This is a genomic window from Glutamicibacter sp. NPDC087583 (assembly GCF_044743685.1).
Lineage (GTDB): Bacteria > Actinomycetota > Actinomycetes > Actinomycetales > Micrococcaceae > Glutamicibacter.
On the sequence record NZ_JBIUWY010000002.1, the window covers coordinates 56,261 to 170,807 of the forward strand.

The 114,547-nt window shown below is 61.3% G+C and carries 106 protein-coding genes and 1 pseudogene (2 of these 107 cut by a window edge); 37 read left to right on the forward strand and 70 right to left on the reverse strand.

Going from position 1 to position 114,547, the window contains the following annotated elements:
- From ACIOU9_RS06425 to ACIOU9_RS06515, 19 genes are all read right to left on the reverse strand, one after another.
- Positions 1-163, reverse strand: the 5' portion of a protein-coding gene (locus ACIOU9_RS06425) for a DUF3046 domain-containing protein (protein ID WP_105658168.1). Its footprint begins 62 nt before the window's first position; only the first 163 of its 225 coding nucleotides appear in the window; its start codon is at positions 161-163; its stop codon lies beyond the left edge, outside the window.
- A 111-nt stretch (positions 164-274) separates the two neighbouring features.
- Entirely contained in the window at positions 275-688 is a 414-nt protein-coding gene (locus tag ACIOU9_RS06430; RefSeq protein ID WP_105658240.1) for a helix-turn-helix domain-containing protein, read from the reverse strand.
- A 196-nt stretch (positions 689-884) separates the two neighbouring features.
- Positions 885-1,367, reverse strand: coding sequence for a CinA family protein (locus ACIOU9_RS06435; protein ID WP_105658169.1), 483 nt, complete (start codon positions 1,365-1,367; stop codon positions 885-887).
- 10 nt (positions 1,368-1,377) lie between these two features.
- Entirely contained in the window at positions 1,378-1,980 is a 603-nt protein-coding gene (pgsA, locus tag ACIOU9_RS06440) for a CDP-diacylglycerol--glycerol-3-phosphate 3-phosphatidyltransferase (protein ID WP_105658170.1), read from the reverse strand.
- Positions 1,981-1,985: 5 nt separating this feature from the next.
- Positions 1,986-4,976, reverse strand: a complete 2,991-nt coding sequence (locus tag ACIOU9_RS06445; protein ID WP_402696346.1) for a DNA translocase FtsK 4TM domain-containing protein — start codon at positions 4,974-4,976, stop codon at positions 1,986-1,988.
- 97 nt (positions 4,977-5,073) lie between these two features.
- Entirely contained in the window at positions 5,074-5,325 is a 252-nt protein-coding gene (locus ACIOU9_RS06450; protein ID WP_105658172.1) for a hypothetical protein, read from the reverse strand.
- Between the two features lie 135 nt (positions 5,326-5,460).
- On the reverse strand, positions 5,461-5,922 hold the full coding sequence (locus ACIOU9_RS06455) for a hypothetical protein (RefSeq protein WP_146112309.1): 462 nt from the start codon (positions 5,920-5,922) through the stop codon (positions 5,461-5,463).
- A 95-nt stretch (positions 5,923-6,017) separates the two neighbouring features.
- Positions 6,018-7,421, reverse strand: a complete 1,404-nt coding sequence (mtr, locus tag ACIOU9_RS06460; RefSeq protein WP_105658174.1) for a mycothione reductase — start codon at positions 7,419-7,421, stop codon at positions 6,018-6,020.
- Positions 7,422-7,499: 78 nt separating this feature from the next.
- A complete protein-coding gene (locus tag ACIOU9_RS06465) occupies positions 7,500-8,297 on the reverse strand; it encodes an ABC transporter ATP-binding protein (protein ID WP_105658175.1) in 798 nt (265 codons plus the stop codon).
- A gap of 30 nt (positions 8,298-8,327) precedes the next feature.
- Entirely contained in the window at positions 8,328-9,434 is a 1,107-nt protein-coding gene (locus ACIOU9_RS06470; protein WP_105658176.1) for an iron ABC transporter permease, read from the reverse strand.
- On the reverse strand, positions 9,431-10,684 hold the full coding sequence (locus tag ACIOU9_RS06475) for an MFS transporter (RefSeq protein WP_402696350.1): 1,254 nt from the start codon (positions 10,682-10,684) through the stop codon (positions 9,431-9,433). The genes ACIOU9_RS06470 and ACIOU9_RS06475 overlap by 4 nt, the downstream gene beginning before the upstream one ends.
- The gene (locus tag ACIOU9_RS06480; protein ID WP_105658178.1) at positions 10,681-11,976 is read right to left on the reverse strand and encodes an opine metallophore biosynthesis dehydrogenase; all 1,296 of its coding nucleotides are present in this window, start codon (positions 11,974-11,976) and stop codon (positions 10,681-10,683) included. The genes ACIOU9_RS06475 and ACIOU9_RS06480 overlap by 4 nt, the downstream gene beginning before the upstream one ends.
- Before the next feature lie 3 nt (positions 11,977-11,979).
- Positions 11,980-12,813 carry a class I SAM-dependent methyltransferase gene (locus tag ACIOU9_RS06485; protein ID WP_105658179.1) on the reverse strand — a complete coding sequence of 278 codons (834 nt, stop codon included), beginning with the start codon at positions 12,811-12,813 and terminating at the stop codon, positions 11,980-11,982.
- Complete coding sequence (locus ACIOU9_RS06490) at positions 12,806-13,720, reverse strand: diaminopimelate epimerase (RefSeq protein WP_105658180.1); 915 nt, start codon at positions 13,718-13,720, stop codon at positions 12,806-12,808. The genes ACIOU9_RS06485 and ACIOU9_RS06490 overlap by 8 nt, the downstream gene beginning before the upstream one ends.
- Complete coding sequence (locus ACIOU9_RS06495) at positions 13,720-14,739, reverse strand: ABC transporter substrate-binding protein (RefSeq protein WP_105658181.1); 1,020 nt, start codon at positions 14,737-14,739, stop codon at positions 13,720-13,722. The genes ACIOU9_RS06490 and ACIOU9_RS06495 overlap by 1 nt, the downstream gene beginning before the upstream one ends.
- Before the next feature lie 236 nt (positions 14,740-14,975).
- Positions 14,976-15,878 (reverse strand): ABC transporter substrate-binding protein, encoded by a 903-nt coding sequence (locus tag ACIOU9_RS06500; RefSeq protein ID WP_105658182.1) that lies wholly within the window; start codon positions 15,876-15,878, stop codon positions 14,976-14,978.
- On the reverse strand, positions 15,875-16,606 hold the full coding sequence (locus ACIOU9_RS06505) for an ABC transporter permease (RefSeq protein ID WP_105658183.1): 732 nt from the start codon (positions 16,604-16,606) through the stop codon (positions 15,875-15,877). The genes ACIOU9_RS06500 and ACIOU9_RS06505 overlap by 4 nt, the downstream gene beginning before the upstream one ends.
- A complete protein-coding gene (locus ACIOU9_RS06510) occupies positions 16,603-17,289 on the reverse strand; it encodes an ABC transporter permease (protein WP_105658184.1) in 687 nt (228 codons plus the stop codon). The genes ACIOU9_RS06505 and ACIOU9_RS06510 overlap by 4 nt, the downstream gene beginning before the upstream one ends.
- Positions 17,286-18,113, reverse strand: coding sequence for an ABC transporter ATP-binding protein (locus tag ACIOU9_RS06515; protein ID WP_105658185.1), 828 nt, complete (start codon positions 18,111-18,113; stop codon positions 17,286-17,288). Before ACIOU9_RS06515 ends, ACIOU9_RS06510 begins: the two co-directional genes overlap by 4 nt.
- 221 nt (positions 18,114-18,334) lie before the next feature.
- Between ACIOU9_RS06515 and ACIOU9_RS06520 the strand changes: the two genes are divergently transcribed.
- A complete protein-coding gene (locus ACIOU9_RS06520) occupies positions 18,335-18,625 on the forward strand; it encodes a hypothetical protein (protein ID WP_146112310.1) in 291 nt (96 codons plus the stop codon).
- Positions 18,626-18,716: 91 nt separating this feature from the next.
- On the opposite strand, the gene ACIOU9_RS06525 is transcribed toward ACIOU9_RS06520, so the two are convergent.
- Positions 18,717-20,423 carry a ribonuclease J gene (locus ACIOU9_RS06525; RefSeq protein WP_105658187.1) on the reverse strand — a complete coding sequence of 569 codons (1,707 nt, stop codon included), beginning with the start codon at positions 20,421-20,423 and terminating at the stop codon, positions 18,717-18,719.
- A 19-nt stretch (positions 20,424-20,442) separates the two neighbouring features.
- Complete coding sequence (gene dapA / locus ACIOU9_RS06530; protein WP_105658188.1) at positions 20,443-21,354, reverse strand: 4-hydroxy-tetrahydrodipicolinate synthase; 912 nt, start codon at positions 21,352-21,354, stop codon at positions 20,443-20,445.
- Positions 21,355-21,421: 67 nt separating this feature from the next.
- Between dapA and ACIOU9_RS06535 the strand changes: the two genes are divergently transcribed.
- Positions 21,422-22,594: a heparan-alpha-glucosaminide N-acetyltransferase domain-containing protein gene (locus ACIOU9_RS06535; RefSeq protein WP_181148896.1), complete on the forward strand. Its 1,173-nt coding sequence runs from the start codon at positions 21,422-21,424 to the stop codon at positions 22,592-22,594.
- Positions 22,595-22,651: 57 nt separating this feature from the next.
- Here ACIOU9_RS06535 and ACIOU9_RS06540 read toward each other — a convergent pair whose 3' ends face one another.
- Positions 22,652-23,104, reverse strand: a complete 453-nt coding sequence (locus tag ACIOU9_RS06540) for a tetratricopeptide repeat protein (RefSeq protein ID WP_105658190.1) — start codon at positions 23,102-23,104, stop codon at positions 22,652-22,654.
- Positions 23,101-23,859 carry a 4-hydroxy-tetrahydrodipicolinate reductase gene (gene dapB, locus ACIOU9_RS06545; RefSeq protein ID WP_105658191.1) on the reverse strand — a complete coding sequence of 253 codons (759 nt, stop codon included), beginning with the start codon at positions 23,857-23,859 and terminating at the stop codon, positions 23,101-23,103. Before dapB ends, ACIOU9_RS06540 begins: the two co-directional genes overlap by 4 nt.
- Positions 23,860-24,054: 195 nt before the next feature.
- Between dapB and ACIOU9_RS06550 the strand changes: the two genes are divergently transcribed.
- On the forward strand, positions 24,055-24,465 hold the full coding sequence (locus tag ACIOU9_RS06550) for a hypothetical protein (protein WP_105658192.1): 411 nt from the start codon (positions 24,055-24,057) through the stop codon (positions 24,463-24,465).
- 91 nt (positions 24,466-24,556) lie between these two features.
- Complete coding sequence (locus ACIOU9_RS06555) at positions 24,557-25,291, forward strand: alpha/beta fold hydrolase (RefSeq protein ID WP_105658193.1); 735 nt, start codon at positions 24,557-24,559, stop codon at positions 25,289-25,291.
- Between the two features lie 70 nt (positions 25,292-25,361).
- Here ACIOU9_RS06555 and ACIOU9_RS06560 read toward each other — a convergent pair whose 3' ends face one another.
- The 3 genes from ACIOU9_RS06560 to ACIOU9_RS06570 form a co-directional block, all read right to left on the reverse strand.
- The gene (locus ACIOU9_RS06560; protein WP_286134282.1) at positions 25,362-26,732 is read right to left on the reverse strand and encodes a pitrilysin family protein; all 1,371 of its coding nucleotides are present in this window, start codon (positions 26,730-26,732) and stop codon (positions 25,362-25,364) included.
- A 177-nt stretch (positions 26,733-26,909) separates the two neighbouring features.
- Positions 26,910-27,086 (reverse strand): hypothetical protein, encoded by a 177-nt coding sequence (locus ACIOU9_RS06565; RefSeq protein WP_181148898.1) that lies wholly within the window; start codon positions 27,084-27,086, stop codon positions 26,910-26,912.
- A gap of 139 nt (positions 27,087-27,225) precedes the next feature.
- Positions 27,226-27,717 (reverse strand): S-ribosylhomocysteine lyase, encoded by a 492-nt coding sequence (locus ACIOU9_RS06570; RefSeq protein ID WP_105658194.1) that lies wholly within the window; start codon positions 27,715-27,717, stop codon positions 27,226-27,228.
- 121 nt (positions 27,718-27,838) lie between these two features.
- Between ACIOU9_RS06570 and ACIOU9_RS06575 the strand changes: the two genes are divergently transcribed.
- Together ACIOU9_RS06575 and ACIOU9_RS06580 are read left to right on the forward strand one after the other, a co-directional pair.
- Entirely contained in the window at positions 27,839-28,399 is a 561-nt protein-coding gene (locus ACIOU9_RS06575; RefSeq protein WP_105658195.1) for a purine-nucleoside phosphorylase, read from the forward strand.
- A 74-nt stretch (positions 28,400-28,473) separates the two neighbouring features.
- Complete coding sequence (locus ACIOU9_RS06580) at positions 28,474-29,346, forward strand: PaaX family transcriptional regulator C-terminal domain-containing protein (protein ID WP_402696355.1); 873 nt, start codon at positions 28,474-28,476, stop codon at positions 29,344-29,346.
- A gap of 73 nt (positions 29,347-29,419) precedes the next feature.
- On the opposite strand, the gene ACIOU9_RS06585 is transcribed toward ACIOU9_RS06580, so the two are convergent.
- Positions 29,420-29,839 carry a RidA family protein gene (locus tag ACIOU9_RS06585; RefSeq protein ID WP_105658197.1) on the reverse strand — a complete coding sequence of 140 codons (420 nt, stop codon included), beginning with the start codon at positions 29,837-29,839 and terminating at the stop codon, positions 29,420-29,422.
- 145 nt (positions 29,840-29,984) lie between these two features.
- Here ACIOU9_RS06585 and ACIOU9_RS06590 point away from each other — a divergent pair, with 145 nt between their 5' ends.
- From ACIOU9_RS06590 to ACIOU9_RS06615, 6 genes and pseudogenes are all read left to right on the forward strand, one after another.
- The gene (locus tag ACIOU9_RS06590; protein WP_105658198.1) at positions 29,985-30,845 is read left to right on the forward strand and encodes a fumarylacetoacetate hydrolase family protein; all 861 of its coding nucleotides are present in this window, start codon (positions 29,985-29,987) and stop codon (positions 30,843-30,845) included.
- 41 nt (positions 30,846-30,886) lie between these two features.
- Positions 30,887-31,369 carry a cupin domain-containing protein gene (locus tag ACIOU9_RS06595; RefSeq protein ID WP_105658199.1) on the forward strand — a complete coding sequence of 161 codons (483 nt, stop codon included), beginning with the start codon at positions 30,887-30,889 and terminating at the stop codon, positions 31,367-31,369.
- A complete protein-coding gene (locus ACIOU9_RS06600) occupies positions 31,366-32,256 on the forward strand; it encodes an acyl-CoA thioesterase II (RefSeq protein WP_105658200.1) in 891 nt (296 codons plus the stop codon). Before ACIOU9_RS06595 ends, ACIOU9_RS06600 begins: the two co-directional genes overlap by 4 nt.
- Positions 32,257-32,290: 34 nt before the next feature.
- Complete coding sequence (locus tag ACIOU9_RS06605) at positions 32,291-33,922, forward strand: AMP-binding protein (RefSeq protein ID WP_105658201.1); 1,632 nt, start codon at positions 32,291-32,293, stop codon at positions 33,920-33,922.
- A 63-nt stretch (positions 33,923-33,985) separates the two neighbouring features.
- The gene (locus tag ACIOU9_RS06610) at positions 33,986-36,382 is read left to right on the forward strand and encodes a bifunctional salicylyl-CoA 5-hydroxylase/oxidoreductase (protein ID WP_105658202.1); all 2,397 of its coding nucleotides are present in this window, start codon (positions 33,986-33,988) and stop codon (positions 36,380-36,382) included.
- A gap of 274 nt (positions 36,383-36,656) precedes the next feature.
- Positions 36,657-37,975 (forward strand): annotated as a pseudogene (locus ACIOU9_RS06615) (amino acid permease).
- Here the strand turns inward: ACIOU9_RS06615 and ACIOU9_RS06620 are convergent.
- The 3 genes from ACIOU9_RS06620 to ACIOU9_RS06630 all read right to left on the reverse strand — a co-directional run bounded on the left by ACIOU9_RS06620 (position 37,972) and on the right by ACIOU9_RS06630 (position 41,125).
- A complete protein-coding gene (locus ACIOU9_RS06620; RefSeq protein WP_105658203.1) occupies positions 37,972-39,624 on the reverse strand; it encodes a thiamine pyrophosphate-binding protein in 1,653 nt (550 codons plus the stop codon). The pseudogene ACIOU9_RS06615 and the gene ACIOU9_RS06620 overlap by 4 nt on opposite strands.
- Positions 39,621-40,436, reverse strand: coding sequence for a cyclase family protein (locus tag ACIOU9_RS06625; protein ID WP_105658204.1), 816 nt, complete (start codon positions 40,434-40,436; stop codon positions 39,621-39,623). The genes ACIOU9_RS06620 and ACIOU9_RS06625 overlap by 4 nt, the downstream gene beginning before the upstream one ends.
- A 209-nt stretch (positions 40,437-40,645) precedes the next feature.
- Positions 40,646-41,125, reverse strand: coding sequence for a thioesterase family protein (locus tag ACIOU9_RS06630; RefSeq protein WP_286134283.1), 480 nt, complete (start codon positions 41,123-41,125; stop codon positions 40,646-40,648).
- A 113-nt stretch (positions 41,126-41,238) separates the two neighbouring features.
- Here ACIOU9_RS06630 and ACIOU9_RS06635 point away from each other — a divergent pair, with 113 nt between their 5' ends.
- Positions 41,239-42,582: an aromatic acid/H+ symport family MFS transporter gene (locus tag ACIOU9_RS06635; RefSeq protein ID WP_105658205.1), complete on the forward strand. Its 1,344-nt coding sequence runs from the start codon at positions 41,239-41,241 to the stop codon at positions 42,580-42,582.
- Positions 42,583-42,973: 391 nt separating this feature from the next.
- On the opposite strand, the gene ACIOU9_RS06640 is transcribed toward ACIOU9_RS06635, so the two are convergent.
- On the reverse strand, positions 42,974-44,449 hold the full coding sequence (locus tag ACIOU9_RS06640; RefSeq protein WP_105658206.1) for an MFS transporter: 1,476 nt from the start codon (positions 44,447-44,449) through the stop codon (positions 42,974-42,976).
- Entirely contained in the window at positions 44,446-45,480 is a 1,035-nt protein-coding gene (locus ACIOU9_RS06645) for an MBL fold metallo-hydrolase (protein WP_105658207.1), read from the reverse strand. The genes ACIOU9_RS06640 and ACIOU9_RS06645 overlap by 4 nt, the downstream gene beginning before the upstream one ends.
- 227 nt (positions 45,481-45,707) lie before the next feature.
- Here ACIOU9_RS06645 and ACIOU9_RS06650 point away from each other — a divergent pair, with 227 nt between their 5' ends.
- The gene (locus tag ACIOU9_RS06650; RefSeq protein ID WP_105658208.1) at positions 45,708-46,196 is read left to right on the forward strand and encodes a cupin domain-containing protein; all 489 of its coding nucleotides are present in this window, start codon (positions 45,708-45,710) and stop codon (positions 46,194-46,196) included.
- A 73-nt stretch (positions 46,197-46,269) separates the two neighbouring features.
- Positions 46,270-47,013, forward strand: a complete 744-nt coding sequence (locus tag ACIOU9_RS06655) for an alpha/beta hydrolase (protein WP_181148899.1) — start codon at positions 46,270-46,272, stop codon at positions 47,011-47,013.
- Here the strand turns inward: ACIOU9_RS06655 and ACIOU9_RS06660 are convergent.
- Together ACIOU9_RS06660 and ACIOU9_RS06665 are read right to left on the reverse strand one after the other, a co-directional pair.
- Positions 46,990-47,871, reverse strand: a complete 882-nt coding sequence (locus ACIOU9_RS06660) for a PaaX family transcriptional regulator C-terminal domain-containing protein (RefSeq protein WP_105658210.1) — start codon at positions 47,869-47,871, stop codon at positions 46,990-46,992. The genes ACIOU9_RS06655 and ACIOU9_RS06660 overlap by 24 nt on opposite strands.
- A gap of 620 nt (positions 47,872-48,491) precedes the next feature.
- The gene (locus ACIOU9_RS06665) at positions 48,492-50,723 is read right to left on the reverse strand and encodes a polyribonucleotide nucleotidyltransferase (protein ID WP_105658211.1); all 2,232 of its coding nucleotides are present in this window, start codon (positions 50,721-50,723) and stop codon (positions 48,492-48,494) included.
- Between the two features lie 558 nt (positions 50,724-51,281).
- On the opposite strand from ACIOU9_RS06665, the gene ACIOU9_RS06670 reads away from it, so the two are divergent.
- Positions 51,282-52,325, forward strand: a complete 1,044-nt coding sequence (locus ACIOU9_RS06670) for an NAD(P)-dependent alcohol dehydrogenase (RefSeq protein ID WP_105658212.1) — start codon at positions 51,282-51,284, stop codon at positions 52,323-52,325.
- Between the two features lie 95 nt (positions 52,326-52,420).
- On the opposite strand, the gene ACIOU9_RS06675 is transcribed toward ACIOU9_RS06670, so the two are convergent.
- On the reverse strand, positions 52,421-53,023 hold the full coding sequence (locus ACIOU9_RS06675) for a hypothetical protein (protein ID WP_133832980.1): 603 nt from the start codon (positions 53,021-53,023) through the stop codon (positions 52,421-52,423).
- Positions 53,024-53,496: 473 nt separating this feature from the next.
- Between ACIOU9_RS06675 and ACIOU9_RS06680 the strand changes: the two genes are divergently transcribed.
- Positions 53,497-53,808 carry a DUF1883 domain-containing protein gene (locus ACIOU9_RS06680; RefSeq protein ID WP_166650648.1) on the forward strand — a complete coding sequence of 104 codons (312 nt, stop codon included), beginning with the start codon at positions 53,497-53,499 and terminating at the stop codon, positions 53,806-53,808.
- A gap of 22 nt (positions 53,809-53,830) precedes the next feature.
- On the opposite strand, the gene ACIOU9_RS06685 is transcribed toward ACIOU9_RS06680, so the two are convergent.
- Entirely contained in the window at positions 53,831-54,805 is a 975-nt protein-coding gene (locus ACIOU9_RS06685) for an ADP-ribosylglycohydrolase family protein (RefSeq protein ID WP_105658215.1), read from the reverse strand.
- An 815-nt stretch (positions 54,806-55,620) separates the two neighbouring features.
- The gene (locus ACIOU9_RS06690; protein WP_402696360.1) at positions 55,621-56,940 is read right to left on the reverse strand and encodes a YjiH family protein; all 1,320 of its coding nucleotides are present in this window, start codon (positions 56,938-56,940) and stop codon (positions 55,621-55,623) included.
- Positions 56,941-57,357: 417 nt separating this feature from the next.
- Between ACIOU9_RS06690 and ACIOU9_RS06695 the strand changes: the two genes are divergently transcribed.
- From ACIOU9_RS06695 to ACIOU9_RS06710, 4 genes are all read left to right on the forward strand, one after another.
- Positions 57,358-58,383 carry a 3-oxoacyl-ACP synthase III gene (locus ACIOU9_RS06695; protein ID WP_013348415.1) on the forward strand — a complete coding sequence of 342 codons (1,026 nt, stop codon included), beginning with the start codon at positions 57,358-57,360 and terminating at the stop codon, positions 58,381-58,383.
- Complete coding sequence (locus tag ACIOU9_RS06700; RefSeq protein ID WP_105658217.1) at positions 58,380-60,968, forward strand: alpha/beta fold hydrolase; 2,589 nt, start codon at positions 58,380-58,382, stop codon at positions 60,966-60,968. The genes ACIOU9_RS06695 and ACIOU9_RS06700 overlap by 4 nt, the downstream gene beginning before the upstream one ends.
- Positions 60,965-61,972 carry an NAD(P)-dependent oxidoreductase gene (locus ACIOU9_RS06705; protein ID WP_105658218.1) on the forward strand — a complete coding sequence of 336 codons (1,008 nt, stop codon included), beginning with the start codon at positions 60,965-60,967 and terminating at the stop codon, positions 61,970-61,972. Before ACIOU9_RS06700 ends, ACIOU9_RS06705 begins: the two co-directional genes overlap by 4 nt.
- Before the next feature lie 125 nt (positions 61,973-62,097).
- Entirely contained in the window at positions 62,098-62,958 is an 861-nt protein-coding gene (locus tag ACIOU9_RS06710) for a prephenate dehydratase (protein WP_402696362.1), read from the forward strand.
- Positions 62,959-63,007: 49 nt separating this feature from the next.
- Here the strand turns inward: ACIOU9_RS06710 and ACIOU9_RS06715 are convergent, their stop codons facing one another.
- Positions 63,008-63,682, reverse strand: a complete 675-nt coding sequence (locus ACIOU9_RS06715) for a response regulator (protein WP_102598037.1) — start codon at positions 63,680-63,682, stop codon at positions 63,008-63,010.
- 10 nt (positions 63,683-63,692) lie between these two features.
- Positions 63,693-65,303, reverse strand: a complete 1,611-nt coding sequence (locus ACIOU9_RS06720; protein ID WP_105661847.1) for a sensor histidine kinase — start codon at positions 65,301-65,303, stop codon at positions 63,693-63,695.
- A gap of 229 nt (positions 65,304-65,532) precedes the next feature.
- On the opposite strand from ACIOU9_RS06720, the gene ACIOU9_RS06725 reads away from it, so the two are divergent.
- Genes ACIOU9_RS06725 through ACIOU9_RS06740 form a run of 4 tightly spaced genes read left to right on the forward strand, consistent with a single transcriptional unit; the run spans position 65,533 to position 69,052 of the window.
- A complete protein-coding gene (locus ACIOU9_RS06725) occupies positions 65,533-66,546 on the forward strand; it encodes a tripartite tricarboxylate transporter substrate binding protein (RefSeq protein ID WP_105658221.1) in 1,014 nt (337 codons plus the stop codon).
- Positions 66,543-67,046 (forward strand): tripartite tricarboxylate transporter TctB family protein, encoded by a 504-nt coding sequence (locus ACIOU9_RS06730; RefSeq protein ID WP_105658222.1) that lies wholly within the window; start codon positions 66,543-66,545, stop codon positions 67,044-67,046. Before ACIOU9_RS06725 ends, ACIOU9_RS06730 begins: the two co-directional genes overlap by 4 nt.
- 21 nt (positions 67,047-67,067) lie before the next feature.
- Complete coding sequence (locus ACIOU9_RS06735; RefSeq protein WP_286134293.1) at positions 67,068-68,654, forward strand: tripartite tricarboxylate transporter permease; 1,587 nt, start codon at positions 67,068-67,070, stop codon at positions 68,652-68,654.
- Positions 68,651-69,052: a universal stress protein gene (locus ACIOU9_RS06740; RefSeq protein ID WP_105658224.1), complete on the forward strand. Its 402-nt coding sequence runs from the start codon at positions 68,651-68,653 to the stop codon at positions 69,050-69,052. Before ACIOU9_RS06735 ends, ACIOU9_RS06740 begins: the two co-directional genes overlap by 4 nt.
- Positions 69,053-69,121: 69 nt before the next feature.
- Here the strand turns inward: ACIOU9_RS06740 and ACIOU9_RS06745 are convergent, their stop codons facing one another.
- Positions 69,122-69,520 (reverse strand): DUF4282 domain-containing protein, encoded by a 399-nt coding sequence (locus ACIOU9_RS06745; RefSeq protein WP_105658225.1) that lies wholly within the window; start codon positions 69,518-69,520, stop codon positions 69,122-69,124.
- A gap of 179 nt (positions 69,521-69,699) precedes the next feature.
- Here ACIOU9_RS06745 and ACIOU9_RS06750 point away from each other — a divergent pair, with 179 nt between their 5' ends.
- A complete protein-coding gene (locus ACIOU9_RS06750; RefSeq protein WP_105658226.1) occupies positions 69,700-70,716 on the forward strand; it encodes a S66 peptidase family protein in 1,017 nt (338 codons plus the stop codon).
- 89 nt (positions 70,717-70,805) lie between these two features.
- Here the strand turns inward: ACIOU9_RS06750 and ACIOU9_RS06755 are convergent, their stop codons facing one another.
- The 3 genes from ACIOU9_RS06755 to ACIOU9_RS06765 all read right to left on the reverse strand — a co-directional run bounded on the left by ACIOU9_RS06755 (position 70,806) and on the right by ACIOU9_RS06765 (position 73,492).
- The gene (locus tag ACIOU9_RS06755; RefSeq protein WP_105658227.1) at positions 70,806-71,903 is read right to left on the reverse strand and encodes an alanine--glyoxylate aminotransferase family protein; all 1,098 of its coding nucleotides are present in this window, start codon (positions 71,901-71,903) and stop codon (positions 70,806-70,808) included.
- Between the two features lie 109 nt (positions 71,904-72,012).
- Positions 72,013-72,720: a phosphonatase-like hydrolase gene (locus ACIOU9_RS06760; protein ID WP_402696365.1), complete on the reverse strand. Its 708-nt coding sequence runs from the start codon at positions 72,718-72,720 to the stop codon at positions 72,013-72,015.
- A 13-nt stretch (positions 72,721-72,733) separates the two neighbouring features.
- Positions 72,734-73,492 (reverse strand): GntR family transcriptional regulator, encoded by a 759-nt coding sequence (locus ACIOU9_RS06765; protein ID WP_402696646.1) that lies wholly within the window; start codon positions 73,490-73,492, stop codon positions 72,734-72,736.
- A gap of 168 nt (positions 73,493-73,660) precedes the next feature.
- Between ACIOU9_RS06765 and ACIOU9_RS06770 the strand changes: the two genes are divergently transcribed.
- Genes ACIOU9_RS06770 through phnE form a run of 4 tightly spaced genes read left to right on the forward strand, consistent with a single transcriptional unit; the run spans position 73,661 to position 77,461 of the window.
- Positions 73,661-74,860 carry a TIGR03364 family FAD-dependent oxidoreductase gene (locus ACIOU9_RS06770; protein ID WP_286134287.1) on the forward strand — a complete coding sequence of 400 codons (1,200 nt, stop codon included), beginning with the start codon at positions 73,661-73,663 and terminating at the stop codon, positions 74,858-74,860.
- Between the two features lie 29 nt (positions 74,861-74,889).
- Entirely contained in the window at positions 74,890-75,810 is a 921-nt protein-coding gene (locus ACIOU9_RS06775) for a phosphate/phosphite/phosphonate ABC transporter substrate-binding protein (RefSeq protein ID WP_105658230.1), read from the forward strand.
- Positions 75,811-75,812: 2 nt separating this feature from the next.
- Complete coding sequence (locus ACIOU9_RS06780; protein WP_105658231.1) at positions 75,813-76,589, forward strand: phosphonate ABC transporter ATP-binding protein; 777 nt, start codon at positions 75,813-75,815, stop codon at positions 76,587-76,589.
- Positions 76,586-77,461 carry a phosphonate ABC transporter, permease protein PhnE gene (gene phnE / locus ACIOU9_RS06785; protein ID WP_286134288.1) on the forward strand — a complete coding sequence of 292 codons (876 nt, stop codon included), beginning with the start codon at positions 76,586-76,588 and terminating at the stop codon, positions 77,459-77,461. The genes ACIOU9_RS06780 and phnE overlap by 4 nt, the downstream gene beginning before the upstream one ends.
- Positions 77,462-77,667: 206 nt before the next feature.
- Here the strand turns inward: phnE and ACIOU9_RS06790 are convergent, their stop codons facing one another.
- Together ACIOU9_RS06790 and ACIOU9_RS06795 are read right to left on the reverse strand one after the other, a co-directional pair.
- Entirely contained in the window at positions 77,668-78,888 is a 1,221-nt protein-coding gene (locus ACIOU9_RS06790) for an MFS transporter (protein WP_133832987.1), read from the reverse strand.
- Between the two features lie 95 nt (positions 78,889-78,983).
- Entirely contained in the window at positions 78,984-80,654 is a 1,671-nt protein-coding gene (locus ACIOU9_RS06795) for an amidohydrolase (protein ID WP_286134289.1), read from the reverse strand.
- A 304-nt stretch (positions 80,655-80,958) separates the two neighbouring features.
- Between ACIOU9_RS06795 and ACIOU9_RS06800 the strand changes: the two genes are divergently transcribed.
- Entirely contained in the window at positions 80,959-81,690 is a 732-nt protein-coding gene (locus ACIOU9_RS06800; protein ID WP_105658246.1) for a type 1 glutamine amidotransferase domain-containing protein, read from the forward strand.
- Between the two features lie 199 nt (positions 81,691-81,889).
- Here ACIOU9_RS06800 and ACIOU9_RS06805 read toward each other — a convergent pair whose 3' ends face one another.
- From ACIOU9_RS06805 to truB, 11 genes are all read right to left on the reverse strand, one after another.
- Positions 81,890-82,447 carry a hypothetical protein gene (locus ACIOU9_RS06805; RefSeq protein WP_105658233.1) on the reverse strand — a complete coding sequence of 186 codons (558 nt, stop codon included), beginning with the start codon at positions 82,445-82,447 and terminating at the stop codon, positions 81,890-81,892.
- Between the two features lie 577 nt (positions 82,448-83,024).
- Positions 83,025-84,353 carry an LLM class flavin-dependent oxidoreductase gene (locus ACIOU9_RS06810; protein ID WP_286134290.1) on the reverse strand — a complete coding sequence of 443 codons (1,329 nt, stop codon included), beginning with the start codon at positions 84,351-84,353 and terminating at the stop codon, positions 83,025-83,027.
- Between the two features lie 29 nt (positions 84,354-84,382).
- On the reverse strand, positions 84,383-85,225 hold the full coding sequence (locus tag ACIOU9_RS06815) for an ABC transporter permease (RefSeq protein WP_105658236.1): 843 nt from the start codon (positions 85,223-85,225) through the stop codon (positions 84,383-84,385).
- The gene (locus ACIOU9_RS06820) at positions 85,222-86,070 is read right to left on the reverse strand and encodes an ABC transporter ATP-binding protein (RefSeq protein WP_105658237.1); all 849 of its coding nucleotides are present in this window, start codon (positions 86,068-86,070) and stop codon (positions 85,222-85,224) included. The genes ACIOU9_RS06815 and ACIOU9_RS06820 overlap by 4 nt, the downstream gene beginning before the upstream one ends.
- Positions 86,071-86,076: 6 nt before the next feature.
- Positions 86,077-86,952, reverse strand: a complete 876-nt coding sequence (locus ACIOU9_RS06825) for an ABC transporter substrate-binding protein (protein WP_402696369.1) — start codon at positions 86,950-86,952, stop codon at positions 86,077-86,079.
- 627 nt (positions 86,953-87,579) lie between these two features.
- Positions 87,580-87,849, reverse strand: a complete 270-nt coding sequence (gene rpsO / locus ACIOU9_RS06830; protein WP_013348393.1) for a 30S ribosomal protein S15 — start codon at positions 87,847-87,849, stop codon at positions 87,580-87,582.
- A 107-nt stretch (positions 87,850-87,956) separates the two neighbouring features.
- Entirely contained in the window at positions 87,957-88,742 is a 786-nt protein-coding gene (locus tag ACIOU9_RS06835) for a class I SAM-dependent methyltransferase (protein ID WP_105657290.1), read from the reverse strand.
- Positions 88,743-88,747: 5 nt separating this feature from the next.
- Positions 88,748-89,701 (reverse strand): bifunctional riboflavin kinase/FAD synthetase, encoded by a 954-nt coding sequence (locus ACIOU9_RS06840; RefSeq protein WP_105657289.1) that lies wholly within the window; start codon positions 89,699-89,701, stop codon positions 88,748-88,750.
- A gap of 64 nt (positions 89,702-89,765) precedes the next feature.
- On the reverse strand, positions 89,766-90,233 hold the full coding sequence (locus tag ACIOU9_RS06845; RefSeq protein WP_181148828.1) for a hypothetical protein: 468 nt from the start codon (positions 90,231-90,233) through the stop codon (positions 89,766-89,768).
- 10 nt (positions 90,234-90,243) lie between these two features.
- Positions 90,244-90,606 (reverse strand): hypothetical protein, encoded by a 363-nt coding sequence (locus ACIOU9_RS06850; RefSeq protein ID WP_105657288.1) that lies wholly within the window; start codon positions 90,604-90,606, stop codon positions 90,244-90,246.
- 17 nt (positions 90,607-90,623) lie between these two features.
- Positions 90,624-91,547: a tRNA pseudouridine(55) synthase TruB gene (truB, locus tag ACIOU9_RS06855; protein WP_105661834.1), complete on the reverse strand. Its 924-nt coding sequence runs from the start codon at positions 91,545-91,547 to the stop codon at positions 90,624-90,626.
- A gap of 279 nt (positions 91,548-91,826) precedes the next feature.
- On the opposite strand from truB, the gene ACIOU9_RS06860 reads away from it, so the two are divergent.
- From ACIOU9_RS06860 to ACIOU9_RS06875, 4 genes are all read left to right on the forward strand, one after another.
- Positions 91,827-92,489 (forward strand): fasciclin domain-containing protein, encoded by a 663-nt coding sequence (locus tag ACIOU9_RS06860; RefSeq protein ID WP_105657286.1) that lies wholly within the window; start codon positions 91,827-91,829, stop codon positions 92,487-92,489.
- Between the two features lie 171 nt (positions 92,490-92,660).
- Positions 92,661-93,242: an ECF RNA polymerase sigma factor SigK gene (gene sigK, locus ACIOU9_RS06865; RefSeq protein WP_402696372.1), complete on the forward strand. Its 582-nt coding sequence runs from the start codon at positions 92,661-92,663 to the stop codon at positions 93,240-93,242.
- A complete protein-coding gene (locus tag ACIOU9_RS06870) occupies positions 93,242-94,084 on the forward strand; it encodes an anti-sigma factor domain-containing protein (RefSeq protein WP_105657284.1) in 843 nt (280 codons plus the stop codon). The genes sigK and ACIOU9_RS06870 overlap by 1 nt, the downstream gene beginning before the upstream one ends.
- Before the next feature lie 198 nt (positions 94,085-94,282).
- Positions 94,283-95,767 (forward strand): molybdopterin-dependent oxidoreductase, encoded by a 1,485-nt coding sequence (locus ACIOU9_RS06875; RefSeq protein ID WP_105657310.1) that lies wholly within the window; start codon positions 94,283-94,285, stop codon positions 95,765-95,767.
- A 115-nt stretch (positions 95,768-95,882) separates the two neighbouring features.
- Here ACIOU9_RS06875 and ACIOU9_RS06880 read toward each other — a convergent pair whose 3' ends face one another.
- The 6 genes from ACIOU9_RS06880 to rimP all read right to left on the reverse strand — a co-directional run bounded on the left by ACIOU9_RS06880 (position 95,883) and on the right by rimP (position 102,211).
- A complete protein-coding gene (locus ACIOU9_RS06880) occupies positions 95,883-96,329 on the reverse strand; it encodes a YdeI/OmpD-associated family protein (protein WP_105657283.1) in 447 nt (148 codons plus the stop codon).
- 188 nt (positions 96,330-96,517) lie between these two features.
- A complete protein-coding gene (gene rbfA / locus ACIOU9_RS06885) occupies positions 96,518-96,952 on the reverse strand; it encodes a 30S ribosome-binding factor RbfA (RefSeq protein WP_105657282.1) in 435 nt (144 codons plus the stop codon).
- A 101-nt stretch (positions 96,953-97,053) separates the two neighbouring features.
- Entirely contained in the window at positions 97,054-100,020 is a 2,967-nt protein-coding gene (gene infB / locus ACIOU9_RS06890) for a translation initiation factor IF-2 (RefSeq protein WP_105657281.1), read from the reverse strand.
- 176 nt (positions 100,021-100,196) lie between these two features.
- Positions 100,197-100,517 (reverse strand): YlxR family protein, encoded by a 321-nt coding sequence (locus ACIOU9_RS06895; RefSeq protein WP_105657280.1) that lies wholly within the window; start codon positions 100,515-100,517, stop codon positions 100,197-100,199.
- Positions 100,518-100,658: 141 nt separating this feature from the next.
- Positions 100,659-101,642: a transcription termination factor NusA gene (gene nusA, locus ACIOU9_RS06900; RefSeq protein ID WP_105657279.1), complete on the reverse strand. Its 984-nt coding sequence runs from the start codon at positions 101,640-101,642 to the stop codon at positions 100,659-100,661.
- A gap of 2 nt (positions 101,643-101,644) precedes the next feature.
- The gene (gene rimP, locus ACIOU9_RS06905; protein ID WP_105657278.1) at positions 101,645-102,211 is read right to left on the reverse strand and encodes a ribosome maturation factor RimP; all 567 of its coding nucleotides are present in this window, start codon (positions 102,209-102,211) and stop codon (positions 101,645-101,647) included.
- 175 nt (positions 102,212-102,386) lie between these two features.
- Here rimP and ACIOU9_RS06910 point away from each other — a divergent pair, with 175 nt between their 5' ends.
- A complete protein-coding gene (locus ACIOU9_RS06910) occupies positions 102,387-103,460 on the forward strand; it encodes a hypothetical protein (protein WP_105657277.1) in 1,074 nt (357 codons plus the stop codon).
- 554 nt (positions 103,461-104,014) lie between these two features.
- Positions 104,015-104,356, forward strand: coding sequence for a hypothetical protein (locus ACIOU9_RS06915; RefSeq protein ID WP_181148827.1), 342 nt, complete (start codon positions 104,015-104,017; stop codon positions 104,354-104,356).
- Positions 104,357-104,361: 5 nt separating this feature from the next.
- On the opposite strand, the gene ACIOU9_RS06920 is transcribed toward ACIOU9_RS06915, so the two are convergent.
- The 8 genes from ACIOU9_RS06920 to ACIOU9_RS06955 form a co-directional block, all read right to left on the reverse strand.
- Positions 104,362-105,174: a TSUP family transporter gene (locus ACIOU9_RS06920; RefSeq protein WP_181148826.1), complete on the reverse strand. Its 813-nt coding sequence runs from the start codon at positions 105,172-105,174 to the stop codon at positions 104,362-104,364.
- Between the two features lie 37 nt (positions 105,175-105,211).
- Positions 105,212-106,999, reverse strand: coding sequence for a proline--tRNA ligase (locus ACIOU9_RS06925; protein ID WP_105657275.1), 1,788 nt, complete (start codon positions 106,997-106,999; stop codon positions 105,212-105,214).
- Between the two features lie 605 nt (positions 107,000-107,604).
- Positions 107,605-109,395, reverse strand: coding sequence for an NAD(P)/FAD-dependent oxidoreductase (locus tag ACIOU9_RS06930; protein WP_105657274.1), 1,791 nt, complete (start codon positions 109,393-109,395; stop codon positions 107,605-107,607).
- A 124-nt stretch (positions 109,396-109,519) separates the two neighbouring features.
- Positions 109,520-110,689: a helix-turn-helix domain-containing protein gene (locus ACIOU9_RS06935; RefSeq protein ID WP_105657273.1), complete on the reverse strand. Its 1,170-nt coding sequence runs from the start codon at positions 110,687-110,689 to the stop codon at positions 109,520-109,522.
- 112 nt (positions 110,690-110,801) lie between these two features.
- Positions 110,802-111,542, reverse strand: a complete 741-nt coding sequence (locus ACIOU9_RS06940) for a hypothetical protein (protein WP_105657272.1) — start codon at positions 111,540-111,542, stop codon at positions 110,802-110,804.
- Between the two features lie 369 nt (positions 111,543-111,911).
- Positions 111,912-112,652, reverse strand: a complete 741-nt coding sequence (locus tag ACIOU9_RS06945) for a hypothetical protein (protein ID WP_146112256.1) — start codon at positions 112,650-112,652, stop codon at positions 111,912-111,914.
- 51 nt (positions 112,653-112,703) lie between these two features.
- Positions 112,704-113,498 (reverse strand): hypothetical protein, encoded by a 795-nt coding sequence (locus tag ACIOU9_RS06950; RefSeq protein ID WP_146112255.1) that lies wholly within the window; start codon positions 113,496-113,498, stop codon positions 112,704-112,706.
- A 516-nt stretch (positions 113,499-114,014) separates the two neighbouring features.
- A protein-coding gene (locus ACIOU9_RS06955) for a DUF4081 domain-containing GNAT family N-acetyltransferase (protein ID WP_286134155.1) crosses the window boundary here: on the reverse strand, positions 114,015-114,547 show its 3' portion. It continues 364 nt past the right edge of the window; the window shows 533 of its 897 coding nt (coding positions 365-897); its start codon lies off the right edge, out of view; its stop codon occupies positions 114,015-114,017.

Consider the following 114,547-nt stretch of genomic DNA (forward strand, 5'->3'; position numbering starts at 1 on the left):
TGCACAGGGCTTCCCAAATCTGCTTGGGCTTGATGCCCTTGTCCAGCGCCTGCGCGGCGGTAAGGCTGCCAAGTTCGGTAAGGGCCATGGAATCGGCCAGCACGTGGGAGTACCGCGCGCCGAACTCGTTTTCCATGTTGCGCCAGAAATCGCTGATTTTCACCTAATTATTCTCCCACGCATAGGCAAGGAGCCCACGCATTTCGCGCAGGCTCCTTGCACGGCTGCCGGCAGTCTCGATTACTGAGTAGCGGTAGCCCTAAAAAATTTGGTTCTAGACCGAGGCCAATGGCTTGTTGCCGCTCTTGGCCGCAAACTCGTTGGCCATATCCGTAGGGACGGTATCCGGGATAGCAATGCCCTCTGCCAGGGCAACGCGCTCGGATACTTCACGGAGCATCAGGGACAATGGGATTTCCAGCGCCACGCAGATCGAGGAGAGCAGCTCCGAAGAGGCTTCCTTCTGGCCACGCTCAACCTCGGACAGGTAGCCAAGGGAAACACGTGCGCTATGCGAAACCTCGCGAAGGGTACGTCCCTGGCGCTGACGGACGTCGCGCAGAACATCGCCGATTTCATGACGGAGTACTACCATTTTGTGCTCCTCCTTCTCGGGCTGGACCATATGGGCTTCTCCCATATCGCGCCAACGGACGACACCATTGACAGTTACGGGTTGCTTGACCATGAATTTAGCCTCTGCTCCTAGGTCCATCTCGAAGATCTAATCAAATACGGGGGCCATCCTTGCGGCCCTGCAATTCGTACAACGACAGGTCATACGATTTTGTTCCCGTACATTCACCCTAATCACTTAAATGCGACCTACGCCACATATGCCGTGATTTTTGCGTAACATCTCGGGAAGAAGAGTATTTCGCGTCTTACTGTGAAGAAGCTTTATCCAAGATGGCAGCGAACTGGTGAAGTGCCGCCAGGGTGCTCTGCTCGCGGATCTGTGCCCGGTCTCCCACGAAGTGGTGGACTTCGGATCCCGAGTCAGCGCCCATGGCCCACCCAATATACACGGTTCCCACCGCCTTGCCATCGTGCGGGTCCGGTCCAGCGACCCCGGTTGCAGAAATCGCCGCGTCTGCACCGCAGGCACGCTGCGCCCCTACGGCCATCTGCCGGGCAACCTCGGGATCCACCGATCCCTTGGAGGCAAGCAGCATCTCGTCGACGCCCAGCAGCGATGACTTCACCGCCGAGGAATAGCTGACAACTCCCCCGCGCAGCACCGCCGAGGCGCCGGGCACCTCGGCCAGGCGCGCGGCAATCATGCCAGCGGTCAGCGATTCGGCCGTAGCCAGCTGCACATCGCCTTCAATGGCCTTGGCGATCACCTCGGGTGCCTGGGGCTTCATGGTGCCGGCCCTACTTCTGCTTCTTGGCCGCGGCTGCCAGCTGGCCGGCCTTGACCAGGTATTCCAGTCCGGTGACCACGGTGACGGCCAGGGTCAGCAGCATCAGGTACCACGCCACGGTGCCCAGCCAGTCAATGGTGTGGGTGTAGGGCAGCAGGTACAGGCCGATCACGATGGCCTGCAACACGGTCTTGATCTTGCCGCCCATATTCGCGGCAATCACGCCGTAGCGGATGACCACCACGCGCAGCACGGTGATGCCCCATTCGCGCACCAGGATCACGATGGTGACCCACCAAGGCAGCTCGGCCAGGATCGAGAAGCAAACCAGCGCCGAACCGGTGAGCAGCTTGTCGGCGATCGGGTCCGCGATCTTGCCGAAGTTGGTGACCAGCCCGCGGCTGCGCGCCAGGTCCCCGTCGAGCTTGTCGGTGTACATGGCCACCACGAAAAGTCCCAGCGCGACCCAGCGCCACAGGCCTTGCTCGTGGTTATCGGCCATCAGGGCCCAGACGAAGAAAGGCACCATGATGATGCGGATGGTAGTGAGCACGTTGGCGATGTTCAGCGTCGGTACCGGTGGCTGGGCACTGCGGCCAGCTTGCTCGCTCATGGGTTTCAGTTTCTTCCTGTCAGGTCCCAGGCGTCTTCGCCAGGTTCGTCGGAGCCATCGAAGTAGTCGACGGCTTGCGGGCGATCATCCAGATCCTTGGCAACCAGGTCCTCGGCATAGTCGGTGACCGGCTCGGCGTGGTTCACGTTGGCTTCGGCCACCAGCGCGGCCTCGGTGGCCGACGGGGTGCTGGTCGCCGGGTCATCGCCGCGCATCGCGGCCAGGACCATGGGCAGGTCATCGGGCTGGATCAGCACATCGCGGGCCTTGGAGCCCTCGGAAGGGCCGACCACGCCCCGCGATTCCATCAGGTCCATCAGGCGTCCGGCCTTGGCGAAACCCACGCGCAGCTTGCGCTGCAGCATCGAGGTGGAGCCGAACTGGCTGGTGACCACGAGCTCGGTAGCCTGCAGCAGCAGATCCAGATCGTCTCCGATGTCCTCATCGATCTGCTTCTTCTTCTCGGCAGCCGGGATCACGTCTTCCCGGTACTCGGGCTTCAGCTGGCTCTTGACGTGCTCGACCACGCGGTGGATTTCGGATTCGGTCACCCAGGCGCCCTGCACGCGCATCGGCTTGGAGGTGCCCATCGGCAGGAACAGGGCGTCGCCCTGGCCCAGCAGCTTCTCGGCCCCGGGCTGGTCCAGGACCACACGGGAGTCGGTGACCGATGAGGTCGCGAAGGCCATGCGCGAGGGCACGTTGGCCTTGATCAAGCCGGTGACCACATCCACCGAGGGGCGCTGGGTGGCCAGCACCAAGTGGATGCCGGCAGCACGCGCCAGCTGGGTGATGCGCACGATCGACTCTTCGACATCGCGCGGGGCGACCATCATCAAGTCGGCGAGCTCATCGACGATCACCAGCAGGTACGGGTAGGGCTTGAGCACGCGCTTGGAACCCTCCGGAGGGTGCACCTTGCCGGCCTTGACCGCCTTGTTGAAGTCGTCGATGTGCTTGAAACCGAAGTTGGCCAGATCGTCGTAGCGGGTGTCCATTTCGCGGACCACCCAGCCCAGTGCCTCGGCGGCCTTCTTCGGGTTGGTGATGATCGGGGTGATCAGGTGCGGCACGCCTTCGTAGGCGGTCAGCTCCACGCGCTTGGGGTCGACCATGACCATGCGCACCTCGTCCGGGGTGGAGCGCATCAGGATCGAGGTGATCATCGAGTTCACGAACGAGGACTTGCCCGCGCCGGTGGCGCCTGCCACCAACAGGTGCGGCATCTTGGCCAGGTTGGCCACGACGAAGCCGCCTTCCACGTCCTTGCCCACGCCCATCACCATCGGGTGCTCGGTCTTGCGGGCATTGGAGCTGCGCAGCACATCGCCCAGCGCCACGACTTCCTTGTCGGTGTTCGGGATCTCGATGCCGATGGCGGACTTGCCCGGAATCGGCGAGAGGATGCGCACATCCGAGGAAGCCACCGCATAGGAGATGTTCTTGGACAGCGCGGTGACCTTCTCCACCTTGGTGCCCGGGGCCAGCTCGATCTCGTAGCGGGTCACCGTGGGCCCGCGGGAGAACCCGGTGACCTTGGCGTCGACCTTGAACTGCTGCAGGGTGTTGGTCAGCGCATCGACCACCACCTGGTTGGCCTCGGAGGCTTCCTTGGCCGGCGGGCCGGCAGGAAGGTAGTGCTCCTCGGGCAGGGTGTAGGTGACATCCCCGGACAGCTGCAGCTGCTCGCTGCGCGCGGGGATCGGGGCCTGCGGGGATGCGGCGAGCCCGGCGGCGCGCGAGGAGACCTGGTCCATCGCGGAGGTGGTGGCCTCGGGTTCGGCCTTCAGCCCGATATTGGCCATGATCTCGGCCATCTCGGATTCGGCCTTGGTCGGGCGCTTGACCCCTGGCGGAGGACCGGAGGGCTTCGGGATGGCCACCGTGGCGGTGTCTTCCTGGGCCGGGGCGGCGGCGGACTCGAAGTCCGGGCGGGCGATGGCCTGGGTGGCGGCCTCGTCGGCGTCGAAGATCTTGCCGGAGTTGCGGTTGACGGCAGGCATCGCGCCGGTGGACTGCTCGGCAGGATCATCCTGGCCGATGACCGCCTTGTCGTAGGCGACATCGCCGGGGCGTTCAGCGTGCTCGCCGCCGTCCACGTCGTAGACCTCGGTGACCTTGCGGGCGGCCGCGGCCCGGCGTTCGAAGAAGCCGGGCTTCTTCTTCCTGGCAGCGGGGGCCGGAGCCTCGTCCTGCGGGTAGAGGTAGGACTGGTCATGGTCCTCGCCGGCTGGATCAAGTTCCACTGCGGCCGTGGGTCGGGTGGCACGGGGTGCATCCGGGTCCTGGCCCAGCAGGCGGTTGTAGCCCGAACGCACGCGCGAAGGGATCTGCGTAAATGGCGTGGCGGTGACAATCAGGATGGACATGACCACCAGGAAGATGAACACGGCCATGGCGCCCGGGACCGAGATCAGCAGGCCCAGCGGGGTGCCCAGGATGGAACCGGCCATGCCGCCGGCATTCCAGAGTGCCTGGAAATCGTCGGAGACCGCTGGCGAGCCGTTGGCCAGCGAGGCGATGGACGAGCCGGAGAGCGTCATGATCAGCAGGCCGATGCCGATGCGGTTGTTCGCGGTGACCGCCTCCGGGTAGCGGAAGAGCCGGAAGGCGCCGATGAACAAGATCACCGGCAGCAGCACGGCCATGAAGCCCAGGGTGCCGCCGGCGACCGCGTGCACGCCGGTGCCGAACCAGCCCGCATCGCGCAGGCCCCACCATTCGATGATCGCGACGATCATCGAGATCAGCGCGAGGAACAGTCCGGTGCCGTCGCGGCGCAGCTCGTAGTCAGGCTTGACGGTTCCGCCGATGCGGCGGAATGCGCCGCCGAAGATCCGGGCAATGCCCATCCACACGCTGCGTATTGCGCGCAGCGGCAGGGCGAGTTCCGCATCCGGGTTCTCGGGCGTTTTCTTGGAGGACGAGGAGCCAGGCGCCTTGGGTTTGCGCGCCGCGGTCTTCTTCGTCCCCTGAGACTGGGTACGTGGGGCCATACTCCAAGGGTATCGCCCCCGGCTGGATGCGCCCCGAATTTACACGTCTGCACGGGGTGCGCCAGCAGCTAGATAATCGTCACGTGGCGCCCGGGAACTATTGCGAGTACTCGATCACCAGGGTGTAGCGGCCATTGCCTTCCAGGCAGGCGTGGCTGCCGACTTCGTACCCGGACGCCTTGAAGGCATCCACCGTGGCGGTTTCCATCATGGCGCAGGTAGCGGCGCTGGAGACCTCTTGGGTGTAGGTCGTGCCGCTGGCGTGGGCCCCCGGAATTCCGGCCAGCCCCACCGCCCCGGCCAGCAGGCCGGCCACGGCGCATGCGGCGAGATGGCTCTTGAACTTCATTTGCACTCCTGGTCTGCTTTCGTCCCCGGCGCTTGGGCCAAGCGCCCGCTTCCAAAAGTGCCACAGCACGCCCTGCACTGCCAGCAGCTTCCAGCCAGTAGCCAGCCAGCGCCTGGCCGCGGAGCCCGGATGGCCTCAGCCGCGGGCCGCGCAGCGGTTGAGCCCAGCCAGGATAGCGAAGCCCGAGGCAAAGCACGCTGCCAGGAACCCCAGGGCCGTGCCCAGGAACGGGGCCGGATCGATTTCGCCCAGGCCCAGCGCGGCTATGGCCAACGCCGGAAGCAGTGCCGCGAGGACCGCGCCGATTCCGGCAGCGGCCGATTGCCTGGCAGCTGAGACCAGATGGTTCCCCATGGCCTGGATTTCAATGGCCGCATACGCACCGCTGCAGCAGACAAGCCCCATCAGCACTCCGGCAACCGCGCCGTATGCCAGCGGGAGGCCCAGATCGCCCAGGCTGCCGCCATAGCCGTTCTCGCGGATCGGCCAGAACATCCAGAGCACCGCCAGCATCCCCAGGACCATGCCTGCCCCGGCAGCGATCGCGAACATGCTTCGGGTCATCGAGGCCACGGTCCTTGAAGTTTTCCCATTCATGGCTCCACCCTAGGACGAACAGGCGCTATTTGCTACTGCCTTTCGGGTTCTGCTGCCAGCTATCATCCGTTCGCCGCCGGTCCGAAAAACCGCCGCTAGGAGAAGTCCAGGCCGAGCAATGCGTTCTCGGTGACCTCCGGCAAGGCCGGGTGGATCCAGTACTGCTGCGTGGCGACCTCGCGCACATCCAGCCCGAAGGCCATCACCGTAATCATCTGCTGGATCAGCGTTGAAGCCTGCGGTCCCATGTAGTGCGCGCCCAGCAGCTTGCCGGTTTCCCGGTCAGCGATGAGCTTGGCGATACCGGTGCTGTCTTCCATCGCCCAGCCGTAGGCCACATCCCCGTACTTCTGCACCTTGGCGGTAATGGCATGCCCGGCCTCGCGGGCTTCTTCCTCGGTCATTCCGACGTAGGCGATCTGCGGGTGGGTGAAGACCGCCGCCGGCACGTGCTCATGCGGCATCTTCTTCATGTTCTGCGGGTTCAGCAGGTTGTGGCGCACCGCGCGCATTTCCGCATTGGCCACATGCTTGAGCAAGAATGGCGAGGAAATGTCGCCCAGCGCCCAGATGCCCTCGGCAGACGTCGAACGGCCGTATTCGTCCACGCTGACCCGTCCGTCCTCGGAGTCGATGCCCGCACGGTCCAGATCCAGCTGGTCGCCGTTGGGGATGCGCCCCGTGGCCACAAGCAGCACCTCTGCACTGGCGGTGGAGCCGTCATCCAGGGTCAGTGCTACCCCGTCGGGCTCTTGCACGGCGCTGACCATGCTCCTGCCCTGGCGAACGTCATAGCGTTCTGCGGCCATCTGGTTGAATGGCTCGCGCAGATCGGCATCCAGCTGGCGCATGAGTTCGGAGCGGGCCAGGATGGTGACCTTGGTGCCCAGTGCTTCGAAAACGTGGGCGAACTCCATGGCAATGTAGCCGCCACCGATGATCACGATGGACTTGGGCTGGCGGGCCAAGCGCATGATGTCCTCGTTGGTGTGGAAGGCTACGCCCGAATCGATGATTTCCTGCGGAATAAACGGGCGCGACCCGGCGGCCAGGACAATCTGGTCCGCGCTGATGGTCCTGGCTTCTGTTCCCTGCCCGGTACGCAGCGTGCGCTCGCCGACAAACCGCGCGTGCTGGTCGTAGACGTCGATATTCGGTGTCTGCGCGCCACGGCGGTAGTCTTCGCCGCCCTGGGCGATGGGATCGATGCGCTTATCGAAGACCCGGCTGACGATGCCTGGCCAGTCCACGGAATTGACCTGCGCGTCGATTCCCAGCCGTGCCGCTTGCCTGGTTTCCAGGGCGACGTCTGCGGCGTAGACATACATCTTGGTGGGGATGCAGCCGACGTTCAGGCAGGTACCGCCGAAAGCGCCCTTCTCGATGATGGCAATGGATTTTCCATCGAATTCTGGACCCGGAATGGAGTTGCCAGAACCGGTGCCGAGGATGATCAGATCGTAGTGCTTGTCAGCCTCGAATGCGGCGGAATTCGTCATGGCAGGGGTACCTTTCACGGTCAATGCTGGGGCCCGGCAGGCAGGCGCTTGGCCATTGCTTGCCTACCGGGCAGGCTATCATCCGGGCACTGGAGTGCCACTATGTTGCACCTTGGGCTCATCGGCCAGGCTGAAGACCAGTTGCACGATGCCGTTGACCAGCACCTGCTCCGCGTGGACCCCGTAGACCTGCAGCAGCAGCCCAGGGTCCAGCACCTCCTGGGGCGTGCCCGCAGCGATGACCCCGCCGTTGGCCAGCATGACCAGCTTGCTGCAGTAGCGGGCTGCCAGGTTCAAATCGTGCAGCACCACCACCGTGGTGGTTCCCAGTTCCCCGACCATGCGCAGCAGCTCATGCTGGTAGCGGATATCCAGGTGGTTGGTGGGTTCATCCAGTAGCAAGTGCTCGGCCTGCTGGGCCAGTGTCCGGGCAACCAGCACGCGCTGCTTTTCGCCGCCGGACAGGGTCGAGTAGCGGCGGTCGGCCAAGTGCCGGGCGCCGACCCGGGACAATGCCGAGGCAACTGCCTGGTGGTCCTCGCGGGCAAAGGCGGCCAGCGCCTTGCGGTGCGGAGCCCTGCCCAGGAGCACCATTTCGGCGACACTGACCGGCAGCTCGGTGGGCGTTTCCTGGGCCACAACGGCAATCCTGCGAGCAAGGTCGTTGCCGCGCAGCTCGGTGACGGGGCGCTCGTCCACGAGCACCAGTCCTGCCGTGGGCCGCAGCGCCGCATAGAGCGTGCGCAGCAGGGTGGACTTGCCGCTGCCGTTGGGGCCGATCAGCCCCACCACTTCCCCGGGGCCTGCCTGCAGCCCCGCCGATTCAATGACCAGCTTTCCGCCATAGCCCACCGAAATATCTGTAGCAGTAATCATGGTTCTTGCCTTCTTCCAGGTCCTTGGTTCCTATTGGGCCGCATTGAGCTTGCGAACCAGCGCGAACAGCAGCGGGGCGCCGAGCAATGCGGTGACGATTCCCAGCGGCAATTCCTGCGGTGCCATGGCCGTCCGGGCCAGCACATCGGCCCAGACCAGGAAGATCGCGCCGAGCAGGGCGGCTACCGGAATCAGGGTGCGGTGCGTGGAGCCGACGCACAGCCGGGCTACGTGCGGAATCACCAGCCCGACGAATCCGATGCCGCCGGAGGACGCGACCAGCGCGCCCACGCACACCGCGGTCACCACCATGACGGCCGCACGCAGCTTGGCCGGAGATATTCCCAGCGCTTGCGCGGTGCCATCGCCGATGGCCAGCGCGTCCAGCGGCCGCGACCAATAGGCCAGCAGCGTGGCGGTCCCGAGCACCACGATCCAGGTGATCATTGCCGATTGCCCGGTTGCCTGCGCCAGTGAACCCAGCGTCCAGAAGAGCACCGAACGGCCCGCATTGGGGTCATCCGAAGCGAAGATCAGCAGCGAGGTGAGCGCGTGGAGCACATAGCCCACGGACACCCCGGCCAGCACCAGCCGGGTGGACGTCATCTCCGAACCGACCCGCGCCAGCAGGTAGACGAAGATCCCGGCGGCCAGCGCGCCGGCAAAGGCGCTCGTCGCCAGCGAGGCCGTGCCGATGCCGGCGGTGGCGCCGAAGAGGATCGCGGCCGCCGAGAGCGTGGAGGCCCCGGAGGTCACGCCCAGCAGGTAGGGTTCGGCCAGGATGTTGCGGGTCAGCGCCTGCAGCGCCACCCCGGCCAGGGCCAGCCCGGCCCCGACGGCGGCACCCAGCAGCACCCGCGGTACGCGCAGCAGCAGGACGATGGACTCATCGGAGGCGCTGAACGCGCCAGGTGCGGATATCCCGGAAAGGTGCGCCTTGAGGATCTGCAGCACGGTGCCCGGCTCGATGGACACCGGGCCGAGCCCTACGGCCACCGGCAAGGTGGCCAGCAGCGCGGCCAGCAGCCCGGCGATCCACAGCCAGGTGTGCCGGGCCCGCCGGTCATGGTCCAGGTCATCGCCGGCGCAGGCCAGCGGTTCCCGGGGTTCTCGCAATGCAGGTTCCAACGGGGTCATGGTTGCCTTTCGGGGGTTTCGCCAATGGAATCGGTGCGCAGGCTCAGTGCCGCAGCCAGCGCAATCAGGGTCAATGCGCCAAGCACGGCCGCGGCGGCCAGGTATCCGGCGGTGGCCAGCGCCGCTCCGGAGGCCGCTGTGCCCAGGAACAGGCCCAGGGACATGCCGGCCGCGTTCAGGCTCAGCGCGGTGCCGCGCACCTGCGTGCAACGGCTCACCAGCAGGCTCATCACGGCGGCCGCGACCACCGCGTGGCTGGCCGAAAGCAGCGCCGTGCCGGCCACCGCCAGCGGCAGCACCGGTGAGAGGTAGACGCCGAACAGCGCCACCAGCGAAATGCCCAGGCTGAAAACCATCACCGCACGGGTGCGCCGCTGCGAATCCCCGGCGTTGAGCATCCGCCCGGCCAGCAGGTGCCCCAGGAAGAAGGCTCCGCCGCTGACCGACCAGATGAACGCGAACCAGCTGGCGGTCAGCGCGAACTTCTCCGCGTACAGCGGGGCCAGGAAGGCCAGGTGCCCCATGAAGGCGCCGGCGCGGCCGAAGGAGACCAGCAGCAGCGCCCGGGCTCCGGGCACGCCGGCCAGGGTGCGGAAGGCAGCCAGGTAGCCCAGCCGGGCTGGAGCCGGAGCCGGGTCTGCCGCGCAGTGCCCGGCGCCGCGGCGGCCGTAGCGCAGCACCGCCGGGATCAGGGCGATGCTGATGGCGGCGATGGCGAGCAGGTTTCCCTGCCAGCCCCAGAACATCGCCGGCAGCACCAGCAGCGGCGCGCCGATCGTGGAGGCCAGAGTCTGGGCCGTCATCACCAAGGTGGCTGCCCGGCCCGCGGCCGGGGTGGTGCCGAAGCGGTCCGCGGCCGCGGTGGACAGCGCCGGGTAGAGCAGCGCGTTGGACACCCCGGTGGCCAGGCAGAAAACTGCCAGTGCCGCCAGGCCCGAGAAGGTCCCCGCGATGGCGGCGGCGCCCATCAGCCCCAGCGCCGCGGCGGCGACGGTGCCCGGGGCGATGCGCCCGATCAGCGGGGCCAGCGCAACCCCGGCGAGCACCGTGCCGACGCCGGCCAGCCCGCGCAGGGTGCCGGTTTCGGCATAGCCGGCCCCGGCCCAGTCGGCGATGGGCACCAGGAAGGTGCTCAGCACCGTGAAGGGCAGCAGGCCCAGCGCCGAGGCCAGCAGCGCCGGCCAGATCTCGGCGATGATGCGCCGTTCGCTGGGCAGCTGCTGCACTGTTTCGACTTCTGGCTGGCTCATACCGCACTCCCGATTCCGGCGCTGATCATGGCCAGGTCCTCGGCGAAATCCTGCACCGCGAAGGCCGGCGAGCAGCCCTGGCCCTCCCGGGCCGAGGCCGCTTGCACCAGGGCGTCTTCGTAGGCGGCGAGCAGCGCGTCGATCATCGGGCAGGCCACGGCCAGTTCCCGGGCCAGGCCGGCGATGATCCTGGTGCGGTAGTAGTCTTCCTTGGGCATCCGCGGCACATCCCACTGGCCCTGGTCATCGCGGAAGACCGGGCGGAAGGCGATGGCCGAGAAGTCGAAGTAGCGGCCCTGCGCGTCGGGCTGCGAGAAGGGGTCGATGAGCAGCGAGGCGTAGCGCACGTAGAGCAGGTACTCCTGCTCGATGGCCGGCAGCTGCTCGAAGCTGGCCGCTTTCCCCGGGTCGATGCTCTGGGGGTGCACCGGATACCCGTCATCGAGCATGAAGGCCAGCAGGTTGACCGGCTGGCCGCCCAGTGCGGCGGTGATGGCCGACAGTTCCCGCCAGGCCTCGGCCATGGAGTGGATCAGCGCCGGGGTGACCGGGCCTTCGGGATAGAGCTTGTAGACGTACTGGACGGGCGGGGCGGGAGCGAAGACCGCGCGCAGCGCCAGCTCGTTGAAGAACAGGGCCGGATGCACGTACAGCGACATGTTCCGCGCCTCGGCTTCAACCGGCGATCCCGCCAGCTGCACTTCGGTGCCGGCCACGGCATGCACCGCACGCAGCCGCTGCAGCGCGGGCGTGGCCCCGCCAGTGGAGCCGGCGTAGATGCGGGCCTTGGCGCCGGCGGTCAGCACCAGCGCTCCGCCGGTCCCCTCCACCTGCCGGGTGTCCCCCAGATAGCTGGAGAAGCTGATGATTTCCGGGTCGGCGCCGCTGCGGCGGGCGAATTCGCGCACCAGTGCCGCCGAGCCCAGCGTGGGCGAGAGCAGCACGATCCGCGCCAGCGATGCGAGCACCCCCGGCGGCAGTTCGCGCAGCACCGGCAGGTAGGCGTCGGCGGTGGCCGCCAGTACCAGGGTGTCCCAGCCGCCGCGCACCTGCTGGTAGCCGCGGTAGCGGTGCTCGATGCGCACCTGCCCGGCCAGTGCGGCATGGGAGGGGTTTTGCACCTGGACGCGGGCGGTGCCGGCGTTGGCCTCCAGCGCGTCGAAGAAGGCGGCGCAGCGCTGCGAGGCGCGCCCGGCAATGCCCAGTTCCCCGGGCAGCGCCCCGAGCAGCACGGCGCTTTGCACCGCAACCGGTCCGGTTCCGGCAATGAGGATATTTCCCAGTTCATCCATGGGCTAATTGCTTTCCGTTCTCGTGCGCGCCTTGGTGTACAGCGCGATGTCGAAGACCTGCCCGGGCTGGCGGATCGTTCCGTCCAGCTGCCACCGCCGGGGGTCCACTGGTTGCATCGGGTAGTTGAACAGCGACTTCAGCCCGTCGCCGAAGCGCATTGCGACCACCACGTCCTGCCGGGTGCGCGCGTGCAGCTGGTGCAGCAGCTCGTATTTCACGGCCACCGTGGAGCTGAAGACGATGTGCGTGGCCTGCGGCAGGAAGTCCAGCTGGTGGATTTGATCGCCCTGCAGACCGATGTCCAGGCCCTGCCCCAGCTGCGCCACGACCCGGCGGCCCAGCTCCAGCGCTTCGGGATCGATGTCGATCCCCACGGCGCTGGCCCCGGTGCGCGAGGCCAGGTTCAGCAGGGTCATCGGGAAGGAACCCGAGCCGACCAGCAGCACCTTGGAGCTGGAGTCGGGGGCGACGGCGCCGAATTCCCCGGCGATGCACGATTCGATGTTGGCGAAGTAGCCCTCGGCTCCGCTGCGGCCTTCGAGCAGGCGCAGCGCCCGGTACTTCTCGATGACTGCGACGCAGCGCGCCGATTCGGTGCGCAGCGCCGCCACCAGCGCCGTGCCCTGGTCGGTGGCGGCCATCTGGGCATAGCCCGGTTCATTGGCCGGGTCGGTGACCAGCTGCGCATAGCCGGCCAGCAGCTCTTCGAGCGCCGCCGCGTGCCGCGTCGATCCGTCATAGTCTCGGGCGGCTTCGGCGAACCGTCCGAGGTAGCCGTGCAGCACGCCGGCCAGGCCGGCGGCGGCGGCCTGGGTGGCCAGTGGTGTTTCAGTCATGGATATATGCAGTCCCTTCGGCCACGATGCTTACTTCGGTGCTGATCTGCAGCGCGGTGGCCTTGGCGCGGCTGCCATCGGCGTGCACCTGCACGGTGCCTCCGGGCTGTTTCACGCTGGCATTGACCGGAGCGCCGGCTTTCGTTGCCAGGTAGGCGCCCAGCGCGGCGCTTCCCGAGCCGCAGCTGCCCTCCCAGATGAGGCTGCCCAGTGCCGGGACGCTGACCAGCGGGGCCAGTTGCCCGCGGTCCGGATCGTAGAGCATGATGCCCACGACGGACACCGCTTCGCTGGCGCCCAGATCCAGGGCCAGCTGCTGCGCATGCCCGCGCAGCTGGGGATCCGAGACGTCGCATTCGGCGACCAGATGCACCGCATCGGCGTAGCGCACCAGCCCGGCGCCGGCGACGCCCGGGAACGGGTACGGGTCGATGCGCAGCGGCCAGGGCATCTTCAGCTGGCAGCGGTACGCGTCACCGGCCGGCTCGACCCGGCAGCCCAGCAGCTGCTCGGCGCCTGAGGCTTCGATCAGCAGCTCAAGCGGGCCGCTGCGGGCGCGGCGCGCGGCCTGCAGCGCGGCCAGCGACATCGCGGCATTGGCGCAGAATTCGCCACCGGCCATGTGCAGCCGGGCCTGGGCCCGGGGCGAGCTGGGAGGCAGGATGAACCCGACTTGCTCGGCGTGCACATGCTCGGCGCGCAGCAGCCGGTCAGCGATACTGCGGTAGTGCGCCGCCGGGTGCCGGCTGGTCACCAGCACGGTGGTATTCGATGCCGGACTGAGCTTGACGAATTCTACGGGGGTGGCGCCCCGGACCAGGCCGCGGCTGGGGCCGCGTCCGTGCCCCGGGCGGGCCACGCGGCGCGATGAGGCCGCTTGCCGGCGCAGCGCCGCTGGCTGGCTCATCAACGGGCCAGCCGGTCGGCGATCAGCTCGACCCCGTCCACTGCCAGCGGACCGGGCGAGGAATAGTAGTAGTTCAGCGGCACGATGGCGCTGTCCTGCTCGATGGCGGGCAATCCGGCCAATTCGGGGCGGTCTCGCAGCGCCTCGATGACCTGCTGGTCGGTTTCCAAGTTCGAGGAGCCTGTCGGCAGGTACATGGCGAAGACCTTGTCGGCGCCGCTGTTCACGAGTTCTTCGGTGGAGGGCTCGAAGTAGCGCTTGGGCACGTCGTTGAAGACGTTCTGAAGGCCAAGCAGTTCCATCTGCTCGGCAACCAGCGATTCATGGCCGTAGGATCCCAAGGTGCCTGCGGTGGGCACGTACAGCGGCATCCCGCGCTGCTGGCTTTCCTGCTTGACGCTGCGCGCGGCTTGCTCGACGCGTGCTCGCATCTGCTGCACGGAGTCCTCGGCCGCCTGCTCGGTGCCGAAGAGCTGGCCGTAGGACTGGACATCCTTGTAGATCTGGTCGAAGCCGCTCAGCCCGCCGGTGGATCGGTCCTCGAATCCGGCGCAATATCCGCTGACGGTCAGCATCTTCACTCCGGCGCTTTCCAGGCGTTCAGCCAACGAGTCGAGATCGATTCCAGCAGCGATATCGGTGCCGATCACCACGTCTGCTCCCGAGTCCAGGATCATTTCGTAGGAGACATCATGCGAGTCCTCGGTAATCCGCTCCGCGTTGCGCACTGCCGCCATGGTTTCTTCGTCGAAAGGCACCTGCCAGCTGCCTGCGTAGTGCGTGAGCTTGTCTCCCGCTCCAGCGGCAGACAGCAGGGCCGGGGCTTCCGAGCCAACTGCAAGAACGCTGTCCGGCGCCTTGTCGAAGACGACCTGCCTTCCGCAGCTGTCCAGGGAAATGCTCTTGGCGCCGGTGCCCTGCGGTGCACCGCTGGCAGATCCGGCTGGCGCGCTGCATCCGGTGGCCAGGACCAGGATGGCAACCGGCACGGCCAACTTCCAAGGATTGAGTTTTTTCATCTATTAGTGCTCCATTCATGGCGGGCAGGCCTCGGCCGCCGATTTCCGGCGAGCTCCTCTGCCAACAGAGCTAAACACTAATGAGAATCATTATCAATTGTCAAAACGAGCAAGCAACGGAATTCCCCTCAGCCAAGCCACTGCCGTTTCCGGACAAGGAAAAGCAGCCGCACTGCCCGTCATTGCGTGGGCGGTGCGACTGCGGTGAAGCTATGTTCTTATGCTGGCTTGCCGGGCTACAGCCCCTCGGAAGTCAGCCATGCCGAAGCGATGTCGGCGGCAGACTTCTTGTCCACGGTGCTCTGCACGTTGAGGTCCACCAGAACCTGCGCTGTCAGTTTTTCGCTGACCGGGTTCAGGACTTCTGCCAATTTCCCGGATTGATCAGCGGCCACCAATGGCACCACATTCGATGCCAGGAATAGCGACTTCGGGTCCTCAAGAACTACCAAGTCCTCCGTCTGGATCCGCGGATCGGCGGTAAAGACGTTGGCGACATTCACCGTGCCGGCGGCAAGGTCTTCAACGGTCGTGTCGCCAGTTGCCGAGAATTCGGCCTTAACGCCATAGACGCTCTCCAAGCCCTGGGGTCCATAGGGGCGTTGGGCCAATTCAGGTGGGCCGCCCACGGTCAAGGGTTCGGAAATGCCGGCCAGATCCTCGATGCTCGCGACCTTATTGGCTTCAGCGAATTCCTTGGTCACCGTGTAGGAGTCCTGATCCGATGCTGGCGCGGCTTCGAGCACGGCCAATGATTCCGGCAAGGATTCCTTCAGCTCGCTGTACACCTCATCGGCAGAGCGTGCTTCGGTGTCTTCCTTGTAGAACTGCAGCAGGTTGCCGGTGTATTCAGGGAAGACATCAATGCTGCCGTCTTCCAGCTGGGGCATGTAGGCATCGCGCTGCCCGATGCTGAATTTCCGTTCCACTTCCATGCCGGCTCCTTCAAGCGCCTGGGCATAGATCTCAGCAACGATTTCATTGGAATAGTAGGCCTGCGAACCGACAACGATCGATTCTCCCCCCTCCTGGGCAGCATCGCTTTCGGTGGCCAACGGATCCGCACCGGAGCATCCAGCAAGTGCGAGGCTTCCGGCCAGCACGAGAGCACTCGTGGACAAAATCTGCTTGATTTTCATGACATTTCCCTTTCGCGGGTGATTGAGTCATCGGTATCTTGGAAAGTCTTCTTCTTTGAGGGCACGCCCAGCCCGCGGGGTACTGCCGCTTTCTGGGCGATGGCAAATGCCAAATCCAGCACCAAGGCCAGCGCGGCAACCATCAAGGCGCCGCCCAGGACCATGTCGAAGCGCCGCAGGTTCAGACCGGTGATGATGGGCAATCCCAGGCCGCCGAGATTCACGTAGGCGGCAACAGTAACGGTGGCGACCACTTGAAGCACTGCGGAGCGGATCCCGCCTACGAGCAGCGCAAGTCCCAGCGGGATCTCGACTTTGACGAGGATCTGCCATTCGGTCATCCCCATGGCCCGGGCAGCATCGATGGTCTTGCGGTCAATTGCTTCGAAGCCGGTATAGGCTCCGGCCAGCAATGATGGAATTGCCAGCACGACGAAGGTCAGCATGGCCGCTTCTGGCTTGTGCAGTACCCCCAGAAGCAGCACCAGCAGAATCAGCAGTCCGAAGGATGGCACCGCACGCGCAACGCCGGCCAGCCCGACGGCCAATTCCCTTCCTCGCCCCGTATGCCCAATGGCCCACCCCGCAGGGATGGCAATCGCGCTAGCAATCAGCACAGCAACCACCGTGAACAGCAAGTGCTGCCCCAGCAAGCTAGCCAGTCCCCCATCGCCCTGCCACTGCTCGGGAGCGAAGATCCACGCCAGCGCATCGGAAATCAGATTCATGAGGACACCTTCTGCGTGGATGGCTGCGCTGCAGTTCGTTTTTGCCTGGTGCTCGTTGCAGCCCAAGGCATCAGCCAACGGCCGGCCAGGAGCAACAACAGGTCAACGAGCAACGCGATCGCTGCCACCGCGATGATCCCCGCCAGGACTTCTTCAATGATGCGACGCTGCAGACCGTTGGTGAACAGGTAGCCCAAGTTGGTTACCCCGACCAGGATGCCGACCGTTGCCAGCGAGATGGTGCTGACCGCTGTCACTCGCAATCCAGCCAGAACTACGGGACCGGCCAAGGGAAGGTCGACAGCGAAGAAGCGGCGTGCCGATCCGTAGCCCATGGCAGTTGCGGCCGACCTGGTCGCCGGGTCCACCGAGTTCAGCCCATCGACCACGCTGCGCACCATGATCGCTATCGCGTAGATCGCCAAGGCGAGAATGAGATTGGCTTCGCTGATCGCGCTCATCCCGGTGAGTACGGGCAGGATCATCAGCAGAGCCAGCGAAGGGATCGTGTAGAGCAATCCGGTGATGCTCACGACCGGTCCGCGCACCAGTTTGTAGCGCCAGGCCACCCAACCCAGCGGAATCGACAGGACGAATCCGAGAATGATTGCTATCAGGGACTGGCGCAGGTGCTCCAGCGATAGCGAACCAATGAGTCCGAGATTTTCCAGGACCCAGTTCACTGGACAGACCCATCCTCGACGAGCTTGCCTTGAGTCCGGCCTTGCGCATCAACCAGGACGGTTCCGTGCTCCGTCTGCTTCAAGCTCAGCGCCCGTGCCCCGCGCTGCGCGCCAATGAAGGAGGCGACAAAATCATTGGCCGGATTTTCAATGATCTCGCTGGGGCTGCCGACCTGGAGCTTCTGTGCGCCCGCCGCCAGAATTACCACCTGGTCCCCCAGGAGGAAGGCTTCATCAATATCGTGGGTGACAAAAACAATGGTCTTATCGAGTTCTCTTTGGAGACGAAGCAATTCTTCTTGCAGCTCGGCGCGAACGATAGGGTCCACTGCGCCGAAGGGCTCGTCCATGAGCAGGATGTTCGGATCGGCGGCCAGCCCGCGTGCCACGCCAACGCGTTGCTGCTGGCCTCCAGAGAGCTGATGCGGATACCTGTCGGCCATGGAGCCGGCAAGCCCAACCGTGCCCATCAGTTCCAAGGCACGCGCTCGTGATGCCTTGCTCGTTTCACCCATGAGCCGCGGCACGGTCGCAATGTTCTGTGCGACAGTGAAATGAGGCAGCAGGCCGGAGTTCTGCATCACGTAGCCGATGCTGCGGCGCAGGCCCACCGCCGGCTTGCTGGCGATGTCCTCGCCGTCGATACGGAGCGTACCGCTGCTCGGATCAACCATGCGGTTGATCATCCGCAGCAATGTTGTCTTGCCGCAGCCTGAGGAACCTACGAAGACTGTGGTGCGGTGTGCCGGAATTTGCAGGCTGAAATCCTTGACGGCAACGGTGCCATCCGGATAGTGCTTGGAAACGTTATCGAACTCAATCATGCACATTCCTCCACAGCGGCTTCGATCCAACCCATTGGGTGATGCCCGGGCATATTTCGTCTCCTTGAGCTGGCGTTGAGCCCAATTCTGCCTTAAAAGTGCTGTGACAGCACCAGATGTCCGGGAAATAGCCAGTTTCAGGCTGCGTGGTGGTTCCCGGTTTCCTTCGGGAACATCGGTAGAGTCAGTGAAAATCATCTTTACTGCATTTGGAGAAGACCTTGCGCATACGCTCAATTGGCATCGCGACAGCAACCTTAATCGTTGGCGCCCTGGCACTCTCATCACCGGCACTCGCTGGCCAGCAAGACGTCGCCCCATCCGGTGATTGGGACAGCTCAGTGTCCATGGAAGCCCGCACCGGCGAGGTGCTGGAGCAGATCGATATGGACCAGTGGGATTCGGTCGTCGTAGTAGACGCGCAAACAGGGCAAATCCTGCCGCAAAGTCCCGCCCCGGCAATCGAGCTCGATGACTCGCCAAGTCCTGCATACCTGGGCTTCTTTGGCTGACGCTTGAGCTGTGACGCACGGCTTGCGGGCGCTTGCCCATAAAAAATATTGCCTCGAACCTTAATTGGTTCGAGGCAATAATTTTGGAAGCCTAGGCTTCGAGCACTACAGGAACGATCATTGGGCGGCGACGCAGCTTGCGCGATACCCACGAGCCGATCACGCGGCGCGTGATCTGCTGCAGCTGGTGCGTGGAGTGGTTCGGGTTGTTGCCCACCGCTTCCATAATCGCAGCTGCGATCTTCGGCTTGATCTCGTTGAAGACCGAGTCCTCTTCGGCTACACCACGTGCGTGGATGTCCGGGCCGGAGATGATCGTGCCGTTCTGGCGGTTGATGACGGTGATGACCGAGATGAAGCCTTCTTCACCCAGGGTGACGCGGTCCTTCAGGTCATCATCGGTGATGGTGCCGACCTTGGAACCGTCAACGTAGACGTAGCCGCATTCGACCTGGCCAACGAGCTTTGCAACGCCGTCCTTCATGTCGATGACCGAGCCGTCGTCTGCCAGCAGCACGTTGTCCTCCGGGACACCGGCCTGCGCGGCCAGGCGGCCGTTGGCAATCAGGTGGCGGGTTTCGCCGTGCACCGGAAGCACGTTCTTCGGGCGCAGGATGTTGTAGCAGTAGAGCAATTCGCCAGCCGATGCGTGACCGGAAACGTGGACCTTGGCCATGCCCTTGTGGATGACCTCGGCGCCCAAGCGCATCAGGCCGTTGATCACGCGGAAGACCGAGTTCTCGTTGCCCGGGATCAGGCTGGAGGCCAGGATGACGGTGTCGCCCGGGTTGATCTGGACCTTGTGCTCGCCGTTGGCCATGCGGGACAGTGCAGCCATCGGCTCGCCCTGCGAACCGGTGGACATCAACACGACCTTGTGGTCTGGCAGCGAATCGATCTGCTTCAGGTCGACCAGGACGCCCTGTGGCACTTCGAGGTAGCCCAAGCGTTCGGCGATGCCCATATTGCGCACCATCGAGCGGCCGATGAAGGCCACCTTGCGGCCGTGCACCGCTGCGGCGTCCAGAACCTGCTGCACGCGGTGGACGTGCGAGGAGAACGAAGCGACGATGATGCGGCGGCGGGCGCGCGCGAACTTGGCCTCGAGTACCGGGCCGATTTCGCGTTCGGCAACGGTGAAGCCCGGAACTTCGGCGTTGGTGGAGTCCGGCAGGAACAAGTCCACGCCTTCCTCGCCCAGGCGCGCGAAGTGGCGCAGGTCGGTGATGCGGCCGTCAAGTGGCAGCTGGTCCATCTTGAAGTCGCCGGTGTGCAGCACAGTACCGGCTTCGGTGCGCAGGAATACTGCCAAGGCATCCGGGATCGAGTGGTTCACAGCTACGAACTCGCATTCGAAGTTGCCAACCTGCGCGATCTCGCCCTCCACCACGATATTGGTGTTGGCCTTGATGCGGTGTTCTGCCAGCTTTGCTTCGACGAAGGCCAGGGTCAGCTTCGACCCGTACAAAGGGATGTCTTCGCGCAGGCGCAACAGGTACGGAACAGCACCGATGTGGTCCTCGTGGCCGTGGGTCAGCACGAGGCCCACCACGTCGTCCAAGCGGTCCTTGATGTAGGAGAAGTCTGGCAGGATCAGATCCACGCCAGGCTGGTGCTCCTCGGGGAAGAGCACGCCGCAGTCGATGATCAACAGTTTCCCGTTGAGTTCGAAAACGGTCATGTTTCGGCCGACCTCGCCCAAGCCGCCGAGGGGAACAATTCGCATTGTTCCCTTCTTCAGCTTCGCCGGAGTCTGCATACGCGCAGCGTCAGCCTTGCCTACTGAACTCTCAGTCATATGTGGTTAGTCCCTTTCGTTACAGATCCCATCCACCTTCACGTAGGTCCGCGCGGATGGCATCGAGCTCTGCGTCCGACGGTGCCAACAGCGGCAGTCGGACGACGGTGTTCGGCAGGACACCCTGCCAGTGAAGTCCATATTTTGCGGCCACGGCGCCCTGAATGTGGCCCATGATGCCGCGCTGGATCGCGTCCAGCTCAAAGTGTGTGGTGCGTGCAGTCGCCAGATCTCCTGCATGCATTGCATTAACAAGCGTACGGTACTTAGCGGCCGCAACGTGAGCGGTGACCGAAACCACGCCGACAGCACCTGCCGCCATCAGCGGCAAAGTCAGCCCATCGTCGCCGGAGTACACGTGCAGATCGGTTGTGGCCAGCACGGTGGTGGTGGACTGGTAATCCGCCTTGGCGTCCTTCAGCGCAATGACCTGAGGAATCCTGGACAGCTCAATGATGGTCTCGGGCGCCAGCGCGATGCCGGTGCGTCCCGGGATGTCGTAGAGCATGATGGGCAGCTCAACGGCTTCGGCGATGGCCTCGACGTGGGCGATGACGCCGGCCTGGCTTGGCTTGTTGTAGTAGGGGGTGGTCAACAGCACACCGTCTACGCCCGCTTCCTTGGCAGCCAGCGAGAGCTTGATGGAGTGACGGGTGTCGTTGGTAGTGGAACCGGCCAGCACTGCGGCACGGTCCCCCACCGCCTCGGCGACGGTACGGAACATCTCGATGTTCTCTTCATCGGTCAGGGTCGAGGTCTCGCCGGTGGTGCCGGTGACGACCAGTCCGTCGCAGCCATCATCAACCAGCTTCGTTGCCAGTTTGGCAGCCATCGCGTAATCGACTTCACCCGCTTCATCGAAGGGCGTGACCATAGCGGTCAGCACGGTACCGAACGGGTATGCCTGATTATCGATTGCACTTGTAGCCATGGCATTAAATCTACACTCGCGCATGTTGCAATGGCATCCCCCGCGCAATTCGTGGTGCGATGATTCCATGAACGATTTGGGTAGTTCCCAGCGGTTGCTGGGCGTGGACGCGGCACGGCTTGCCGCCATCCTCGGGATGTTCGCCGCGCACGTTTTCGCGCTCTATGAAACCAGCGGCGCACCCGCCTACTCCCCAACATTTACCGGGACTTTCGCCTCCGGCCGAGCATCTGTCCTGTTCATGGTGCTGGCGGGTTTATCCCTGGTTCTGCTCTCGAAATCCTTGGCTCGAAAGGGCTTTTCCCACCCTAAGGTTTACTCAGTCCTTGTGCTGAGAGCATTAATTATTGCCGTGCTCGGAATGGCAATTGGGTCAGTAAATGAAGCCATCGCGGTCATTCTTGTCCACTATGGGCTACTGTTTCTATTGCTTCCACTAGCGCTGAAGCTGTCGAGAATAACCATTTGGGTAGTCTCGGCCCTTTGGCTGCTGCTTATGCCGGTTCTTTGGCGACCGCTTGCCAGCAACTGGATTGCGGACTCGCTGGGCCATAATCCGAGCTTCGGCGACATTCTCACCCCGCAACTGCTCCTCAAGGATCTAACGGTCACCGGATACTACCCATTGATGGTCTGGTTCGGTTTCGGCCTTCTTGGAATAGCCATTGCAAGATGCAACCTGCACAGCACGAGGACCGCGAGTCTGCTTGCATTGGGCGGTTCGATTATCGCGGCGGCAACCCAATGGGTGGGCCATTCGGTGAGCATGCAAAATGCCGGGCTCATAGCCCGTGAACTGGGCCTGGAGGTATCCCTCGTTCCCACAATGATCACCACCGGGCGTTTGCCGGGCGCCAACCTGGATCCATTCCTGGACAATCCAGCCTATCTCTGGCTGCCGACCGGTCACAGCAATTCTTCGCTCTCAACGCTGCACAACGCCGCCTGCGCTGTCGCTATCATCGGCCTGCTCCAGCTGATCATTGGTCGTCTGGGTGCGCTCGGCCGGATTCTGGCTGGCGCCGGCCGGGCCCCGCTGACCCTGTATGCAGGGCACATTATCTTGCTGCCGGCGCTGAAAGAGCACTTGGACCCAATGGCCATTTGGTGGGTTCTCTGTGCAACGACGGCCGTCTTCGGAATTTGGCTTGGCTTCAGCAAGGCCTCTGGCCCTTTGGAATATGGCGTCCGGGTGCTTAGCGGAGCTGACAGCACCCCCGAGACGAAGAGCAAATTCTAGAGCGATGGCCCGGACTCTCGTGAGTCCGGGCCATCAACAGGATGCTGCTTTATGCAATTACTGGCTGACCTTCTGGACTGCTCGCCAGAATTCGATCGCAGTACGCATGGATTTGCGGGCGCGCGGCTTGTCACCGCAGGCTTCATACGCCAGTGCCAGACGGTACCAGGATTTCCATGATTCCGGGTTCTCTTCCACATCCTGCTGATGGATAGGGAAATCAGCGTCGGCGGCCGAACGGAGGAAACGTCCCGACGGCATGCGGGGAAGATCCTCTGGCAGCTCACCTGAGGCGGCCAAGGACTTGCCCATTTTCTCAGTGCGCAGCCCGAAGAGCACCTCGCGAATGAGGATCCAGACGCACAGTGCAGGAATAACCAGGATTGCAATGCCCATGACCTGCGCGACCAGTTCCCCGGTTTTCAGCAGACGGATCGCCTGGGTGAAGGTCATTCCAATGTACAGCGCGAACAGCAGCAGAATGCCGCCTACCCAAAGTTTCGTTTTCACTGGCCCAGCTCCAGGAAGCCATCAAGGCCATAGGTCAGGCCCGGGCGGGAACCAACAGTACGCAGGCCCAGGAGGACGCCTGGCATGAACGAGGCACGGTCGAAGGAATCATGGCGCAAGGTGAACTGCTCCCCCGGGCCGCCAAAGAGCACTTCCTGGTGGGCTACGAGGCCGCGCAGGCGTACCGAATGAACGTTGATTCCATCGACGACTGCGCCACGGGCGCCATCGAGCTGGGTCTCGGTAGCGTCCGGGCTCGCGGGGACTCCAGCGGCTTCACGCGACTTCGCGATCAGTTCAGCGGTACGCACCGCGGTGCCGCTAGGCGCGTCCACCTTATTCGGGTGGTGCAGCTCAATGATCTCTACGGATTCGAAGTACTTGGCGGCCGTAGCCGCGAAAGCGCTGGCGAGCACCGAGCCCAGGGCGAAGTTGGGCGCAATCAGCACACCTGCCTGCGGATGCTTGCCCAGCAGCCCTTCCAAATTCGCGCGGCGATCATCATCCCAGCCAGTGGTGCCAACCACTGCATGAAGCCCGTTCTCGACGGCAAAATGCACATTGGCCTCGGTGGATGCCGGCACAGAAAGGTCAACAATGTGCGTTGCTCCGGCTTCAAGGATCTGCGACAAATCGTCGCCTCTTCCCAAGCTTGCTACCAATTCCATGTCTGCAGCCTCAGTTACGGCCTTGACCGCTTCCGAGCCCATTCGTCCGGCCGCGCCGAGCACGGCCACCTTGATCTGTGCACTCATGGGCTTAAGCCTATCGCCCTGCAGGCACCTGCCTTGCCAACGATTACGTGATCTCACGCGAGTTTTGCAGCGAATACCCTGAGGCGATTTCCCAGATATTTGATTCTGCTTGTTCCCTACGGCCAGCCCAACTTGTTTTGCCTAGCAAATAGGGGAAAAATATGTGTCAGGAGTCTCCAAGTAGTAAGCAGGGCCATGGGTCAGAAAATTAAGCGCTTTGGTTTCGGCATCGGCGCAACGCTTGTCGCGACCTTTGCAATCACTTCCTGCGGTTCAGGCGATGAACCGATCACCCTGTCCGATGACGAGCGAGCAACTATTACTGATGTCGTCCAAGAACAGGGAACGGTCATCGATTCGCCGACTTGCCAGGTTGAGGTTTTCCGTATCGAGGACTCCACGACCTACGGCTGGGCTACTTGCGCACCCGATAGCCAGGACTCGGCGGACACCGCTGCCCAGGCGGATGCCTTCCCGTTCCGCATTGACGGGCAGGAACTGCGCCGTCCAGATGACGGTTCCAAATACGAGGAAGGCGTGCAGGAGCTCTTCCCGGAAGACCTTCGTTCCGCTATTACCCAGCATTCGACCGGGGCGGGCGGTTAATTCCTTTTTGCCTGTCTCGCCATTTCAGGTGAGCGTGCCGATTTTCCCTACCGATAGTGTGTGCGCACTTTTCGCACGATGAAAGGCTGGCGTGCGCCACGATTACTTTGGGCAATTGCCCGAATCCCTCAGGACCAGGCTTTCGGTTCGTGTCGCGGGCCATGGCCCTGACGTGGTGCTGATTCACGGGCTCGGAGCATCCAGCCGCTATTTCACTCCGCTGGCCAACATCTTGGCTAAGAAGTATCGAGTGATCGTTCCCGAGCTTCCAGGCCACGGCAAGAATCTGGATGATGGCCGCCCGGTGACCGTACCGCGTTTCGCGCACGAAGTAGCATTGGCGTTGCGCGAGCTGAAGGTCGAGAATGCTATCGTCCTCGGGCATTCCATGGGCGCGCAGGTTTCCATTGAGCTAGCTCGCGCGTGGCCGGATCTGGTCAAGCACCTGGTCATTGCGGCTCCTGCGGTCAACGACCGTGAAGCGACGCTCTTCAGGCAGGCACGTCGGCTCTTTGAAGATTTCCCGCACGAGTTGAACTCGGTGAAGGCGATTTTGCTGGTGGATTACCTGCGCTGCGGCATCCCGTGGTGGGCCAAAAGCTGCGCCCAGATGCTGGACTACTCCACCGTTGATTTGCTCCGTACGGTCCAGTGCCCGATTGATGTCGTGTGCGGCACCCGGGATCCGCTGTCTCCACCCGAGTTCGGTCTTCGCCTGGTCGCAAGAACACCGCAAGCCAAGCTCACCGTCATGCGTCATGGTGCGCATGGGTTCAATTTCTCTCATGCGCCCGAGCTTGCAGCGCTAGTAGATGCCGCGGCATGACCAAGAGAAAACGGCTATGCCCCTGGAATCGAAATCCTCAGATTCGATCCCAGGGGCACGGCATCCAGCTCTAGAGGCCTAAGTCGGCTTCACTTTCAAACGGTCCCACCACGGTGATCACTCGATCCTTGGAGGCCAGTTCCTGGGCCAGATCCTGAACTTCCTGGGCCGTGACGGCATTGACGCGAGACAGTGCTTCGTCGATGTCCTGGAATTCTCCGGTAATCATTTCTGCCCGGCCCAAACGGGACATGCGGCTTCCTGGATCCTCCAGAGCCAGCACCGTTCCACCAGATAGCTGGCCCTTGGCCTGCGCCAATTCAGTTTCGGTGATGCCGTCCTTGGCCAACCGATCAAGCTCGGCCCCCAGCAGCCCGATAACCTGAGCAGCCTTAGCCGGGGCGCAGCCCGCGTACATGCCAAAGTAGCCGGCATCGGTGTAGGCGGCGGAGAAGGAGTAGGTCGAGTACACCAGCCCACGCTTCTCGCGAATTTCCTGGAATAACCTTGAGCTCATGCCGCCGCCGAGAACAGCGTTCAGCACTGCGAGAACTTGACGGCGGTCATCATGGCCGGTGATGCCGGAGCATCCCATGATGATGTTGGCTTGCTCGCCCGGACGGTTGATTACTTCCAGCCCGGCCTTCGAGGTGATCTGCGCTGGTTCACCCATGCGGCGTGGTTCTGGCACAGCCATCGGGTCCAGTTCCCAGCCTGCTTCGGTCAGCGCCTTGAGAAGCAGCTCGCACAGCTTGTCGTGCTCCAGGGATCCGGCGGCAGTAACAATCAGCTCGCTTGGGCGGTAGTGCGCACGATAGTGCTCCATGACTGCCTCGCGGGAGATCTCCATGATCTCTTCAGGAGTTCCTCCAATGGGACGTCCCAATGGATGATCGCCCAAGACATTGGCAACGAACCGCTCGTGGGCGACATCCATCGCGTCATCTGCATCCATGGCCAGCTCTTCGATGATCACCCCGCGTTCCTGTTCCAATTCCTGCGGGTCGATAACTGCAGAGGTAACCATGTCGGCGATGACCTCAAGGGCCATTGGCAGCTCCGTGTCCAGGACGCGGGCGTAATAGCAGGTCGATTCCTTGGCGGTGGCTGCGTTTGATTCGCCGCCCACGGCATCGAAGGACTGGGCGATTTCCAAGGCAGTGCGCTTGGCAGTGCCCTTGAACAGCAGGTGCTCCAGGAAGTGCGTGGAGCCGAAGTGCCCTGATTCCTCGTCGCGGGAACCGACCGGTACCCAGAAGCCCACTGTGGTGGACCGCTGTCCGGGCATCGCTTCTGTCAGGACTCGTACGCCACCGGGCAGGATGCTGCGCCGGACTTCAGAGCCGCCTTCGCCTCGGTGGACCAACGTCGGGTCCGCCGGGTCAATCGGAGAAAACTGCGCGGTCTCCACCGAATGCAACGGCAATGGAATCATGGCCACGAATATACGTCCTTAAGTCGTCGAGAATAGCCATTTCAAGCTAAGTACACTGTCTTTCATTCTCCCATAGAACCGCGGTTTGAAAGCAATAGCCCAGTGGTGACGGAGCCATCACATTCTAGGAAAATACGCGCTCGGACCGGGCCTGCGCAAATACGCTCCAGCTAGGTCAGCGGACTACGTTGCGTCAAGATATCCGCGCTTCTCTGCGTCAGCGCGCACTGGGGTTTGCAGCTCCGGGTCGCTAGATGCGCCGGCAAGATAAACAGTGTTCACCGCATCGGAATTCACGCATCCACTGATTGCTGGTGTCCTGGCGCCCAGTGCTGCGGCCAAGAAGCAAACTTTGCGCATAGCCTCCATGCTGCCGACAGGACGCTGCGAGTCTGCGTTTCGAGGGCCAGCGCTTCCACGTGACGAAGGGACGGCTAAGCAAGAAAATCCCGCACGTTCCAAATGGAACACGCGGGATTTTCAGATCTCAAGCTATAGCCTAGGCAAGCTTGGAACGATCGAATGCATCAAGGCTGATGCCCTGCTCCAGGACGACCTTGGCCCACTCGCGAGCCGAGTGCAGGGAATGGTCGCGGTAGTTGCCGCAGCTGACGGCTTCGGTTCCGGGTACGTCTTCCCAAGTAACCTTCTGCGCGATATCTTCCAGCGAACTCTTGATGGCGGCGGCGACGACCTCTGGGGTTGGCTCGCCCCACAAAATCATGTGGAAGCCGGTACGGCAGCCAAATGGCGAGAAATCGATCAGGCCATCGATGCGGGTACGCAGCAGACCAGCCATGGTGTGCTCGATGGTGTGCAAACCTGCCGTGGGAATCTCACCGTGGTTTGGCTGTACTAATCGGATGTCGTAGTTGGAGATGGCGTCTCCCTTGGGACCGTGCTCAACCCCGATCTTGCGCACATACGGCGCCTTGACCTTGGTGTGGTCCAGTGCAAAGCTTTCAACTTCAGCAAGTTCAATATCACTCATAGGCAAAGTCTATCTGCTCACCGTCTGGCGAATCGAGAGTATATCGCGGGAGGTAACCGATAGACTTCTTAGGACGTTCGGGGCAGCAATCCCCGAACTGATTTCTTTAGAGGGGAAGTTCATGTCGGACCAGAAGTCCTTGCTCGTCTTTGCGCATGCAGACGAAGCCGTAGCCTTTGCAGATGTCGAGCACCTGATTTCCGGTGTTGGCAAGGTCAATGCGTCGGTAGCCTTGGCTGGCGCGCTTGCTGAAGGCAACATCGAAAACGTCGTCGTGCTTGGCACCGCTGGCGTTGTTGGCCATGCCGGTGAAGACCGTCCGAGCTTGGACACCATTTACCAGATCACCAAACTGATCCAGCATGATTTCCCGCTGCCCTCGGTAGATGTGGACCCTACCGGTCCAATCCTGCTTCCTGATTTCCAGGTCACCATGGCTACCGGCGATGTGTTCGTCTCGAATGACGAACAGCGTATCCACATCAACTCCTTGGGCGCCTCGTTGGTCGATATGGAGGGCTACGCCTACGCAAGCATTTGCCAGCGCTTCAACGTGCCGCTGCAGATCTTCAAGATCCCTTCCGATTACGCGGATGATTCGGCGTCGATCGACGAATGGGATGACATCGCCAAGCAGAAGAGCGTCCAGCTGCGCGAGTTCTACGACAAGCACCTGGGCTAGCAGGCTGCCGCAGGATCCTTCGACCGAAGGTTGGCACTAGAATCGGTACACAAGCTTCGAACGGAAAATGTTCCATGACAGCGCAGGCAAAACCACACGTCGGTGCAGCAGAGCTCTCCATGCCCCGCCACCACCAGCTGATCGTTTCGCTTTTCGGAATGCACGCCCGACAGCACGGCGGTGCCCTGCAAGTGGCAGCAATCATTTCCCTGATGCAGGATGTGGGAGTCGAGCCCGCGGGCACTCGTTCTTCGATTTCCCGGTTGAAGAAGCGCGGCATCATCGAAAGCGTGCAAGTCCGCGGTCGCAACGGATATACGTTGTCCGAATCTGTGCTGACCACTTTTGCCGAAGGCGACGAGCGGATTTTCCATCCACGCCGCGCAACGGCAGAAGACCGCTGGCTGTTGGCAACCTTCACGGTCCCCGAAACCCAGCGCAACATCCGGCACAAGATCCGTTCCGCCCTGGTGCGCATGGGCTTCGGTTCGGTGGTCCCCGGACTCTGGATAGCCCCGGAACACGCCAAGGATCCGGCCTTGGCCTACTTCGCGCGCCATGGCTTGGACAAATACTTCGAGTTCTTCCTGGCCGAGCACATCGGCGGCGCGCAGCTGCGCGAGAACCTGGATTCCTGGTGGGATCTAGGGACCTTGGAGGCAATGTACTCCGAATTCCTGAAGGAGAACCAGGGACGGCTGGAATTCTGGAAGGAACACGCCGGCACGCAGCATAGCCCGGAGGTCGATGCCCAAGGCTTCGCGGACCACCTGATCCTGCTCACCCAGTGGCGCCGCTTCCCCTATTCCGATCCTGGGCTGCCGGCCGAGCTGCTCCCGGAGAATTGGCACGCGTTGAAAGCCGAAGCGCTGTTCATGGACCTGCATACGCTGCTGTCCCCACTGGCTTCCCGGCATGTGCAGCGGGTGATCGGCGAGCAACGCTGATCCTTGCACCTAGACCGATAGAAACAGGGCTGCGAAACCAATTGGTTTCGCAGCCCTGTTCTGCGTCCTGGGGCTAGCGGCGGTCTTGGATGACGGCAACGCCCTGGATTTCGATCAAGGCTTCCTGCTGCCACAGGCGGCTGACCCCGATCCCTGCCATTGCAGGATATTCCGATCCGGCCATTTCCCGCCACAGGCGCCCGATTTCCCTGCCATGGGCCATGTAATCATCCACATCGGTGAGGTAGATGGTCACGCTGGTCAGATCCTCCGGGCGGCCGCCGGCTTCAACCAAGGTGGTCAGCACGTTTGAGAAGGCCTGCTTGAACTGTTCCACGATGCCGCCGGGCACGATGTCCATGTCCTTGTCCAGGGCGGTCTGCCCGCCGAGGTAGACCGTGTCCCCCGCCTTGATCCCGTGGGCATAGCCAGAGGGCTTCGCCATGGATGCCGGGTTGATTGTCTCGTTGCGGTGCAGCTTGGTCTCAGTCATTTCCTACTCCTTGTACCGGGTGCATGAAATTTGCCCCAATTGGCTCTAGCGCCATCTTTGTGATGCGTGCTACATTGAGTTTACGTGACGGCGGTAAAAAAGTCGACACATAGATTTTCGCCCAACGGACAAGGGGAACCCACCCATGAAACTCGCAACGATCAACGCTGGAGGGAAGAACTTGGCCGCAATCCAGACCGAGCGGGGCTACTTGCCCCTGCCGGCTGGCGATCTCAACGAGTTCCTCAAGCACCGGGACTGGAAAGCCATCGCATCCGAAGCCCTGGAATCCAGTACCGCAGGCGATCTTATCCCCGCGGAGCAGGCCCGGCAGCTTAATCCGCTGCCAGCGCCCGCCAAGGTGATCTGCTGCGGGCTGAACTACAGCGACCACATCCTGGAAATGGGAAGGGAACTGCCCGAATATCCCACATTGTTCGCAAAGTTCGCCGACACCCTGGCAGATCCCGACGCCGAGATTTCCAGCGCTTCCTCCGCCAATGTCGACTGGGAAGCTGAATTGGCAGTAGTGCTTGGTTCAGATGCATGCTCAGCGTCCTTGGAAGAAGCCCAGGCCGCCATTGCCGGATACACGGTAGCCAACGACGTCTCGATGCGCGACTGGCAGCGCCGAACCCTGCAGTGGTTCCAAGGCAAGGCCTTCGACGGCACCACTCCCCTGGGCCCCGTGCTGGCCACGGCAGATGAGATCGACCCGGTGGCCGGCGCGGAGGTCATCTGCCGCATCAACGGCGAGGAAGTGCAACGCGGCAACACCTCGACGCTGGTGTTCTCCGCGGCGCGGCTGGTCAGCTACATTTCCGAATTCACCACGCTGCGTGCCGGGGACATCGTGCTGACCGGGACCCCCGGCGGAGTCGGAATGGGCATGGTTCCGCCTCGCTTCCTCGCTGACGGGGACCGGCTCGAAACCGAAATCCCTGGCATCGGCATCCTCTCCAACAGGTTCCGGCTCCGAGTGAACAGCCCGGCCCTGTCCCAATGACCATCAGCAACATCCCTCTACCGAAATTGAAGGAGCACACCATGACCGAAGCACCCATAACCTACCGCACCGAAGGCGACAATTCGATCTATGCCTCGGAAAATGGCCAGGTTGTCCCCGTAGTCACCCGGGCAGGATCCGAGGACACCAACACCGCCCAGTCCGGGGACTGCATCCGCGTCTCGGGAGTCAGCATCCAGCACACCCCCGCGACCAAGATCTGGTTCGGCCAAGTCTCCAATGTCCCGGGCTACCGTTCCCTGCCCCATCACCATGGCGAAGCGGAAACCGGCGGCTACGTGCTGCGCGGCCACGGCCGGATCTACTTCGGCGAGAACTACGAGCAGTACGCCGATATGAAGGCCGGCGACTGGGTCTTCGTCCCTCCATTCATGCCCCATGTAGAGGCCAACATGTCGGTCACCGAGGAACTGGTGTGGCTCACCGCCCGGACCCCGGAGAACATCGTGGTCAACCTGCCCGATGTCGCCGACGAATCCTTGGAAGGATACCGTCGAGCATGAGCACCACAGCATTGTCCGCCCAGGTCTTCCTGGACGCCATCAACCTGGCCGAATGCGATGCCGAAGTCTTCGACCAGGCTTTCACCGCCACCCCGCAGTACGTGCCTTGGCCCAAGGCCTACGGCGGCGACATGGTCGCCCAGGGCGCCCTGTCACTGATGAAGTCGGTAGGCACCGACCGCAAACTGCACTCGATGCACTCCTACTTCCTGCGGCCAGTGGATATGCACCAGCCGGTCCGCTACGAGGTGGAGCACCTGCGCGATGGCCGCGGCTATTCCACCCGCCAGGTGCGCGCATTCCAGAACGGCAAGCCGGTCTACTGCGCGCTAGGCTCTTTCCACGTTCCGGAAGACGGGGCCGAATTCGCGCTCGATGCCCCCGGCGCTTCGCTGGATCTGGATCCGCAGTCCCTGGCCAGCGCCGCCGAGGCCCTGCAAGGCGTCGAGGGCGACGCCGCCAAGTACTGGGCCGGCGGCCGCAGCTTCGACATGCGCCATGTTCCCGAAGCCATCTACCTTCCCGGCGAGCGCGAAAAGTCCGGCAGCCAAGCGGTCTGGATCCGGGCCTTTTCCCCGCTGCCCGATGATGCGGTAATCCAGAAGGCGGCTCTGGCATATGTCTGCGACTACACCATCCTGGAGCCGATCATGCGCAGCCTCGGGCTGAGCTGGGGCGACGAGGGCCTGGTGACCGCCAGCCTGGACCACTCCATGTGGTTCCACCGCGAGGGGCGAATGGATGACTGGGTGCTTTACGCCCAAGAGGCCATTTCCAGCCAGGACAACCGCGGACTGGCCATCGGGCGCTTCTACGCCCGCGATGGCAAGCTGCTGGCCACCGTAGCCCAAGAAGGAATGATCCGCCCCGGGCGGAACGCCAACTAGGACTTCCCACCGAACCTGCCAACGGAGTTGCCTCATGGAACTTTCACCTTCAGCACATGTTGATAGCTTTACCCGCGACCATCTTCCTTCCCAGGAATTATGGCCCACGCTGGAATTCACCCTGCCCGAGCTGCAGTACCCGGACCGGCTCAATGCCGCCGAGGTGCTGATCGACCAGGCAGTCGAGCAATTCGGCGCCCAGCGCCCGGCGCTGCTGGCTCCCGATGGCACCAGCCTGAGCTATGGGCAGCTGCTCCAGCGGGCCAACCAGGTAGCCCAGGTGCTGGTCGAGGACTACGGGCTGGTGCCGGGAAACAGGGTGATGCTGCGCGGACCAAACAATGCATGGCTGGTGGCCTGCTGGCTCGCCGTGGTCAAGGCCGGCGGCGTCGTGGTCACCACCATGGCGGCCCTGCGCGCTGCAGAGATCTCCAAGCTGGCGGCGCTGACCCGTCCGATGGCGCTGATCACCGACCACCGCTTCGCCGAGGATGCGCTCAATGCCAGCGGCGGCAGCTACCCTGTGATCAGCTATGGCGGCACGGCCAGCGACGACCTGGTCCAGCAGGCAGCAGCCAAGTCCGGCGAATTCACCGCGGTGGCCACGGCTGCGGACGATGTGGCCCTGCTGGGACCGACCTCGGGAACCACCGGCGTCCCGAAGATCACCATGCATTTCCACCGCGACATCCTGGCCAATGCGGATACCTTCGCCCGCTACATCCTGGAACCTACCAAGGACGATGTCTTCGCTGGTTCCCCGCCACTGGCCTTCACTTTCGGGCTGGGCGGGTTGGTGGTGTTCCCCTTCCGCTTCGGTGCCAGCTCGCTGCTGACCGAACGCGCCACCCCGGTTCAATTGGCCGAGCAGTCCCACGCGGCCGGGGCAACCATCCTGTTCACCGCCCCCACCGCCTACCGGGCCATCTTGAAGAACGGCAAGGCCGACCTGCTCAGGCCCCTGCGCGTGGCGGTCTCCGCCGGCGAGCACCTGCCTGCCGACACCTGGCACCAGGTCAGGGAGGCAACCGGGCTGGAACTGGTCAACGGCATCGGTTCCACCGAAATGCTGCACGTGTTCGTCTCCGCCGCCGGCAAGGACATCAAGCCGGGAACCACAGGCAAGGCCATTCCCGGTTTCCGCGCCACGGTGCTGGATGCCGAGGGCAACGAAGCCGCGGCCAACGAGCCGGGGCGCCTGGCGGTTATCGGGCCGACCGGCTGCCGCTATCTCGATGACCCGAGGCAGCGCAATTACGTCGAAAGCGGCTGGAACATCACCGGGGACATCTTCTCCCGGGACGAGGACGGTTTCTTCACCTACCAGGCGCGCAGCGACAACATGATCGTCTCTTCCGGATATAACATCGGCGGCCCGGAAGTCGAGCAAGCCCTGGACCAGCATCCCGATGTGCTGGAAAACGCGGTGGTCGCCCGCCCGGATCCGAACCGCGGATCAATCGTCTGCGCGTTCGTGGTTCTGGTCGAAGGCGCCGAAGCCGATGAGGCGAAGGCCAAGGAATTGCAGGACTTCGTCAAAGCCACGATTGCCCCGTACAAGTACCCGCGGGAAATCCGCTTTGTCACCGAGCTGCCTCGAAATCCCAGCGGCAAGCTGCAGCATTTCAAGCTGCGCGAGGCCTTCAACGGCTCCCCGGTCGCATAAACTCCCCAGATATTTTTCGGGCCCCGGCCCAATCGCCCTCCGGGGCTGATGAAAGGACACACCATGAAGATTGCAGTTATCGGCGGCGGCCCTGGCGGCCTGTACTTCGCGGCTCTGATGAAGCAGCTGGATGAGAACCACGATGTCACCGTGTGGGAACGCAATGCCGCATCGGACACCTTCGGCTTCGGCGTGGTGTTCTCCGATGAGACCCTGGGCGGCATCGGCAACGCCGATCCGGTGGTGGCCGAATACATGTCCCGGCGCTTCGCCCGCTGGAGCGATATCGACATCCACTTCCGCGGCCAGATGCACACCGTGGGCGGCCAGGGCTTCGCGGCCATGAGCCGCAAGGAACTGCTCCAGCTGCTGCAGCGCCGCTGCATCGAACTGGGCGTGGATGTGCGCTTCTCCACCGTTGCCCCGGATGTGGAGCAGCTGGCGGACGAGTACGACCTGGTGCTGGCCGCTGACGGGCTGAACTCCGCGGTGCGAACCAAGTACGCGGACTCCTTCAAGCCCTCCCTTGATCCGCGGACCTCGAAGTACATGTGGCTGGGCACCGACCAGGTCTTCGAGGCCTTCAAGTTCTTTGTCAAGGAAACCGATGCCGGAACCATGCAGATCCACGGCTACCCGTACTCGGACGAGGGTTCGACCTTCATCGTGGAAATGCACGAAGACGTCTGGCGTGCGGCCGGATTCGACGAGACCGAGGACGAGGTCTTCGGCCCGGGCGTGAGCGACCAGAAGTCGGTGGACAAGGTGGCCGGGATCTTCGCCGAGGAACTGGCCGGATACCAGGTGCTGACTAACAACTCCAAGTGGATCAACTTCACCACGGTGCGCAACGAGAACTGGCGCCATGGGAACATCGTCCTGCTGGGCGATGCCGCGCACACTGCCCACTTCTCCATCGGCTCGGGCACCAAGCTGGCCATGGAGGACGCTCTGGCCCTGGCTGCCTGCCTGCATGAGCATGCCGAGGTTGATTCGGCGCTGGCCGCCTACGAGACCGAGCGCCGCCCAGTGGTCGAATCCACCCAGCGCGCGGCCCAGGCCTCGCTGGAATGGTTCGAGAACATCGGGCAGTACAAGGACCAGGACCCGGTGCAGTTCTGCTTCAACTTGCTCACCCGCTCCCGGCGCATCACCTACGAGAACCTGAAGCTGCGGGATACCGGATTCGCTCAGCAGGTCGATGAGAACTTCGCCCGGCTCAACGCTTCGCCTTCCGTTGCACCGGCGATGTTCCAGCCGCATAGGCTCGGCAACACCGAGCTGGCCAACCGCGTGGTGGTTTCGTCCATGGACATGTACTCGGCCACCGACGGGGTGCCCGGGGACTTCCACCTGGTCCATCTGGGCTCCAAGGCCATGGGAGGGGCCGGGCTGGTGATGACCGAAATGGTCTGCGTTTCCGATATCGGCCGCATCACCCCGGGCTGCACTGGCCTGTACACCGATGAGCAGGCCGCTGCCTGGAAGCGCGTGACCGACTACGTGCACGGAAATTCGAACGCCAAGATCGGCGCCCAGCTCGGCCACTCGGGTCGCAAGGGTTCGACGAAGCTGATGTGGGAAGGCATCGACCAGCCGCTGCAAGAAGGCAACTGGGATGTGCTCGCTCCCAGCGCACTGCCCTATGGCGAAGGCTGCCATGTGCCGGTGGAAATGGACCGTGCGCAGATGGACGAGGTGCGCGAGCAGTTCGCCGCCGCGGCACGCCGCGCCGATGAGGCAGGATTCGACGTGCTGGAAGTGCATATGGCCCACGGCTACTTGCTCTCTTCCTTCCTTTCGCCGCTGTCCAATCAGCGCACCGACGAATACGGCGGAGGCTTGGAGAACCGGCTGCGCTACCCGCTTGAGGTCCTGGATGCGGTCCGCGAAGCATGGCCGGCAAGCAAGACCATCGGCGTGCGCATCTCGGCTACCGACTGGTCGCCAGGCGGGAATACCGAAGAAGATGCCGTGGACATCGCCCGGGCCTTCATCGCCCACGGCGCCCAATTCATCGACGTCTCGTCGGGGCAGATCGTGAAGGACGAGAAGCCGGCTTTCGGGCGCAGCTACCAGACGCCATTCGCCGACAGGATCCGCAACCAGGTCGCCACCGAGGCAGGGGTCTCGGTGATCGCGGTGGGCGCGGTGTCCTCCTACGACGACGTGAACTCGATCCTGCTGGCAGGCCGCGCGGATCTGGTGGCGCTGGGACGCACCCACCTGTACAACCCGCAGTGGACCTTGCAGGCAGCCGCCGAGCAGGACTATACCGGTGACGGCGCCACCTGGCCGCTGCCTTTCAAGGCCGGACGCCGCAAGCCGCCCGCCGCCCGCACCGACGCGGTCCGCCCGCGGCTCTCGCTGGTTCGGGAAGCCGAGGAACAGGAGCAAACGCACCTGCGCTGGATTCCGGCCAGGAAATCCGAAACCTCCAATTTGGTAACCAGCGCTTAGCTGTTGCTGCCAGCCGCAGGATTGGCGGCCCTGTTTGGGCTGCCGATCCTGCGGCTTTTTGCCGGGCACGGGAACCGCTTGGCGGCTCGGCTCGGATCCCAAATCGGCCACCAAACCACCTTTGGATAATTCAATGAAATCTTCCCTGGATCAAATCGCACAGCGAGAAGCCGGCCTGTCGAAGGAGCTAACTTCGCGCCAGCTGAGCATGATTGCGCTTGGCGGCGCCATCGGCGGGTAGATCGCCGTGCTGCTCATGGGGGCGTTGGCCGAGATGATCCTGGCGCACCCGACGACCGGCTCCTTCGGCGCCTTCGCCGAGCACTACATCAACCCATTCACCGGGTTCCTGCTCAAATACCTGTACTGGTCCTGCCTCGTACTGGCCGTAGGCACCGAAATCACGGCGGTGGGCGGCTGCATGCGAATGTGGTTCCCGGATTTGCCCGCAGTGGTGTGGATCATCGGCCTATCGGCCTTGCTGATCGGGGTGAATATGTTCAATGTCAAAGCCTTCGGCACACTGGAATACTGGTTCTCCGCCACCAAGGAATTCGCTATTGCCGCGTTCATCCTGCTTGCTGCCTATCTGGTCTTCGGCCAGCGGGCAATGATTTCGGATTCCAGAACTACACCGCGGAATCCGGATTCTTCATGGGCGGGGCCCAAGGTGTCTGGTTTGCCGTTGTCGTGGCGATCTTCTCCTACCTGAGCATCGAAATGATCGCCGTCGCAGCCGGTGAGGCAAAAGATCCCGAAGTCGCAGCGAAGAAGGCCTTCAAGGTGACCTTGTTCAGGCTCTTCCTCTTCTGCATCCTGACCCTGTCGCTGATCCTTGCCATCGCACCGGTCAGCGAGATCCTCGAAGGCGACAGCCCGTTCGTCACGGTGATGCAGGTGATCGGCATTCCGTTTGCCGATTCCACTCTCCATTTCGTGGTCATCATCGCCGCGCTCTCCGCCATGAACTCGCAGCTGTACATCTCCACGCGAATGATGTTCTCTCTATCCCGCGGCGGGCAGGCTCCGAGCAGCTTGGGTAAGTTGAAGAAGAACGGCGCGCCGGTCAACGCCCTGCTGCTCTCGGCTGGCGGAATCGCCGTGGCCGCCATCATCTACGCATCGAATCCAGAATCCGGTTTCACAATAATGATGGCGCTGTCGATGTTCGGCGCAATGATGGCCTGGATGCTGATCTTCATCACGCACTTGTTCTTCCGCCGTTCCCATCGGCGCAGTGCAGCACCGCTTAAATACCGCCTGCCGTACTATCCCGCTGGATCCGCGGCCGGGGCGCAGCTGATGGCCGCGTTGCTGGTCACGACCTTGTTCACCGAGCAATTCTCCATGACGTTGCTGTTCGGCATTCCCTTCGCCTTGACCGTCTCTGCCCTGTACTTCCTGATGCGCAAGCGCATGAAGCTGGCACAGGCAGGTCCAGGCACCGGGAATGAGGAGACTGGCGGCTCAAGCCAGCCGCGCGAGCCTGAAAAGATCAGCGACGCCTTGAAGGTGCAAGCGAGCCCCGGCGCAGCGCACCATGCGCCGCACCGGGGCCACCCACCAGCAATCGCGGTTCCAGGGCTGGGCTAGTGCCCCTTGAATGCCTCCGCTAGCCACCAGGCGCCGCCGTCCGAAGCGATTTTCGCGTCGATGACCAACGGCCCCGTGGGTTCTGAGCCGAGCCAGCTGGCTACCGAGTCAAGATCCTCCAGCTTGCGCACCGTGATGCCATCGGCTCCGAAACCGCGGCCGATGACTGCGAAATCGGTGTCAGGGAAGGTCACCGAGTCCATATTCGGTGCCGTACCCGTATCGCCGAAATGATGTACCTCCGCCCCGTAGGCGGCATCGTTGTAGACGATGCACACCATTGGCAGCTTCAGCCGAACCGCGGTATCCAGTTCGGCGATGGCCATGTGGAATCCGCCGTCTCCGGTGCCGAGCACCGGCAAGCGCCCGGGCTGCGCCAAAGCCGCTCCGATGGCCGTGTAGAGCCCCAGGCCGATCGCCTGGAACGCCTGGGTAAAGCAGAAACCGTGCTCGTCTGGAACGGCGAGAAACTGGCTCGGGTATCCCATGAAGTTGCCCGAGTCCACGCTGACGATGCGCTCGGCCGGCAGCAGCTCATCCAGCGACTTGGTCAGAGTTCGCGGATCGATGCGGTCGTCTGTGGACAGGTCCCGGTAGGCTACCTGACTCCAGTTGGCCCCCTCGGCGATCTGCTGGCTCACCGCGGAGGTGCGGTAGCCTTCGCGCGCCGGCATCTTCTGCGCTTCCAGATATTCCAGCGCATCGCGTGCGCTTTGCGCCGAGTCGCCGATCACGCCCAAGTCGATGCGCCGGTTCGCCCCCAGGGCGGACTCTTCCAGGTCCACCTGCACTACCTTGGTGCCCTCGGAAATGAGCCGACCGTGGCGCATGGTCCACATGTTCAGCGCGCAGCCAAAGCCCACAATCAGATCTGCTCCAGCAATCAATTCGGCGGCCAGCGGCGACGAGAACCCGCCGGAGATCCCGAGACTGAATTCCTCGTCGTTGAACAGGCCCTTGGCCACCGCCGAGGTCGCCACCAGCGCCCCGCTGTGCCGGGCAAGCGCCAGGATTTCGGCCTTGGCCCCGCGTCCGCCGCGCCCTGCGACGAACACCGGGCGCCGGGCATTTTCGATGAGTACCGCCAGCGCTCGCACCGCGGCACGCGAGGGGCGGACCGGCTCCGCCGGAACCACCTCGGCTGCCACCGGGGATTCCGGAGCTTCGAGCCCTTGGATGTTCAATGGCAGGTTCAGTACAACCGTCCGCCGGTCGTTCACTGCTCTGCGGTAGGCGCGAACTGTATCGGCCACTGCCGTGCGGGCGCTGTGGATTCGTTCGGAGACGGCGTAGACGGAGGTTGAGAAGGAGCCCTGGTCCATGGCGAAGTTCGAATACACGGCGCTCGGGGCGGCTTCGGCGGCCAGCACGATCATCGGGGTGCGTGACTTGGCGGCTTCTCCAATGCCGGTGGCCGCGTTGGTCAGGCCGCACCCCTGGTGCACCGAGACCACGCCGATCTGGCCGCTGGTCCGTGAGTAGGCATCGGCCATCGTTGCTGCGCCGCCCTCATGCCGCGCTGCGGTATATGGCACCCCGTTGGCAATCAGTGCATTCGTGACATCGAAGTTCCCGCTTCCCACCACGCCGAAAGCGTGCCCTACGCCCAAGTTTGCCAGCGTCTTGCCGACCAGTTCAGCAACGTTCACGATTGTGCCTCCATTTTCTTGGTGTTTTGGGGCGCTAATGCCAGCACCCGGGTCGGTGCGCCGGTACCGCCAACTATGGGCAGAGGGGCAACCACTAGCATCGCTCCGAACACGGGCAGCTTGTCCAAGTTCTTCAGCGAGGTGATCCCGTATTTGTCTGCACCGAGCAGGAAGTAATGCATGGGGAATGGCGGCTCCAGTGCTCCGGCATTGCCGGAATCGATCCCCACCGTTTCCACGCCGATGCCGGAAATGTCCAGCTTCTCGGCGATGTATCTGGCGCACTCCGCAGTAAACCCGGGAGTATGCGATCCGGTGGCATCGACATTCAGGAAAGCTGTCTTGTCATCACCGTATTGCTCCCATCCGGTGCGGAAAAGCAGCCACGCGTTGGAAGGAAACCGCCCATATTCCGATTGCCACGTTTCCAAATGGTGCACATCGATGAGAACATCCGGATCATCTGCTGCTAAGGATCTGAAGTCCAACACGACGGCCGGACCTACCAGGCGTTGCGGATCAATCTGCGACACGTCCTTGCCCCCTCGTCCCGAAATCCAGTGGATCGGCGCATCTATATGCGTTCCGATGTGCTCACCAGTATGGATATTGTGGTGCTTCCAGTATGGTCCGGGCTCGTTGTAGGCCGAGACCTCTTCGAGACTGAAATCAATGAGGTTCGAGAACGGATCGGGCAGTACTAAGGTTGGAGTCCTGTCCGACAGCGGGGCAGTCAGGTCATGGACTTGGACAGTCCCGGAGGCCAGAGCGGACAATATCGCGCTCGTGCAAGTTTCTTCGGCAGCAGGCATTGTTTCTCCTTGGGCAGAGACGGTCCAGGACACATTCCGACGATAGAGAGATCCTGACGGTCGTCACATTCGCGGAATTAGCTTCAATCTACCAGCACCACCTCTGCTAGCCAACAGGCCACCCGAAGGAGAACCAGGGGCGAAGACCTAGTTCCGCAAATCTGGCTCGCGCATATATCCACCAGCTCGCACGGGGCGCGGTGCCGCGCTCAGGAACCAGCATCAATGCCAGCGAGGATTTCACGGGGCCAGGGGGCAGATGACTCACCGCCAACTGGAACGCACACTGTCACGAAACGGCCTTCAGCGGCCAGCGCGAACCCGCGCCCTTGGTGCGCATGCCCCCAGACCTTGAATCCGAACGACATCGAACTGGCCCCGACCTTCTCCACGCGAATCGCGATGGTCACCGCTTGGCCGAAATACAGCTTGGCCCGATAGTCGACCTCATGGCGGACTCGTGGCGAGATGGAGAAGTAGGACTCCGCGCCAGCCTCGCGAAACAGTTTGGCTTCGGCCGCCTCGACGAAGCGCAAGATGGCTGAATTATGATGATGCCCCGCAGCATCGGTATCAACCCATTCAATGGTTCGCTCCAACGCCGTTCCTGCGATTCCCGACGCGATGAAGTCTGCGGCGAGCTGCTGCAACAACTGCCCGGATTCGTCCATTCCCGCGAATGCAGGCATCAAGATCCCCCTAAATAAAAAGTGTATAGCTATTGTAACGCACGTCACTTTAACGTGATAATCCTATTGGTGTTCCAAGAACTCCGCCCTACCCACACAAGGAGATTGAACAAATGCCGAAATCCCCCGCAGCCGCGGATTGGAAAATCCCCAAACGAACCACCTCAATGGTGCTCTTCGCCTGCTGGCTGGCCATCCTGGCCGAAGGCTACGACGTCGGCGTGCTCGGTGCAGTGCTCCCGGCATTGGCCGAATACAAGGAATGGTCGCTGAGTCCCATGGAGCTCGGCGGCCTCGGAGCCTACGCGTTGGTGGGCATGCTCTTCGGCGCACTGTTCATCGGCACGCTCAGCGACATCATCGGCCGTAAGCGCATGCTCCTGCTGGCCATGCTAGTCTTCACAATCACCCAAGCCGGTGCCGCGCTAGCTCCTACTCCCGAGATATTCGGCCTCTTCAGGCTGATCGGCGGACTGGGTATGGGCGGCATCATCCCGGTGGCCGCCGCGCTGACCATCGAGTATTCGCCACCCAAGAAACGCTCACTTAACTACGGCATCATGTACTCAGGCTATTCCCTGGGAATCGTCGCCGCTGCCTTGGTCGCTATGTCGCTTCTGCCCGCGATAGGTTGGCGCGGGGTTATCGCGGTGGGCGCATTACCTGTAGTTCTACTTCCCTTAGTTGCCTGGATGCTTCCCGAATCCCTTGAATATCTGGTATCCAAGGGGCGGATCAGCGAAGCCAAAGCACTGGCCACCCGGCACAGCATCCCCGATTACGAGCCCGTGGCGCCACCGGTTCGCACCGGCAAGGCCCCCTGGCGCCAGGTCATGGCTTCCATGTTCTCCGCAACGTACTTGCGATCAACCATCTTCTTCTGGATCTCGCTATTCTGCGGCATGGTCCTGGTCTACGGCTTGAATACCTGGCTGCCGCAGATCATGCGCAGCGCAGGGTACAACCTCGGTTCCTCGCTAACATTCCTGCTGGTCTTCTCCCTCGCCTCAGCCGCCGGCGGACTGGCCCTGGGCTTCCTCGCCGACAAGTACGGGCAGAAGACCATTCTGGTGATTTTCTACCTGCTCGGTGCGGGAGGCATCCTCCTGCTGATGTTCCCCAATACTATGCTGGTCAATCTGTTCTTCGTGGCCTTCGCCGGCATCGGCTCGATTTCCACGTCGCTGGTTCTCACCGGATACATTGCCGATTACTACCCGGCCGCGCAACGCGGCACGGCCACGGGCTGGGCATTGTCCTTCGCCCGCATCGGCGCCATCTCCGGCCCCATCATCGGCGGCTGGATCGCGGCTTCGGGCATCAGCTTCGAGTTCAATTTCGTATTCTTCGCCATCGTCGGCGTAGTCGCCGCCATTTCCGTGGCGATGATTCCACCACGCATCAAACCAGATGCCGCCCGATCTGCCGAGGCCAAACAGGCCTTCGCGTCCGATTAGCCTTGGCTCTGCGCACCTTCCAGCACGAACGTCCCGAACCGTGGCACACCGCGCACAGCGGTGTGCCACGGTTTTATCCTTTTCCAGCACCCCCGGGCCTGCCAAGAGTCTGCTTGCCGGCAAGATCGCACTTGCGAAATGCAAGTGCGCTGGCACCGGGGAAACGATGGCCGGGTGGAATGCAAAGGGATTTTCCAAAAGGCGAAACAGCCATGCAGGCATTGCAGCGCATTCCATGAATGCCTGCCCTGAGTGCGGCCATGCTTCCTGCGCCATCACTCCCACCGGCATCCATAGGAGCTAGGCCGCGGATCGCCATGTGCAGCAGAATCCCATCGGCCGTTGCGACTTGGCCGATGGGATCCTGCAGCTCGATCCGGGGCGATCTTGGCTAGCCGGTGAACGTGAAGCTGGTCTGCAGCTTGCGCGCTGTCCGGTCCGGATTGAGCATCAAGACGCAGAAGATGCCAACAACAACCAGGTAGATTCCGATCATCCCGAATGAGGCATTCATGCCCTGAGCCAGCAACTCGGCCATCTCCGCCGAGTCAGCCACGCCCTTAGGGCTGGGAATATAGCCCGCGCTGTCCATCAGGCCACCGACCATTGCGGGAGCGACCACGCCGCCCACCGAAGCCAGTCCAGTGAGCGTGGCCATGAGGGCCGCGCGCTGCCTGGAGCAGACGCTGAAGGCGATTGCCGTGGGAGCCAAGGGATAGATCATTGCCGTACCGGCACCGAGAGTCAGCATCGCCACGGCGGCGTAGCCGGAGAGGAAGGGCAGGATCGAGAAGCAGACCCCGGAAATCAGCAACGTTGCGCCGAACAGGGCGCCCATGGCCCAGCGAACCGTCACGCCGCGCTTCATCAAGTAGCGGGAGCCGAAGCCCAAAACCAGCAGCGCGATAGCGCCGATCACCCAGGGGAAGGTGGAGACCAAACCGATCATTTCCGGTGTCAGGGCAACGACGGATCCCAGATATTTCGGGGACCACGTGGTCAAGAAACCCTGCGCCCAGAAGCAGCCGGCACCTGCGAGCACCGCTGCCACGAACATCCACGAGCCCAGGACTCGTCGAATCGGCACGATTTTCAGCAGATCGGAGGAATCCGCAATGCTCCCCTTGCCCTGCAGGTCGAATTCGGCGACCGGTTCCGGTTTCTGCCCAGCCTGCTGCTGGTCCTCCGCCAACGAGATGGCACCGGCTTTCGCCTGTGCCTTGCCCGCCGTGGAATGGCTGTACGGGCCGTCGCGGCCCAGAAGCAGCCACGCTACGCTCCAGAGCAGCCCGAAGATCCCCAGGAAACCGAAGGCCCAGCGCCAGCCCAGGGCCGGGTTGGCGATGATCCATGCAAGGGCAGGAGCCGCGAGGATCGGCCCCAGGGTTGAACCGGCAGCGATGACGCTGCTGGGCAGCCCACGTTCCTTCGCATTGAACCAGCCGTGGGCATGCTGCAGCGAAATGGGGGTCGCCGGCCCCTCGGCTCCACCCAGCAGGATGCGTGTGACCAGCAGGATTGCCGCGCCTCCGCCGAAGAGCATCGGGAACTGCAGGACTGCCCAGGCAATGCCCATGGTCAGCAAGATCCAGCGGGTGGATACCTTTCCGGCCAGGAAGCCGACAATAACGCCGACAATGGCGAAGAGGAAGAAGAAGGCGCTGCCGATGAAGCCGAACTGACCGGCAGTCAACCCGAGTTCGCGCATGGCGGGATCAGCCACGAGCCCCAGGACAGCTTTGTCGGCGAAGTTCACGATCTGGAAGAGTACCAGCATGCCGGTCACCATCCAGGCGCGCCGGTTCATTTTGCCGTTGGCGATGGCCGCACGCAAGGTGTGGTCCGCGAGATTCTGTGTCGTACTCATACCAAGCTCCCCTTGGAATCGGCCGCGGAGAGTTCCAGCGCCGCCGGGCCGATGCTGAAGACGTCATTGTCCTCGGCGATGGATACATTCCCCGCGAAATCACCGCGTGCGGTCTCCAGCATAGCTTCCAGATCAGCGGCACCGGGGGTGTTGGGAACGATGTGATGCAGCACCAGCGCGCCGACTTCGGCTTTCGCGGCGACCTTGCCCACCTCGCTGTACGGCGTGTGCGATTCACGCAAATGCACTTCGATGCCATCGCGCGTCGGGCCGTCCGGGAATGTCGCCAGGATGCCAGGCAGATCGATGACCTCATGCAGCAGCAAGTCAGCTCCGCGGGCGAGCCTGATGCAGTTCTCGGAGTAGGCGGTGTCTCCGGAGACCACGACGGAACCGTAGCGCGAGTCGATCCGGAAGGCGAATGCCGGGAAGCACAAGCGGTGGTCGACCAGAATCGCGGAGATCGCCACCAGCTCATCTCGGTAGATCTCAAAGGGCTCCATTTCCGGGTGGCGGTTTTCAACTGCGCAGGCCCCGGATGCCTCGGGGATCTGGATGTTCTGCGACTGGATCCATTCGTGGGGTTCGTCGCGGCCTTCATCGGCCATGCGGATCAACACGTCGGAGGAGAAGACCTTGTCCAGCAGCGCATCGACGATTTCTTCGGTGCTGGTCATTTCCCGCTCGGCGACGCGCGAAGCGATCTGCTGCTCGTGCTCCGGGCCAAGGGCGGGGATGCGATTGGGACGTCCAGGGCCGAAAACTTGGATAGGCCGGGCGAAAGACTCCCCCGGGACCTGCCACCCGGTCACCAGATAGGCGCCGAGATCGTAGATGTGGTCCGAGTGGTGATGGGTCAGCAGCACCGCGCGCAATTCGCCCCATTCGGCATGCGACCGGTAATTGCGGATGCTTCCCATGCCGCAGTCAATCACGTAGGTTGCCCCATCGACCCTGATCGCCGTGCTGGTGCCAGCACGGGAACTGGAAACGATCGGGCCGCCTCCGGTGCCAAGCGTGTAGACGCTCATTCCTTTTACCTGAGTGGTATTCACATTGGTGCCTTACTCGTAGAGTGCAGCAACGGGTCCCTTGGACCGCGATGCGTGAATTGCGAGGGTAGTGAAGAGTCCGGCAGCATAGGCCGAAGTGATAGAAATCCTATACACCGAATTTTGCGATCGCAAGACCTATTGCATATCTAATGTGATTCATGCCATGCTGGACGCACCAGCCATCTACCCGTTAAGGAGTCATCATGGAACAGCAGCAAGGCCAAGAAATCATTCTGGGCGATCTGCCCAAGGGCATAACTTTGGCCAGTGAATCAATGGGCAACAAGACGTGGAATGTCCTCGGCCACACCTATCTCTCCAAGGTCGAGAGTTCCAGCAGCTTTGCATGGCTTTCCCTTGATCCCACTGGAACCGGTGTGCCTCCGCACGTGCACCCTAAGCAAGATGAGCACATTTACATAATGGAAGGCACTTACACCCTGTACCTGGACGGCGAATGGTTCAAGGCCGGGCCTGGCGATACCGTCCGCATGCCCATGGGACTTCCTCACGCCTACTACGTCAAGGATGGCGCACCGGGCAAATCGCTCTTTTGGGTAAGCCCTTCGGGACAACTGTCCACGCTCTTCGATGAGCTTCACAACTTGTCTGACCCGGAGGAAGTTGTCCGCCTCTCAGCACTGCGTGACGTGGACTTCCTGCCACCGGGATCCGTACCCGGCGCAGACTAGCATTGGCAGAAATTACTACGTGGCCGGCAGGGATACTCCTGCCGGCCGCCGCAGGATGGAAGGAAAAAGCGCAGTGCCGCAAAATACGCGAGAGTCCGAGTTGCTCAAGTACGGGGATCATCCCGACCAGCATTTCATCCTGGCGCACCCGTTCAAACAGCCTTCCCTGGGCACTGCGGTCCTGGTCCACGGCGGCTACTGGCGCCAGCGGATCACCGCCAGCGTGATGCAACCGATGGCTGACGATTTGCTGCGCTCTGGCTGGAGCGTGGCCAACGTGGAATACCGGCGCGGTCCGGACCACCCGTGGCCCACCCCATCTTTCGATGTGGCCGCGGCAATCCAGCTCGTGCGCAGCACGTTGCGATACCAGGGCCAATCCGAGGCAGCTATTCTTATCGGACATTCGGTCGGCGGTCAATTGGCGCTGCTGAACTCCAATTTCGCCGATGCCGTGGTAGGCCTCGCTCCAGTCACCGATGCTTCCAAGGTGCATGCAGAATCCCTCGGCGATGGTGCAGCAATGGAATATTTCGGCGATTCTCCGGCCGGGATTCCGGCAATCTACCACGATGCTTCGCCAATCCAGGCCCCACCGCCTTCGGTGCCAACGCTCTTGGTCCACGGGTTCAACGACGACCGGGTACCGCTGGAGCACACGCGGGAATACCTGGATTCCCTGGCCGGACACGTTCTGCCGGAACAAATGATCCACCGGTCGCTGGACCACTTTGAAATCATCGACCCGCAGCAGCATCATTGGCAGGCCGTGCAGACCTGGATGCGGCAGGTACTAGTCGACGCGCGAGCCGAGTAGCCGACTCGCGTATAGCTCCGCATGCGGGGACAACAGCGCGTGCAACGCCAGGAAGGTCTTCTTGGCCTGCGGAGCTTTCCACCCATCAGGCAGGTATTCGAAGGGCAAATTCGGATCCCGATAAGGGAAACGCCGCCAGCGCGTAAGCATCGGAATATAGAAGGCGAAAGCCGCCCGCTCCAGTTCCGAGCGCTGCTCGGCTGACTCGACGGGATCAGCTAGCCGTTGCTGCCACGTTCCTAAGCGTCCGACATACAACTGGAGGAAGTCGGTGTACTGATGGTCCAGTGCTTCAAGATCCCACCATTGGGCAACCTTGTCCCGGATATCGGCAGGGGACATGTAGTCAGCCTTGAAGAACTCGACGTACTTGGACAATCCTCGCGCATCCAAGCGGACCTTAGCCTGCTCGAATGCCAGATGCGGCCCCACGGCCACTCCTCCGGAGACCATCCCGAACCCTAAGCTAGCCAGCTCGGTGCGCAGTTCGTACCGGCGATTCCGCTCGCTCTCGGGTACGGAAAAAATAGCCAGCACCAAGGAGTCCCCGGAGGTTGAACGCGAAGGAGCAAAGATCCGTTGGTCGTCCTTCCGGAAGCTGTCCATAACCTCGGCGGAGAGCTGGTACTGGGATTCGTTCCCTGCGCGTTCGTTAATTAGCACGCCGCGGCTTTTCAACCGTGAAATGGTGGAGCGGATTGCTTGCGACCTGATACCCAAGGCATCGAACATCTCGACGATGATAGAAACAGGGAAAGAGCCACTGGCCGATTCGCCATACAGGCCGTACAGCGTCACCAGCAGATTCTGATGCTGCAGTTTCGTTCCCCCGATATCCACTGGTTCAACGTCCTTCATTTGCGCTACGGCTACTTTTTCTATTCCTCGTTCCTATCCTAGGTGGCCAGCGATCGAATCAGGGGTATCAGCGCCTTCCCGCCTGCGGCTCTGCGCCTGAGCGAACCGGAACGAGTACACTCTGGACACTAGGACCGCTGGTTCAACTCTCCGCAGTCCATCTGACCCAGATGGTTTTATCTGGTTAAGGTCAGTGCTTGCCTCCGCCCAAAGCCAACGTGGCTGGAAAGCGGCAATGGGGTACAGCACGTGTTGTCCGGCGCTAGCTGCGGCCCGCAAGGTACTGGGTATCAGGCTGGCAGCTAGCGCCTGAGAAACTCCACTGAGGTCGTCCGAAAGGGCAGCGCGGCGCAGTGGAAATGCCTTGCGCACAATTTCTCGCGAGGCACTGCAGATGCTTCTTGAATTGGAAGCGCGAGCCCCCGCGATAGGTTCTCTCCGCCAAGCGGCACCCGCTTTGGAACTTGGAGAAGATCTATGAGAGTTCAATTGGCTGCGTCATCAGGTCTTGCCTCCAGCCAGGACCGCCAAAGACTTTGGCAGGAACCTGCTCCCGGGCAAGAATAAGCAAAAACCCCGATTCGCCAAGCGAATCGGGGTTTTCAGCAAGAATCTAAAGACTACTCAGCAGCAACTGCTTCTTCAGCTTCTTCCTCGACGACTGGAGCCAGCGACAGCTTGCCACGGTCATCAATCTTGGTGATCTCCACCTGCAGCTTCTGGCCAACGCCGACGACGTCTTCGACGTCCTCGACACGCTTGCCATCGTTGATCTTGCGCAGCTCGGAGATGTGCAGCAGGCCGTCCTTGCCCGGGGTCAGCGAAACGAACGCACCGAAGGTGGTCAGCTTCACGACGGTACCCAGGTAACGCTCGCCGACCTCAGGAACCTGAGGGTTGGCAATAGCGTTGATGGCCGAGCGGGCGGCTTCAGCGGACTCGCCGTTGGTTGCGCCGATCAGCACGGTGCCGTCATCTTCGATCGAGATGTCAGCGCCGGTGTCTTCCTGGATCTGGTTGATCATCTTGCCCTTAGGGCCGATGACCTCGCCGATCTTGTCCACTGGAATCTTCACGGAGATGATTCGTGGAGCGTTGACGTTCAGTTCATCCGGAGCGTCGATAGCCTGGTTCAGAACGTTCAGGATGTGCAGGCGTGCTTCGCGAGCCTGGGTCAGCGCGGCGGCCAGAACCGATGCCGGAATACCATCCAGCTTGGTGTCCAGCTGGATCGCGGTAACGAACTCGGAGGTACCTGCAACCTTGAAGTCCATGTCGCCCATGGCATCTTCGGCACCGAGGATATCGGTCAGGGCAGCGTAACGGGTTTCGCCGTCTACGGTGTCCGAAACCAGGCCCATGGCGATGCCTGCAACGGCAGCCTTCAGTGGCACGCCAGCGTTCAGCAGCGACAGGGTCGATGCGCAAACCGAGCCCATGGAGGTCGAGCCGTTGGAGCCCAATGCCTCGGAGACCTGGCGGATTGCGTATGGGAATTCCTCGCGGCTAGGCAGCACTGGAACCAGTGCGCGCTCAGCCAGTGCGCCATGGCCGATTTCGCGGCGCTTAGGCGAACCAACACGGCCGGTTTCACCGGTCGAGTATGGAGGGAAGTTGTAGTTGTGCATGTAGCGCTTGGTCTTCACCGGCGACAGCGAGTCGATCTGCTGTTCCATCTTCAGCATGTTCAAGGTGGTGACGCCCATGATCTGGGTTTCGCCACGCTCGAAGATTGCCGAACCGTGAACGCGAGGCAGAACCTCGACCTCGGCGGAGAGCTGGCGGATGTCAGCAAGGCCGCGGCCGTCGATGCGGATCTGGTCGGTCAGGATGCGCTGGCGCACGATGTGCTTGGTAACAGCGCCGAATGCCTTGGAGATTTCACCCTCGCGGCCTGCGAAAGCGTTGCCTTCGCCAGCCAGCGATGCAACGATCTCTTCCTTGTATGCGCTGGCAGCGTTGTCGCGCTCCTGCTTGTCAGCGATGGTGTAGATCTCCGTCAAGCGGATCGAAGCAGCAGCCTCGACAGCGGCGAAGGCATCTTCTTCGTAATCGCGGAAGACCGGGAATTCAACGGTTTCCTTGGCAGCGCGAGCAGCCAGGTCGGCCTGGGCCTCGCACAGGACCTTGATGAATGGCTTCGCAGCCTCAAGGCCCTCAGCGACAACCTCTTCGGTTGGAGCCTGGACGCCGCGTTCCTTGATCAGTTCCCAAGCGTTGTCGGTAGCTTCAGCTTCCACCATCATGATGGCAACGTCGTCGCCAGCGATACGGCCGGCAACAACCATGTTGAAGACAGCGTTCTTCAGCTCGGAGTGGCGTGGGAAGGCAACCCACTGTGCGCCGTTTCCGTCATCAACCAGTGCAACGCGAACGCCGCCGATTGGGCCGGAGAATGGCAGACCCGAAAGCTGGGTGGACATCGACGAAGCGTTGATCGCTACGACGTCGTACAGCTCATCTGGCTCGATGGACAGCACGGTGACGACAACCTGGACCTCGTTGCGCAGGCCCTTGACGAAGGCTGGGCGCAGTGGGCGGTCCATCAGGCGGCAAGCCAGGATGGCTTCGGTCGATGGGCGGCCTTCGCGGCGGAAGAAGCTGCCTGGGATGCGGCCGGCTGCGTACATGCGCTCTTCAACGTCCACGGTCAGTGGGAAGAAGTCGAAGCCTTCGCGTGGGTGCTTGCCAGCGGTAGTTGCCGAGAGCAGTGCGGTCTCGTCATCGATGTAGACCATTGCCGAACCTGCAGCCTGCTTGGCAATGCGGCCGGTTTCGAAGCGAATGGTGCGGGTGCCGTAGCGACCGTTGTCGATCTGTGCTTCGGCGAATTGGATTTCTGGACCCTCCATTAAGGGGGTGCTCCTTTCGATCGCTCCCACGTGGTGGATGAGCGAACCGTGTGGCCCTACCCAGATCTGGTCTTCGATCGAGACCCGCGCTGGGGCGCATATTTGCCCTAGCGAAAGTCACTACCGAGGACCGCGAAACTGGCGGTCGGGACCAACGGTCAGTCAGCCCTGGGAGTTATTTTCTTTTGGGGCCCGCATAGAACATGCAGACCCAGGTACTAGCCTACCGGGAATTGGCAAAAGACGCAGTTCTTGGGCGATAGGCGCGTGCCAGCCACTTGCGTCGCTGCCATTCATCGTTTGAGAGCGGCCTTGCAGCCTGGGCAACCAGCGAAGATCATGCGGCGCTGCTGCCCTGGCGATCCCCGGGCGCAACCAGCACGGTGCGCGTTGATCCTCATTTAGGCAGGGAAACCTGCGGAAGGAAATTTTCTCCAGCCGGGATTATTCATAGCCTGTCGATTGTTGTTCTCCATGGGCTTTGCCCTGACGGACCGCGGCAATCGCCGCAGTCCAGAACATTTCCAGTCGCAACCCGCAAGACAAAGGAAAAACCTGATGGCAACTATGGTCAATGCATACGCAGCGCACTCTGCGACTGATGGACTCATTCCGACGCAGATTGAACGTCGTGCAGTAGGTCCGCACGATGTCTTGATTGATATCAAGTTCTCCGGCATCTGCCACTCCGACATCCACACGGTGCGCGGAGAATGGGGAAACCAGAACTATCCGCTGGTCCCGGGCCACGAAATTGCCGGCATCATTGCCGAAGTCGGGTCAGAGGTAACCAAGCACAAGGTGGGCGACCGCGTTGGCGTGGGCTGCATGGTCAATTCCTGCATGGAATGCGAGAACTGCCTTGCCGGAGACCAGCAATTCTGCGAGCAGAGTGTTGGTACCTACGGTGCTCTTGACCGTGATGGCAGCATGACCCAAGGTGGCTACGCCACGCATGTCGTGGTTACCGAGAACTTCGCCCTGAACATTCCTGAAGGCATCGATCTGGATGTTGCCGCGCCCCTGCTTTGCGCCGGCATCACCACCTTCTCCCCGCTGAGGCACTGGGGTGCAGGGCCGGGCAAGAAGATTGCCGTCGTGGGACTCGGCGGCCTGGGCCACATGGCGGTCAAGATCGCCAGTGCCATGGGCGCTGAGGTCACCGTTCTGTCGCAGTCGCTGAAGAAGAAGGATGATGGACTGAAGCTGGGCGCAACCGACTACCGGGCCACCAGCGATGAGAACACCTTCAAGGATCTGCAGAAGAAGTTCGACCTGATCATCAACACCGTCAGCGCTTCCATCGACGTCAGTGCCTACCTCGGACTGCTGCGCGTGAACGGCACCATGGTCAACGTTGGTGCTCCGGCAGAACCGTTGCCTGTCAATGCCTTCGCACTGATCGGGGGACGCCGTTCCTTCGCAGGTTCGCAGATCGGCGGCATCGAGGAAACCCAGGAGATGCTGGATTTCTGTGCCCAGCATGGCATTGGCGCAGAGATCGAGGTCATCGGTGCCACGCAGATCAATGAGGCTTACGAGCGCGTGCTGGCATCCGATGTCCGCTACCGCTTCGTAATCGATACCGCGACGTTGGCCTAGTTACCCCAGCTCACTCGGGTCGCAGAGAACGGTGCCGGTCTTGTCCAGCAGTGCAGGACAGATCCGGCGCCGTTTCGCGTCTGGCTAATTAACGTTCATTCGCCCCGGCGCGATCTACGAGTGCCTGCGTTCTCCCGTTGGCTGCCCTGTTCTGGAGCCTCGGCCGCAGTGCCCTGCTCAGACAAATTCCCCTTGATCGCGGCAAGCTCGGATTGGAGTTGCGCCACGGCACCACTGAGGTTCTTCAGTTCCTGCCTGCGGCGGCTGGCAGCCCTGAAAGTCTTGATCATCATGGCGATGATCAGCGGAATGGCCGCGAGCAGGGCCCAGCCGCTGCGTTCAAAGAAGTCGAGGGCCACCGGCAGGGCCTGATTGAATTCCCAGAAGGAATTCACTCCCCCGGCAATCGATTCCAATGCAGATTCCACGGGAGCCAGTTGCTTGCCCACAACTGGTATTCCGGAAAGATCAGGGGCATTCACCGGAGGCTCGCCCATGGTCCATCGCGGATCACCTGGCCGCTTCAGGATATAGATCCCGGCACCGGCGCTGGCAGCGGCGAATAAGAGCACCGAGGCCAGGGCGACCGCCACTAGCTGGTGCCGCCGCCATAGCCCCGCCGCCACGGCAAAACCAATCACCAGAATCCAAATCCACATTCGCAGTTGTTCCAGGCCAATGCCCGTCAGTAAATCCATGAACTTTGCCTCATTGCTCTGGGCCGCCATGACCCAAGTTGTGCGTTACTTCATCCCACTTAGGTACGCTATCGCGAGCAGCGGATTAATTGCCGCCTAGCACGTCAATCCGGTTGAGATCGAATCGTTCGAGTCGTCATATTGCTTCCTTGCCCCGGTATCCGGGACCCAATAGCCGATGGCTTCCGGCTCGTCCAATGCAGCGATCGGCTCATGCCACCTGCCGGCAGCTCGAATGGTAATTGCCACTAACCCTCTTGCGATCGCGGATCTGGCATCGGTTGAGGTGGCAACGCGACGCACCCCAAAGACCAGAAGACCCCGTTCTCCAGACTCCTGCAGCTTTGCCGTTGCAAATGCCCGAACCGGTACAGTGCTCTTGCCTTGGGTGCGTTGGCGACACTGGCCTGAATTTGAGTTAATGGGTCTGGGTCCGTTGCTCGGCGGATCACCTGGGATCGAGGAGGCTGGCATTGGCGGAGCCTAATTTTGCTGAACATTATTGGGATTTCATTGAGCGGGGAAGCATCTTGGTAGTGACTCTCAGTGGACCGGCTCATCTGCGGTTGATGGATCCGGAAAATTTCGCGGCATTCCAGGACGGTGAAGAATTCGAAGCATACGGTGGACTGGCACGCCGTGCTCCATACCGAATCAAGGTGCCCCATTCCGGACCCTGGTTTCTAGCGATTGATCTGACTGGCCTCGGTGCGCGTGGGGTGCGCCACGAAGTCAGCATCGTGCTGCCACAGAAGCTGGAAGCTCGACGACCAGCCCGGGACTAGAAGCAAGATCCCGCAGGAGAACTTAGCCCGCGAGCTCACTCGAAATATCGACAAGCTGTTGCATCCTCATTCCGGGCCAACCGTGGACCATATCCACCCACTGCGCCGGAACACTCGAGAACCCGGAAGCTGCGCCAATGAGCGATCCGGCGATGGCTGCCACGGTGTCGGTATCCACGCCTCCGCGAACAGCCGCTTCCAGCACCGGAACCAAGCGAGCGTTCCCGTCTTCCGGTTCGGCGGTGGCGATCGCGCTCCAAGCACCTTGGAACGCTTCAACGACCCAACCGTTATTTGTGAAGTCCCGAGGTCGATGGTTTTCGGCCTGGTGGATGCGCTGCTCCCATGCTTGTGCGCGTTCTGGTTCAAGCATCGCAAGACCACTGCGAATATCTAGTTCGCCGGTGAGCACAGCGTGGTGAATGGCTACTGTCCAAAGCCCGCAGGCCTCAGCGGCTTCATCATCAAAATGGGTCAGCTTGCTGATAGCTGCCGCAGCTTCGAATGCGGCAGCAGGCGGTTCAGACAGATAAGCCAGCGCCACGGGCGCTGTGCGCATGAGACTGCCGTTCCCGCCGGAGCGGCCAGTTCTCCGGTGAATCTGTTCAGAACCAGCTAGCGCATCATCAGCGGTCGGCTCGGCTCTTCCGTCAGCAGACGCAACATGCTGGGCGTGGGCAAGGACTGCCCGCGTCTGGTTGCCGACGTCTGGTGCGTTCGTCGCCCATTTGGCCCATTCCCGAACCATGTAGTTGCTCGCGGCACCATCAAGCTTGCCGTTGGAATCCAGCAGGCCCTGGGCAATGACTATGGCCATTGAGGTGTCGTCGGTCCACTCCCCGGGCGCAAAATCGCCCAACCCGCCACCAATCATCGAGATTTTGGCGGATTCGGGCAACGGTGCGTTGAATTCGTAGCCCGCGCCCAGGGCATCTCCGGCAGCCATCCCGGTCAGGACTCCACGAATTCGATCTTTCACCTGTACTGAATGTGCCATTTGCGCCTTTCACAGGGTGGTCGCCAATGCAGAGTAATACTGCTTGGATCCACTGTACCGATGCGCGGCGACAGTAGAGCTACCTGAGCGGCCCCGATAGCGTTCCCACGGTTGATTTGCGTCCTTGCGTCGTCGGCGAACGAGGACATTGATGCGGTCACGATAACCGTTCCGCTTCTACCTGCGATCCCGACTTCGGTAAATAGCTCACCCGGTTGGCTTCGTCGCTGTCCCGGCTTGCTGCAAGCGCTCACGGGCATCGCCGAGCGGAGGCAGATCTCCTTGATCTCGATAGGCGTTTGACCCAACTTCTTGCAGTTATGGCCAATGCCCTGCAGGAACCAGGTTCCTGCAGGGCATTGGATGTCGCCAGCCTCGGTCGTTGCGCCTAGGCGAATGCAGGCGGTGGCGGAGTCGTGGGGTCAGTTGGGTGCCCCGGCGCCGGCTCAGTGGGATCCTGCGGGCCCGGGGGCGGGATCGGCCCATCCGGATGCGAAGGGCTTGGTGGTACGTCCGGCTGCGCCGGGCTTGGCGGAGCATCTGGTGTCGGCGGTTGCGCTGGCGGTTCTGGCTGGTCGGGAATACTCGGATCACCCTGCATCGGAGCACCTGATTCGTGTAAGTGATTCATTGGAACCTGCTTTCCGTCGTATCGGTTCGACCATTCAACGACGGATCGTCTCCGCCTTGCAACGGCATTCAGGAATCGCAAAGCTGCAACAGTGCCGCGACATGGCGTGGTCGCGTCGAATCGGAAAGCATCACTCGGTTCAACCCATTGGTTTCGCAAGCTGCCGTGCGCCAGCGCAGCCGACCTATAGCAGCATGCGCACGATTGGTGTCGCGATGAGGATGGTCAGGACAACGCGCACGAACCAGATAGCTACCATCTGCGGGATGTTCAGCGGAATCTGCGTCGCCAGGACGCATGGCACCAATGCTGAAAAGAAGATGATTGCAGAGACGCAAACGATGGCGATCACCATGCGCAGCTCGATGGATTCGTGTCCCGCAATGAGGGTTGCTGGAAGGAACATTTCAGCAATGCCGGTAGCCGAAGCCTTGCCAGCCAGCAACGGGTCATCCAGCCCGACGATCCAGGCAAATGGGACAAACAGGTATCCTAGCCAGTCGAAAACTGGAGTGAAGCGGGCAACCACCAGTCCGAGCAATCCGACAGAGAGAATGGACGGCAAAATTGCCATGGCCATTTTCAGCCCATCCCATACGTTGGCGCCGACATTCTTGAGCAGCGATGGCGCTCGCCGCGAGGCTCCCATGGCTTCGCTCCAGGCAACGCGTGCACGATTGCCCGTGACCAGTTTTTCCTTGTCATGTTCCATGCCCAGGTACGTCGTGTCTGGAATCCGGCTCAAAGGCGGAATGCGCACCGAAATGGCGGTCACCGCAAAGGTGACTACCAGCGACAGCCAGAAGTACAGGCTCCAGCGGTCCATCAGGTCCAGCGCCTTGGCAACAATAACCATGAAGCTGGCTGACACCGTGGAAAAACCGGTAGCGATGATGGCAGCTTCGCGACCCGTGTAGCGGCCGCCACGGTACATGCGGTCGGTGATCAGCAGACCCAGCGAGTAGCTTCCCACGAAGGAAGCCACGGCATCCACGGCCGAACGTCCCGGGGTGCGCCAAATTGGACGCATGACCGGTTGGCAGAAGACACCAAGGAACTCCATCAGCCCGTAGCCAACTAGCAAGGCCAAGAAGATGGCACCTACTGGAACGATCAAGCCAACGGGAATGACCAATTTGTCCAGCAGAAAAGGACCCATGTCCGGATCGCTGAGCCACGCCGGGGCAAAGTTGAAGAGCAGCGAACAGCCGACAGCCAGCCCGAAGATGTTCAGGAATGCGAATATGCCACGTACCTTGGATGCCTTCCATCCTCCGGTGACGAAGGGAATAACTGTCCCGCAGACGAGCATCAGCAAGATCATGTACGGAACGACCGGTGCCGCGGCAGTTTGAATCCACGTCACCAAGTGATCCAACGGGATGGTGCTCTTGCCGTTGATGGTGATGGGGAGGAAGAAGAACAAAATACCGATAAGGCTATAGATCACGAATCGCAGAACGACCGGAAGAGTGCTTTGTGCTTCAACGCTTGAAGTTGTCATTGGATACCGCCTTGTCGATGAGGGCGAGGGCATCAGCGTGATTTGATGCGCTATCCATACAACGCGACTCTGGCCCAGCAATGTGACGGGGATCGCTTTTATTGTCCGGAGTTTCAGACTTCGCGCAGATGAGCGCTTCTGCGCGCTTCCTGTGGCTGCGCAGATGGAAGCAGGCCCACAGAACGATCGCCCCCACTTGCCATGATTCTCATAGGACTAGTCTGTAGGATCGATATAGTCTGCATAGGCACTGATTCCAGCTTTCGGCTGAAAAAATGCGCTCAAATAGGTCTTGGCGTCATGCAGGGAATAACCTAGGGAGAACACATACGCAACCGATGGCGCACACCCATCGGCCACGACGTTTCAATGCAGCACGCAGCACATAGATAGTCCAGCAGAAACGAAGGCACCATTTTGAACGGCAATGCCACCTTTAAGCACCACAACGTTGCGCTTTTATCAGTGAACAGCGTCCTCGCACCCGAGGTGGTGAGCTCTGCAGAATTCGACGAGCGACTTGCTCCTAGCCTGAAACGCCTTCGCCTGTCCAAGAAGCTTCTGGAACGAGTTTCCGGGGTCAAGGAACGCCGCTGGTGGTCCGATGGCGTTGAATTCGACGACGCTGCAATTCTTGCCGGCAAGAAGGCGCTGGCCCAGGCCGGTGTCGATGCCAGCGAAATCGGCCTGCTGATCAACACTTCGGTCACCCGCCGCAACTTGGAGCCGTCGGTGGCTTCCAAGGTGCACAACGGCTTGGGCTTGCCATCCTCCGCCATGAATTTCGACGTGGCCAACGCCTGCCTCGGCTTCGTCAACGGCATGAGCCTGGCAGCGAACATGATCGACTCCGGCCAGATCAAGTACGCCCTGATTGTTGCCGGCGAAGATGCCAAGCCAACCCAGGAAACCACTTTCCAGCGGCTGAACGCTGAAACTTCCACGCGCGATGACTACATGCGTGAATTCGCCACGCTGACCTTGGGTTCCGGCGCCGCCGCTGCGGTCATTGGCCCAGCGGATGCGCACCCGGAAGCGCACCGCATCGTCGGCGGCGTATCGCGTGCCGGCACCGAGCACCACGAGCTGTGTGTCGGCGGACCCTCGGGCATGTACACGGACACGAAGGGCTTGCTGGATAACGGCCTCGAACTGGTCGTGGATGCCTGGGATGAAGCCCATCAATCCGGTTGGAATTGGAAGTCCATGGACCGCTACGTGACCCATCAGGTTTCCAAGTCCTACACCAATGCCATTATCAAGGCCGTCGGCCTGGTCAAGGACCGCGTGCCAATCACTTTCTCCAAGTGGGGCAATGTCGGACCGGCTTCCCTGCCCATGACCCTGTCCCAAGAAGCCGACTCGCTGAAGAAGGGCGACCGGGTGCTGTGCATGGGCGTCGGTTCCGGCCTGAACACCGCGATGATGGAGATTGCCTGGTGACCGAGCTTTTCCCCGGTGTAGATGCCATTTATTCGAAGTATCTGGAAGTACCGTCCACGTCGCAGGTGGACTCCCCGGGCACTAGGCACCGGTGGCACGTCCTGGATAACAACGAAGAACTGAAGCAACGCGGAATTGAGCCGGCCGGCACCTTGCTCTGCGTGCACGGCAACCCCACCTGGTCCTACCTCTGGCGCAGCCTGCTGAACCATGTGTCCGAGCACGGGCTGCCGTGGCGAGTGGTGGCAGTGGACCAGCTGGACATGGGCTTCTCCGAGCGCAGCGGCAAGTTCCGCCGCCTGGCCGACCGCGTCAACGATCTCGGCGATCTGACTGGCGCACTGGGGCTGACCGGCAAAATTACCACCGTGGGCCATGACTGGGGCGGCATCATCTCCCTGGGCTGGGCCGTTTCCCACCCGGACCAGCTGGAGAACGTGGTGTTGACCAACACCGCAATCCACCCTGCAGGCTTCGAGCTTCCCGCCGCGCTGAAACTCGCGTCCCATCCCGCGGTGCACGGTTGGGGCACCAAGACTTCCCCTGCCTTCTTGCAGGTAACCCACTCGTTGGCGCAGCCGGCCTTGGCCCCGGATATCCGCAAGGCCTTCATGGCCCCGTACACCAACGCTGAAAAGCGCGAGGGCGTAGCCAACTTTGTCGCCGATATCCCGTTCTCCCAGGATCACCCAAGCCGTCCGGCCTTGGACGAGATCTCGGAAGCAGTGCGCTTCTTGAAGGTCCCGGCCCTGATGCTCTGGGGACCCAAGGACCCGGTCTTCTCCGACCGCTACCTGCGCGATTTGATGTCGCGACTGCCCCACGCCCAGGTACACCGCTTTGAAGGCTCCAGCCATTTGGTGGGCGAAGACAACGATATTGCCACCCCGATCTTCCAGTGGCTTGCCGGCGAGAAGAGTTCCAAGAACACCTCGCGTGCCCAATCCCTGGGCGAATACCGTCCGATGCTTGCCGAACTCGATTCGCGCACCGAGGACCAATCGGCCGCGGTGGTGGACATCAATCCTGCGCGATCGCTGTCCTGGGCCGAACTGGGCCAGCGCGTGAATGCCCTGGCCGCAGGATTGCGCCAGATCGGAGTGCAGGCCGGCGACCGGGTGAACCTGCTGGTTCCACCGGGAATTGAACTGACCACCCTGATCTACGCCTGCCTGCGCCTGGGGGCGGTCATTGTGGTGGCCGATGCCGGCCTTGGCACCAAGGGCATGGGACGAGCCATCAAGGGCGCTGGCCCGAGCTACCTGATTGGCATCGACCGTGCGCTCACCGGTGCGCGGCTGTTCGGCTGGCCGGGAACCAGGATTGCCGCTGGAGACCTGCCTGCTGCGAAGCGCAAGCTGCTGGGGGTAGCCCATACCCTGCCCGAGCTCTATGAAGCCGGCAGCCAGGCCGCTTCCGGGTCCAGGGTTTTCGAGCCATCCGATCCGGATGCCGATGCGGCGGTCCTGTTCACCTCCGGCTCCACCGGTCCGGCCAAGGGAGTGGTGTACACGCATCGCGAACTGGCCGCCATGCGCGATACCCTGCGCGAAACCTACAACCTCAAGGCCGGCTCTGCGCTGGTGGCAGGCTTCGCGCCGTTCGCGCTGCTGGGCCCTGCTTTGGGTGCCACCTCGGTCACCCCGGACATGGACGTCACCGCACCGCGGACCTTGACTGCCGCTGCGTTGGCAGACGCCGCCCTCGCGGTGGATGCAACCACCGTCTTCGCCTCCCCCGCCGCCCTGGCTAATGTCCTGGAAACCCAGGATGCGCTGAACCAGGCTCAGCGGGAAACCTTGGAAGGCGTCTCGCTGATGTTGTCCGCCGGCGCCCCGATTCCCGAGCATCTGCTGGCCAAGGTGCAGGATCTGGTTCCCAATGCCCGGGTCCACACCCCGTACGGCATGACCGAGGCCTTGCCAGTCACCGATATCGACTTGGCCGGCATCCGCGCTGCCGGAGCGGGCAATGGCGTGTGCGTGGGCACCGCAGTCGCCGGAGCCACTGTCGCCATCGCACCGATTGACGCCCTGGGCGTGGCCGGCGACAAGCCGGAATACACCCCGAATGCCACCGGCGAAATCCTGGTCCGCGCCCCGCACGTCAAGGACCGCTACGACCGGCTGTGGATCACCGAACAGCTCAGCGTCTCCATCCCCGGCTGGCATCGCACCGGCGATGTCGGGCATCTGGATGAGCAGGGACGCCTGTGGGTCGAGGGACGCCTTGGCCACGTACTGCGCACCGCCAAGGGCGCGATTACCCCGGTGGCCGCCGAACATGCTGTCGAGTCGGTTGCTGGCGCTGGCCGTGCCGCGCTGGTCGGCGTGGGACCTGACGGAACCCAGGCCGCGGTGGTCGTCATGGAAACGGTGCCCGCGGCCCGCAAATCCGGTCCGGCCGCCAGCGATCTGGCCCGCCAGGTTCGCGCCGCGGTCGCGGCCACCGGCACCGAGGTGGCAGCGGTCCTGGTAGTCCCAAGCCTGCCCACCGATATCCGGCACAACTCCAAGATTGACCGGGCCGCGCTCGCCCACTGGGCTGCCGCGACCCTCGCAGGTGGAAGGATCCGCAATCCGTGAGCCCATCGAAAAATGAAGACGCTGCCCGTCGCGTTCTGGTCACCGGAGCCAGCGGCATGCTGGGTGGCGCTGTAGCCCAGCTATTGCGCGACAAGGGCCACCATGTGCGCACCTTCCAGCGCGGCAGCTCGGCATCAGCCATCGATGAAGTCCGCGGCTCGCTCACGGATCCGCAGGCTGTCGCCGCGGCCGTGGAGTCCATGGACGCGGTCATCCACCTGGCAGCCAAGGTCTCCTTCACCGGTGCATGGGAAGACTTCGCCGCCACCAATATCGCGGGAACCAGCAATCTGCTCGAAGCATCCAAGCGCGCAGGAATCAAGGATTTCGTGTTCGTCTCTTCCCCTTCCGTGGCGCACTTCGGCGATTCGCTGGCGGGCGCCGGTGCTGGCGAGGCCGATCCGGCCAAGGCGCATGGATTCTATGCACGCTCCAAGGCAGCGGCCGAGCTCAATGCCCTGGGCGCCGATTCGCCAGCACTTCGCGTCACCGCCATCCGCCCGCACGTTGTGTGGGGACCCGGCGATACCCAGCTGGTGGAACGCGTCATCCAGCGGGCCAAGGCCGGACGGCTGCCCCTGCTGGACCAGGGCGCAGCACTGATCGACACCACCTATATCGACAATGCCGCTGCGGCGATTGTCCGCGGTCTGGAACGCATGGACCACGCCCACGGGCGAGCCCTGGTGGTCACCAATGGCGAACCTCGGCCGGTGGGCGAGCTGATCGCCGGCATCTGCAAGGCTGGCGGCGCCCCGGCTCCGAAGCTCAACGTTCCGGGCTGGCTGGCCCGTGCGGCCGGTTCGGTGATCGAGAAGTTGTGGTTGGCAGCCGGTTCGCGCAACTTGGTTCATGATGAGCCGCCGATGACCCGTTTCCTGGCCGAGCAGCTGTCTACCGCGCATTGGTTCGACCAGCGCGAAACCCATGAAGTCCTGGACTGGAAACCTGCGGTAGGCATTGACGAGGGCCTGGAGAAGCTGGCGGATCACTACCAGAACTAGTTGGCCGGGAAGGCAGCCGCCGTTTTTGGAGCGCGCGCAGTTGCCTTGGCAGCAGTCCGTGCGTCTTGGCGTCATCTGCTTTCGTGGATTCCTGCCCAGCCATTGCGCTGGGATATCTTGATTCAATGAGCAAGAAGATTTCATACCAGGGCGAAGCCGGCTCCAACTCGAATCTGGCCTGCATGCAACGTTTCCCGGACATGGAAGCCGTGCCTTGTGCCAGCTTCGAGGACGCGTTCGCCATGGTGGAAAACGGTGAAGCGGAGCTGGCGATGATTCCGATAGAGAACTCCATTGCCGGTCGCGTTGCCGATATCCATGTCCTGCTCCCCGAGTCGGAACTGCACATTGTCGGCGAGCACTACCTGCGGATCCGCTTCGACCTTCTCGGACTGCCTGGCAGCACCATCGCGGATGCGGCCGAGGTGCACAGCCACATCCATGCGCTGGGCCAGTGCCGCAAGGTCATACGCCAGCACGGCCTGACCCCGGTGATTGCCGGTGATACTGCAGGTTCGGCCCGCGAAGTGCGCGAATGGAACGATCCTGCCAAGCTCTCGCTCGCTCCGCCCATGGCGGCCGAACTCTACGGCTTGGAGGTGCTGGCTTCCGGTGTCGAGGACGACCAGACGAACACGACCCGCTTCGTAGTGCTCGCCCGCAGGCACGAACTGCCGCACCGTTCCCAGCTCCCCGACTCGGTGATTACCACTTTGGTGTTCCAGGCGCGCAACGTGCCTAGCGCGCTATACAAGGCATTAGGCGGATTTGCCACGAACGGCGTGAATCTCACCCGCATGGAAAGCTACATGGTCGGTTCGTCCTTCGCCGCTACCACCTTCATGGTCGACATCGAGGGCCAGCCCGAAGACCTTCCTGTGCGCTTGGCGTTGGAAGAACTGGAATTCTTCACCTGGGAAATCAAGATCCTCGGCACGTACGCGGCCAGCGAGCATCGCCAACGGGGTTCGGCAGCTTTCGTCTAGGCCTGCCCCGGCTTTCTGCGTCCGGGGGCGGCTGGACGATCCGCTGCCACTACCCCCTCCATGAGTAGCGGCGTTCGGGCCTGCCGACTCCCCCGTAGCGCAGGTTCACCTGAGCCAGGTTTTCCTCTGCCAGGTATTCCAGATACCGGCGAGCGCTCACCCGGGACGTGCCCAGCTTCTGCGCGGTTTCGGTGGCCGATATGGGTTCGGCAGCTTCCTTGACGATGCTCTCAACCAGTTCCATGGTTTCGGCGCTGCAGCCTTTGGGAAGAGGCCGGCGCTTTTGTCCGCCGAGCCCGAAGAGCATGTTCACATCGGCCTGCTGCAATTCCTGGTCCGCTGCTTCGCCCAGCGGCTGGTAGGCCTTCGCGTAGTGCTCCAGCCGTTCGCGCAGGTCATCCCGCGAGAAGGGCTTCATCAGATAGTGGACGATGCCGCCACGAAGCGCGCGGCGCACGGTATCCATTTCCCGCGCCGCGCTGATCACCAGGACATCGAGCTCCGGCTGGACTTCGCGCAGGCGCTGCAAGAGGTCCAGGCCGTTCATGTCCGGCAAATGGATATCGAGCAAGATGAGATCCGGCGAGAGCGCGCCGGCGGCCTTGATCGCGTCACCGGCGGAGTGCGCCACGCCGACCACGGTGAACCCCGGTTCGCTGTTGACGAATCCAGCGTGCACCTTGGCGACCATGAAGTCATCGTCGATCACCAGTACTTTGATCACTTCTTGCTTCCTACTTCCTGAGCGTGGCGGTAAACCGGGCACCTTGTGCATTGGCCGCGGCCAGCTCTCCACCGCGGCGGCGGCAAACCAGGCGGCTGATGGCAAGGCCGAAGCCCCTGCCGCCGGAAACCGCGCTGTCCTTGGTGGAGAAACCTTGGGTGAAGATCTCGTCCATGGCATCTTCCGCGATGCCTTCTCCATTGTCCCTCACGGTGATTCGCACCAGCTCGCTGGTTTCCTCGATCCCGACCTGGATTTCCGGATTGGCAGCCGCAGCGGCCGCGTCCATCGCGTTATCGACGAGATTGCCAATCACGGTGGTCAGATCCCGCGCCAGCTGGTCCTCGCACCTGCCCAAGGTTGAGCTAGGCGCCATCTTCAGGTGCACCCCTCGCTCGGCGGCCACGCTGGACTTGGCAATCAGCAACGCGGCAATCGTGGGTTCGGCGATGCACGCGGAGACGTCCTCGAAGATCTTGCTCCGGCTGAAGCTCACGCCATCGATGAAGCCCACGACCTCGTCGTATTCCCCGAGCTGGATCAACCCGGAAATTGCGTGCAGCTGGTTGGCGAATTCATGGGTCTGCGCCCTGAGCATGTCGGCGGTGGCCTTGCTGTCTCCAAGTTCTTGTTCCAGCAGGGTCAGTTCGGTCTTGTCGCGGAAGGTGGTGACCGATCCCAAATCCCGCCTGGCGGTCTTGACCGGCATCCGGTTGAAGACCAATACCCGCTCGCCGACAAGGAATTGCCGGTCGGGCAGCTCTTGGCTGGTGGTCAGTGCATGGCGGACCTGCGGAACAACATCCAATTCGTCCAGGGTCCTGCCCACGCAGTGACTGGGCAGCTGGAGCAACTCGATGGCGACATCATTGGCCAGCATCACCCGGCTATCCGGCGACACCGAGATGATTCCCTCTTTGACTCCGTGCAGCAGGGCTTCGCGATGCTCGAAAAGCTCTGCAATTTCCCGGGGTTCAAGCCCGCGGGTCTGGTGCTTGACCCGGCGGGCCAGCAAGACTGAGCCGGCGGTCCCCAGCAGCAGGGAAATGACCAGGGTGAACAAGGCGTTGGGAGCGATCTCCTGGATCATCTCGCCGGTGCTGGGATAGCTTTGGCCGGCGCTGACAATGCCGACCATCTTCCCTTCGTCGTCCAGCACCGGAACCTGCGCAATCAATACGTGGTTGCCATTGCGCCAGATTTCCCCGGTCCATCCGCGGCCTTCGGTGACGGCGGATTCAGGGTGCAGTATCGAGGTTCCGACTTCATCCGGGTAGCTGGAGGTGACGACCGTTCCCCGGGGATCGGCAATGGTCACGAATTGGAGACCCGAGGTGCTGCGCACCGATTCGCCCATGGCCGGCAACGCCGAACCCATTTCCGGCTCCGCCTCGGGAAGGAGAACGCGCAGCAGGGGGTTTGCAGCCAGCGATTCGGCGGCCGAGAGGCTGCGGCGCCCCTCGATTTTTTCGAAGTTATTGGTGGCCTGGGTCAGCGATACCGTGATGACCCCTGCCAGCACCACCGCGATAATGAGCAATTGCAGTATCAGGTACTGCCCTGCAAGGGTCAGCTTGCGGCGCGTGTACAGATTAGCGAGCCAGAAACGCACGGCACCCATTGCCTCGCCCCCAATATTCCAGAAATCCACGTTGCACCCGGCAGGTCCTTGCTGGCACCTGCATCCGGGCACTGTGCTACCTTACCGAAGATTCGAATGGTTCAGATCACAATTTCCGGTTACACAATGAACAGTATTTTCTTTGAGTACGCAAGAGTGACCCGGCTCACGATGGCACGTAAGTTGGTATCACTCGCAACCCCGATGAAAGCAAAGAGGCTGAATCCCCATGAAACCCTTCAAGTCGTTCCGTGCGCTGAGCGCGCTGGCAGCTGCCGCTGCACTGGCCCTGACCGCCACTGGCTGCGGCGTGACATCAGAGTCTTCCAGCACTGATGCCGCAGAGTCCAAGGGCCCCATCGCGAACCTCCGCATCATGGTGCCAAACACCCCAGGCGGCGGCTACGACACCACTGCCCGTGTTGCCGCCAAGGTGATGGATGACGCATCGCTGGCCAGCAACCCTGAAGTCTTCAACCTTGCCGGTGCCGGAGGCACCGTCGGCTTGGCCCGCATTGTCAATGAGAAGGGCAATGGCGATCTGGCCATGCTCATGGGCCTGGGCGTGGTGGGTGCAAGCTACACCAACGAAACCGACTCCAAGCTGACCGATACCACCCCGATTGCCAAGCTCATCGAAGAGCCCGGAGCGATCATGGTTTCCAAGGATTCTCCATACAAGAGCATTGACGACTTGGTCAAGGCCTGGAAGGACGACCCAAGCAAGCTCTCGGTCGGCGGCGGCTCCTCCCCTGGCGGCCCGGACCATCTGCTGCCAATGCAGCTGGCCGAAGCCGTGGGCATTGATCCCAAGGACGTGAACTTCGTATCGTACGATGGCGGCGGCGACTTGCTGCCGGCCATCCTGGGCAACAAGCTGGCCTTTGCTGCCTCCGGTGCCGGCGAGTACATGCAGCAGATCGAAGAGGGCTCTGTTCGCGTACTGGCCACCAGCGGCGAAGAGCGCCTGGAAGGCGTAGATGCCCCGACCCTGAAGGAATCGGATATTGATCTGGTGTTCTCCAACTGGCGCGGTCTGGTGGCTCCACCTGAGATTTCCGAAGAGGACAAGGCCAAGTGGGTCAACATGGTCACCGAAATGCATGATTCGGCCGAGTGGAAGGAAGCTCTGGCGACCAACGGCTGGAGCGACGCCTTCATGACCGGCGACGAATTCTCCGCCTTCCTCACCGACCAGGACGAGCGCGTTGCCAGCGTCCTGAAGACCCTGGGCCTGGCGTGAGCGAAGTAGCCACCGCAAAGAAGAAACGCGTCGAACTCCTGTTCGCCGCGTTTCTTCTTATCGTCGGAATCATCGTGTTTGTTGACGCGTCGCAGCTTCATGTGACGTACTCCCAGGCAGACGTTGTAGGTCCCAAGGCCCTGCCCTACGTCGTCTCGGGCATTCTCATTCTTTCGTCCATTGCCTTGGCCATCACCGTCATGCGTGGCAACCTTGCTGCGGGCGAAGAAGGCGAAGACGTGGACCTGAGCCAGCCTTCGGATTGGAAGGTCCTGCTCCCGCTGATCGGCATCTTCGTGCTGAACCTGCTGATCGTGAATTGGGCTGGCTGGGTCATCTCGGGAACCATCATGTTCTTCGGCGCGGCTACCTGCCTGGGTGCGCGGCGCTGGGTATTGACCTTGGTTATTTCACTTGCCTTGGCGCTTGGTTCGTTCTACGGCTTCTATCTGGGCCTGGGCATCAAGCTTCCGGCCGGAATCCTCTCGGGGGTGCTCTAATTGGAAACTCTGGACTTATTGATGGGCGGCTTCGCCGCGGCGCTGACCCCGATTAACCTGCTCTTCGCTTTCGCCGGTGTCATCCTGGGAACCGCTGTAGGAGTGCTCCCGGGCATCGGCCCGGCCATGGCTGTGGCACTGCTGCTGCCATTGACCTTCGGCATGGAAACTTCCAGCGCACTGATCATGTTCGCCGGCATCTACTACGGCGGGATGTATGGCGGGTCAACCACCTCGATCCTGCTCAACACCCCGGGGGAATCGGCAACAGTCATCACAGCCATCGAAGGCCACAAGATGGCCAAGGCCGGCCGTGCGGCACAGGCCTTGGCCACCGCGGCCATTGGATCCTTCGTTGCAGGAACCATCGGTACCGCGCTGCTGGTGACCGTCGCCCCGATCGTCGTGAAGTTCGCGGTGAGCCTTGGCGCACCGAGCTACTTCGCCATCATGGTCCTCGCTTTGGTAACTGTCACCGCAGTCTTGGGCTCTTCCAAGATCCGCGGGTTCGCTTCCCTGGGCTTGGGCTTGGCCATTGGCTTGGTCGGCATGGACCCGGTCTCCGGGCAGCAGCGACTGACTTTCGGCTTCGCGCCCCTGGTGGACGGCATGGACATCGTGGTGGTCGCCGTGGCGATCTTCGCCATTGGCGAGGCGCTGTGGATTGCCGCGCACTTGCGCACCAGCCCGGCCCGCACCATTCCGGTGGGTGCCCCGTGGATGGGCAAGGAAGATTGGAAGCGTTCGTGGAAGCCCTGGCTTCGCGGTACCGCCTTTGGGTTCCCCTTCGGCGCGCTGCCTGCCGGCGGTGCCGAAGTTCCGACCTTCCTGTCCTACGTCACGGAAAAGAAGCTGTCCAAGCATCCTGAGGAGTTCGGCCACGGCGCCATTGAGGGCGTTGCCGGCCCGGAGGCCGCGAACAATGCCTCTGCCGCTGGCACCCTGACTCCAATGCTCGCCTTGGGCTTGCCCACCAATGCCACCGCTGCGGTGATGCTGGCGTTCTTGACCATGAAGGGCATCCAGCCCGGTCCGCTGCTCTTCGAGAATGAACCAGACCTGGTGTGGGCCCTGATTGCCAGCTTGTTCATTGGCAACACGTTGCTGCTGCTGATCAACCTGCCGTTAGCGCCGCTGTGGGCGAAGCTGCTGAAGATCCCGCGCCCCTACCTGTACGCAGGCATCTTGTTCTTCGCAACGCTGGGCGCCTTCTCGGTGAACATGCAGGTAGCTGATCTCTGGCTGCTGCTGCTGATCGGTTTGCTGGGCTTTGCCTTGCGCCGCTTCGGCCTGCCAGTGCTTCCGCTGATCCTTGGTGTCATCATCGGCCCCATGGCCGAAGAACAGCTGCGCAAGACCTTCCAGCTTTCTGCTGGTGAAGTCTCAGGTCTCTGGAGCGAGCCGCTGGCCGTGGGCATCTACGTGCTCATCGCCGTCCTGCTCCTGCTGCCAGTGCTGATCTCCGTTATTCGGCGCAAACGCGGGACAGCGTCTGCCGCCGCCGAGGCCCTGCTGGGCGACGATGCAGCTGGCGGCCCCGAGCCGGAACAGGCGAAGCCTGGCCACGGAAATGAGAACAGCAAGGCTGCTGAAAGGAATGAATCATGACGATCGTAGTGGGCTATATTCCCTCGCCAGAAGGCGAAGCCGCCTTGGAACGAGCCATTCTCGAAGCCAGGCGCAGCGAGGTGCGATTGATCGTAGTGAACTCTTCGAAGGGCGATCAGCTCGTTGACGACAGGCTCATTGACGCGAAGCAGTACCACGAGCTGGAAGCCCGCCTTTCTGATGCCGGCATCGATTTCTGGATTGAGCGCCACACCCAGGGTGCCGATGCGGCAGACCAGATCCTGCATATAGCCCAGGCCCAACGAGCCGAGCTGATCGTGATCGGCCTGCGCAAGCGGACGGCAATGGGCAAGTTCCTCATGGGGAGCAACGCGCAAAGGATTCTGCTCCAGGCCTCCTGCCCGGTGCTGTCGCTCAAAGCGTCCAGCGACTGGTAGTTCTGCACGCTGTTCGCTCAACAACGGCCGATGGCCCGCACCACTGGTGCGGGCCATTGGCCGTTGGACTTACTTCTGGTAAGGGTTGGCTGGCGGAGTGCCGCCGCCATTGGCGGTTGGATCCTGCGGCTGCTGGGGAGCAGGAGGATTACCCGGGTGCGGGCGGTAGCCGCCTTCTGCCGGCGGGATGCCACCGGCCAGACGAACGAGTTCAGTGGTGTTCTCTGCCGTGCGGATCTGTGCCAGCAAGGATTCGAGTCCTGCACGGACCAGGACCAAATAGACCAGGGACACCAAAGGACCCACGATCAGGAGCATGAGGAAGCCGAGCATTACATCAGCCATGAACCCGGAAATCACGATTCCGAGGTAGCCGATCGCCAACAGGACCATGATCAGGATGTAAACGATCTTGATGATCGATGGCGTGATGAATTGTTTGAATTCCAAGTCGAAGAGGGACTTCACCTTATTTGCTTCTTTCTTTAGAGAAATTGCGCTGCCCCGCCCACGTTATCGAATTTCGCAGTATTCTCCCAGTAGCTGGAGCGGAATATCTTCATTTGTTGCAAAAATTTCGCCAACTAGTCGCCTGCGACTGCGTGCGGGTTATTATCCCCTGCCAAGCCAGACCCTAGACTGATTGCATGACAAGCCATGAGAAGCCGACCATCGTCCCAGCCCGATTGCAATCCGGAGACACCATCAGGGCCATCGCGCCATCGTGCTCCCGCGCCTTCGTGATGGAATTCGACAATACGAAGTGGATCACTGAACGCTTCGAGGCCATGGGGCTCAAGCAGGAATTCGGAGATCACGTAGACGAGAACGATGACTTCGACAGCTCGCCGATCCCGTCGCGCGTGGCCGATCTGCACGCCGCATTTGCCGATCCATCTGTCGCCGGAATCATCTCGGTCATTGGCGGCTTCAATGCAAACGAGCTGCTCCCCTACCTCGATTGGGATCTCATTGCCGCCAATCCCAAGGTCTTCTGCGGCTACTCGGATTTCACGGCGCTGGCAAACGCCGTGCATGCCAAGACCGGCCTCGTTACCTATGTCGGCGCGCATTGGTCCAGCTTCGGCATGCGTGATCATTTTGAACCAACCGGACAGTGGTTCCGGACCGCAACCCACGAGCACGCGTGGACCATCGAGCACGCCAGCGAATTCACCGACGATTTGTGGTTCATGGATCAAGACAACAGGTCCGTCCAGGCATCCGGCGGACCGTGGACCCTGAATCAGGGAGCGGCCACGGGCACGGTGATTGGAGGGAATCTGGGCACGCTGCATTTGTTGCAGGGCGGCGAATTCATGCCATCCTTGCACGGGGCGATGCTCTTCATCGAGGAAGACTCCTCCGAAGACATCCACGAAATCGCCCGGAAGCTCGCCTCTTTCCTGCAGTCCCCTGGCGCCGCTGGCCTGACCGGGCTGGCCATTGGGCGTTTCCAGCGGCAATCCGGCATCACCCGTAGCCTGCTGGAGCAAGTCATCGCAAAGCACCCGATCCTGCAGCGCATCCCGGTTGTGGCCAACCTCGATTTCGGCCACACTTCCCCGATGTTCACCTTGCCGATTGGCGGCTACGCCAGGCTTTCGACCGGTGACGATTCGGTGCAGCTGCACTTTGCGCATTCACAAGACCAGCTGGGCTAGCCCAAGGGCCACAGCAAAAAGCGGGACCAGTCCATCTCCTGGTTGGCCCCGCCTTGCTTTGCGCTCAGTAGGCCACGGCCCTCACGGGCTTAGGCCTTGTCGATCGCTTCCTTCAGCGCAGCCAGCAGCAGCGCCACCGAACCCGGATTAGCGTTGGGGCCCATCATGCCGACGCGCCATACGGTGCTCGCGTACTTGCCGACACCGCCGCCGATTTCAATATTGAAGCGGTCGAGCAGGTATCCACGGACCTTCGCCGAATCAACGCCTTCAGGAACGTAGACCGTCGTCAGCTGCGGCAGGCGGTACCCCTCCTGGGCGAATAGCTCCAGGCCCATTTCCTGCAAGCCATCTTGCAGCAAGCCTCCCGCTTCCTGATGGCGGGCGGTGACCGCGTCCAGGCCCTCAGCCAGGATGCGGTCGATGCCGGCTTCCAGCGATGCGACCATCGAGACCGGTGCGGTGTGGTGGTAGGTGCGTTGGCCCCCGGTGGAACCTGTGGCGTAGCCGCCGAGCAAGCCTAGATCCAGATACCAGGATTGGGGCTTCTGGACGCGGCGCTCGAAAGCACGGTCTGAAATGGTAAATGGTGCCAATCCCGGAGCAACGCCGAGGCATTTCTGCGTGCCGGCATAGCCAACGTCAATCCCCCATTCATCAGCCAGCACCGGCATGCCGCCAATGGAGGTCACTGCATCGGTGATCAGCAGTGCATCGCCCTTGATTGCGCCCAGTGCGGCTATATCGGAAACAACTCCGGTACTGGTTTCAGCATGCACGCCGGCAATGACGGTTGGGTTCGGGTGCGCCGCGGCAACGCGTTCGGCATCGATCGGCGTGCCGTATTCATGGTCGACGCGGACTACTTCAGCGCCAGCGCGCGCAGCAACTTCGCACATGCGCTCGCCGAATAAGCCGTTGATCGCGATGACCGCTACGTCGCCTGGGTTGATGGTGTTGACGAAAGCGGCTTCCATGCCAGCTGAGCCCGTGGCGCTCAAAGGCAAGGTACGGGAGTTTCCGGTTCCCCAGAGAGTACGCAAACCATCAGCAACGCGATCCATGCGTGCAATGAACTCCGGATCCAGATGGCCCAGCAGCGGAAGGCCGAGCGCTGCCGTTGCCTCGGGATACGGGTTGCATGGACCCGGTCCGAACAGGTGGCGCTGAAGAACAGTCTTGCTCATGACGACTCTCTTTCATCTCAATGGGATGTTCCAACTAGAGCTCAGCATATCCCGCATCCCAACCCGAAACGAAACATATCTTCCGCATTGCAAAATCACTCGGGTCGAACTACACGGCCGCGGGCTCGATCGCCTTGAGATAATCCGGCAGCTCCGCCACGGATTCGAGGATGGCGGCATGCGGGAACCGGTCCAGCTCTTCGCGGCCCAGCTTCCCGGTCAGCACACCGATCCCATGCACTCCCGCGTGATGCGCGGCCAGCAGGTCGTTGGCGGTGTCGCCTGCGGCAACAACCTTGGCCACATCGCGAATTCCCGTCAGTTCCATCGCTCGATGAATCATGTACGGCGCAGGGCGTCCCGCTGCGGCTTCATCGCCGGCAACCACTGCGTCGAGAAGTTCGCCAGGACCGACCTTCCACCCCAAGCCATCGAGGATGATATCGGCAACATCGCGCGAGAACCCCGTTGTCAATGCGATCTTCTTGCCGCTGGCAGACAAGCGTTCCAGCGCTTGCACGACACCTGGCAATGCGACGGGCGGATTCTCCCGGTAATATCCCAGCAGCAGATCGCGGAAACGGCCAAACTGCACTTGCACCTGCTCGTCGCTGGCAACAGCTCCGCCAAGTTCAATCAGCGCTTTGATCGCTTCCTTCTTCTCGGCGCCCATCCAATGCTGCAGATCCTCCTCCTTGACCTCAACACCGAATTCGCACACCGCATTCTCCAGAGCCCGGTACACATCGGCATGCTCGTCAATGGTCGTTCCAGCCATATCGCAGGCAATGAGTTCAAACATGTCTTCTCGTTTCATCGTGTTTTCCTGTTCAGACAGCAATGCTTCGCACACAGCTCAATGAGGCGCGATGCTCGCTGGTGTTTTCAATGGTGAAGTTGGCCAGATCCGGCAAATACCGATCATCGGAGTACTCAAGTTTCTGCCCCGATTTGGCGGAAGTCACGCGCCGTTCGCGCAGGAGCGGGGCGCCGAGCCGGACACCCAGCAGGTGCGCGTCCAGTTCATCGGCCGCCACCGCGTCGATGGTGTGCTTGCCTCGGTAGAGGTCTACGCCTTGCTCCCGCAGGTACTCGAAAATCGAACCGTCATCCGCATCGAATTCGAAGAGCAGCCGACCGACTTCTTGGGTAAAGCTAGTCCGCTCCAGCATCGCCGGGCTCCCATCGAGCAAGCGCAGGCGCAGGATCTGCACCACCTTGGCACCTTCTTCGAGTTCGAGCTGCTCGGCCACGAGGGCATCGGCCGGGCGCTGCGCCAATTCCCGCGTTTCCTGTCCAGCCTCCAATCCGATGGAGCGCGCCCAATCAGTAAAGGACATGAAGGTGGTAAACGATTGGGATTGCACCTGTTGCGCCACGATTGGCGGCTTGCCTTGTCCCCCCGCAATGAGGCCCTCCGAACGCAACTGGGCGAGCGCATGCCGGACCGTGCCACGCGAGGCATTGGCGCGGGCACAGAGTTCTGCCTCGCTGGGCAGGACATCTCCTTCGTGCCATGTGCCAGCCGCTATTTCCTGCCGCAACCAGGTGGTGAGGGCTTGGTACTTGGGTTGCTTCTTGTTCTCCATCACCTCTTGATCATACAAGTGGTTTTATTGTGAAATCAGCGATTCACAAGACATTCCAGTGAACTGAAAGTGAATAGACGGACCCCATTCTGAACTCTAGGCAAACTTGTTCAAACAAGTGCCATTTCGGGTTGAATCCGCTCATCCCGGGCATGGATGATCACTGTCGTGAGCAACGAAAAAAATTTCCCACAGCCCCGGCCAGTCGCCAACCACGCAGATGTGCTGGTGATCGGCGCCGGCATTGTCGGCCTGGCCCATGCCGCTCGAGCCCTGGACGCCGGCCTCTCGGTAATCGTCATGGAACGTGACCATGAGGCCATCGGCGCATCGGTCCGCAACTTCGGCCACTGCTGCATCACCGCGCAGTCCGGCGAACTCTACGACCTGGCGCAGTCAGGACGTCCCTTGTGGCTTGACTACGCTGAACGCGCTGGCTTCTGGGCCGTTGAATCGGGAGCTGTCGTGGTGGCCTCGACAGAAACGGAATTGCAGGTCCTGCGCGAACTGTCCGCACGCCGCGAAACCGGGCAGGTCGAGATGCTCAACGCGCAGGACATCGCAGAACAGCTCGGACGCGAAAGCACCGAAGGATTCCTCGGCGGCGCGTTCCTGCGTGATGACCTGCGCGTCGATCCGCGCACCACGGTGGCCAAGCTGGCCCAGTGGGTCAACGCCCATGTTGCTGGCAGCGTCCAGTTCAGCACCAGCGCCTTGGGATTCGGTGCCGGCCGACATCGCCGGGCCAGCGTGCAAACTAATCGCGGCGCCTTCGAAGCCGACCAGGTTTTCGTTTGCGTCGGCCACGACGTGGACTACCTCTTCCCGCAGATCGCGCAGGAGCACCAGATCACCCGGTGCGCGCTGCAGATGCTCCGCGCAGAAGCTTCCGAAGACCTGGAATTGAAGCCGGCCGTCCTCACCGCCACCTCCATGCTGCGCTACGAGGCCTTCACCGAAGTGCCAGCAGCCAAGGCCCTGCAGGCTGAAGTTCTCGCCGAGCACCCGGAGCTGCTGGATATCCAGGCGAATGTCATGTTCACCCAAAGGCCCGACGGCACCCTGCTCATGGGAGATTCGCACAGCCACGCCGCAACCCAAGCCCCCTTCCTCAAGGAAGCGACCTCGCAAACATTGCTCTCGGCCATCGGGGGCTACATGAGTGGCACCGAGCTGAAAGTCATTGAACGCTGGCAAGGAATCTATGCCTCCAGCGCTATCGGCCCCTTGCTCATCCGCAATGCCGCCGACGCCATCACCGTCGTCTCCGTGACCGCCGGAGTCGGAATGACCCTGTCCTTCGGCCTGGCCGACAAGAACATCAAAAACCTCGCCAAGCCGGCCATGGCTTCGTCGATCACCGCCTAGCTTAGCTACACCACGCATTGGAGCAAACCATGAAGATCTCTCAGGCATTTAAATTCTCTGCCGTCTCGCTGGGCCTGCTGGCCCTCACCGCTTGCGGGTCCGCCCAGGCGGATGAGCAGGCCGACTCCGCTGCCCCCGCGTTCTGCGCCGATGGGCCCATCAATTTCGGCATCGAGCCCTACGAAGCACCAGCCAAGCTCGAACCGGCGTACGGCGTGCTCGCCGACGCATTGGAGCGCGAGCTCGGATGCGAAGTCGAGGTCCAAGTTGTCGAGGACTACGCCGCAGAGGTACTGGCAATGCGCAATGGAAAACTGGATCTAGGCCAGTTCGGTCCCGTGGGTTACGTGTTCGCCAGCCAGCAGGCCGGCGCTGAACCGCTCGTGTCCTTCGGGACCGCCCAAGGCGAGCTCAGCACCTACACCGGTGGCATCTGGGTTGCGAAGGATTCAGAAATCAAGACCCTCGAAGACCTGCGCGGAAAGGACTTCGCACTTGGCGGCGTGGGCTCAACCTCCGGAGATGTCCTGCCGCGCTACGCGCTGAAGACTGCCGGCATTGCCGAGTCCGAAGTCAACTTGAACTACGCAGGAGGGCATCCTGAATCACTGCTGGCCCTGGCCAACGGAACTGTCGACGCCGCCCAGCTCAACTCGCAGACCCAGGCGGTTGCCGAAGAAGAAGGTACCTTCAACCCGGAAGACTACCGCCAGATCTGGACCTCGGAACCCATCCCGAATGACCCGATCACCATCAGCGCCGATGCCGACCCGGAACTGAAGAAAGCCGTTAAGCACGCGCTGCTGAACCTGCCGGAGGAAGATATCGCCCAGGTAGGAGCTTTCCTGGATGTGACCCCTCCGGGCCCATTGCTGGAAGTCACCAAGGAAACCTACGGCCCGCTGTTCGACCTGGCTTCCGAAATGGGCCTCACCGAGGACGATATCTAACCATGGACACCACGCAATTGGCCCGTCCGGCCCTCTCGGTGAAGTCCCTGGCCAAGACCTTCAACCAGCGCCGCGTGCTTGACGACGTCGATTTCACCGTCAACCGCGGCGAGCTCGTGGCCTTTCTGGGTGCCAACGGCTCCGGAAAATCCACCACCCTCAAGTGCGTCGCGGGATTGGCCACGCCGGATTCGGGAAGCATCGAATTGGATGGCATCCACCTGGCCGATCTCCATGGCCGCGATCTAGCCCGTGCGCGATCCCGGGCAGCCATGGTGTTCCAGAAGATCCATCTGGTGCCCCGCCGCACAGCACTGGACAATGTCTGCGCAGGCGCCCTGGCCCGTGTCACCGGCTTGGCCTCATTCTCCCCCGCTTTCTTCTCGCGCGAACTGCGGGAAGAAGCAATGGCCTGCCTGGACCGGGTTGGCATGGCCGACCGCGCCCTGGACAAGGTCGGGCGCCTTTCTGGCGGACAGCAGCAGCGCGTAGCCGTCGCCAGGGCCCTGTGCCAGCGCGCGTCGGTGCTGCTTGCCGATGAGCCGGTTTCTGCGCTGGACCCGCATGCGGCCGAGAACATCATGGAATTGCTCGCTACCTTGGCGCACGACGAAAACCTTGCAGTCGCCGCGGTTCTGCACCAGCCAGAGCTTGCACAACGCTACGCAGACCGGGCGATCGGGTTGCTGCATGGACGTATCGCCTTCAACGGTCCGGTCCAGAATCTCGGCGACGACTTCCTGGACGTTCTCTACTCTCCCGAGAGGATTGCAGCATGAGCCTCCATACCCGGACTCGCATCAAGGAACAGGCAGTGGAAAGCACTTCGCAAATGATCGCTGGAAAATCCGCCCCAGCACTGCCCAGGGACCCGCACAAGGCCGCCCGGCGTACCCTTTGGATCACCGCAGTTGCAGTGATTGCCGTCCTTCATCTGCTGGCCATCGCGGGAACTGATTTTGATCCGGCGCTGCTCGTGGATGGCTGGCGCGGGATGGCACGATTCATCAGCGACGCATTCCCGCCGGATCTGAGCTGGGACAAGGTCATACTTCCTGGCTTGGAGGCAACGCTGGTCACCTTGTGGATCGGCTTGCTGGGTACGACCTTCTCCATTCCTACGGCCTTGGTGCTCGCTGTGCTCGCATGCCGCACCACGACGCCGCATCCGCTGGCCTACCAAGCAGCACGCAGCATCTTGTCCTTCTTCCGCGCGGTTCCGGACATCGTCTTTGCGCTCATCTTCGTCACCGCCGTGGGCTTGGGTCCCTTCGCAGGTGTGCTGGCGCTGATCTGCCACAACACGGGAGTGATGGGAAAGCTCTGGGCCGAGTCCCTGGAAGAAACCGATCAGGGCCCGCAGGAAGCGCTGTCCACCACCGGCGCATCACGGGTTCAGCAACTTACCCATGGCGCACTGCCGCTGGTGATCCCGCAGTTCGTCGGCTTGCTCTTGTACCGCTTCGACGTCAACGTCCGTTCGTCACTGGTCCTGGGCCTGGTCGGTGCTGGCGGCATCGGCTTGCTCATCAACCAGGCGATCAAGTCGTTCCAGTTCGATACGATGCTTACGCACATCATCATCGTGCTGATTCTGATCATCGTCGTTGACCAAGCGTCCGGATTCATCCGCCGCAAGCTGGCAGTCTAGCGCCTCGCCAATCGGAAAAGCGCGCCTGGGCCCCAGCGGGTGTCCGTGAACCTTACAGGATCGAGGACACCGGCTGGGGCTTCATGGCGCTCTGGGCGAATCGTTGTGGTCCCTGAAGATGCCTCGGCACCTTTACCAGCGGCGCAGGTCCTGGAAAGTCGTTGTTTTCCACTGGTTGGCATGTGCCGGTGGTGGACCGTGCACTGCTATTCAGGAATTCCCATTGGAGCGACGCGCTGGGGCAAGCCGTGCTGATTGCGGCCCTGGACGAGAACCACGCAGGTCATGGACAGCAGCACTCCGACACTGCAGGCGACGAGAAGCACGCCAAAGCCGCTGGCAGCCTCGATGAGCATGCCGCCCAGAACTGGTCCAAGCGCGAACCCGGTGCCGATCATCAAGTTCGTGGAATTCATCAGGTGGCCGCTGGAGTCCAGGTCGGAGACCGTGGCCAGCAAGTAGGGCAGGATGAAGGTCCAGGAGAATTTGAAGATGATCGCCGCGGCCGCGAACTGCACGGCTCCGCTCAACCCGAACAGCAAGCCGATGGACAGCAGCATCGCCAGATAACCGAGAATGAGGAACAGCGGGCGGCGCGGATGGTCGCCCAGGAATGTGGCCAGCAAGGAGGAAGCAATTCCCGGGACTGTCGCAACAGCGAGAATCAGGCTCGTCGTACCCAAATTGATCTGCGCGGACGCCGCGAATTGCCCCATGAACGACCACACCCCGCTCAACGCTACGTAGAAAAGCATTACCGCCGCCAGGGCCAGAAACGCCTTGGATCTCGGGGCCGGCCGGTGCCCGTAGTTGGCACTATCAGCAGCCGGGTCAGCGGCGCTTCCCAACAGCACGTTGCCATCGATGCGGTGCGCAACCGCCATGCAGCACAGGGCTAGCCCAGCCATGGTCCAGTAGATCGCAGACACCGCGGAATCCGCGAAGAGCACCGGGAAGAGCGCCAGAATCACGGCGCCCATGACCAGCTGGGCCGCAACGAATAACCCATAGGCCCGTCCTGGGTTCGCGCTCCTGCCGCTCAAGCTCAGGATCACCACGGTGATCGAGCCAGCAGCCAGGGACGTCACAATGCGGCACACCGCCAAGAGCGCGTAGTTGTCCGCAAAGCCCGAGACCACATTTCCGGCCACGGCAACCAGCGTGAAGACACGAGTTGCCGTCACGAGGTTGACGCGCTTGAGCCACAGATAGGCGGGGATAGTCGCCAAGCTGAAGGCCCCGAGCTCCATGGACAGCAGCCCGCCTACTTGGGTGGCCGTCAGGCCGAATTGCGCCACCAGCTTGGAGGCGATCACCGGTGCGGTCAGCAGCACCATGTACAGCACCGCGCTGTAGGCACCGATGTAGATGTAGGTTCCGCGGTCGCCGCCTGTTTTTGTGCGCGCGCCAGCCAGTATCGAGTCCATGGCTTTCCTTCGAGACAGCGGCGAGTTGCCGCGGGTAAATAATGATGCTCCGGCCGATACCCTGGCCGGCTGAGAACAACGTGCTGGGCAGGCGATTAGCGCACCGGCACGCTCGAGGATCCGAGTCGGTCGTAGACCTTTTGCCCGCTGAACCAGGTCTGCTGTGCAGTGATCTGCGGCAGCTCTTCGAGTTGCACCTCAAACGGGTCTGCCGAGAGCATGATGAAGTCAGCGGACTTACCGATTTCCAGCGACCCGGTCAGGTCATCCAGTCCCATCGCTTTGGCGCAATTGATCGTGTAGATGCGCAAGGCATCCGCCAAGGTCACGGCTTCTTCCTCCCAGAGCGTTCCGGGGAAAGCTCCGGTAGGATCCTTGCGGGTGACCAGACCGTAGATTCCTTCCCATGCGTTCGGGGAAACGCTCACCGGCCAGTCCGAGCCGCCGGCAACTAGCGCCCCGGTGGCCAGCAAGGTCTTGTTCGGGTGCATCTTGGATGCCCGGTCGGCGGGAAGGACGAGTTTCATGGCTTCGGTAATCACCCCGGGGAACCACAATGACGGCGAGATATCGGCGGTGACTCCCAGTTCTGCAAAGCGCGGCAGGTCATCCGGGTGAATGAACTGGCCGTGGGCGATATGGTATTTCGGCTCGCCCAGACCTGCCTCGCGCACCTTCTGGACTGTGTCCAGGACCAGGCGCACCGAAGCATCGCCGGTGCAGTGGATCTTCGCGGAAATGCCCCGCCGCGCCGTGCTCATCAGCCAGCCCGCGAGTTCTTCTGGAGGCATTGTGGTGTTGCCGCAATGGCATTCAGGGAATCCCGCACCCTCCAGATACGGTTCGATGAAGGCTCCGGTCCCTGCCGGCGGAACGCCATCAAGGAAGATCTTGATGAAATCCGGGCGGTGATGAGTTGACCTGGTTTGCTCGCGCTCGGCAATGATCCCCTCGCCCAGCGGATGGGTCCCGAAAATGAAGTCATTGGCCTGCATGCTGGAAACCACCCAGGCGTGCAGATTCCCGGATTCATCGAGTTCTTTCAGGGCCTGCATGAGTTGCAAGGAGGCGGCAGCATCCTGGAAACCGGTGATGCCGTAAGAATGCAGTATTTCCATGCCCCGCGATGCCGCTTCGGCCAACTGCCAAGTCGGCGTGGGGCTCATTGATTCGCGGACCTGTTCGACAATGACCCCGCCGGCTTCCAGCAGCACGCCGGTGGCTCGGCCTTCGGCATCCCGCATGATTTCCCCGCCTTCGGGGTGAGGGGTCGCGCCGGTGATGCCCGCAAGCTCCAAGGCACGGCTGTTCACCCATCGGTTGTGCTTAGCATCATCCTTGAGCAAGGCCGGCCGGCCGCCGGTGGCCTGATCCAGCCGCGCCAGTGCCTGGGGCGTATTGATCTCGCTCAACAGGCCCGAACCCCAGCTGCCACCGATGACCCACTGGTCCGCAGCCAGCTTATCCGACCAGACCGCGACTGCCTCCAGGAACTCGTCCAGGTTGAGAGTTGGCGGAACGTTGAGCTCGAACAGGTCCATCTGCCCGGCAAGCATGTGATGATTGTGCACGTCCATCAGCCCGGGCATGATCGTGGCCCCGTCCAGATCGATAATTTCCATTTCCGGCCCACGCAGCGCCAGCGCATCCTCTCCGAGCGCGACAATCTTTCCTGCGCGGACGGCCATCGCATTGACTATGCGTTCATGCGGATCCAGCGTATGGATGGTGCCGTTGACCAAGAGAAGGCTAGGGGCGGTGTTCACGAGTGCAATCCTTTCGAAAGATACCAATCCGGGATGGCTCTCCAAGGTTCAAGAAGTGATGCACGGCATATCCCGGCCGGTGCATTCATTCTCGCAAAGTCCGCCCCAAGGGCGTTGGCTTTAAGCGCATGCTTAGTTGGCAACGCACGCCAAACTCGCTCCGGGGCTGGAAACAGGAGCCACGTCCCACTTGTTCTCCCTCCGGAGCACGATTCCGGAAAGCAAACTGGCAACTTGCGCATCACCCTTGCGACAGCCTGCCTGTTGTACAAGGGTGGAAGGACGAATGCGAAAGGAGCACACCTTGAAGAAAATCCTCATGGTCCTGACCAGCGTTTCCGAAATCGGTAATGACAAGGAACCTACCGGATACAACGTCGCCGAGGCCGCACATCCATGGAAGGTGTTCCGGGATTCCGGGCACTTCGTCGACTTCGCTTCCATTAAAGGCGGACAGCCCCCGCGCGACACAGTGGACCAGGACGACCCGGTCCAGGTCCAGTTCACCCAGGACGAAACGACCCGTGCCGGCTTGTACAACACCGCAAGGGTTGAAGTCGTCGACCCCGAACAGTACGACGCCGTGTACCTCGTGGGAGGCCACGGCACCATGTGGGACTTCCCCAATAATGAGGGCCTGCAAAAGCTGGTCGGCGCTATCTACAACAAGGGCGGCGTTGTCGGTGCAGTCTGCCACGGCCCGGCCGGTCTGCTCGATGTCGAGCTGCATCATGGTTTGAAACTCTTAAGTGGCAAAACCGTTGCAGCATTCACCAACGATGAAGAAGTGGCCGTAGGCAAGGATAAGATCATTCCGTTCTTCCTGGCCGACAAGCTCACCGAGCAAGGCGCCACGCATTTCGCCGCCGATAACTTCGAAGAGAATGTACAAGTCTCCGAACGCCTGGTCACCGGACAGAACCCAGCTTCCGCCGCAGGTGTCGCCAAGGAAATGGAAAAGCTCTTGGCCGAAGTGATCCACCAGGAGAAGGCCGCTGAAGCCGCAGCTGCCGAGTCCGAGGCCGAGGCACAATGAGCTAAGTCGTAACCCAGCCCGAAATCTCATAAAAAACGCTTGGATCCGTGTAGCTTCGCGGATCCAAGCGTTTTCGACTTCTACTGGACTTTATATAACGCATTCCGTACTCCATGCAACGCCATGCACCCCTTGCCGAAAGCGTGGCTGGTGATGCAAGCAGCTTGGAAAGCGTCTCGGATTGACCCGACAATACTCGTCAATCGATTGGGTCTGGTTCGCAACCTGGCCGTCCCTGCATCGCAAAAGCCTTCTCATACAGAGTGGCGCTCTCATCCGGCCAGCCTGGATCTCGCGGAACGACACCGGTAGCAGCCCAGAGCGTCTCCCTTAGCCACTGTGCGAATCCAGCTACACGGAAGTTGCCTACAGCGCCTGCATCCCCTTCAGCATGCTCAAGCAAGACAATTGCTCGCCTCATCCCACCGAGCTCGTTCTGAATGACGTTCCACAGCTCTTCATCCTTAGTGAACACAACGTCGTAGCTGTCTTCATCTTCTTCGGGAGGCCATTCCATCATTTCGCGTTCAACCGGCAAGGACCGGGAAGCAAGGAGCTCTGGGTCGGAAATATCGTAGGCTGCAACTACACGTGCCGAGTCTACATATTCATCGATGAGGTTGCCGGCGAACCTGGAGTAGTCGAAGGTCTTGCCACCCAACGAGGTGAGAAGTGCTGCAGCTTCCGACACGCGTGGAGCAGCGCCAACCCCGTAGTGTGCACGAGCAGCCTGCAAGAGTTCTTGGTAGTCAGTCATAGTTCCCCAATTCAAGCACTATTGGTGCCGCCAACAGTAGCTGGCGGCACCAATGCTTCGTGCAAGTTCTTTCCCAGGTCGAGCTTCCGTGGAAGAGATGAATGTCAGGGGTCCGCTTGTTGGGGTGGAAGTGCCACATGTACCCTTCTTGCCTCCTCCACTGATTTCGGGTCCAACTGGCGCCTTGCCGTCCTTAGTAGCTGCTGCTAGGGATTTTGCTTTGTTCCTGGAAAGCGCCCAAACGCCGTTGCCCTTCTTGCCACGGGTGACAGCCTTGGTTTTGGCCAGGGTCTTGGCGCTGATGAAGCTCTTATTGCTCTTGCGCGTTGCCGGGTAGTAATCGCGCTACTTCGATTTGCACTTCACCAGCTGCTGCCCGTGGTGGGAGCCTTGTCGAATCAACTTCGTGCGGCTCCCATCGCCAGTACTTTCCTTGCGGTTTCTCCATGCTGATCACCCAGGGCATTCCTGGAGGACGCAGCTGAACCAGCAACCGGTATCCGCCGGGGCCTGATCCCACCGGCAACCGAAGGCCGAGAGCAATGGCTCTCGCCCTTCGGTACACGACTTTCAGGCTCTAGAATGCCAAGCCCAGGCGATTATTTGCCGGTACTGGCAACCCGTAGTTTCCGCGAAGCGTACTCTGCTCGTATTCAGTACGGAAGAGCTTGCGCTGCTGCAAAATCGGGACTACCTGCTCCGTGAATACTTCGAGACCTGCCGGCAAGACCGGAGCCATGATATTAAATCCATCGGCCGCTCCGGCTTTGAACCAGTACTCGATCCGGTCCGCCAGCTGCTCCGGCGTACCCGAGAACGTCTGGTGTCCCCGGCCAGGACCTAGCTCCCGGATGATCTGGCGAACCGTGAGCTTCCTTCGGTAACCCAGATCCAAGATGAGATCCCTTCGGGAGGTGGATTTCTCCTTGGCCACGGTATTCTCCAGCTCGGCGGGAAGTTCTCGGTCCAGTTCAAGGATTGCCGGCTCCACATGCAACTGCTGGGCCAACGTATTCCTGGCGTATTCCGGCAGAATGAGCTCATCCAGGGAATCCGCCAATTCATTGGCTTCGGCTTCCGTGGAACCAAGGATGGGAACAATTCCTGGAAGGACTTTGACCGAATGCGCTGCTCGGCCGTTGCCTGCTGCCTTGTCTTTGATTTCCTGGTAGAAGTCCCTGGCAGACTCAAATGATTGGTGAGCGGTGAAAATGGCTTCAGCCCATCGCCCGGCGAATTCCTTGCCGGCGGCCGAAGCTCCCGCCTGGACGATCACCGGATGCCCCTGGGGCGACCGCGGGACATTGAGCGCTCCAGCAACCTGGAAGTGCTCCCCGATGTGTGCCGCGGAGTGTATCTTGCCCGGATCCGCCCAGATCCCGCTTCCCTTGTCAGCGACGACTGCATCCGGCTCCCAGGAGTCCCAGAGCTTCTTGACCACCTCCAGGAATTCCTCGGCGCGACGGTATCGTTGCGAGCTGTCCAATTGGGCGGATTGGGAGAAATTCCTCGCCGCTGCATCGCCTGCTGTGGTGACGACGTTCCAGCCCGCACGCCCATTGCTGATCACATCCAGGCTTGCAAAGCGGCGGGCAAGATTATAGGGGTCGTTGTAGCTGGTTGATGCGGTCGCTATCAGCCCAATGTGCCGGGTCAACGGGGCGATGGCAGAAAGCACTGTCACAGGGTCGAGGATTCCTGCAGGTCGTTGGGCGACCGGCCCTTGAAGCACTGGGCCGTCTGCGAAGAAGATCGCGTCGAGCTTCGCTTTCTCGGCCAGCTGCGCCAAACGGATGTAGTGGCCGATGTCCGTTCCGGCATGTGGGTCGCTCAGCGGCAGGCGCCATGAGGATTCATGATGCCCGGTAGTCATCAAGAACGCGTTGAGAGTCAAAGTTCGTGTCATGGTTGTAGTCCCTTCGGTAGGAAGATTGTCTAGGCGCGAGCCCAGCGCGAGAAGTGGCGCTCCAGCGCTACAAGTGCTGCGTTGACCGTGAAGCCTAGGATGGCGACAGTGAGTATGGCTGCGTACATTTTCGGGATCAGGAAACTGGCTTGCGAATTGGTGATCAGGAAGCCCAGTCCAGCCTTGGCGCCGATCATTTCGGCGGCGATGAGCACCAGCACGGATGACGTTCCTGCCATCCGGACGCCGGTGAAGATGATGGGTACGGACGAGGGCAAGACAACTTTCGCGAAGATCTCGTAGCTGGTGAGCCCCAAGGTTTTTGCCGCCCTGATCAGCAAGGGATCTACGCTGCGTGCTCCAAGGATGGTGTTGAGAAGCACCGGGAAGAACGCCGCGTAGACGACAATCGATACCTTGGATACTTCGCCAATACCGAGAAGGAGCGTGAAGACCGGAAGCAACGCCAAGGCCGCGGTATTTCGGAATACCTCCAGCAACGGGTTGAGGAAATCGCCGACTTTCGAGAACCACGCGACGACCAATCCGACTGGCACGCCGATGAGGACAGCGAGCGTGAATCCTACGGCCGCCCGGCCTAGGCTTGCCAGGATGTGCGTGCCCAGATCCCCTGAGGCAATCATCTTCCCCAGTGCCTGCAGGACTTCATGCAAGGGAGGAAGAAAGACCCGGGATGATGGTTCCAGGACGAATTGCGGGACAAGCTCCCACACCAGGAGAAAACCGATGATCGCACCCGAACGGTACAGCGTTGACCGCAGTCTTCCGGCCAAACGCAGGAAAGGAGAAGGCCGGTTTGACTCCCCGGTGGAGCCCTGCAGGCGCTGGTCCGGTACGGCTAAGGTGCTCATGCTGGTACTCCTGGAGAAACGAGCGACTTGTGGCTCACCGGCGATTTGCCGGCACTGGGAGCGGACTCGTGAAGCAGCGTCCAGATGCGATGGCGGTAATCGCTGAATTGGGGAGCCGAGCGGATGTCATCAACACTGTGGCGCCCGTCGAGTTCAATGTTGATGATCTCCTTGATTCGTCCGGGTTTGGAGGACATCACCGCTACCCGCTGCCCCAGGTACACGGCTTCTTCTATGCCGTGCGTAATGAAGACAATCGTGGTTCGGGTGCGACTCCAGATATCTAGCAGCAAGTCCTGGAGTTGTTCGCGTGTTTGGGCATCCAGGGCGGCGAACGGCTCATCCATCAGCAGCACCTTGGGTTCATGGGCCAAGGCACGGGCTATGGCCACGCGTTGACGCATGCCGCCGGATAGTTCGTGGGGGTACTTGTCTTCCACACCCTGCAGGCCAACGAGTCGCAGATATTCGTTAGCGCGGATCCGCCTTCCCGATTTGTCCAGTCCCCGACCGCGACGGGCCTGGCTCTCCAGCCCCACCTCGACATTGGCCACTGCCGTGAGCCATGGGAAGAGCGCATATTGCTGGAAGACTACTGAACGTTCCAGGCTGGGACCGGAGACCGGCTCGCCATCAACGAGAACTTCGCCCGAAGTTGGCGCGGCCAACCCGGCCAAGATATCCAGAAGAGTGGATTTGCCGCATCCGCTGGGGCCGACAAGGGTGAAGAATTCTCCGTCCTGGATCCGGAGATCCAGTGATTCAATGGCCGTGACGGCAGTATCTTCACTTGATCCGGAGCGGAGGAATTTCTTGCCCAAGTTCTTGATCTCAATGGTAGACATGCGCGATTACTGCCCTTCGTTTGCGAGGTCGTTGAATTCGTTGGTGTAGTACTCGCTGGGGGTGATTTCTCCCTCGAGAATCCCCGCGTCGTTGAGCCATTGCGCCCATCTGCTGAAGTCCTCGTCTTCGATGGCTGCGTGTTCGCCCAAGCCATAGCCGTTGAAGTACTGCAGGGCTTCAACGTCGTCTCCGCGATCCCTGGATTCAACGATTGCGGTGAATCTCTTGATGACCTCTTCGCGCGGATGCGTCGAAGCCCAGTCCGCTGCTTTGGCAATGCCAGTGGCCAGGGAATGCGCTGCTTCAGGGTATTGAGCGATGAAATCATCCCGAAGGACGTACTCTCCGGCATCAAAGTTGCTGAAGACTTCCGTGTCCCTGAAAACTTCTCGCAAGCCGCCTTGCTTCACCGCATGCACTTGGGAAGCCCCGGAAAGAGCGCCAACGTCGACCTGATGGGTGCGAACGGCTTGTGCGGTGTCGGTAGGTGGCAATACGACCAGCTGCACCTGCTCGATCTCTTGCGGCGTCAGGCCTTCGGATTTCAGATAGCTGCTAACGACCGCTTCGGAATGAGCGCCCAAAGTATTGACTGCAATTGTCTTGCCAATGAGGTCCCTCGGTTCTTTGATGCCGCTGTCTTCGCTCGTGTAGAACCCGACAAAGTAGTCTGCATTGGAACCATAGGATGAGACCACCGCGGTGACAGGCGATCCAGCTTCCTGCAGCTTCACCACTGCTCCGGAGAACGCGCTGCCGATCTCGGTGGCGCCGGTGGCTGTGTTCTGGATCGCCGAGGGCCCGCTGGAGTTGTTGCCAACCCATTCCAAGGACACACCGTCAAGGTAGCCCAGGTCTTCAGCCAGCTCCGGAAGGATCACGGTATTGGCGCTTCCTTCGTAGCGGACGGTTATTGTGCCGTCAGGGTTCTCAAGATCCGTGCCGTGAGCTGACGCAGTGCATGAGGCTAAAAAGAACGCTGCTGCCGTCAGCCCCGCCGCCGTGCCCATGCTTCGAAAGTTCAACCGTTTGAAATTATTCATCCCTGTTCCCCTCTATTTCGCGCTTTTTCCGTGCTTGGTAGCCATGCAACCACTTGGGCGGCGCCTCGGAAAGGGCATGGAAAACTGGAGAAACGAGAAGAAACCTGAGGTCAAAGTGACCTTCAGGTTTCGGAAGATGTCGCGGGATGGCTCATTAGCCTTAGCCCAACGGTATGTGGCTCCACAGGAAGGTCAGATACCGAGATATTCGGGGCGGAATTTAATCCGGGGAAACCTTAGCGGGTGCGTCCAAGGTCGCTCCGACGCCTGTTCCGTCATGTGCTTGCCTGCGGGATGAGCCTGGGAGAGCAGGAATTCATCCGATTCTTGCCTCTGTCGATTACTGATCTTGATTCGTGCCGGCAAATCGCGAACACATGAGCGGCGTTGCCAAGGTCCGGAGGCAAAGAAAAATCCCCGACTCCTGAAGCGGAGACGGGGAATTTCTTGCTCTGAAGCAGAGGACTACTTGCGCAGGCCCAGACGCTCGATCAGCGAACGGTAACGCTCGATGTCGGTGTTCTTCAGGTAGCCGAGCATACGACGACGACGACCAACCAGAGCCATCAGGCCACGGCGGGTGTGGTGATCATGCTTGTGCATCTTCAGGTGCTCGGTCAGGTCCGAAATACGGCGGGACATGACGGCAATCTGAACCTCAGGCGAACCGGTGTCACCCTCGTGGGTAGCGTAAGCCTTGATGATTTCGTTCTTGATAGTGGCATCCAATGCCATAACAAACTCCTAGAGTTGGACCGCGTTCATAAGTCGGTGCGAACGTCGAGACGCTCACGGCGGAAACTCGCAACCGCGGACTGCAGCGAGAACCATCGTCAATCATATCACCGACGGGTGCGCCGGCGGGACCTCCAGGCATGGGTGAGATAGGGCACCTGCACCTTTGCGTCCTGCTCGTGCCCCAGATGCTCCTGCCAATACCAGGCCAAGTTCGCTTCCACCTTGGCGCGGGTAGTTTCTGAAGACTTGCGGTAGTAGCTGCGTGATTTGGTCAGCTCGACGATCTCGTGGAAATCCAGTTCCATGGACCAATGCCAGATGCCATGCTCCGGCTTCTGGAACTGGGGTCCCAACGGCGGCTCCAGCTCGGGCCGGTGCACATCGCCGGCATGCATGATGCGTGCCAAGCGGTGAACCCAGGGAATGGCGACATCCAGCTGATTCCACAGCAGGGTGAGCCAACCGCCATCATGGAGCAATCGGGCCGCTTCGGCACTGGCTTGAGGGTGGTCCACCCAGTGCCATGCCTGGGCATAGGTCACCAGGCCAGCGCTATCGGCCTCCAAGCCGGTCGCTTCACCTGCGGCGCAGGTTACCGCGATCGCCGGCAGCCGCTTGGACAGGACCGAGAGCATTTCTGCCGATGGGTCTACGGCCCTGACTTCCAGGCCTGCACGGATGAGCTGTTCGGTGAAGATCCCCGAACCGCAACCGATGTCAATGGCACTCACCGGTCGGTGCTGCAGCGTGAATTCCAAGGCTTCCTGCGGATAGGAAGGACGGATCTTGTCGTAGCTTTCGGCATCGGCTTGGAAAGCGGAAGCTAATTCATCGCGGCGCTGGGCGCCCACGACGAAGGCCCGCTGCGGCAATGATGGTATCTCAGCCATGATTCCTAGTGGCGTTCTATAGCTAGCACCGCACGGGCCTGGTCAACGTCCTCGGTCATCTGCTCAATGAGGGCTTCGATGCCGCGGTAGGCAACCATCGGACGCAGGTGGGAAATGAACTCAACGACAATCTGCTGTCCGTACAGATCGAAATCTTCCACGCCTTCTTCGGGGCGGTCAATCACGTGGGCTTCAACCACTCGGGAGACGCCATCGAAGGTGGGGTTCGACCCGACGGAAATTGCTGCTGGCCAACGCACCTCGGCCTCGTCGATCACCCAGCCGGCATAGACCCCATCGGCGGGGATGATGCCGGTGGCTTCCGTGTCCAGATTCGCGGTGGGAAATCCCAGCTCGCGTCCACGGGCATGGCCATGGACTACTTCTCCGCGCATGCGATGCGGCCGGCCGAGGATCGCGGCGGCAGCTTCGACATTGCCGGCGGCTAGTTCTTCACGGACCCAGGTCGAGGACAAGCGGCGCTTGTCCCCTACGTCTTCGACACCTATGACTTCAAAACCGTATTTGGTGCCCAGTTCCTGCATGTAGCTGAAGTCCCCGGAATTGCCGCGGCCAAAACGCACATCATGCCCGACCACAACGGCCACGGCATTCAGCTTCTCTACGATGATGGAGCGAACGAACTCTTCAGCGCTCTGGTCCGCGAATTCCAGGGTGTAGTGGATCATCAGCGTGGCATCCAGGCCAACGCTGGCCAAGGTGTCCACGCGGTCAGCCAGACCCATGATCAATTCAGGAGCATCATCGGGACGGTGCACCAGCGCCGGGTGCGGGTCGAAAGTGATCGCTACCGATTGAGCCGAGCGTGCTTTGGCCTGCGCGACAGCTGCATCCAGCACCTCGCAATGGCCCAGGTGGACACCATCAAAGTTGCCAATGGTCACGACAGTGGGAGCCATATCCGCGGGGACGGCATCCAAGCCCTTCCAATAGTGCACTTTGCTCCTTCAGAAATTCTGCTGCGGTGGATGGAAAACCCACCGTGGTAATTCTTGCACGTCTTTAGGCGTGACGCTCGTTACGGTTACGGTACAGCCACCACAAGCCGACAATCGGCAGCACCAGTGGAACGTAGCCGTATCCTTCGCCGAAACCGCTCCACACCGACGGATGGGCGAAGTCTTCGGGGTGGGTCAGCGACAAGATGCCGACCACGATCACGCCTGCCAATTCAACGGCTACCGCCCAGAGCGAAACCAGCCAGGCACCACGCTTGGCTGAAGACAGCGAGAATGTGGCAAGGATATAGACCAGGCCAGAAAACAGCGACAGGCTGTAGGCGATCGGCGCTTCGTCGAATTTGCTCATGATCTGGTACACCGCGCGCACGCTCGCCGCCAGGGCGAGGATGCCGTACACGGCAATGATCACCCGGCCCAGTCCGGTGGACCGGCTTGGCTTGGGGGCCTTATTGGTGCTGCGCGCCTGAGCGGCCTGCATGATTCGCGAATTTCGCGGCTTTTCACCCATGTGAGTACTCCTACTGCCAGATCTGTTCCATGCGGAACACCATTACGAAGGTGACGGCGGCCGACGCGGCCAGCACGGCGTTGGACCAACGGCTCTTCTCGCTGATCGCCCAGAAGAAGGCCACCGGCGGCATGATCAGCGCTGTGATGAAGTAGCCCCAGAATTCCACCGGGTCGCCTTGCACCGCATTTCCCCCGACCTGGCGGATCGCGGCCGCGATGCCGTAGGCAATCAGGAAAAGCTCGGTGGCCACCGCACCGATCAGCGCCCAGTCATCCGGGTGCTTGCGGATAGCGGTTGCGATAACTGCCACCAGCAATGCCAGTGCGCAGACCACCGCTCCGGCGATGAAGAATCCATTGACGGCAATCAAGCCAGTTCCTTTCGGGATTACTTAGCGGTGAAGACCAAGGCCGTACGCGCCTTGTCGCCCTTGTCTTCCAGCAGTGCGACCAGCACGCCATTGGGAGCGAAAGCCGCAACGGTCTGGCCTTCGGCAATGTCCATGCCCAGATGCGAGGCGGGGATGGTGCGGCCGAAAGACAATTCCACGGCTTCGTCGACGCTGACCGTGCGGTTCGGGAACAGCGCGGCAGCAGCCTTTTCGATTGGGAGAATCTCGAATTCCCCGGCCAGCTGCTCCAGGGTGCGGGTGAGCTCGATCTTGTATGGGCCCACCTCGGTACGGCGCAGCGCCGTCAGGTGCCCGCCAACGTTCAATGCTTCGCCCAGGTCGCGGGCCAACGCCCGGATGTAGGTTCCAGAAGAGCACGATACCGTGACGTCGACGTCGAGGATCTTGCCGCCGTTTTCGCGGCGCACCTCATGGATCTCGAACCGCGAAATGGTGACCGGGCGGGCCTTGAGTTCTACCTGTTCGCCAGCGCGCACGCGAGCGTAGGAACGCTTGCCATCGACCTTGATGGCCGAGACCGAGCTCGGAATCTGCTCGATGTCTCCGCGCAGCTGGGCGATCTCGCGCTCGATGTCTTCGTCGCTGACCGCTGCGGCGATGCGCTCGGAAATGATTTCGCCTTCGGCATCGTCCGTGACGGTGTTCTGCCCCAGCCGGATGGTGGCGGTGTAGGTCTTGTCGTGGCCGACGATGTAGGTCAGCAGCCGGGTTGCCTTGTTCACGCCGATAACCAGCACGCCGGTGGCCATGGGGTCCAGGGTGCCTGCGTGGCCGACTTTTCGAGTCCCTGCAAGTCTGCGGATGCGACCGACCACATCGTGGGAGGTCATTCCCTGCTCTTTGTCGACTAATACGAGGCCTGAGGCCTGCTCTTGCGTGTTCTGCCCGGCTTTACTCACGCCTTCCAGTATATGGCTTGTGCAGAGAATAAGGCTGTCGCTGGTTCCAAGCGTGGCAGATCCCACTTGCAGCCTATTTCCATGAGCCGGCAATGCTCCGGGACCGGGCCCGCCAGCCCGCGGATCCGGCAGCTTCACGGCCTGCCAGCAAGACGCAAAAAAATTTCCAAGAGAATCCAATCCGTCGGGCAACCTGCCCCGAATGCTTATTGACAACCTGATCCGCACGGACAGGAAAAGGACCGACGACATCAGTCGCGGCGAAGCAAGGAGAAAATCATGAAGCGCACATACAGCAAAGTCGCTGGAGCATTCGGGCTCATCGCAGTCGCCGCCATGGGACTGAGCGCCTGCTCGACCGGTTCGGAAACCATGGAATCGCCCACGGCGTCCGCCTCGGAAAGCAGCTCGCCCATGGCCAGCGAATCGGCAATGGATCCAGCAAGCAATCTTGTGGGCAAGGGTTGCGCGGCCTACGCCGAAGCAGTCCCGACCGGTGATGGCTCGGTAGCCGGAATGGCCCAGGATCCAGTGGCCGTCGCTGCCTCGAACAACCCGCTGCTGACCACCCTGACTTCTGCAGTCTCCGGTGAGCTGAATCCTGATGTCGATCTCGTCGATACCCTCAATGGCGGCGAATTCACCGTCTTCGCACCGGTTGACGACGCCTTCGCGGCAATCCCGAAGGATGACCTGTCCGCAGTTGCCAAGGATGCCGACACCCTGACCAGCATCCTGACCTACCACGTCGTTTCCGGCCAGATTGCACCAGATGATCTTCCCGGAACCCACGCAACGGTCCAGGGCGAAGAGGTGGAAGTCACCGGTAGCGGCGACGATCTGGAAGTCAACGGGGCTTCGGTCATCTGCGGCGGCGTGCAGACCGCCAACGCAACCGTGTACCTGGTGGACACCGTCCTGATGCCACCGGCAAAGAAGTAGTATCGCCAGAATCATCAAAGCCGCTGGCATGAAGGTGGTGCATGGAATACCTTCCAGGCATCACCTTCGCCGGTGCAACGGGAACCTGGTTCCCTTGGACGGATCTTTTCGCAAAACGCCACGCCACAGCAGATAGCCGCTTAGCCACAGATGCATGAGACCCTAGGATTCATGAGTTCCAATAGACTCGATGCCATGGAAGACGATTCCGTGAAAACGCCAGACGTCCTGCTGCAACAGGTCGCGCTGGGAGATGAATCTGCCTTCGAATCGCTCTATGATGCCATGGCTTCACGGGTCTTCGGACTCGTGCTGCGGGTGCTTCGCGATAATGCACAGAGCGAAGAAGTCACCCAGGAAGTGTTTGTCGAAGCGTGGCAACAGGCAAGGCGCTTTGATCCGGCGCGTGGCACGGCAGCATCATGGCTGCTGACTATTGCCCACCGCCGGGCCGTCGACCGGGTGCGAGCAAGCCAAGCGAGCCAAAACCGGGATTTGCGCGTTGGAATCAAGGAATTCCAGGACAGCTACGACGACGTGGAAGAGAATGCCATCTTGCACGACGAGACCATGCGCGTAGCCCAAGCCCTGCAGCGGCTCACCGCCCCGCAACGCGAGGCGATACACCTGGCCTACTTCGGCGGATACACCCACACGGAAGTCGCAGAGCTGCTGAAAATACCGGTGGGAACCGCGAAAACGCGAATACGCGATGGAATGGGCAAACTTCGAGAACTGATGGGAGCGGCGTAATGGACAAGCACGAGAACGAGCTGACCGACAGCTTCGCCCTGGATGCTCTGGAAGACAAGGAACGCGAAGCCCTCCAGCATGGGGGTCCCGACTCTGCCCAGGCACGCCGGGAACTGGATGCCCTGCAGGAAACTGCTGGACTGCTCGGCTTGTCAGCGCAACCGGTCAATCCTCCGGCCCGGCTGAAGAACAACATCATGGCCGCTATCCGCACTACCGAGCAATTGGCACCTGTGCAGGAGACGGCCCTCGATCACGACGGCGCCCAGGCACAGGACCCAATAGCTCCTGCTGAACCAGCTGCTCCTGCTGAACGGGAAACCGAAACCGCTGCAACGCACCAGGCCCCGCAAGCTGGCGCAGAACGCGGCCCGCAGCGCTTCTTCGCCTTGGCCGCCGGCGTCCTGCTGCTCGCAGCGGTGGCTCTGGGCGGCTTGGCCATCAACCAGAATTCCCAGCAGCGCGAGCTGGAAAGCCAGATGGCCGCCATGGCCTCGCATCAAGAAGAGCTCAGCCGCATCCTGGCTGCCCCAGATGCCAAGTCGAAAACGCAGACACTGGACGACGGCGCGCGAATCACGCTGTCCTATTCTGCCGACGAAGGCCTGATGGCGGTGTCCACCTCGGGCATGCCAGCCTTGTCCAGCGACAAAGGCTACGAGCTGTGGCTGATCTCGGCAGAAGGGGCGGTTCCTGCGGGAATGCTCACCGGCGGTGATGCCAACGGCATGATCATGGTTTCGGATCCAATGAAGGGCATCACGCACTTCGGGATCACGGTCGAGCCGGCCACCGGCTCCCCTGCCCCGACAACAGACCCCATCATGGTTCAATCGCTGTGAGCGTGCGGAAGTTCTTGTAGCCTTTTCCAATCCGCAATGCTGCCCGTTCCGAAAACACTGTGAGAAGTTGTTCCCCTGCATTCTGCAGGGGAACATGGACCGCAACGCATGAGGTGAGTGGCAGTGGGCATTTGGCAGAAGCGCAGCAGCAGTAAACTCGTATTCCACGCGGTGGCTGGAATTTGCTCGGCCGCAATCATGTTTGCCGTGGCCCAATTCGCCTCGGCATTTTTCAACAATGCATCCTCGCCGTTTTTCGCGCTGGGTTCAGCCATTATCGACCTGACTCCCCCATGGCTCAAGGACTTCGCCATCGCGACCTTCGGGACCAATGACAAGTTGGCGTTATTCATTTCCATCGGTGCAGCCGCCGCAGTCCTGGCGGCGATGATCGGCCTGATCGCCAAGCGAAGTTTTGCGCTGGCCTGCACGGCCATCATCGGCTTGGCCGTACTGCTCTCCAGTGCCGTGGCCGCTCGTGCTTCCACCAGCCTGCTGGATATCATCCCGACGGTACTGGGCGCGATCGCCGGTATCGGGCTTCTGCAGTGGCTGACCCGGCTGGCTGTGGCCGCGGCCCCAAGGCAGGACGAGGGCGCCAACGCGACGGGTCCAAGCCGCAGGAAGTTCTTGATAGGCGCAGCCCTGTCCCTGGCCGCCGCGGCCGTCTCCACCGGTGTTTCCACCTCGCTGTCGGCATCGCGGAATATGGCCGCCGCCGCACGCAAGGCCTTGCGCCTGCCTGCGGCCCGGACCAAGGCGGAACCCCTGCCCGAAGGTGTGCAGGTAGAAGTAGCGGACATGCCCCGCTTCGTGACTCCCAACCAGGATTTCTACCGCATCGATACCGCGCTTTCGGTGCCGCAGATCGACCCGAACCAGTGGTCGCTGCGCGTGCACGGCATGGTGGAGAAGGAATTCACCGTGAACTTCGACGAGCTGCTGGGCGAAGAACTCGTGGAAACCTATCTGACGCTCACTTGCGTGTCGAATCCCGTCGGCGGCGATCTGGTAGGCAACGCGAAATGGCTGGGCTACCCGCTGCGTAAGCTGCTGGAGCGCGCGGTTCCGCAGGCCGGCGCGGATATGGTGCTTTCGACTTCGCATGACGGTTTCAGCGCCTCCACCCCGCTCCAAGCGCTCACCGACGACCGGATGGCTTTGCTGGCCATCGGCATGAACGGCGAGCCGCTGCCTTTCGAGCATGGTTTCCCGGTGCGCATGGTGGTGCCAGGTCTCTACGGCTACGTGTCGGCCACCAAATGGGTGGTCGATTTGGAAGTGACGCGGTTCCAGGACAAGGCGGCCTACTGGACTACTCGCGGCTGGTCCGAACGCGGTCCAATCAAGATGTCTTCCCGCATCGATACCCCTCGCCCGTTCGCCCAGGTGCCTGCCGGAGAAGTCGTCTTGGGCGGAACTGCATGGGCGCAGACCCGGGGCATTTCGCGTGTGCAGGTGCAGATCGATGACGGACCGTGGGCAGATGCCCAACTGGCGACCGAAGCCTCGTTGGATACCTGGCGTCAGTGGCGCTTCGTATGGAAGGACGCAGCACCCGGAACGCACTCGGCAACCGTCCGCGCCTATGATGCACAGGGCAAGCTGCAGACCAGCGAGAAAGCCAACCCGGTGCCCAATGGCGCCAGCGGCTGGCAGCGCCTGCAATTCACCGTGCAGTAGCTCCGGGGGCACCGGTGGGTTGTTCGCACTGCTGCCGACTGCGACCGGGGCTGGCTGGCCTGATGGGCGCCGCCTTTGGCTTAGCTCCTGGCTCAGCGGGCATGGCCCCGGCAGGCTAGTGGCTGCGCAGCGTCTTGATGGCCTTCTCGACCCGGCGCGTCCTGGTGTCCTCGCCGCGGGCAGCCACGATGGGGTCCACGTGGCCGCGCTGCTTGCTGTAGGACAGCTTGTTCCAGGCGTCCAGCAGCTCTGGCTCGGCGGAGAGCAGCACGGCCAGCGGTTCGGGGATTTCGACGGTGCGCGGTTCCTCGTCCAGTTCGAGTTTCACGCTGATTTCATCGCCCGCACCCTTGCCCGTGGCAGCACGGGTCTCGGAGCTGAAGGAAATGAGGAACTGCCCGTGCATGGAGGAAATGCTGTTCCGGTACGTGTAGTCCCCGTCAATGCACACGATGACCGGCACGCGCTTGCCGCGGCCGAATCCGAGCACGATGCCATCGGGAACCACGATGCCCACGTTGTTCCCGCCGGTTGCGCTCAATGTTGTGGTGAATTCTGGCATGTGCTGCACCTTTGGTCGGATCCGGCGGTTTCTGATCACGCTATCCCACCATCTTCCCGGCGACCAGCCTTCGGCGGGGATTCGCGCTTCGCTGTGAGGGTAATCGAGGCCAACGCATAACGCCCCGGCCAGCACGCAATGCGTGCTGGCCGGGGCGTTGCTCCAGTCAGGATGAAGCCCAGAAACCCTTAGGCTTCTTCGGCGTCCTCGTCCTTCTTGTACGGGTCCTGGTCTCCGGCGAAGTCCTTGCCTTCGCGCAGAGCTGCAACCTCGGCGTCCTTCTCGCGGGCCTTGGCCAGCAATTCCTCCAGATGCGAGGCACCCTCGGGGATTTCGTCGGCGACGAATGCCAGCGTCGGGGTCAGGCGGATGGTCAGATTGCGGCCCAATTCCTTGCGCAGGGCACCGCCACGCTTTTCCAGCATGGTAGCGATGTCCTTCTTCATCTCGTCATCGCCAAAGACGGTGTAGTACACCGTAGCGTGCTGCAGGTCGTTGGTGACGCGAGCGTCGGTCACGGTGACGTTGTCAATGCGCTCGTCCTTGATGACGTTGCGCAGCGACTGGGCCATGAGGACCTGTACGCGCTTAGCCAGGCGTGCGGCGCGGGCTGAATCAGCCATGGTTTTCTCCTAATGGTTCAAAACTCGTGGGCGCTTGACCAAAGCTTATCGGTCAAACGCCCACGAATCAGTGAGTCACACTGCTAATTGCTTGTCGGCAATTAGTCGCGTGGCTTTTCGCGCATCTCGAAGGTCTCGATGATGTCGCCTTCCTTGATGTCGTTGAACGACCCCAGGCCGATACCGCATTCGAAGCCCTCGCGGACCTCGGTGACATCGTCCTTTTCGCGGCGCAGCGAATCGATGTTCAGGTTGTCGCCCACGACGTTGCCGTCGCGTACCAGGCGAGCCTTGGTGTTGCGCTTGATGGTGCCCGAGCGGATGATCGAACCGGCAATGTTGCCGAACTTCGAGGAGCGGAAGACCATGCGGATCTCGGCGGTGCCGAGGGCCACTTCTTCGAACTCCGGCTTGAGCATGCCCTTGAGCGCATTCTCGATGTCGTCGATAGCGGAGTAGATGACCGAGTAGAAGCGCATGTCGACGCCCTCCTTGTCGGCCAGTTCTGCCACGCGCTCGGCTGGGCGGACGTTGAAGCCAATGATGATGGCGTTGTCCACGGTTGCCAAGTTGACGTCGTTTTGGGTGATCGCACCGACACCGCGGTGGATCACGCGCAGCTGCACATCGTCGCCGACCTCGATCTTCATCAGCGAGTCTTCCAGTGCTTCAACAGCACCGGAAGCGTCACCCTTGAGGATCAGGTTCAGGGTATCGATCTTGCCATCGGCAACAGCCTTGTCGAAGTCTTCCAAGGTGATGCGCTTGCGGCGCTTGGCCAGCATTGCGTTGCGCTCTGCGGTTTCGCGCTTGTCAGCGATCTGGCGGGCGGTGCGCTCGTCTTCGGTGATCAGGAAGCCGTCGCCAGCACGCGGGACCGAGGACATGCCCAGGACCTGTACCGGACGCGATGGCAGTGCCACGTCGAGGTTTTCGCCGTTCTCGTTGAACATTGCACGCACGCGGCCGTGGGCGGTGCCCACCACCATGGTGTCGCCAACGCAGAGGGTACCGGACTGGACCAGGACGGTAACAACCGAACCGCGGCCCTTATCCAGGTTCGCTTCAATGGCCACGCCACGAGCGGACTTGTCCGGGTTGGCCTTGAGCTCAAGCACGTCCGAGGTCAGCAGGACAGCGTCCAGCAGCTCGTCGATGCCCTGCTTCTGCAGTGCCGAAACCTTCACGAACATGGTGTCGCCACCGTATTCTTCTGGAACCAAACCGTATTCGGTCAGCTGGCCCATGACCTTGTCAGGGTTGGCGCCTTCCTTATCGATCTTGTTCACAGCGACGATGATCGGCACGCCGGCAGCCTGTGCGTGGTTCAGTGCTTCCACGGTCTGCGGCATGACGCCGTCATCCGCGGCGACAACCAGCACGGCCACGTCAGTGACCTCGGCACCACGGGCACGCATGGCGGTGAACGCCTCGTGGCCCGGGGTATCGATGAAGGTCATTGCGCGATCGCGGCCCTCATGGATGTGGTTGATCTGGTACGCACCGATGTGCTGGGTGATGCCGCCATGCTCGCCCTCGATAACGTTCGACTTGCGGATAGCATCCAGCAGTCGGGTCTTACCGTGGTCGACGTGGCCCATGATGGTGATGACTGGGGCGCGCTCTTCAAGCACGTCTTCGCCTTCAGCCTCAAGTTCGGCATCCAGGTCCAGGCCGAAGCCTTCGAGCAGTTCCTTGTCTTCGTCCTCAGGGGAGACGACAAGCACCTTGTAGCCCAGCTCTTCGCCGAGTACCTCGAAGGTTGCCTCATCCAGCGACTGGGTGGCGGTAGCCATTTCACCGAGGTGGAACAGTACGGTTACCAGTGCTGCTGGGTTCGCGCCAATCTTGTCGGCGAAGTCGGTGATCGACGCGCCGCGGCGCAGACGGATCTCGGTGTCGCCGTTGCCGCGTGGAACATTCACGCCGCCCAATGACGGAGCACTCATCTGCTCCAATTCCTGGCGCTTTGCGCGCTTGGACTTGCGCTGCTTGCCGCGACCGGCGCCTCCCTTGCCGAAAGCACCGCCAACGCCACCGCGACCGCGTGGTGCACCTGGGCGGAAGCCGCCACCGGTACCGCTGCCGCCACCGCTGCCGCCACCTGGGCGACCGCGGCCGCCGGCACCTGCACCTGGACGTCCGCCGCCTGCTGGCGCTGGACGATCGGTGCGGTTAGGCATCATGCGCGGGGTTGCAGTGGTACCTGCGCCAGCACCTGGGCGTGGACCGCCGGCACCTGCTGGGCGTGGGCCACCTGCGCCGGCTGGGCGTGGAGCGCCCTGGCCTGCTGGGCGTGGACCGCCGGCACCTGCTGGACGTGGACCGCGCTGGCCGTCACGTGCCGGACGTGGACCGCCCTGGCCGTCACGAGCCGGACGTGGACCGCCGACACCTGCTGGGCGTGGACCGCGCTGGCCGTCGCGTGGTGGGCGAGGACCGCCCTGGCCGCCTTCGCCGCGCATACCCTGCTGCGAGGAGAACGGGTTGTTGCCTGGGCGTGGACCGCCCGGACGAGGTGCGCCTGGACGTGGGGCACGACCGCCTTCGCGGTTGCCGCCACCACGGCGTTCGCCGGACTCAGCGCCGCGCATACCCTGCTGGGAAGAGAACGGGCTGTTGCCTGGGCGTGGAGCGCCTGGCTTCGGAGCTGGCTTGGCACCTGGCTTCGGTGCCGGGGCTGCACCTGGCAATGGAGCGCCAGGGGTTGCCTTCGCGACCGGAGCTGCAGGCGCCGCAGGTGCGGCTGGGGCTGCAGGAGCCGGAGCTGCCGCAGCTGGCTTAACGCCTGGCTTCGGGGCCGAGGCACCTGGGGTAGCAGCCGGCTTGGAAGCCGACTTCGGTGCTCCAGGGGTCGCTGGCTTGGCGGCGGCTGGCTTGGCAGCAGCTGCTGGCTTAGCGGCACCGTTGGAACCTGGGAATGCGTCGCGCAGCTTGCGCGCTACTGGCGGTTCAACGGTCGAGGATGCCGAGCGAACGAATTCGCCCATGTCCTGCAACTTGGTTAGTGCTTCTTTTGAAGTGATTCCGAGCTCTTTAGCGAGCTCGTGAACGCGGGGTTTAGCCACATCTCTCCTGTGTCGATGTGATCTGCTCAAACCCCGGTATCAAAAGATAAATCTTTAGATCAGCGGTCTGGCAGATCAGCTGTGTAATTCGTGAAATTCTTCCGTCGCACGGTGGATCACGCAGAACTGATTGTTCATCGTTGTGCGCTCAGCATTGCCGACTCATCGGGTTGCCATCAGATTTCTGACCCGCTTTCATCATGTTTGCCAGATAGCTGGTTGCTTGCCAGCTGATCTTCGTATGCAGTGAATTCCTGCAGCACCTGCGAATCGTCTACCGCAGACCTGAAGGCCCGCGCGAACGCCCGGCGCTGCACCGCTTGCTGCACACACTTTTCGGTCCCGTGGGTCCAAGTGCCCCGCCCGGAAGCGGAACCCTGTTGATCCAAACTCACCGCATGCAGCGGTGTACCGTCTTTCAGGACCCAACGGAGCAGCTCATTTTTACTGGTTACGGTTCGACAGCCAATGCACGTGCGTTGCTGATGCAGCTTCATGCGAGCGCCGTCGCCACCTTCCCTAGTTATTACGAGCCATCTACTAGTCTAGCGCGTTTGGACGCCATAGCACGCATGAGTTGTGGCTCACACGCAGCTAGGCTTCCAACACGCTGAACTGGAATTATTTCCCGCAGCTGCTTAGAGCTGCGGTTCCTTGCCGCCCGAGGCAGCCAGGATGTCAATGCGCCAGCCGGTCAACTTGGCAGCAAGGCGAGCGTTCTGGCCTTCCTTGCCGATTGCCAGCGAGAGCTGGGAGTCGGGAACAACCACGCGAGCACGGCGTTCGGCTTCGTCCAGGATCTCTACCGAGACGACCTTCGATGGAGACAGGGCCGCGGCGATGAACTTCGCTGGATCCTCGTTGTAGTCAACGATGTCGATCTTCTCGTCGTTCAGTTCGTTCATCACGGCGCGCACGCGGGTTCCCATTTCACCGATGCAAGCGCCCTTGGCGTTGACACCGGCCTTGGTTGCGCGCACAGCAATCTTGGTACGGTGGCCAGCTTCACGAGCCAGTGCCTCGACCGTGACGGTGCCGTCAGCGATTTCTGGAACTTCCATTTCGAACAGCAGGCGAACCAGGTTCGGGTGGGAACGGGACAGGGTAACGGCTGGGCCCTTGTTGCCGCGCTCAGCGGAAACAACGTAGGCGCGCAGGCGGTTTCCGTGCTGGTACTTCTCGCCTGGGGACTGCTCAACTGGTGGCAGCAGCGCTTCCAGATCACCGATCTTGACCTGCACCATATGCGAGGAGTAGCCCTGCTGGATGACGCCGGAGATCAGGGTGCCAACGCGGGCTGCGAACTCGCCGACAACCTGCTCATCTTCAGCTTCACGCAGGCGCTGCATGATTACCTGGCGGGCGGTGGAGGCGGCGATGCGGCCGAAACCGTGCGGGGTGTCGTCGAATTCGCCCAGCAGCACGCCGGCGTTGTCGCGGTCCTCTACCAGGATCGCCACATGGCCGTTGCTGCGCTCAATGTGCGCGCGGGCGCCAGGCATGGCGCCTTCGGTCTTGTTGTAAGCCAGCAGCAGTGCCGACTCGATGGTCGGAATCAAAACATCCATTGGGATGTCGCGGTCTTTTTCCAGGATGCGCAGCGCATTCAGATCGATATCCACGCTTAGCCCTCCAAATCTTCAGTATCGGCAGTGTCAAATAGTGCGTCATCGAAGTTCAGCTCTGGATCGACAACAGCTTTACGGATATTTTCGAAGGCATAGGCCGCAGGATCGAGCACCTTGACCTTCATGCCCTTCTTGGCCGGCTCGCGGTGCTCAGCAATCAACACGTCGCCGTCGTTGACCTCAAGCAGGCGCCCGCGAAGCTTCGTGCCGTCGGCCAGCGAAATCTTGACCATGCGGTTGAGGGCGCGGATCCAGTGGCGCTGGGCAGTCAATGGGCGGGAGAGTCCTGGGGAACTGACTTCGAGTTCGTAAGGAGCCGACGATGCGTAGACGGCGTCCTTGTCCAGAGCGTTGGAGATGGTGGTGGTAACTTCACCAAGTTCATCGAGAGTCAGCGTTTCGTGACCGTCGGCCTTGTCGACGATGATCTGCACGATCATCTGCTTGCCGGAGGGACGCAAGGCGACTTCCTCCAGGAGAAGCCCGTGGGATTCTACTTCCTTGGAGAGCAATGCAGTCAGACGCTGCGCTTCCTGTTCGGTATCGGCCGGCATTCCGGTCATGGATATCCTCCCACGCTATTCGATGTTGTCCGTTAAGCCTATATTGCGTTCCGCTCATTGAGAACATCTAAACGGGCACAGGTGAAGGAACTCACGCCCATTTTCTATCCATCGTGGCGCTCGACACCGCTATTGCCCTCTTTACCTGCATTGATCATGGCATGATCGAAACGCTATGACTGAAAAATCGCCCCATTCCGCCCGTCGCACCGACAGGCAAGTACGCCGCGCTCCAGGCTGGATTGCTCCGGTACTGGCTGGTGCAGTTGCCCTTGCCGTGACGTGGGGCATTGGCAGCACCATCTTCCGAGGCGCCCTGGTGGAGCGGGGCCTGCCCGAACAGGTCAATGAGGCCAGCGCCGATGCCCGCATGACGTGGGAATACGGAGCAAAGCTGGCAGACCTGGCATCTCAGGCCCAAGCCTTGGCCCAGCTGGCACCCGAGGATAACGCTTCGAGGCTATCCGCATTGGCGACTTCCTTGTCGCAGGGGTCAGCGGTGCTCGGTGAATTGCGCTTCGACGACCAAGAGCCTGCGGCATTGCCGCAAAGCTTCTCCCCCGACGCGCTGGTTGCGCTTGCCACGAATGTCGCCGACGCATCGTCAGCGATGCCTGCCTTCGCAGAACCGTCGCTGTCCAGGGATTCGAAGCTGGCCCAGATTGCTTTCCAGATCAATCTGGACGCCCGCAGCGCTGTTGCATCTTTGGGAGAAGAGCGTGATTTGGACTTGGCCTTGCCACTGAGTGCAGTCTCGGGTGAAGAAGAGCAGAAAGACCAGCCAGTAGCCTGCCTGCCTAAGGAGGAGCTGCTGGACCCCGCGAAGGAAATCACCGAAGCGCAGAACATCGAACCAACGGCCGTCGCCCGGGCCCTGGACCGCGGCTATGCACTAGATTTCGTTCTGCAGCTCACGGCTGCACGTGGTGCCGACAGCGCCAAGGAAGCCGTCGAAGCTCGACGCAGCGAGCTGGGACGCCAGCTTCGCGGCCTGCGTGCGACCGTTGACGAACAGTGCACAGACCTGCGTGAACCCGCCTATGCGCTACCCGAAGGCGGCCTCGAAGACCTGGCTGCCCTATCCGCGGAAGCCGAAGGGGATTTTGCTGATGCATTGGTCGTAGCAGCGGGCGTTAGCGATGGTGCAGCCGGCGCAAAAATTTCCGCCGTCGCTTTCCAGACTCTCAATGGCCAGCAGGGATCGAATGAGGAATACCGCATCCTTGAGACTGGCGAAGTCGGGAAATAGTTTTGGATTCAGCTAGAATTTAGCCGTATTTCACGTTTCGTTGAATTATCACGAAATAATCACGACTGCTAATTGCCCTGAGTCGAAATAGAGCACGGTTCGGGTAGAGCCAAAACAGCGCGAGGCGCACTAAAATTCACGGATGATCCGTAATTTCCATCCGCACTATAAGATATAACCCGCATATGGCATGCGGGTTTTACGCGGTATTACCCGAAACCAATTTATCAACGACCACCATTTCCTCCGCCATGGAGTGATTTCAAAGATATATGAATCTCGTTCCTATTCACTGGCTCTCGATATTCGCGCCGAAAGGGGCTATCGTGAATATCAAGTGCTTGAGATACGGAATTTGGCTCCCATAACACGGAGCGGGATTCTCCGCTTTCTTCCACTTATTGGGGAACTAACAACTTGTGGCTAGGTCGTCAATTGGAGGTTGGGTAATGTCAGGTCGATTCATGCGTTCGAAGACAGCAGAACTGGTCAGCGAAGTGATCGGTTCAAGGCAAGGTCGGGCGCAACTCAGTTCACATGGTTGGGTCCAAGGCATGCCTATTGTCATTGCGCAACCTGAGGAAACAGTCAACGACGTCATGTCGCTCGTGGCCGCGCATCAGCCACCAGCGCTGATCGCTACTCTCGATCCGGCGAACAACGATTTGTGGTTCCTGTATGTATCCATCGGTTGCACAGCGTTGCAGGTTGTAGATCCGCTGGAAAGCCACACTACGGTTTCCCAACTCTACAAAACTGCAATGGGTTCCAGCTTCTTGACTTTCAGGATCGCGCAAATGGCGACCAGTTCCATGGTCCATGCCATTGAACCCCAGCATGTCCAGCACTACGCCGGATACCCGCCAATCGACACATCAGCGGCTAGCGGCCGCTAAAGCTATCACTTGCCGGCGAGGATCAGGTCCGAGCCGAGTTTGATAATCAGTGCCGAAACGACGATCACGAAAACAATGCGAATAAAGGCGCTGCCCTTTGAGATCGCCATGCGCGCCCCGAGATAACCGCCAAGCATATTCATCACGCCCATGGCCAGGCCTAATGCGACTAGGACGTGCCCCGTGGGGATGAAGAGCAGCAGAGCACCTGCGTTGGTGCAAAGGTTAACGATCTTCGCCTTGGCGGAGGACTGCAAGAAGTTGTAGCCCAGCACTGTCACCATGGCGATGATCAAGAACGATCCAGTCCCGGGACCGATCATCCCGTCGTAGCCGCCAATCAGCAGCCCAATCAGGATGGCTCGAAGATAATGCCCATGCCCGGCGTAGCGCAGGCGCGACAGCTCCCCGGCTTTGGGCTTCAGGATCGTGAACAGCAGCACCGCAATGAGCGCTGCGATAATGATGGGCTGAATGGCTCCAGAGGGAAGAATTGTGGCCAGCGCAGCTCCGCCGAAGGCACCGAGCATGGCAGTCAATGCCATCGGAATAGCGGTCTTCAAATCCGGGCTGGTGCGCCGGTAGTACGTCACCGCGCTGGTAGCCGTTCCGAAGATTGAGCCCAGCTTATTCGTGGCCAGCGCCTGCACCGGCGTGATGCCGGGGAAAAGAAGCAGCGCGGGCAATTGAATCAGGCCGCCACCGCCAACTACCGCGTCAATCCATCCAGCGCCCAAAGCTGCAAGAAGCAGCAACACCAGGGGCCAGAAGGAGACGGGTTCACCGTTGACGGACAGCAATTCCAAGAACTCTTGCACCGCGCTACTCCCCTATTCAGTTATTGGCTACAGCCTTTTAGGCGCTCAGCTCAGCGACAACGTCCTCGACCTTGACATCGCGGCGTTCGCCGGTGGCACGATCCTTGACCTCAACTACGCCCTCAGCAAGTCCACGGCCCACAACAACGATGGTTGGAATGCCGATCAGTTCTGCATCCGAGAACTTCACGCCCGCGGACACCTTTGGACGGTCATCCAAGATAACTTCCAAACCGGCCGATTCAAGTTCTGAGGCCAACTTCTCAGCAGCCTCAAGCAGTTCTGGGCCCTTGCCGGTAACGACCATGTGGACGTCGGCTGGAGCAACCTGCTTTGGCCATGCCAGACCGTTTTCGTCATGGTAAGCCTCGGCCAGTGCTGCTACCGCACGGGTGACGCCAATGCCGTAGGAGCCCATGGTGACAACCTTCAGCTTGCCGTTCTGGTCCAGGACCCGCAGATCCAGAGCCTCAGCGTACTTGCGGCCAAGCTGGAAGATATGACCCATTTCGATACCGCGTTCGGTGCGCAATGGGCCCGAGCCGTCCGGTGCCGGGTCGCCCTCTAGCACGTTGACCGACTCGATGGTGCCGTCAAAGCCGAAGTCGCGCTCGGCCACCAAGCCGAAAACGTGCTTGCCCTTTTCGTTGGCGCCGGTGATCCACGAGGTACCGGATACTACGCGAGGATCAACCAGGTAGGTGATGCCGCTGGTGCCTTCGGTACCCAGAACGGCCTGATCCAGGCCGTTGCCTGGGCCGATGTAGCCGGCAATCAATTCCGGGTGCTTGGCCAAGTCTTCACCGCTAGCGGCTTCAACCTGGACCTCGCCGATGATGCCCAGCGGGGCACCTACGGTAGCTTCGACACGCTTCAGGTCCACCTGGCGGTCGCCTGGAACACCGATGACTACCAACTGGCGGTTGCCTTCTGGATCGGTCAACGCCAGGACAACGTTTTTCAGGGTGTCCTTGGCTTCCCAAGCACCGGACTCGCGTGGGCGCAGCTCGTTGGCCGCGGCAACCAGCGTCTCGATGGTCGGGGTATCCGGGGTATCGACAACTTCGAACGCAGGTGCGTTGGCGTAATCGATGGACGCTGGCACTACGGTGGTGACAGCTTCCACGTTGGCTGCGTAACCGCCGGCCGAACGGACGAAGGTATCCTCGCCAATAGCTGTTGGATGCAGGAATTCCTCGGACTTGGAGCCGCCCATGGCACCAGCCTGCGCGAAGACCGGAATAACTTCCAGTCCCAGGCGCTCGAAGATCTTCAGGTAGGCGCCGCGGTGAGCCATGTAGGCTTCGTCCAGGCCTTCATCATCGATGTTGAAGGAGTACGAATCCTTCATGATGAATTCGCGGCCACGCAGCAGGCCCGCGCGTGGACGTGCTTCGTCGCGGTACTTGTTCTGGATCTGGTACAGGTAGACCGGAAGATCCTTGTACGAGTTGTACAGATCCTTCACCAGCAGCGTGAACATTTCCTCATGGGTCGGCGCCAAGAGGTAGTCTGCATCTTTGCGGTCCTTGAGACGGAACAGGCCTTCGCCGTATTCGGTCCAACGGCCGGTCTGTTCGTAAGGTTCACGTGGCAGCAGCGCTGGGAAGTGGACTTCCTGGCCGCCGATAGCGTTCATTTCCTCGCGAACAATAGCTTCAACGCGCGCAAGGACCTTCAAACCCAACGGCAACCAGGTGTAGATGCCCGGGGCCGCACGACGGATGTAACCGGCGCGTACCAACAACTTGTGGCTGGCGACTTCGGCGTCAACCGGATCTTCACGCAAGGTGCGCAAGAAGGTAGTGGAAAGCTTCAAAACCACTCGGGGTGTCCTTTTCCGTCCGTCGACTTCAGAAATATTTTCGGATGCCGACTAGCTATGCAAAATCAAATGGGTTTTGGCCGCAAAATTGGCCTTAATCAATGCTACAGCTTTCGGCCACTTCCCAATAAATTCAAGGGCTTGCGCGGAATCGTGTTGCGTGCCCGGGGCCGGATGCGGGCCTCTGGATAGATGGTGGGCGCTGCAGGGTTCTGTTTCGTTGAGTCGCTGCCAGCAAAGGACATCCCAGTCGGGTGCCAGTTCCCCGCCGATTTGTACTTGCCAGCACCCATGGCGAGGCTTACGCGGAAGCATGGCGCAGCTGGGTCGGCTGCGGCGCGCAGGCCGGTGCACCGGCGTTGTTGCGGCATCCGCGGTCTGCGCCGATTCATAAACTGCGCAGGTGCCAGGAGCGTGGGAATCATGGTTCATCCGGCTTTCCGTTCAATTCGTTGTGCGATTTCCAGGCCGTTGCAGTTCAACGAAACGTCCGGATGAGGCTCGAAAACCGCCACGTGGCAGACGCGCGGGTGACCCGGAGGAAGCGCCATACAGCGCTTGCTCCGGGACCGGGAAACCGATTCACGGGCAGGGAAACGGTTTTATCAGGATTGATGATAGGTTTCGGCGAGCGCATACACCGGAGTTCCGATGCCCTCGTACCGTGCCTTGAGCTGCAAGCCCAGATACTTCGAATAATGCCTGGACTGGTGCAGGTTGCCTCCGTGGAACCAGAGGTTCTTGACCTTGGTGGGCTTCCACATATTGCGCAGTTCCCCCTGCCATGGACCCGGATCCTTAGCGGTCCCCGACCCCAGGCCCCAGCATTTTCCGACTTCATCCGCGACTTCCTGGGAGATGAGCTTCGCCGCCCATCCGTTCATCGAGCCGTAACCGGTGGCGTAGACCACCGCGTCCGCCGGCAGTCGAGTGCCATCGGCCAGCACCACCGATTCTTCGGTCAAGTGCGATACCTCGCCATGGGCCAAAGCAATCGATCCGTCGGCCACCAGCTCGCTGGCACCGATGTTGATGTAGTACCCCGAGCCGCGGCGCAGGTACTTGAGGAACAGCCCTGAACCGTCGTCGCCGAAGTCCAGCTCGAATCCCGCATCCGCCAGCGACTTGTAGAAGTGCGCGTCTTCCTGCTGGATTTTCTCGAAGACCGGCTTATGGAATTCCGGGAGGACTTTGTACGGGATGGAGGCGAAGATCAGGTCTGCCTTGTTGTGGTCTATGCCGGCAGCGAGGGCTTCTTCCGAGTACAGTCCGCCCAGCACATGCTTCATCAGCGATTCGGAGCGCACGATATGCGTGCTGGAACGTTGGACCATAGTCGGCTTGGCCCCGTTTTGCACCAGATCCGCGCAGATATCGTGTGCGGAGTTGTTGGCGCCGATAACCACGACGTTCTTGCCCGCGTACCGTTCGCCGCCTGGATGCTTGGAGGAATGGTTCTGCTCGCCTTTGAAGATCTCGGCTCCCGGGTACTGGGGAATGTTCGGAATACCGGACATGCCGGTGGCCAGCACCAGCTGGGTGGGACGCAGGGTCAATGGTACTCCGTCGCGTTCTACCTCGACGATCCACCCCTCTCCTTCCGGATCCTGCCGGGCGCTGGTCGCTTCAGTCAGTGACCAATAGTCCAGCTCCATGAGCTTGGTGTAGCTTTCCAGCCAATCCCCCATCTTGTCCTTGGGCGTGAACACCGGCCAGTGGTCGGGGAAATCAATGTAGGGCATATGGTCATACCAGACCGGATCGTGCAGCGCCAAGGAATGGTAGCGCGAACGCCATTGGTCACCGGGACGCGGATGCCTATCGATGACCAGGGCAGGAACACCCATGCGCTTGAGCCGAGCGGCCAAGCCTATGCCGCCTTGGCCGCCGCCGACAATCAGCGTGTAGGGCTGGTCGGTGATCCCCAGGGACTGCTGCTGCGCGGTGCGTCGATCAAGCCAGTTTTCCTTGCTCATCGCTACGCCGTGCTCGGCGCCCAGTTCGCGGCGCGGACCAGCAGGTTCGGGGAATTTGCGCAGGCCCTGCGCGGTGCTCAGCAGGGTCCAGGCCTTCCCATCGCGCAAGCGGAGTAATCCAAGCCCGTTGAATGCGTCGTTCTCGAACGTGTACCAGGCTTCAATGACGCCGTCAGCCTCTTGTGCGCTGGTGACTTCGATGTTCCGCGGCCACGCGCCTCGTTCAACGCCAAGCAGCATCTTCTCGATCCCGTCACGGCCCTCGCTGGTGTGAAGGTTCCATGTCATCGAGGCCAGATCCCGCCAGTAGCACTCCTCCGAAAATAGCTGCACAGCTGCTGGCGCGTCACCCGCTTCCAACGCTATCTGCAAGGAATGGAACCAGCTCCGGGCTTGCAACAAGCAATCATTGTCAGTCATTTGCGTCTCATCTCTTCATCGGGATTCAATGGATGGCCATTCGGGCCCTCCGCGACTAATGAAAGAATATGATCTGCGTCACAAAAGAAAAGCGTTGCAATAGGTTGCAGCTGCTCCGGGATTGCTAGTGGCTGCTCACCGGGACCACGATCCGGTAGGGACGTGAGGCGATCAGGCCACGCAGCTTGGAACGCAAGCGGGATATTTCGGCACGGATGGTGACGTTCGGCGTATCCGCAGGCCACAGGCTCGCCAACTGCCCTGAGCTCACTCCGTGAGGGTTCGCAGCCAGCAGCTCAAGGATCTGCCAATGCTTCGCGCTCAAGTTGATGCGCGTCGCCCCACCGGGCGAATGGACAATAGCCTGCAGTGAAGCTCCTGCGTACAGCTGGAGGCTCGCCTGGCCTTCTGCCCTTTGCAGCAGCCAGCCTCCCGGTGTCCGCCGCGCATCTATTGATCCCAGCCCGGAAATCCAGTTCCGCCCTTCTTCCATGGACATCGGCAAATTGAGCTTGGATCCAACACTGTAGCCTTGGGCGGCGGCTATGGAGCCTTGCACGTCAACTAGGACGTACTCGCCTTCGGGCAGTTGGGTGGAAAGCTGGAGCGTCTGCATTTTCAAGGCATGCTCGGTTTGCAGAAATAATTCTGCTTCTCGGGCCACGGATGAGACCAGAGCCAAGGAGTGCGGATGCGCCGTGCGGAACGAGCCTGCCAGCGTGATCGTGCCAATCAGCGCCGAGGCGGCAGGATTCATGACCGGCGCCGATGTGCAGACCCAGTTGTGCTGTTCTTCCCGGGCATGCTCCGGGCCGAAAATCTGCACCGGGGCACGCTCGGCCATTGCCGCGCCGATCCCATTAGTGCCCACGTCGCTTTCGCGCCAGCGTGCACCGGCGACAAATCCGATGCCGTCACTTCGGCGGCGTACTGCAGAGGGCCCGAGCACCCAGAGCACGAATCCTTGCTCGTCGGAGATGACCAGCTGGTTTCCCGCCTGGGTGGCCAAGGAGAGCAAACGCTCCTTGAAGAGCTCGACCAGTCCGTTGAGTTCTTCGTTGGCCTGCCTGCGCTCGCGTATTTCAGAAGTATCCAAGGGAACGATATCTGTTCCAAGCTTGCCGGCCCTGGACCATGAACGAGCCACCACTGGCCGCACCACTTCAGGGATGCACGCACCTTCGGCCCAGAGCTGATGCAGGGACTTCAAGCTTCGGGCTTTGCGCGTCGGATCCTCGCCCGCAGTCAAGGCAGCCTCGATGGATTTGCGTGGCGCACCGTGTTCCAGGGTCATCCATTGAGAATGCCATGACTCGCGCATCATTGGGAAGCATTTGCCGCGCAAAGAAGTGAAGACTCTTCTGATTCCCTTGGAACCAGAAGAGCCTTCAACGGCTGAAGGAGGCCTACTTGGCCGTGGCCTTAACCTCTTCAACTGCCTTGTTCAGTTCCTCAACGAGTGCTTTCACAGCCTCGCCATCAGCTTGTTCGCCAGTTTGGGTGCGGGAAACGGCCACAACATTTTCACCGACTACGCCCTGAATCTGGTAAGAACCGCCTGGGACCTCTTCGCCATTCATGGTCATGGCAGTGTGGGTTACGATGGTCTTGTCCGCATCGGATTCAGCATCCAGGATCTTGGCCGAGGCAGAAACTTTCTGGCCCGCAACACTCATCGAGAAGTCCTCGCAGCCCTGCAGGTCCTTGGCATCTACCATGTCCTTGATTGCATCCAGCTTGGCAGTATCCTCGTAGCCAGCGACGGAGTAGCTGTTGCTCTCGCCTGTTTCGCCAACGACGATCGCTGCGGCCATGTTGACGCCGTCCAGGTCCTGGGTCCCCTGCTGCGAGACGAACTCGGCGCACTTCGCAGGTTCGATCTCCATCTGATCGATCAGGCCCTTGGCGCTTTCCAATGAGCCGCTAAGTGCATCGCTATCCAGAACCTGCACATTCGGTCCGTCTCCACCCAAGGTTTTGGCAACTGCAGCGGCTTGCTCAGCAGTCAGCGCTGGCACCCCCGCGCTTTCCTGCTCCTGAGGGGCCTCCGAAGAGCCAGCAGCGCCCTCGGTCCCTGAATTCGAGCTGCAACCGGTCAAGGCAAGGGCAACTGCTACAGGCAGCACCCAGAGTGAACGCTTCTTCATGGTGATTTCCTCACGTTGGTGATGATAAGCCATCCACAGTATTTCACAATGTGTTGGAAATAAAAGGACTATGAGAGAGTGTTGCAGCGAATGGAATAGAGTCCAAAGTTCACTTGAATGGTCAAGGGTTGGTCGCTTGCCACCCGTTGCCAGGAAAAGCACCAGTCAAAGAGAAATCGGCAGGCACCGCACAGAAACAAGGTCCCAGCAGTTGATTTCTCGTTCATCTGCCAAGCGGGCCAATATGACTCGGAGGTACGCTGCTTCGAGGAAAAGGCATGTTGGCTGCTAAACCACGAGCTCTGCACTCCTCGGTGCAAGGCCAACTGATGTTGGAGAGTCCATAAAACGGATACCCCGCCCGTTCGGCTACTGAGCCGCCTCGATTTCGGCGAACGCCCGATCTGCCAGCTCCACTGCCTGTGCGGCCAGTTCAGCTGGTTGCTGCGAACCGGTCTGCAGGGTAACCAGCACGAAATTGCCATCTTGCAGAGCCTGCACAACGACCGAGGTCAGTAGCTGTCCGCCACCCGCATCCATCTGGGTGGACATGGTCAACGATTGATCCGCTTCGACGTCCAGCGGCAGGATCTGGCGTTGAGTTTCGATTTCCTCGCCGCCCAGCTCAACAGTGGCCTTTTCACATCCCTCCAGATCATCCAGCGTCAATGCCTCCGATACGTTCTTGCGGGTGGCCTCGTCGGTCAACGAGAAGACCTGCACGACTTTGCCGACGGATTCGGAGGAACTGGTCGCCGTTGCGGATACCGATGCCGTCAAGTCGGTAACTGAATACTTGGCATTCATCTCGGCACACTTTTCCGGCTTGATTCCGCTGGGAGTTTCAGCGTTCTTGGCAACTTCCAGTTGCTTCTGCATCTGCTCATTGCCAACTATCTGGACTGCGTTGTCGCCTTCCAAAAGCTTGGAAGCAATGGACTCTGCCTGCTCCGCACTGAGCACATCACCCGAGGCAGAAGTCTTCTTGCTTTCCGCCGGGGCCGTCGAAACAGCCGTTTCCGCTGGTTCTGTCGCGGAATTCGAAGAACATCCAGCCAGCATCATGGTCGTGGCCAATGGCAATGCCCAGAGGGCTAAACGCTTAGTCATCTATTGCTTTCCGTAATTGCCACCGGAAGACCGATGGCGTCTTGAAATGAACTACTGGGTAAGTCGGTTCATGAGTTCTTGGAGGATCCCGGATGCTTCTTCAACTTCGTTCGCGGTGTTCGCGGCAGAAGTGGAACGCTGAATGCCGAGCAGGACGTTCGAATTAGCGGAGCGAATGATGAGCTGCTGTTTGGTGGACGACCCATCACTGCTGGTAATTACATACCCGTCGGCCAATCCTGCAGCAGAATCAATAGGCTGCTTTGCAATGTGGTAAGCGCGAGTCTCATTGCCTAATTTGACTGTGTAACGCGAGCAATCAGCATTGGCCTCAGTTTTGGCAACCCATTGCGCTTGCAAAACTTCAGGGTCTTTGTAGATTGCAACAGTTAGGTAGCTGTCCTCGAATTCGATGGCGCCCATCGTGGCGCTCTGCAATTGATCTGCGACCGGCTCAGCAAAGGTAACTCCGCATTTACTGGGATTCACTTGGGCGTTCTCTATCCACTCCTGTGCTTGCGGAATGCTCTTGCGTAGCTGTTTGTCGTTGATGACTTGGGAGTTTTCTTCGTCTTTGGCGAAATCCTCAAGCAGATTTTCCAGCTGTCCGTCGTCGAGCTGGACTGGGGCGACCGTCGAGGCACCGGTTTCGACTTCTGGCGAACTGCATCCACTAATGAGGAGTACTGCTGCGCACATAGCAGCACCCAAATACGCTTTAGTACCAATGGCTTGAACCACAAATTTTCCCATCACCATCACTTTTACACTTTCGAGTCTAGAAGACTGATGATCATTCGATGGGCATTGTTGCTCCCGCGTTGAGCGGAAGAAGAAATAGCCCAAGTTGCATAGCACCTGGGTCCCGTTTCCCTTGCCGGGTCATTAAGCGAATGGATTGCTCTCCATTAGCCGGAGAAATGGATGTTTGCCGCAGCTAAGCGAAAGTCCTCAAAGGATGCTAAACAGGTTTCCCGCCACTCGAGCTTCGCCAGCGATACAAAGGAAAAGCAGGTAATGGGGACTCATAGCGGCTAAGTGGGTCGCGGCGATAAGCTCAACTTCCGGCAACAGTCGTTCATGCGACTTTATTTGTCGATGCTCGGGCTTCATTGGCCGCGCAGCTGGAGCACTGACTGCCGCGAATACCGAATGGCCCGTTATAGCGCCGTATTAGTCATGAGAACGTTGCACAACTGACGATGAACCGGGATCCGCAATCAACTTCGTTTTCGCCTTCACCTGCGGGATTCTTTGCAGCCAGCCAGATCCGCGGTAAGGCGGAATTGTTTCTGGCGAAGTAGCTGCAGGTGGCTCAAGAGCAGAACCGGTTGATTTCCACGTTGCCCGTGCCACTGCTGTTCAGAACAGGATCGTTGCGAAGGTGCCGACCTGTTCAAAGCCGATGCGCTGATAAGTCTTGATTGCAGCGGTGTTGTAGTCGTTGACGTACAGGCTCACTACAGGAGCGAACTGCATCGCGTAGTCCACCGTGGAGGCCATGTAGCCGGCAGCCAAGCCTTGGCCGCGATACATCGGGTTCACCCAAACACCTTGGATTTGCACTACTTCGTCGGTGACGGTGCCTAAATCAGCCTTGAAAATCACGTTGCCGCGCTGGTCGCAGTCCATGAGCGTGTGCCCCTCACGAATTAACTGGCGTACACGGTTGCGGTAGAAGCTTCCCCCGTTTTCCAACGGCGAATATCCAAGTTCTTCTTCGAACATGGCAGCGCTGGCAGGCAGGACTAGGTCGAATTCCTGAACCTGAGCCGGCCGAATCCGGTTGCGGCGAATTCCCTCCGGGATTTGGGTGATGGCCATTAATGGCTGATTTTCCCGGACATCAAAAATTTCTTGCGGACCACCCCGCAAGACGTCATGCATGGCCAGAA

Excerpts from the sequence above, each read along its gene's own strand:
- ACIOU9_RS06430 (WP_105658240.1), bottom strand. The coding sequence starts at position 688 with ATGGTCAAGCAACCCGTAACTGTCAATGGTGTCGTCCGTTGGCGCGAT.
- ACIOU9_RS06435 (WP_105658169.1), bottom strand. The coding sequence starts at position 1,367 with ATGAAGCCCCAGGCACCCGAGGTGATCGCCAAGGCCATTGAAGGCGAT.
- pgsA (WP_105658170.1), bottom strand. The coding sequence starts at position 1,980 with ATGAGCGAGCAAGCTGGCCGCAGTGCCCAGCCACCGGTACCGACGCTG.
- ACIOU9_RS06445 (WP_402696346.1), bottom strand. The coding sequence starts at position 4,976 with ATGGCCCCACGTACCCAGTCTCAGGGGACGAAGAAGACCGCGGCGCGC.
- ACIOU9_RS06450 (WP_105658172.1), bottom strand. The coding sequence starts at position 5,325 with ATGAAGTTCAAGAGCCATCTCGCCGCATGCGCCGTGGCCGGCCTGCTG.
- ACIOU9_RS06455 (WP_146112309.1), bottom strand. The coding sequence starts at position 5,922 with ATGAATGGGAAAACTTCAAGGACCGTGGCCTCGATGACCCGAAGCATG.
- mtr (WP_105658174.1), bottom strand. The coding sequence starts at position 7,421 with ATGACGAATTCCGCCGCATTCGAGGCTGACAAGCACTACGATCTGATC.
- ACIOU9_RS06465 (WP_105658175.1), bottom strand. The coding sequence starts at position 8,297 with ATGATTACTGCTACAGATATTTCGGTGGGCTATGGCGGAAAGCTGGTC.
- ACIOU9_RS06470 (WP_105658176.1), bottom strand. The coding sequence starts at position 9,434 with ATGACCCCGTTGGAACCTGCATTGCGAGAACCCCGGGAACCGCTGGCC.
- ACIOU9_RS06475 (WP_402696350.1), bottom strand. The coding sequence starts at position 10,684 with ATGAGCCAGCCAGAAGTCGAAACAGTGCAGCAGCTGCCCAGCGAACGG.
- ACIOU9_RS06480 (WP_105658178.1), bottom strand. The coding sequence starts at position 11,976 with ATGGATGAACTGGGAAATATCCTCATTGCCGGAACCGGACCGGTTGCG.
- ACIOU9_RS06485 (WP_105658179.1), bottom strand. The coding sequence starts at position 12,813 with ATGACTGAAACACCACTGGCCACCCAGGCCGCCGCCGCCGGCCTGGCC.
- ACIOU9_RS06490 (WP_105658180.1), bottom strand. The coding sequence starts at position 13,720 with ATGAGCCAGCCAGCGGCGCTGCGCCGGCAAGCGGCCTCATCGCGCCGC.
- ACIOU9_RS06495 (WP_105658181.1), bottom strand. The coding sequence starts at position 14,739 with ATGAAAAAACTCAATCCTTGGAAGTTGGCCGTGCCGGTTGCCATCCTG.
- ACIOU9_RS06500 (WP_105658182.1), bottom strand. The coding sequence starts at position 15,878 with ATGAAAATCAAGCAGATTTTGTCCACGAGTGCTCTCGTGCTGGCCGGA.
- ACIOU9_RS06505 (WP_105658183.1), bottom strand. The coding sequence starts at position 16,606 with ATGAATCTGATTTCCGATGCGCTGGCGTGGATCTTCGCTCCCGAGCAG.
- ACIOU9_RS06515 (WP_105658185.1), bottom strand. The coding sequence starts at position 18,113 with ATGATTGAGTTCGATAACGTTTCCAAGCACTATCCGGATGGCACCGTT.
- ACIOU9_RS06525 (WP_105658187.1), bottom strand. The coding sequence starts at position 20,423 with ATGACTGAGAGTTCAGTAGGCAAGGCTGACGCTGCGCGTATGCAGACT.
- dapA (WP_105658188.1), bottom strand. The coding sequence starts at position 21,354 with ATGGCTACAAGTGCAATCGATAATCAGGCATACCCGTTCGGTACCGTG.
- ACIOU9_RS06535 (WP_181148896.1), top strand. The coding sequence starts at position 21,422 with ATGAACGATTTGGGTAGTTCCCAGCGGTTGCTGGGCGTGGACGCGGCA.
- dapB (WP_105658191.1), bottom strand. The coding sequence starts at position 23,859 with ATGAGTGCACAGATCAAGGTGGCCGTGCTCGGCGCGGCCGGACGAATG.
- ACIOU9_RS06550 (WP_105658192.1), top strand. The coding sequence starts at position 24,055 with ATGGGTCAGAAAATTAAGCGCTTTGGTTTCGGCATCGGCGCAACGCTT.
- ACIOU9_RS06565 (WP_181148898.1), bottom strand. The coding sequence starts at position 27,086 with ATGCGCAAAGTTTGCTTCTTGGCCGCAGCACTGGGCGCCAGGACACCA.
- ACIOU9_RS06570 (WP_105658194.1), bottom strand. The coding sequence starts at position 27,717 with ATGAGTGATATTGAACTTGCTGAAGTTGAAAGCTTTGCACTGGACCAC.
- ACIOU9_RS06575 (WP_105658195.1), top strand. The coding sequence starts at position 27,839 with ATGTCGGACCAGAAGTCCTTGCTCGTCTTTGCGCATGCAGACGAAGCC.
- ACIOU9_RS06580 (WP_402696355.1), top strand. The coding sequence starts at position 28,474 with ATGACAGCGCAGGCAAAACCACACGTCGGTGCAGCAGAGCTCTCCATG.
- ACIOU9_RS06585 (WP_105658197.1), bottom strand. The coding sequence starts at position 29,839 with ATGACTGAGACCAAGCTGCACCGCAACGAGACAATCAACCCGGCATCC.
- ACIOU9_RS06590 (WP_105658198.1), top strand. The coding sequence starts at position 29,985 with ATGAAACTCGCAACGATCAACGCTGGAGGGAAGAACTTGGCCGCAATC.
- ACIOU9_RS06595 (WP_105658199.1), top strand. The coding sequence starts at position 30,887 with ATGACCGAAGCACCCATAACCTACCGCACCGAAGGCGACAATTCGATC.
- ACIOU9_RS06600 (WP_105658200.1), top strand. The coding sequence starts at position 31,366 with ATGAGCACCACAGCATTGTCCGCCCAGGTCTTCCTGGACGCCATCAAC.
- ACIOU9_RS06605 (WP_105658201.1), top strand. The coding sequence starts at position 32,291 with ATGGAACTTTCACCTTCAGCACATGTTGATAGCTTTACCCGCGACCAT.
- ACIOU9_RS06610 (WP_105658202.1), top strand. The coding sequence starts at position 33,986 with ATGAAGATTGCAGTTATCGGCGGCGGCCCTGGCGGCCTGTACTTCGCG.
- ACIOU9_RS06625 (WP_105658204.1), bottom strand. The coding sequence starts at position 40,436 with ATGCCTGCTGCCGAAGAAACTTGCACGAGCGCGATATTGTCCGCTCTG.
- ACIOU9_RS06630 (WP_286134283.1), bottom strand. The coding sequence starts at position 41,125 with ATGCCTGCATTCGCGGGAATGGACGAATCCGGGCAGTTGTTGCAGCAG.
- ACIOU9_RS06635 (WP_105658205.1), top strand. The coding sequence starts at position 41,239 with ATGCCGAAATCCCCCGCAGCCGCGGATTGGAAAATCCCCAAACGAACC.
- ACIOU9_RS06640 (WP_105658206.1), bottom strand. The coding sequence starts at position 44,449 with ATGAGTACGACACAGAATCTCGCGGACCACACCTTGCGTGCGGCCATC.
- ACIOU9_RS06645 (WP_105658207.1), bottom strand. The coding sequence starts at position 45,480 with ATGAGCGTCTACACGCTTGGCACCGGAGGCGGCCCGATCGTTTCCAGT.
- ACIOU9_RS06650 (WP_105658208.1), top strand. The coding sequence starts at position 45,708 with ATGGAACAGCAGCAAGGCCAAGAAATCATTCTGGGCGATCTGCCCAAG.
- ACIOU9_RS06660 (WP_105658210.1), bottom strand. The coding sequence starts at position 47,871 with ATGAAGGACGTTGAACCAGTGGATATCGGGGGAACGAAACTGCAGCAT.
- ACIOU9_RS06665 (WP_105658211.1), bottom strand. The coding sequence starts at position 50,723 with ATGGAGGGTCCAGAAATCCAATTCGCCGAAGCACAGATCGACAACGGT.
- ACIOU9_RS06670 (WP_105658212.1), top strand. The coding sequence starts at position 51,282 with ATGGCAACTATGGTCAATGCATACGCAGCGCACTCTGCGACTGATGGA.
- ACIOU9_RS06675 (WP_133832980.1), bottom strand. The coding sequence starts at position 53,023 with ATGGATTTACTGACGGGCATTGGCCTGGAACAACTGCGAATGTGGATT.
- ACIOU9_RS06685 (WP_105658215.1), bottom strand. The coding sequence starts at position 54,805 with ATGGCACATTCAGTACAGGTGAAAGATCGAATTCGTGGAGTCCTGACC.
- ACIOU9_RS06690 (WP_402696360.1), bottom strand. The coding sequence starts at position 56,940 with ATGACAACTTCAAGCGTTGAAGCACAAAGCACTCTTCCGGTCGTTCTG.
- ACIOU9_RS06710 (WP_402696362.1), top strand. The coding sequence starts at position 62,098 with ATGAGCAAGAAGATTTCATACCAGGGCGAAGCCGGCTCCAACTCGAAT.
- ACIOU9_RS06720 (WP_105661847.1), bottom strand. The coding sequence starts at position 65,303 with ATGGGTGCCGTGCGTTTCTGGCTCGCTAATCTGTACACGCGCCGCAAG.
- ACIOU9_RS06725 (WP_105658221.1), top strand. The coding sequence starts at position 65,533 with ATGAAACCCTTCAAGTCGTTCCGTGCGCTGAGCGCGCTGGCAGCTGCC.
- ACIOU9_RS06735 (WP_286134293.1), top strand. The coding sequence starts at position 67,068 with ATGGGCGGCTTCGCCGCGGCGCTGACCCCGATTAACCTGCTCTTCGCT.
- ACIOU9_RS06740 (WP_105658224.1), top strand. The coding sequence starts at position 68,651 with ATGACGATCGTAGTGGGCTATATTCCCTCGCCAGAAGGCGAAGCCGCC.
- ACIOU9_RS06750 (WP_105658226.1), top strand. The coding sequence starts at position 69,700 with ATGACAAGCCATGAGAAGCCGACCATCGTCCCAGCCCGATTGCAATCC.
- ACIOU9_RS06755 (WP_105658227.1), bottom strand. The coding sequence starts at position 71,903 with ATGAGCAAGACTGTTCTTCAGCGCCACCTGTTCGGACCGGGTCCATGC.
- ACIOU9_RS06760 (WP_402696365.1), bottom strand. The coding sequence starts at position 72,720 with ATGAAACGAGAAGACATGTTTGAACTCATTGCCTGCGATATGGCTGGA.
- ACIOU9_RS06765 (WP_402696646.1), bottom strand. The coding sequence starts at position 73,492 with ATGGAGAACAAGAAGCAACCCAAGTACCAAGCCCTCACCACCTGGTTG.
- ACIOU9_RS06775 (WP_105658230.1), top strand. The coding sequence starts at position 74,890 with ATGAAGATCTCTCAGGCATTTAAATTCTCTGCCGTCTCGCTGGGCCTG.
- ACIOU9_RS06780 (WP_105658231.1), top strand. The coding sequence starts at position 75,813 with ATGGACACCACGCAATTGGCCCGTCCGGCCCTCTCGGTGAAGTCCCTG.
- phnE (WP_286134288.1), top strand. The coding sequence starts at position 76,586 with ATGAGCCTCCATACCCGGACTCGCATCAAGGAACAGGCAGTGGAAAGC.
- ACIOU9_RS06790 (WP_133832987.1), bottom strand. The coding sequence starts at position 78,888 with ATGGACTCGATACTGGCTGGCGCGCGCACAAAAACAGGCGGCGACCGC.
- ACIOU9_RS06805 (WP_105658233.1), bottom strand. The coding sequence starts at position 82,447 with ATGACTGACTACCAAGAACTCTTGCAGGCTGCTCGTGCACACTACGGG.
- ACIOU9_RS06810 (WP_286134290.1), bottom strand. The coding sequence starts at position 84,353 with ATGACACGAACTTTGACTCTCAACGCGTTCTTGATGACTACCGGGCAT.
- ACIOU9_RS06815 (WP_105658236.1), bottom strand. The coding sequence starts at position 85,225 with ATGAGCACCTTAGCCGTACCGGACCAGCGCCTGCAGGGCTCCACCGGG.
- ACIOU9_RS06820 (WP_105658237.1), bottom strand. The coding sequence starts at position 86,070 with ATGTCTACCATTGAGATCAAGAACTTGGGCAAGAAATTCCTCCGCTCC.
- rpsO (WP_013348393.1), bottom strand. The coding sequence starts at position 87,849 with ATGGCATTGGATGCCACTATCAAGAACGAAATCATCAAGGCTTACGCT.
- ACIOU9_RS06835 (WP_105657290.1), bottom strand. The coding sequence starts at position 88,742 with ATGGCTGAGATACCATCATTGCCGCAGCGGGCCTTCGTCGTGGGCGCC.
- ACIOU9_RS06845 (WP_181148828.1), bottom strand. The coding sequence starts at position 90,233 with ATGGGTGAAAAGCCGCGAAATTCGCGAATCATGCAGGCCGCTCAGGCG.
- ACIOU9_RS06860 (WP_105657286.1), top strand. The coding sequence starts at position 91,827 with ATGAAGCGCACATACAGCAAAGTCGCTGGAGCATTCGGGCTCATCGCA.
- sigK (WP_402696372.1), top strand. The coding sequence starts at position 92,661 with ATGAGTTCCAATAGACTCGATGCCATGGAAGACGATTCCGTGAAAACG.
- ACIOU9_RS06870 (WP_105657284.1), top strand. The coding sequence starts at position 93,242 with ATGGACAAGCACGAGAACGAGCTGACCGACAGCTTCGCCCTGGATGCT.
- ACIOU9_RS06875 (WP_105657310.1), top strand. The coding sequence starts at position 94,283 with ATGTTTGCCGTGGCCCAATTCGCCTCGGCATTTTTCAACAATGCATCC.
- ACIOU9_RS06880 (WP_105657283.1), bottom strand. The coding sequence starts at position 96,329 with ATGCCAGAATTCACCACAACATTGAGCGCAACCGGCGGGAACAACGTG.
- rbfA (WP_105657282.1), bottom strand. The coding sequence starts at position 96,952 with ATGGCTGATTCAGCCCGCGCCGCACGCCTGGCTAAGCGCGTACAGGTC.
- ACIOU9_RS06895 (WP_105657280.1), bottom strand. The coding sequence starts at position 100,517 with ATGAAGCTGCATCAGCAACGCACGTGCATTGGCTGTCGAACCGTAACC.
- rimP (WP_105657278.1), bottom strand. The coding sequence starts at position 102,211 with ATGACCGGAATGCCGGCCGATACCGAACAGGAAGCGCAGCGTCTGACT.
- ACIOU9_RS06910 (WP_105657277.1), top strand. The coding sequence starts at position 102,387 with ATGACTGAAAAATCGCCCCATTCCGCCCGTCGCACCGACAGGCAAGTA.
- ACIOU9_RS06915 (WP_181148827.1), top strand. The coding sequence starts at position 104,015 with ATGCCTATTGTCATTGCGCAACCTGAGGAAACAGTCAACGACGTCATG.
- ACIOU9_RS06930 (WP_105657274.1), bottom strand. The coding sequence starts at position 109,395 with ATGACTGACAATGATTGCTTGTTGCAAGCCCGGAGCTGGTTCCATTCC.
- ACIOU9_RS06935 (WP_105657273.1), bottom strand. The coding sequence starts at position 110,689 with ATGACCCTGGAACACGGTGCGCCACGCAAATCCATCGAGGCTGCCTTG.
- ACIOU9_RS06940 (WP_105657272.1), bottom strand. The coding sequence starts at position 111,542 with ATGAAGAAGCGTTCACTCTGGGTGCTGCCTGTAGCAGTTGCCCTTGCC.
- ACIOU9_RS06945 (WP_146112256.1), bottom strand. The coding sequence starts at position 112,652 with ATGACTAAGCGTTTAGCCCTCTGGGCATTGCCATTGGCCACGACCATG.